The organism is Burkholderia sp. MS389, assembly GCF_016899425.1.
GTDB classification, from domain to species: Bacteria; Pseudomonadota; Gammaproteobacteria; order Burkholderiales; family Burkholderiaceae; genus Burkholderia; species Burkholderia sola.
In genome coordinates, this window is sequence record NZ_CP045994.1 from 3,137,530 (window position 1) to 3,250,126 (window position 112,597).

Consider the following 112,597-nt stretch of genomic DNA (forward strand, 5'->3'; position numbering starts at 1 on the left):
ATGTAGACCTTGTAGTTGATCTTCTGGCCGTTCAGCGTCATGTCGCCGAAGCCCTTCATCACCTTCGTCAGGCGCTTCGCGTACGCGCTGTTCGGCGCGGCGATCTTCGATTCGGCGTCGCTCGACTTGCACGACTCGTTCGACAGCGCGGCGATGTCGCTGTCCGACAGCGTCGCCGCCTTGTACAGGTTGGTCCCCGCCGACGTCAGGCTGTTCGCGTCAAGGCTCTGCACCCCGCCGCACGCGCTCAACAGAAACGCCACGCCACACGCCGCCACCGCTTTCTTGAGTTGCATCCCGGAATCCCTCGATAGTTGTATTTGGGAGCGGCGATTTTGCATAATCCGGCAGAAAATTACCAGTTGTTTACATCGGATGACACGCTCATTACTCAGCAGATTGACATGACGCGGCGATCTGGCCCCGGATTGACGACGAAAAGCATGGCAATCGCCGCGCCCGGCGCGGCGGCCGGCAACGAAAGCGGACCGGCCTTCGCTCAGGCCGTCCGGTCGCGGCGCCGCGTCAGGCGGCGCGCGACCAGCATCGGCAGCCGCATCGCGAAGCCGGCGAACAGGCGCAGGTGCATCCACGCAAGCAGCGCGTTGTCACGGCCGTAGTGAAAATGCGACACGCCGCCTTCGTGGCGGCCGAAATAGCGCACCGGCGCGTCGATGCGGATCGGGCGCACGCCGGCCCAGCACAGCCGCACGGCCGCTTCGGGATCGAAGTCGAAGCCGCGCATCCACGGCTGGCGCCGCATGATCGCCGCCAGCGGGGCGACCGGATACACGCGGAAGCCGTACAGCGAATCGCCGATCCCGGCCCACAGCGTCTCGAGGTCGGCCCACGCGTTCGACAGCCGGCGCCCCTGCACGCGCAACTGCGGCGCGCTGGCGTCGAACTTCGGCACGCCGAGCACCATCGCGTCGGGAGCGGCCTGCGACGCCGCCATGAACGCGGGAATCAGGTCGGCCGGATGCTGGCCGTCGGAATCCATCGTCAGCACGTGCGTGAAGCCGCTCGCGGCCGCCGCGTCGAGCCCCGCGAGCACCGCGGCGCCCTTGCCGCGATTCTCCGGCAGCACGATCACGCGCAGGCCGGGATCGCGCCCGGCCATCGCCTGCAGCCGTTCGGCGCTGCCGTCGGTGCTGCCGTCGACGACGACCCACACCGGATTCCATTGCGCGCGGGCATTGCGCACGGTCGTGTCGACCTTGGCGCCCGGGTTGTAGCTCGGAATCAGGACGAGATGGGTGGACGACGCGTGCAGCTTGGACATGGGAACAGCCGATGGGGAAGACGGGGAGCCTGACAAAAGTGTATGACTTGCCGACGAACGCCGGCACGCGTCGTCGACGCCGGCCGCAGGCCCGGCCGGCTGCCCGATCGCGAGGCGCTCGCGCTTCATGACAGCCACTCCATCGCATGACCGGCGCTGGCCTCGATCTCGACCAGCAGGTCGTCGCGACACACGTCCGCATGCACGAACAGCGGCCGAACGTGAGGACCGGCCGTGTCGCGCAGCACGCGATCGATCGCGGCCAGCGCCGCGGTGTCGCCGGCGTCGCGCACGTAGACGCGATAGTTCAGGTCGGCGAGCGAGAACGGGCCGTGCCCCTGCCGCGCGGCCTGCTCGAGCACGGCCGCGAGATTCGCGACCGTCTCGCGCGTCTGCGCGACGACGTCGCCGCGATGCACGGTACGGTGCCCGACGATGCTCGCGGTGCCCGAGACGAACAGCACCGGCGCCGCATGGTCGGCGGCCCACGCGGCCGCGCGCGCGAACGTCGGCGCACGCGGGCCGTACTGCGCCGGATAGTGATACGCGCTGACCTGACGCGGATTCTCGATGGAATCGGCCGGCGTGCGGCTCGCGAGGAAATGAATCGCGAGCGGCGCGGCCGGCGATGCTTCGCCCGCGACCGGCATGACCGAACCGAGCGCGCACGCGGCCGGCACGCTGCCCGTGAGCGCGCGTCGGCACGCATCGAACGCACGCTGACGACCGATATTGAACTGACGATAGCGCTCGATCCCGCGCTGCACCGCGTTGATCGCCGGCACGGTGTTCCAGATCCGCAGCGGATGCGGCGTGCCGAGCGTATCGAGCAGGTCGAACAGCGCGCGGTACGCGTCGAATGTCGCGCGTTCGAGCGGCGTGCCGCCGTCGTGCGGCGCGTCGTACGCCGCGTCCGTCTCGTGCACGACGAGGCTGCCGAACACGAGCCCCGCCGTTTCGCTGTAGCGGTAGTGCAGCGCACCGCGCCGTTCGCTGCGCAGGTCGTGCGCATCGCATTGCCACAGTTCGCAGACGGCATCGCCCGGTGCGGCTTCGGCACCGAGCAGCGTCATCTGCACCGGGGCGACCGGCAGGTCGGGCGCGGCATCGGTCAGCATCCGCGCCAGCGCCTGCGCGCGCGACGCGTGCTGCGCGCCCGGTGCGCCGATGCACACCGCACCCAGCGCGCCGGGAAACACGCGATCGAGTCCGTCGCCCCGGCTGCGCGCGTCGTGCAGCAGCGCGACGAGCCGCGCATCGCTCATCTGGACGAGCCGCAGTGCGCGGCCGCCGACGTGCGCGAACGCCGGGGCGACGGGCAACGGCGAACTTGGGCGCCGTTCGGCGTGGGCTGGATGCACGGACACTTCGATTTCCTCACTATGCGGCGCAGGCCGCGCGACCACGCGGCACTGCACCGCGTTGCGTTACGTCAGGCCAACGCGGCGCGCTTCGTCACGCGAGCCCGCCGTTGACCGACAACACCTGCCCCGTCACATAGGCCGCGGCGTCGGACACCAGGTACGCGACCATCGCCGCGACTTCGTCGGGCCGGCCCGCGCGCTGCGCGGGCACGAGCTGCTTGATGCGTTCGGCGGGAAACGCGTGCTCGGCCATCGGCGACGCGATGATGCCGGGCGCCACCGCGTTCACGGTAATGCCACGCGACGCGAGCTCCAGCGACAGCGACTTCGTCGCGCCGATCAGCCCCGCCTTCGCGGCCGCGTAGTTGGCCTGCCCGCGATTGCCGGTCACGCCGGCCACCGACGCGATGTTGACGATTCGGCCGCGCCGCGTACGGATCATCGGCAGCAGCAGCGGCTGCGTGACGTTGAAAAAGCCGTTGAGCGTCACGTCGATCACGCTGTGCCATTGCCGGCGCGACATGCCGGCCATCGGCGCGTCGTCGTGAATGCCCGCGTTGTTGACGAGGATCTGCACCGGCGCATCGTCGATGAACGGCTGCAGCGCGGCGAGCGTCGCATCGGCATCGGTCACGTCGAACGCGATCGCGTGCGCGGCGCCACCGGCCGCGACGATCTGCTGCGCGACGGCCTCCGCCTGCGCGAGATGGCGGTTCGCCTGCACCCACACTTCATGGCCGGCCTGCGCGAGCGCCGTGCAGATTGCCTGCCCGAGTGCGCCGCTGCCGCCCGTCACGAGCGCCCGCATCGAATGGCTCCGTTCATCGCGTTGTCACCTCGATCGACGCGGCCGCGTCGTCCGTCGAGCGCCGTCGTCACTTCGTGCGATGCGCGGCGACGTAGGCCGCCAGCGCACCGAGCGTCGCAAAGATCTTTTGGTTGTCCGGATTGTCCGAGCGCAGTTCGAAGCCGTATTTCTTCGAAATCAGCAGCGCGATTTCCAGGATGTCGATGGAGTCGAGCCCGAAACCTTCGCCATACAGCGGCATGTCGGCCGTCACTGTGTCGAGCGGGACGTCGTCGAGATTCAATTCGCCGATGATCAGCGTGGCGAGCTCTTGTTCCAGTGCGTTCATCATGGGTGCGTGCAGGCGGCCCATGGCAGCGGGAGGTGCACGGAAACGGCAACCGTCGGGCACGCCCGGCGCGTGCGAAATCTCCGTCCCTCCGGCGTCTGCCGGCTTCCCCGCCTGCGTCGTTGGGGATCGTTTGTAAAAGTTACGCGGATTCTAGAGGAAGGGTATCGGGTCGTATACCGCGAATGGTTACAAGACTGGCGAGCCATCGCCGCGGCCCGTTTCGGGCGCGAACGCACGAGACGCTTGAGCCGCTTTGGATGGAAATGGACCGACCCCGCGAAATCGTTCGTCCGGTGCCATACAATCCGTTACAAAACCCGGTCGCCGCCGCCCCGAACCCGCGCGGCAGCGGCCCTAAAATGAGCGTGCCCGACCAGCGGCCCGGACCCGCGTCCCGGCCACCATTCATATGATGTTTGACGGCCCGCTCCGCGTCCGTCCACGATCCGCCCGATGTTTCCAGTCATGCCGCATCCGCCCTTGCGCGCCGTTCCGGTTCGCCCGCCCGTCAGCCGCTGCAGCCCGGCCGCCGACCGCCGCGCGCCCGGAGGCCACCGATGAGCCGGCTGCTGGCCGTCGTGCGCGGTGTCGCCGCAGTCGGCGCCGTGGCCGCCTACCAGGCCGGCGCGCACTACGCGAGCGCGACACCCGGCGCGCACGGCTTCGGTCTCGCGATGGCGCTCGTGCCGCCGCTGCTGCTCGCGCTGGGCGCGGCGCTGCGCTCGCCACGGCGCGCGTGGTTCGTGCCGGCCTGGCTGCTGGTTGCCGCCGCGCTGTGGGCCGCGCGCGCGCCGCTCGCGCGGCACTTCGAATGGGGCCTGTATCTGGAGCACGCGAGCTTCAACGTCGCGATGGCGCTGCTGTTCGGCCGCACCCTCGTGGCCGGCGAGGTGCCGCTGTGCACGCGCTTCGCGGCGATGATCCACGGCACGGTCACGCCGGCCGTCGCGCGCTACACGCGGCGGATCACGCTCGCGTGGACGCTGTTCTTCGTCGCGATCGCCGCCGTGTCGACACTGCTGTTCGCGACCGCGTCGATCGTCACGTGGTCGACCTTCGCGAACTATCTGTCGCTGCCGCTCGTCGCCGTGATGTTCGCGGCCGAGCATGCGTGCCGGCGTTTCGCGCTGCCGCACGAGCCGCGGCCGCGGATGGTCGACGCGGTGCGCGCGTATCGCGCGTCGACCCACGCATCGCAGGGCTCGCGATGAATTCATGACCGGCGCGGCCCCGCGGCCGCGCCGGCCTTCGTTTCCGTCTTGACCGATTTATGCCGACTCACCCGCTGGTATTCCATTCCTCGCCGGACCAAACGATCGCCTGGCGCGACGGCGCGCCCGTCACCGTGCGCGCGTTCGTCGCCGACGTCGCGCGCGTGGCCGCCGCGCTGCCCGCCGGCGGCCACGTGTTCAACGTGTGCCGCGACCGCTATCGCTTCGCGGTCAGCCTGTGCGCGGCGCTCGTCGCCGGCAGGATCAGCCTGCTGCCGTCGACGCACACGCCGGAAATGGTTCGCCAGCTCGCGTCGTTCGCACCCGACGCGTTCTGCCTGCACGACGCGCCCGATTGCACGATCGACCTGCCGCGCTTCGCGTATCCCGACGCCGCGCCCGGCGAACCGGCGAGCGACGCGCCGTTCGCCGTCCCGCAGATCGATGCGGCGCGGATCATGGCCTATGTGTTCACGTCCGGCTCGACCGGCGAGCCGGTGCCGCACCGCAAGACCTGGGGCTTCCTGGTCGGCTGCGTGCGCGCGGCGGCCGATCGCCTCGGCCTGCTCGACGGCCGCGCGGCCACGCTGATCGGCACGGTGCCCGCGCAGCACATGTACGGCTTCGAGTCGACGGTGCTGCTCGCGCTGCTCGGCGGCCTCGCGCTCAGCAACCGCCAGCCGTTCTACCCGAGCGACATTCGCGACGAACTCGACGCGATCCCGCAGCCGCGCGTGCTCGTCACGTCGCCGATCCACCTGCGTGCGCTGCTGTCGGCCGGCCATGCGCTGCCGCGCGCGGCGCTCGTGCTGTCGGCCACCGCGCCGCTGTCGGAAAAGCTCGCGTGCGAGGCCGAGGCCGCGCTCGGCGCGCCGCTCGTCGAGATCTACGGCAGCACCGAGACCGGCCAGATCGCGACCCGTCGCACGTCGCAAGGCGCGGCGTGGGAACTGTTCCCGGATATCCGGCTCGACGCGCGCGACGCACCGGGCGGCGACGACAGCGGGCCGACCGTGTGGGTATCGGGCGGCCACGTCGAGGCGCCGGTGCCGATGGGCGATGCGCTCGAACTGCTCGGCGACGGCCGGTTCCTGCTGCACGGCCGCAAGGCCGACCTCGTCAACATCGCCGGCAAGCGCACGTCGCTCGCGTACCTGAACCATCAGCTCAACGCGATCCCGCAAGTGGTCGACGGCGTGTTCTTCATGCCCGACGAAGCGGCGCCGGTGCACGGGGACACGGCGCTCGAACCGGTCACGCGGCTCGTCGCGCTCGTCGTCGCGCCGACGCTCGCGCCCGCCGATCTGCAGCGCGCGCTGCGCGAGCGGATCGATCCCGCGTTCATGCCGCGCCCACTCGTGTTCGTCGATGCGCTGCCGCGCAACGAAACGGGCAAGCTGCCGCGCGACGTGCTGGCCGCGCTCGTCGCGCAACATGCACGCGCGACGGCCGCGCCGCCGGCCGAGCACGACCCGGCCGGCCCACCCGCGCTCGCGTTCACGATCGCCGCCGACCATCCCGCGCTGCCCGGCCACTTCCCCGGCCATCCGGTCGTGCCGGGCGTCGTGCTGCTCGATCACGCGATCCATACGATCGGTGCGGCGCTGAACCGTCCGCTGCACACGTGGCGGCTCGGGTCCGCGAAATTCCTGAGCCCGGTCGCGCCCGGCGAACCGCTCGCGCTCGCGTACGACGCCGCGGCCAGCGGCGCGATCCGCTTCACGGTGCGCGCCGGGTCGCGCGAGGTCGCGACCGGCGTGCTGTCCGCACCGCCGGCCGCGCAGGACGGCGCGCAGCGATGAAGCGCACCGCATGGGCCGAGCGCCAGGAGCGCAGCAATGCGAGCCTGCTGCGCGCGATGACGTGGATCTCGCTGCGCTTCGGCCGACAGCGCGCGCGCATCGTGCTGCACCTGATCGCGACGTATTTCGTGCTGTTCTCGCCGGCCGCGTGCGCGGCGTCGCGCGACTACCTGCGCCGCGTGCTCGGCCGCCCCGCGCGCTGGCGCGACGTGTACCGGCACGTGTTCACGTTCGCGGCGACGATTCACGATCGCGTCTACCTGATGAACGGGCGCTTCGACCTGTTCGACATCCGGCTGCACGGCGAAACGCTCGTCGACGCCGCGCTCGCGGATGGGCGCGGCGCGTTCCTGATGGGCGCGCACCTCGGCAGCTTCGAGGTCGTGCGCGCGATCGGCCGCACGCGTCCGGACCTGCGCGTGGCCGTCACGATGTACGAGCAGAACGCGCGCAAGATCAATGCGACGCTCGCCGCGGTGAATCCGGCCGCGCAGCCGGAGGTGATTCCGCTCGGGCAGGTCGACTCGATGCTGAAGGTGCGCGAGCGCCTCGACGCGAACTGCATGGTCGGCATGCTCGCCGATCGCACGCTGCTCGACGACGCGGCCGCGTCGCTGCGGCGCGTGACGCTGCTCGGCGCACCGGCCGCGTTTCCGCTCGGGCCGCTTTACATGGCCGCGATGCTGAAGCGCCCGGTGATCTTCATGACGGGCCTCTATCGCGACGGCAACCGCTACGATGTGCACTTCGAAACGCTCGCCGATTTCTCCGACGTGCGGCGCGATACGCGCACGGCGGCGGTCGATGCGGCGCTCGCGCGCTACGTCGCGCTGCTCGACAAGTACTGCCGCGCGGCGCCGTACAACTGGTTCAACTATTTCGATTTCTGGAAGGACGGCGATGCCGCGGCTGCGCGCCGCGAGACGGTGCACGCCGGCGCCGACCTGCCCGCCACGAGGGATTCCGACGCATGACCGCCGTTCGCCGCCGCCCGTTCCCGTTCCCGTTCTCGTCGCACCGCATCGTCCGCGTGGCGCGCGTGCTCGCCGCCACGGCCACCGCGATCGTGCTGGCCATGCCCGCACACGCAGCCGATGCCGGCTCGGCGTGGACCCTCGACCGGCTGATGTCGACGCTCGCGCAGCACAAGTCGGGCCGCGCGACCTTCACCGAGACGAAAACCCTGTCGATCGCCGCGCAGCCGATCGAATCGTCGGGTGAACTGATGTTCGTCGCACCCGACCATCTGGAAAAGCACACGCTGAGCCCGAAGCCCGAACACCTCGTCGTCGACGGCGACATGCTCACCGTCGAACGCAACAACCGCAAGTACACGCTTGCGCTCGCGCGCTATCCGGAACTCGGCGCGTTCATCGACAGCATCCGCGCGACGCTGGCCGGCAACCGCTTCGCGCTCGAACAGGTGTACAAGGTCGCGCTGTCCGGACGCGGCGACGACTGGACGCTGACGCTCACGCCGCTCGATTCGCGGATGCTGAAGGTCGTCAGCACGATCACGCTCGACGGCACGCGCGACGTGTTGCGCAGCGTCGCGATCCGGCAGGCCGACGGCGATCGTTCGGTGATACGCCTGCAACCCGTCGCGGCGGACGCGAACTGATGGACGATCGTACGCGCCCGTCCCCCATCGCCCGCCGCGTGCCCGCATGGCGGCAGCGCGCGGTGCTCGTATGGCTGCTCGCGCTCGTCGCGTGCGGCATCGCGATCGGGCGCACGCACTTCACGGCCGACCTGTCCGCGTTCCTGCCGAATGCGCCGAGCGCCGGGCAACGCGTGCTCGTCGACCAGTTGCGCGACGGCATCGTGTCGCGCCTGATCCTCGTCGCGATCGACGGCGGCGACGCGCGCACGCGCGCCGCGCTGTCGCGGCGTGTGGCCGGCACGCTGCGCACCGATCCGCAGTTCGCGGCCGTGCACAACGGCGAAGCCGCGAACGACGCGCGCGACCGGCAATTCATCTTCGACCATCGCTATCTGCTGAGCCCGGCCGTCACGCCGCAGCGCTTCAGCGCCGACGGCCTGCACCAGGCGCTCGGCGACAGCCTCGATCTGCTGGGTTCGTCGGCCGGCCTCGTCGCGAAGGCGATGCTGCCGCGCGACCCGACCGGCGAAGTCGCCGCGCTCGTCGACGGGCTCGACAGCGCGGCCGAACCGGCGAGCCGCGACGGCGTGTGGGCGTCGCGCGACGGCACACGCGCGGTGCTGGTCGTGCAGACGGCCGCCGCCGGCTCCGATACCGACGCGCAGGCCCGCGCGATCGACGCCGTGCGCCGCGCGTTCGCGGCCGCGACGCAGGCCGTGCCGAACGCGCACGCCGCGACGCTCGCGATGACGGGCCCCGGCGTGTTCTCGGTCGACACGCGCGACACGATCCGGCACGACGTCGAACGGTTGTCGGCGGCGAGCATCGTGCTGATCGTCGCGCTGCTGCTCACGCTGTACCGTTCGCTGCGCACGCTCGCGCTCGGCCTGCTGCCGGTGCTGACCGGCGTCGCGGCCGGGATCGCGGCGGTCGGCGTCGCGTTCGGCACCGTCCACGGGCTGACGCTCGGGTTCGGGACGACGCTGCTCGGCGAAGCCGTCGACTATTCGATCTACCTGTTCGTGCAATCGGCGCGGGCCGGCACGCGCGGCGCCGCGCGCCCGGCCGACGCGACGCGCGCATGGGTCGCCGCGTACTGGCCGACGATCCGGCTCGGCGTGCTGACGTCCGTGTGCGGCTTCGCGTCGATGCTGTTCTCCGGCTTCCCGGGCCTCGTGCAACTCGGGCTCTATTCGATCGTCGGGCTGACGGCCGCCGCGCTCGTCACGCGCTTCGTACTGCCGCACCTGCGCGGCGAGCGTGTCGCGATCCGCGACGTCTCGCGCGTCGGCGCCGTGCTCGCGCGCGCGGCCGGCGCCGCGCCGCGGCTGCGCTGGCCGCTCGCGGTGCTCGTGGTCGCCGCGTGCGCGACGCTCGCGCTGCATCGCGACGGCCTGTGGAGCCGCGAGCTCGCCGCGCTCAGCCCGGTGCCCGCGCCGGCGCAGGCGCTCGACGCGCGGCTGCGCGCCGATGTCGGCGCACCCGACGTGCGCTACCTCGTCGTGATCGCCGCGCCGACCGAACAGGCCGCGCTCGAAGGTGCAGAAAAAGTCGCCGCGCAGTTGCAGCCGCTCGTCGACCGGGGCGCGCTCGGCGGTTTCGAAAACCCCGCACGCTACCTGCCGAGCGATGTCGCGCAGCGCGCGCGCCAGGCGAGCCTGCCCGATGCGGACGCGCTCGCCGCACGGATGCGCTCGGCCGTCGCGCACCAGCCGATCGCGGTAAAGCCCGACCTGTTCGCGCCGTTCCTCGCCGACGTCGATGCCGCGCGCCACGCGCCGCTGCTCACGCGCGCGGACCTGCGCGGCACGTCGATGGCGCTCGCCGTCGATGCCCTGCTGACCGAGCGCGACGGTCGCTGGAACGCGATGCTGCCGCTGCGGGCGCCGGACGCTACGCGCGCGAAGCAGCCCACATCGAGCCTCGACGCCGCGCCGATTCGCGCCGCCGTCGCGCGCGCGGGCGTGCCCGATGCGCTATTCGTCGACATGAAGGCCGAAGCCGATCGCCTGTACGTGAGCTACGTGCACGAGGACATCCGGCTGTCGCTCGCAGGATTCGCCGCGATCGCCATGCTGCTGCTGATCGCGCTGCGCTCGCCGCGCCGCGCCGCCCGCGCACTCGCCCCGCTCGTCGCGGCCGTGCTGGTCGTGACGGCCGGCTTCGCGCTCGCCGGCGTGCCACTGACGATCCTGCACCTCGTCGGGATGCTGCTGATCGTCGCGGTCGGCTCGAATTACGCGCTGTTCTTCTGCCGGCGCGACGACGCGCAGCCCGTCACGCCGTACACGCTCGTGTCGCTCCTGATCGCGAACCTCGCGACGGTCGCCGGCTTCGGGCTGCTCGCGCTGTCGCGCGTGCCGCTGCTCGAAACCTTCGGGCTGACCGTCGGCCCCGGCGCGATGCTCGCGCTCGCGTTCGCGGCGATTCTCGCGCCGCGCGCAGCGGGCACGGCGGCGCTCGGCAATCGTGAACGAGGAGGCCGCGCATGAACGTGCCACCGCTCATTCCGCCGCGCGATGTCGGCGACGCACGGCGCTGGAAACCCACGCCGCTGATCGCCGGCGCCGCCGCATTGCACGCGGGCGCGGCCGCGGCCGCGATCGCGCAACCGGCCACGTGGCCGTGGGCCGTCGGCGGCGTGGTCGCGTCGCATCTCGCGCTGACCGCGGCCGGCCTGTGGCCGCGCAGCACGCTGCTCGGCCCGAACTGGACACGCCTGCCGGCCGGCGCGGGCCGCCGCATCGCGCTGACGATCGACGACGGCCCGGACCCGGACGTCACGCCGCGCGTGCTCGACCTGCTCGACCGTTACGACGCGCGTGCGACGTTCTTCTGCATCGGCGATCTCGCGCGCCGCCATCCTCACTGGATCGAGGCGATCGTCGCGCGCGGCCATGCGGTCGAGAACCACAGCCAGCGGCACCGCCATACGTTCTCGCTGTCGGGGCCGGCCGCGCTGCGCCGCGAGATCGCGGCCGCGCAGCAGACGCTGACCGACCTCGCCGGCACGCGCCCGCTGTTCTTCCGCGCGCCGGCCGGCCTGCGCAATCCGTTTCTCGAACCGGTGCTGTGCGAATTCGGCCTGCAACTGGCGAGCTGGACGCGGCGCGGCTTCGACACGCGGGCGCACGACGCCGCGACCGTTACGCGCCGCCTGCTGCACGGGCTCGACGCGCGCGACATCCTGCTCGTGCACGATGGTCACGCGGCGCGCGATGCGCGCGGCGAACCGGTCGTGCTCGACGTGCTGCCCGCGGTGCTGCGCGCAGCCGCCGACGCGCAGCTGCACTGGACCACGCTGCGCGCGGCGCTGGCGCCCGAACCACCCGGCCAGCCGGGCGTCCCGGCACCCCCATTTGATAAAATCTGACCTCGAACGGCGCGCGTGCCAGCCCTGCTGCAGCGCCCGTTCCGGCCACCGGATGCGACCCTCGTGAACCCTCTCCTGCTCTCGCACTTCACCGCCACCAGCTGCATCGGCCGCGGCCTCGACGCGACCCTCGATGCGTTGCGCGACGCCCGCGGCGGGCTCGTGCCGTGCAATTTCGAGCGTGCGGATCTCGACACGTGGATCGGCGCGGTGGACGGCGTCGATGAGCAGCCCGTGCGCGCCGATCTCGCCGACTTCGAATGCCGCAACAACCGCCTCGCGCAACTCGGCCTGACGCAGGACGGCTTCGACGCGCGCGTCGCGGCGGCGGTCGCACGCTACGGCGCCGCACGCGTCGGCGTGTTCGTCGGCACGAGCACGGCCGGCATCCTCGAAACCGAACGCGCGTATCAGCGCCGCGACCCGGCCGGCGGCGCGCTGCCGGCCGATTTCCGCTACGCGCACACGCACAACCCGTATTCGCCGGCCGCGTTCGTGCGCGCGTATTTCGCGCTGCGCGGACCGGCGATGGCGATCTCGTCTGCGTGCTCGTCGGGTGCGAAGGTGTTCGGCTCCGCGCGCCGCATGATCGAGGCCGGGCTGATCGACGCGGCCGTCGTCGGCGGCGTCGATTCGCTGTGCCTGACCACGCTGTACGGCTTCAACTCGCTCGAACTGCTGTCGCGCGAGCCGTGCCGGCCGTTCGACGTCGCGCGCGACGGCATCTCGATCGGCGAAGCCGCCGCGTTCGCGCTCGTCGAACGCGTCCCTGCCGCGCCCGCCGCGCTCGACGGCGACGCGATCCTGCTGCTCGGCATCGGCGAATCGAGCGACGCGCACCACATGTCGTCGCCGCATCCTGAAGGGCTCGGCGCGCGCGCGGCGATCGAGCAGGCGCTCGCTTCCGCCAGCCTCGGCGCGCACGACATCGACTACGTGAACCTGCACGGCACCGCGACGCCGAGCAACGATGCGGCGGAAAGCCGCGCGCTCGGCGCGCTGTTCGCCCGCACGCCGTGCAGTTCGACGAAGGGCGCGACCGGCCACACGCTCGGCGCGGCCGGCGCGCTGGAGGCGATCGTCGCGGCGCTCGCGCTGCGCGAGCAGTTCGTGCCGGCCGGCGTCAACACGACGCAGCCCGACCCGGCGCTCGCAGCCGATTACGTGCTCGCGAGCCGCGACACGCGCGTGCGCGCCGTCCTCTCCAATTCGTTCGGCTTCGGCGGCACGAATTGCAGCCTGATCTTCGGTCGCACCCAGCATGCGGCCGGTCGCGCTCGCCGTTGAGGCCCGCCATGACGCTCACCGCCTTCATCGAAAGCATCGGCCTCGTCGGGCCGGGATTGAACGACTGGCCGCACGCGGCCGACGTGCTCGCGGGCCGCGCGCCCTACGTGCCTGCCCGCACCGAGCTGCCGCCGCCGGCCGGGCTGCCGTCCGCCGAACGGCGCCGCACGGGCCCGGTCGTGCGCACCGCGCTCGCGGTCGGCCACGAAGCGGTGGCCGCGAGCGGCCGCGACGCCGCGACGCTCGCGACCGTGTTCAGCGCGTCCGGCGGCGACGGCCAGAACTGCCACGCGATCTGCGAAACGCTGGCCGACGACGATCGCCAGCTGTCGCCGACCCGCTTCCACAATTCGGTGCACAACGCGCCGGCCGGCTACTGGAGCATCGCGACCCGCGCGACGGCGACGTCGAACGTGCTGTGCGCGCACGACGGCAGCTTTGCCGCCGGCCTGCTCGACAGCCTGTGCCAGGTCGTCGTCGATCGTGTGCCGAGCCTGCTGATCGCGTACGACACCGATTATCCGGAACCGCTGCGCACGGTGCGGCCGATCGGCGACGCATTCGGCGTCGCGCTCGTGTTCGCGCCGGAAGCGAGCGAACGCGCGCTCGCCCGCATCGACGTGCAGCTCACCGATGCGCCCGCGACGACGCTCGCGCATGCCGGACTCGACGCGCTGCGGGCCGGCAATCCGGCCGCCCGCGCGCTGCCGCTGCTCGATGCGCTCGCCGCGCGGTGCTCGACGCGCGTCGTGCTCGACTACCTGGACGATACGCGCGTGCAAGTCGACGTCGCGATCTCCGAATCCTGTGCGGAGCGCGCGCGATGACCGCACCGGTCGGATTGCCCCCGCCGCTCGACCATGCGTGGATTGCCGCGCACATTCCGCATGCCGGCGCGATGTGCGTGCTCGATTCGGTCGATGCATGGGATGCCGAACGAATCCGCTGCACCGCGACGAGCCACCGCGATCCGCACAACCCGCTGCGCGCGCACGGGCGGCTCGCGTCGGTTTGCGGCATCGAATATGCGGCGCAGGCGATGGCCGTGCACGGCGTGCTGCTCGGCGCGCACGAAGCGCGTCCGCGCGTCGGCTATCTCGCGAGCGTGCGCAACGTCGACGCGTTCGTCGACCGGCTCGACACGTTCGAAGCGCCGCTCACCGTCGACGCGCAACGCGTCAGCGGCGACGGCCGCTCGGTGCTGTACGGCTTCGCGCTGCGCTGCGGCGAGCGCGTGCTGCTGTCCGGCCGCGCGGCGGTGATGCTCGACGCATCGGCCGCCGGCGCGCTTCAACCGGCGCCTGCCGGCAACACGAATCCTCGATGACGAGGCTTACCTCAAGGAAACCGGTCGTGAAAGTTCGTCAGTTCATTGGCGCAGCGCTCGTTCTGGCGCTGCTCAGCCCGCTCGCACACGCGGACATGTCGGAAGTGAAGCAGGACATCAAGCGCGATTCGAAGGAAGCCGCGCACAAGACCGGCGAGGCCGCACGCAGCTTCGGCCACGCGACCGCAAGCGCCGCGAAGGCGGTCGGGCACGGCGTCGCGCATGCGTCGCGCGAAGGCTGGGAAGCCACCAAGCGCACGACGAAGCGAATCTTCCACAAGAACGACGCGGGCGAGTCGGCTGGAAAGGGCGAAAGGAACGACTGATCGCGCATCCCGCGCGCATTGCCGACTGCATGCGCTCGGGGCGTAACCGCTCGCCGATCGTTCACCGCTTGCGACGCGACCGGCTTTGCCGTCAGCGCGCCCGGCGCATGCGGCACAGCGACCTTTCCGGCCTGCGCGCGAAACACTTGCCGTACGCGACGAACCGGCAATCGCGATGATCGAAGTTCCGCAGCAGCCGCGCGCGGCGCCGCTCGAGCCAGTAGAGCGAGATCGCCATCGTCAGTGCGATGGCCAGCGCCGAGCCGCCGATCACCAGTCCGATCCAGGTGTCGCCCATGCGTTCTCCGGAATGCGAGGCCGAAGCGGCGCGCCTGCCGCCGCTCCGGCGCGGGATAGGGGGAACGCGGCCCGCACGGACGCGAACGCCGTGCGGGCCGCCGCACGTCACTGCATGTGCTGACCGCCGTTGATCGCGATGTTGGAGCCCGTCACGAAGCCGGCCTCCTCCGAGCACAGGTAAGCGACCAGCGCCGCAACTTCCTCGGGCTTGCCGAGCCGGCCCGCCGGGATCTGCGGGAGGATCTTCGTGTCAAGGATGTCCTGCGGGATCGCAGTGACCATCTTCGTCGCCAGGTAGCCCGGCGACACCGTGTTCACCGTCACGCCCTTGCGCGCGACCTCGAGCGCGAGCGATTTCGTGAAGCCGTGCATGCCGGCTTTCGCGGCCGCGTAGTTGGTCTGGCCGACCGAGCCCTTCGAGCCGTTCACCGACGAGATGTTGACGATGCGGCCCCAGCCGCGCTCGACCATGCCGTCGCAGACCGGCTTCGTCATGTTGAACACGGAATCGAGGTTCGTGCGGATCACCGCGTCCCAGTTGACCTTGTCGAGCTTGCGCAGCGTCATGTCGCGCGTGATGCCCGCGTTGTTCACGAGAATGTCGACCGGGCCGACGTCCTGCATGATCTTCTCGATGCATTGCTGGCACGAGTCGTGATCGGCCACGTCCACCGGGTACGCATGGAATGCCCGGCCGGCCGCATGCATCTCGGTCAGCCAGCGGTCCGAGCCGGCGTTGTTCGGCGAATACGTGACGACTACCCGGTGACCCGCGTCGTTCAACCGGATGCTGACCGCCTCGCCGAGGCCGCCCATCCCACCTGTCACAACTGCGATTCGCTTAGTCATACTATGAATTACCGACAAAAAAGTAATCGATGAAAGGCGGGGCGGCGGCCTCGCACACGCTGCTGCCCCACCGCTTCGATGCGCGTCCGCCCGCGTCGCGGGCGCGGCACGCACCGGTACCTCGCGCGTGTTGTTGACTGCCTGTGTTGCGCGAAAACCGCCTGGCTCGCCCGCGACGCCGATTCGCGCCGCGAGCGGACCGTATCGTCAGCCGCTGCTCAGACGCGCTCGACCGCAAGCGCGACGCCCATGCCGCCGCCGATGCACAGCGACGCCAGCCCGCGCTTCGCGTCGCGCTTGACCATCTCGTGCAGCAGCGTCACCAGGATCCGGCAGCCCGACGCGCCGATCGGGTGGCCGATCGCGATCGCCCCGCCGTTCACGTTCACCTTCGACGTGTCCCAGCCCATCTGCTTGTGCACCGCCAGCGCCTGCGCCGCGAACGCTTCGTTGATCTCCATCAGGTCCAGGTCGCCCGGCGTCCAGCCCGCGCGCTCCAGCGCCCGGCGCGACGCCGGCACCGGCCCCATGCCCATCACGCTCGGATCCACGCCCGCGTTCGCATACGCCTTGATCCGCGCCAGCGGCGTCAGGCCCAGCGCCGCCGCTTTCTGCGCCGACATCACCAGCACCGCCGCCGCGCCGTCGTTCAGCCCCGACGCGTTCGCCGCCGTCACCGAGCCGTCCTTCGCGAACGCCGGCTTCAGCCCGGCCAGCGACTCCGCCGTCACGCCGTGACGCACGAACTCGTCGGTCGCGAACTGCAGCGGCTCGCCCTTGCGTTGCGGGATCGACACCGGCACGATCTCGTCGTCGAAGCGCCCGGCCTTCTGCGCAGCTTCCGCCTTGTTCTGCGACAGCGCCGCGAACGCGTCCTGCTCTTCGCGCGTGATCCCGTATTCCTTCGCGACGTTCTCCGCCGTGATGCCCATGTGGTACTGGTTGTACACGTCCCACAGCCCGTCGACGATCATCGTGTCGACCAGCTTCGCGTCGCCCATCCGGAAGCCGTCGCGCGAGCCCGGCAGCACGTGCGGCGCCGCGCTCATGTTCTCCTGGCCGCCCGCGATCACGATCTCCGCGTCGCCCGCGACGATCGCATTCGCCGCCAGCATCACGGCCTTCAAGCCCGAGCCGCACACCTTGTTGATCGTCATGCCCGGCACCGCGCTCGGCAGCCCCGCCTTGATCACCGACTGCCGCGCCGGGTTCTGCCCGGAGCCGGCCGTCAGCACCTGGCCCATGATCACTTCGCTGACCTGGTCGGGCTTCACGCCCGCACGCTCCAGCACCGCGCGGATCACCGTCGCGCCCAGTTCCGGCGCCGCAATCTTCGCGAGCGAGCCGCCGAATTTGCCGACCGCGGTCCGCGCGGCCGATACGATCACTACATCCGTCATGTTCAGTTCCTGCATCGAAGTCAGTTCGTCGTGGCGACGCCGGCACGAGACGGTCGCACATGGCGATGGCGCCGCCCGCCGCCGTATTGGCGGGCAGCTTCCGTCCGCAACGGCGGCACGGCACACCGCCGCACGGGCAACCGTGCACGGGCGTCTGGCGGCGAACCGGATGTTTGCCGGACCGCGCGTGGCACACGCGGCGGCCGGCGCCATCCGGCGCCGATCAATCTTGTCGCGCTCGCACGCGACACGCACTCACGCGGTTACGCAGCCGCGTCGCGCGCAGCCGCCGCGTCCTTGCGGGCGGCCGCCGCCGTCTGCTTCGCGCCGCGCGTGGCCGTTTCGCTGACCGCATCGAAGCCGCTCTGCGCCGCCTCGATCGCCTGCCCCGTCGCTGCGCGCACGGAGTCGGCCGCGGCGCTCGCCGCGGACAGCGCCGAATTCAGCGCGGCCACCACCGGAGCCGAGCCGGCCGGCGCGTGCTTCGACAGTTCGCCGAGCACGTCCTTCAGGCGTTTGTCGTTCTGTTCGTACTGCGCCTGCGCGACCTTCGCCCATTCGGACTGCGTCGACACCGCGATGTCGAACAGATGGCGGCCGTACGACACGACCTTGCCGGCCGCGTCCTGCGGCACCGCGACCTGCTGCACGAAGCCCGCGGCCGGGTTGTTGCTGCTGAACGCGTTCTTCAGCTTGTCCTCGTATTCCTCGAGCGCCGTCCGGGCCGCTTGCAGGTTGAGTTCGACGACAGCCTCGAAACCGTGGATCGCCGGACGGGCGATCGCAAACCACGCGGCGATACCGGATTGATAATCGGCGGCGAGTTTTTCGGGGGCAAATACGGACATCGGGCACGCTCCTGTTGGCAATGCGAGAGACGACGTAAAGAAAAACGGAAGCTTGATCGACCGCTGCTTCCTTATTGACAGCCCGCACCTGTTTGAGCACGGGCAGTGGAAGGAAGTCATTCTAGATCGATTAATTGTCAATTAAATGGCATTAATACTAGGTATAAACCCTTATTACCCTTTTGACCAGCAGCCGAAGCCGCAGGCGCGGCGAAATCTCAGACAAGACGCCACCCTCAGCGGCCCGCCATGCGTTTTTACCTTTTTGCAGCATAGCGCATCATGACGTGGCGCAATATTTGCCAATTCATTATTCCGCTTATTAGAAAACCGGCACCCATTGAAAATGGAGCAATCATTTATGTAATATTTTTTCTCGATTTGTTGTGAAATCGTTTTCTTGATTATTAATGACGAAATCAATAATCGGATGAATGCCCGGTCGCGACAAAAAAAGGCCGCTCGAAGCGGCCTCGGTCGATGCGGTCGCGCGCGGGATCAGCCGGCCAGTTCGCGATGCAGCGCGCGGAACTCCTGCGCGAGCTTGTGCGCCGGCTCGAGATGGATCACCGGCGTCGACTGCTGATGCGATTCGCGGATCTTCACCGAGGCGGACAACCGCGACGCGAGCACCGGCAGCCCTTCGTCGACGAGCTCGTCGACCAGCCGTTGCGGCAGGCTCGCGCGCGGCTGGAACTGGTTGATGACGATCCCTTCCACCTCGAGCGCCGCGTTGTGGTCCTGCTGGATTTCCTTCACGTTCTCGAGCAGCGTGTACAGCGCGCGGCGCGAGAAATCGTCGCAGTCGAACGGGATCAGGCAGCGCTCGACCGCGATCAGCGCCGAGCGCGTATAGAAATTCAGCGCGGGCGGCGTGTCGATGTACACGGCGTCGTACATGTCGAGTTCGTTCAGCGCGTCGCGCAGCTTGTAGATCTTGTAGCGCGATTCGAGCTTGCCGTGCAGCGTGTCGAGATCCGGATGCGCGGGCATCACGTCGAGCCCGTCGAACGGGGTCGCGTGGATGAACGACGCGACGTCGACCGGACGGAAGTTGAAGGTCAGCGCGGTTTCGAAGAAGCCGGCGACGCCCGGTTGCGCATCGTCCGCGGCGTCGCCGAGCAGGTAGCGCGTCGAGTTCGCCTGCGCATCGAGATCGATGACGAGCGTGCGCAACCCTTCGCTCGCGCTGATCGCCGCGAGGTTGCAGACGATCGTCGACTTGCCCACGCCGCCCTTCTGGTTGAATACGACCCGCCGCATGGTGCCTCCTCGATCGAAACGTCGAAACGGCCAGCTTAGCCGATCAATAATGGCGACCGCGTGACGCAGGTCGAATTGGACGCGACGAGTACGCGACTTGGACGCGCGATGTGTCAGACGCGCGGCACGGCGCCCGACACGTACCGGTTGCCGGGCACGCTCCACCGCCACGGCAGATCCTGGCCGACGCGAATGCCGATGCGCGGCCCGCCCGCCAGATCGGCGGGCGGCGCCATCCCGTCGTCGACGATCGCGAACCCGTCGCGCGCGCCGATCAGGTCGACGCCATCCTGCGCGCCGCCGATCCCCATCGCCTGCGTCAGCCGGGCCGGCCCGCGGCACAGGTCGCGATCGCGCGTGCGCGGCGGCCGCGCCGCCCGCATCTGGTCGAGCCCGTGCAGCGGCTCCAGCGCACGGATCAGCACGCCCGTTCCCGCGCCGTCCGGGCCGCACACGCAGTTGCAGCACCAGTGCATCCCGTACGTGAAATACACGTAGAAGTGCCCGGGCGGCCCGAACATCGTCGCGTTGCGCGGCGTCTTGCCGCGATAGGTGTGCGCGGCCGGATCGAGCGCGCCCGCATACGCTTCCACTTCGACGATGCGGCCGGCCCGGCCGTCCGCGGACGCGAGGATCTTGTTGAGCAATTGCGGCGCCACCTCGGTGGCCATGCGGTTGAAGAATGCGCGCGGGACGATGGCGCCCGGCCATGGCGCCGGCGGCTTACCGCGTCGCATCGTGCCGCTCCGTCATCGCCGCGAGATGAAGCTCGCGATACGCGTCGACCAGATCGTCGAGCCCGAATGCGAGGTTTCTGCCGCTGGGGTTCGGCAGCACCCACACGCGTGCATGCCCGATGCGGGCCGGCTGCAATCCCCACGCGACCTCGCGTTGCCCCGACAGCGCCGAATACGCGGCCTTGCCGAGAAACGCGACGAAGCGCGGCGCATGCTGCGCGACCTTCTGCTCGAACCCGGCGCCCGCGGCCGCGAATTCCGCGCGCGACAGTTGATCGGCGCTCGCGGTCGGCCGCGACACCACGGCCGTCAGCCCGCAGCCGTAACCGAGTATCGCGCGATCGTCCTGCGGCGAAAGTTCCGTCGGCGTGAAGCCCGCGAGATGGATCACGCGCCAGAAGCGGTTGTTTCGCCCCGCGAAGTGATGGCCGGTCGCGGCCGCGAGCAGGCCGGGATTGATCCCGCAGAACAGGACGTCGAGATGGGGTGCGATGAGGTCGGCGAGTGCGTCAGCCACGTTTGATCCGGAGAGCGGCGTGCAGGCACGACGTAAACGAAGCAAGGCCCGAAAACCCGGGCCAAGCGACTGGCTTGACTCGGACGTTCGGGCCCATCGTGATGCGAGGGTGCGACCGGCGATCAGAACGGAATATCGTCGTCCATCTCGTCGAAGCCGCCGCCTGCCGGCGCGCTCGGACGGCTCTGGCCGCCGCCACCCGCACCACCGCGCGCTGCGCCGCCGGCACGGCCACCGCCGCCACCACGCTCTGCCTGCTCGCCGCGACCGCCGCCACCACCACCGTAGCCGCCGCCATAACCGCCTTCGTCACCGCTGCCACCGCCGCCGCCCGAACCGCCGCGGCCGCCGAGCATCTGCATCTGTTCGGCGACGATTTCGGTCGAGTAACGGTCCTGGCCGTCCTGGCCCTGCCACTTGCGCGTACGGATGCGGCCTTCGATATAGACCGACGACCCCTTCTTCAGGTATTCGCTGACGATCTCCGCCAGACGGCCGAAGAACGCGACGCGATGCCACTCGGTCATTTCCTTGAAATCGCCGCTTGCCTTGTCCTTGTAGCGGTCGGTCGTCGCGAGACGGATGTTCGCAACCGCGTCGCCGCTCGGCAGGTAACGGACTTCAGGATCGGCGCCGAGATTGCCGACGAGGATGACCTTGTTGACGGATGCCATGTGTTTCTCCAGTAAATTCGATGCCGGGCCGCCCGCGCGTATCGCCGGAACGGCCCGCCGGACAGGCCGGCGCGCGGCCGATGCCTGCCCGAAACAAGATTCAGGCCTTGCGCGGCGGCGCTTTCATGCTGGCCGCGATTATAAGCCACGCGGCAACGAGCCCCGAGCACGTATAAAACACCGTGTTCGCGCCGCCGTGCTTCAGCAGCCAGCCGCCCACGATGCCGCCGAGCGCGAGCCCGATCGACTGCGTGGTGTTGTAGACACCCGTGGCCGCGCCCTTGCGCGAACCCGGCGCGAGCTTCGACACGAGCGACGGCTGCGACGCTTCCAGGATGTTGAACCCGAGGAAGTACACGAACAGGATCGCCGCCACAATCAGAATGGTATGCGGTGCGCTGCCGAGCAACAATTGGCCGATCAGGATAGCCAGAATGCCGCCGAGCAGCACCGGCTTCATCTTGCCCCGTTTTTCCGCGACGATGATCGCCGGCACCATCATCACGAACGCGAGCCCCATCACCGGCAGGTAGACCTTCCAGTGCGCGGCGACCGGCAGCCCGCCGTCCACCAGGAGGCGCGGCACGACGAGGAACAGCGCCGTCTGCGTCGCATGCAGCACCAGCACGCCGAAGTTCAGGCGCAGCAGCTCGACGTTGTGCAGCACCTCGGCGAACGGCGCGGGCACGTGCACGGGCTTCGCCGCGTCGGGCACGATCCACAGCACGACGCCGATCGCGAGGATCGACAGCACGCCGACGATCGCGAACAGCCCGCTCATCCCGACCCAGTGGAACACGATCGGCGCGCCGACGATCGCGACCGCGAACGACACGCCGATCGAGCCGCCGACCATCGCCATCGCCTTCGTGCGGTTCTGCTCGGAGGTCAGGTCGGCGATGAACGCGAGCACCGCCGACGACACGGCGCCCATCCCCTGGATCACGCGGCCGACGATGATCCACGTGATGTCGTGCGCGAACGCGGCGACGAAGCTGCCGAGCGCGAAGATCACGAGGCCGGTGGCGATCACCGGCTTGCGGCCGAACTTGTCGGACGCCCAGCCGTAGAAGATATAGAACAGCGACTGCGTGACGCCGTAGGCCCCGAGCGCGATCCCGACGAGCAGCACGTTGTCGCCGCCCGGGATGGTTTTCGCGTAGACCGAGAACACCGGCATGATCATGAACAGGCCGAGCATGCGCAACGCGAAGATCGCCGCGAGCGACGTGGTCGCGCGCAGTTCGGGCGCAGTCATGCGGGAAGACGTGGCAGACGGATTGGACATCGGGAATGAATTTCGAATGATCGGAATGTCCGCCCGGCGGCGGGCGGCGGAAGATCAGGACCGGCGGCCTGGCGGCCTTTCGGACGACACGTCGGGGCCGGATGCAGGCGGCCTGCGGGCCGCGCGGAACGTGCGGCGCGACCGCTTTTCCCGGCGCAGGTGTCGCCTTGCTGCCACCTGCTGTAAAGGCTGGGGGCCGTAAACGACGGTCTCGAAAAGCCGTTATAGTAGCAGGTTTGGTTCCCTCCATTTTCGCCAGGTTCATGGAACAGATCCGTATCCGTGGGGCACGCACCCACAACCTGAAAAACGTCAATCTCGACCTGCCGCGCCACAAGCTGGTCGTGATTACCGGGTTGTCCGGGTCGGGCAAGTCGTCGCTCGCGTTCGACACCCTTTATGCCGAGGGCCAGCGCCGCTACGTGGAAAGCCTGTCCGCGTACGCCCGCCAGTTCCTGCAGCTGATGGAGAAGCCCGACGTCGACCTGATCGAGGGGCTGTCGCCGGCGATCTCGATCGAGCAGAAGGCAACGTCCCACAACCCGCGTTCGACCGTCGGCACGGTCACGGAAATCCACGACTACCTGCGACTTTTGTACGCACGGGTCGGCACGCCGTACTGCCCCGACCACGACATCCCGCTCGAGGCGCAGAGCGTGTCGCAGATGGTCGACGCGGCGCTCGCGCTGCCCGAGGAAACCAAGCTGATGATCCTCGCGCCCGTCGTCGCGAACCGCAAGGGCGAGCACGCCGAGCTGTTCGAGGAGATGCAGGCGCAGGGCTTCGTGCGCTTTCGCGTGCGCTCGGGCGGCGGCGCCGCGAACGAAGGCGTCGCGAAGATCTACGAGGTCGAGTCGCTGCCGAAGCTGAAGAAGAACGACAAGCACACGATCGACGTCGTCGTCGATCGCCTGAAGGTGCGTCCGGACATGAAGCAGCGGCTCGCCGAATCGTTCGAGACGGCGCTGCGCCTCGCCGACGGCCGCGCGATCGCGCTCGAGATGGATACCGACCGCGAACACCTGTTCAGCTCGAAGTTTGCGTGCCCGATCTGCTCGTACTCGCTGCAGGAGCTCGAGCCGCGGCTGTTCTCGTTCAACAACCCGATGGGCGCGTGCCCGGAATGCGACGGCCTCGGCCAGATCACGTTCTTCGACCCGAAGCGGGTCGTCGCGCACCCGTCGCTGTCGCTGGCCGCCGGCGCGGTGAAGGGCTGGGACCGCCGCAACCAGTTCTATTTCCAGATGCTGCAGAGCCTCGCGGCGTTCTACGAATTCGACATCGACGCCGCGTTCGAGGATCTGCCCGAAAAGATCCGCAAGGTGCTGCTGTTCGGCTCGGGCAAGCAGACGATCCCGTTCTCGTACATCAACGAGCGCGGCCGCACGACGATCCGCGAGCACGTGTTCGAAGGGATCATCCCGAACCTCGAACGCCGCTATCGCGAGACCGATTCGGTCGCGGTGCGCGAAGAGCTGTCGAAGTACCAGAACAACCAGCCGTGCCCGTCGTGCGACGGCACGCGCCTGCGCCGCGAGGCGCGCCACGTGCGGATCGGCACCGGCGACCATGCCCGCGGCATCTATGAAATCAGCGGCTGGCCGCTGCGCGACGCGCTCGGCTATTTCGACGGGCTGACGCTCGACGGCGCGAAGCGCGAGATCGCCGACAAGGTGATCAAGGAAATCGTCGCGCGCCTGACCTTCCTGAACAACGTCGGCCTCGACTACCTGTCGCTCGAGCGCAGCGCCGAGACCTTGTCGGGCGGCGAGGCGCAGCGCATCCGGCTCGCGTCGCAGATCGGCTCGGGCCTCACCGGCGTGATGTACGTGCTCGACGAGCCGTCGATCGGCCTGCACCAGCGCGACAACGACCGTCTGATCGCGACGCTCAAGCATCTGCGCGACCTCGGCAACTCGGTAATCGTCGTCGAGCACGACGAGGACATGATCCGCACGGCCGACTACGTCGTCGACATGGGCCCGGGCGCGGGCGAGCACGGCGGCGTCGTGGTGGCCGAAGGCACGCCGAAGCAGGTGCAGTCGAACCCGCAGTCGCTGACCGGCCAGTACCTCGTCGGCAAGCGCGTGATCGAGTATCCGGACGAGCGCATGTCGCCCGACCCCGAGCGGATGCTGCGCATCGTCGACGCGCACGGCAACAACCTGAAGCACGTCGATCTCGAGCTGCCGGTCGGCCTCTTGACCTGCATCACCGGCGTGTCGGGCTCCGGCAAGTCGACGCTGATCAACGACACGCTGTATCACGCAGTCGCGCGCCACCTGTACGGCTCGTCGGCCGAGCCGGCGGCGCACGAGGCGATCGAGGGCCTCGAGCACTTCGACAAGGTGATCAACGTCGACCAGTCGCCGATCGGCCGCACGCCGCGCTCGAACCCGGCCACGTACACGGGCCTGTTCACGCCGATCCGCGAGCTGTTCTCGGGCGTGCCGACGTCGAAGGAGCGCGGCTACGATCCGGGCCGCTTCTCGTTCAACGTGAAGGGCGGCCGCTGCGAATCGTGCCAGGGCGACGGCGTGCTGAAGGTCGAGATGCACTTTTTGCCGGACGTGTACGTGCCGTGCGACGTGTGCCACGGCAAGCGCTACAACCGCGAAACGCTCGAAGTGCAGTACAAGGGCAAGAACATCAGCGAAGTGCTCGACATGACGGTCGAGCACGCGTACGCGTTCTTCAGCGCGGTGCCGGTCATCGCGCGCAAGCTGAAGACGCTGCTCGACGTCGGCCTCGGCTACATCCGCCTCGGCCAGTCGGCCACGACGCTGTCGGGCGGCGAGGCGCAGCGCGTGAAGCTGTCGCTGGAGCTGTCGAAGCGCGACACCGGCCGCACGCTGTACATCCTCGACGAGCCGACCACCGGCCTGCACTTCCACGACATCGCACTGCTGCTCGAAGTGATCCACCGGCTGCGCGACCAGGGCAACACGGTCGTGATCATCGAGCACAACCTCGACGTGATCAAGACGGCCGACTGGGTGATCGACCTCGGCCCCGAAGGCGGCGCCGGCGGCGGCCAGATCATCGCGCAGGGCACGCCCGAGCAGGTCGCGAAGACCAAGGCGAGCTTCACCGGCAAGTACCTCGCGCCGCTGCTCAAGCGTCCGACCCGCAAAGTCGCGGCCGGCTGACGCCGTTCCGCCCTTCCCGCGCGCGGCCGCCCGGCCGCGCGCGCGTCGAGGGCGGCCGCGCCCCCTCGTTTTCCCTTCTGCGTTTACACCACGCGCCAAACCGCCCGTTTGCGGCCCATAATGGCAGCTATACTTTACGGCCGTAAGGTTCGCCATCCGCACCAATCCGGTGCGGCGCCGGGCGACCCGCGCTCTGCCGCGTGCTCCGCGGCACGACACAGGGACAACAGGAATCCACGATGGAGAAGCAACAAGAGTCGCGCGACACGCAGAACCGCGAGCCGCACCTGCGCAGCGTGCGGCTGACGAGCGACTTGAGCCTGCCGAAGCTGTCGGCGCTCGAGATCGGCAGCTATCTCTTCGCGCTCGTCATGATGTGGCTCGTCCTCGAGCTCAAGCTGCTCGGCGGGATGCTGGCCGGCCTGCTCGTCTATCAGCTGATCCACACGATCGCACCCGTGATCGAGCGCCATACCACCAGCATGCGCGCGCGCTGGGTCGCGGTCGTGCTGCTGTCGATCGCGATCGTCGGCGCGCTCACCGGCCTGACGCTCGCGATCATCGAGCATTTCGAGCACACGGTGCCGAACCTGCAGAGCCTGCTCGGCCAGCTGATGCAGATCGTCGAGCAGACCCGCGCACGCACGCCGGCCTGGATCGCCAATCTGCTGCCCGTCGACGTCGAGCAGATGAAGACGAAGGCGGCCGTGCTGATGCACTCGCACATGGACCAGCTCCAGCAAAGCGGCAAGAGCGTCGCGCGCGGCTTCGGCCACGTGCTGTTCGGGATGATCATCGGCGCGATGATCGCGATCGGCGTCGAGCAGGGCAAGGTGCGCCGGCCGCTGTCCACCGCGCTCGTCACGCGCGTGTCGCGCTTCGCCGACGCGTTCCGCCGCATCGTGTTCGCGCAGATCAAGATCTCGGCGATCAACGCGGCATTCACCGGCATCTACCTGCTCGTCGCGCTGCCGATCTTCCATCAGCGGCTGCCGCTGTCGAAAACCCTCGTGCTCGTCACGTTCATCGTCGGCCTGCTGCCCGTGATCGGCAACCTGATCTCGAACACGCTGATCGTCGCGGTGTCGCTGTCGGTCAGCATGGGCACCGCGATCGCGTCGCTCGCGTTCCTCGTGGTCATCCACAAGCTCGAATACTTCCTGAACGCGAAGATCATCGGCGGCCAGATCGAGTCGCGCGCATGGGAGCTGCTGCTCGCGATGCTGATCATGGAAGCCGCGTTCGGGCTGCCGGGCGTGGTCGCCGCGCCGATCTTCTATGCGTACCTGAAACGCGAGCTGTACCTGCTGCGGCTGATCTGAAGCCGCCCGCTCGCGCACGGCAAACAAAAACGCCGCGCCCCGTGAAGGGCGCGGCGTTTTCGCTTGCGCAGCCGGCCTTTCGCGGCCGACGGATCAGCGGAACACGACCGTCTTCGTCCCGTTCAGCACGATCCGGTGCTCCACGTGCCACTTCACCGCCCGCGCGAGCGTCACGCACTCGACGTCGCGGCCGATCGCGGTCAACTGGTCGGGCGTCATGCTGTGGTCGACGCGCTCGACTTCCTGCTCGATGATCGGGCCTTCGTCGAGATCGGTCGTCACGTAGTGCGCGGTCGCGCCGATCAGCTTCACGCCGCGGTCGAACGCCTGGTAGTAAGGCTTCGCGCCCTTGAAGCTCGGCAGGAACGAATGGTGGATGTTGATCGCGCGCCCGGCGAGCTGCGCGCACATGTTCGGCGACAGGATCTGCATGTAGCGCGCGAGCACGACCAGATCGGCCTGGTGCTCGTCGATCACTTCCAGCACGCGCGCTTCCTGCGCGGCCTTCGCGGCATCGGACGAACCGCCGATCAGCGGGAAGTGATGGAACGGAATGTTGTAGCTCGCCGCGAGCTGGTAGAACTCCTTGTGATTCGACACGATCGCCGGAATCTCGATCGGCAACTGGCCGGTGCGATAGCGGAACAGCAGGTCGTTCAGGCAGTGGCCGATCTTCGACACCATGATCACGACGCGCGGCTTCACGGCCGCATCGTGCAGCTCCCAGCGCATCGAGAACTGTTCGGCGAGCGGCGCGAATTCCTTGCGAAGCGTGTCGAGCGCCGACGCGGCATCCTCGCCGCCGCCGTCCTGCTCGAAGTGCACGCGCATGAAGAACTCGCTGGTGCGGCTGTCGCCGAACTGCGCGGAATCGAGGATGTTGTTGCTGCGCTCGAACAGGAAGCCCGAGACCGCATGGACGATGCCGTGCCGGTCGGGGCACGACAGTTTCAAGATAAAGCTGTGATCGGTCGGCATGACCGCTACTCCCATTGTTTCCGTATTCGTCAAATTGCCCGCTTGCGCCGCCCGGCTGCGCGCGCAGCGCGCAGCGCGCGTCACGCGCCCGGCACGAACAGCGCGTCGATGCCGGCCGCGTCGACCGCTGCAATCCAGCGGTGGCGCAGCAGCGTGTCGAGCGTCGCGAGGCTCGCATCCATCGTCGCGCGGCCTTCGCGCAGCCAGCCGATCACCTCGGGAACCCCGGCCAGCAGGTGCTCGGCCACTTCGCCGTCCTGGTTGCGCGGCGCGAAGTCGTGCGGCAGCGGCAGGTCGTACACGAAGATCAGTTCCGACTGCGTGCCTTCCGGCAGCGAGTTCAGCACCTGCACCGCACGGCCCGCGATCGCGCGCGCCGCCAGGTCGGCCGGAATCCCGGCTTCTTCCCAGCATTCCTTCGCGAGCGTCTCGTGAACGCCGAGCCCCCAGCCGATCCCGCCGGCGACGACGTTGTCGAGCATGCCGGGGTCGGTCGCCTTGGTCTCGCTGCGACGGCCGAGCCACATCTTCGGCGCGGCCGCCGCAGGCGGCTCGCCCGGCGTAACCACATATTCTACGATGCCGTTCACGTGCACCGCATAGGTCTGCGTGCCGAAGAAGCGCGACGCGGCGCGCTCGATGTACGCGAGCGGCGGATCGTCGAAGCGGTTGCGGATCGCGTAGATCTCGTCGCGCCAGCCGGGAATCGCGCCTTCGGCGGCGAGCGCGCCGATCGCGCTGGCCAGCGCCATGCTGCGCGCGTCGACCGAATCGTAGCGCGCCGACAGCACGACCCGCTCGGCGGTCAGCTCGAACACGTCGGGCCAGCGCGCGAGCTTCGCGACGTCCTGGCGGCGCACCCAGCCGACCGCCTGGCCGGCGATCTCGAAACGCAGGTGCGCGGCCGGATCGAAGCGGCGCGCGGCCGCGATGCACGGAAACGTCATCGCGCTCAGTCCTTCAGCGCGACGCGGATGCCGATCGCGATGAACGTCGCGCCGGCGATCCGGTCGAGCCACACGCCGGCCTTCGGGCGGCGCTTCAGCCACGCGCCGATCATGCCCGCGCCGACGCCGAACAGCGAGAAAACGGCGGCCGTCTGCAGCATGAACAGCGCGCCGAGCTCGAACATCTGCAGCGTCACGCTTTGCGCGCCGTGCGGATCGACGAACTGCGGCAGGAACACGACGAAGAACAGCGTGACCTTCGGGTTCATCAGGTTGCCGATCACGCTCTGCCGGAAGATCGTGGCGAGCGGCTGCGGCGGGCGCGCATGCGCGTTCGCGAGGCCCTGGCTGCGCAGCGCCTTGATGCCGATCCACACGAGGTACGCGGCGCCCGCGAGCTTCAGGATCTGGAACGCGACCGGCGACGAACGCAGCACGGCCGCGACGCCGAGCGCCGCGAGCGTCGTGTGGAACAGGATCCCGGCCGTGAAGCCGAGCGCGGCGACGAAGCCGGCCGCGCGGCCCTGCGAGATGCCGCGTGCGAGCACCTGCAGGTTGTCGGGACCCGGCGCGAACGTGATCGCGACCGACGTGGCGAGAAACAGCATGAAGTTGGGCATCGTGACCTCGCTGCGGAAGGTGAACCAAGCGTGAACCGGGGCAAGCCGGCGCGGCTGGCCCCGGGAGCGGACCGGCGTTCAGTGGCCGGCGAATTCGGTAACGGTATAGACCGGCAGTCCGGCGTCGCGCAGCAGCGTCGAGCCGCCGAGATCGGGCAGGTCGATGATCGCCGCGCCTTCGACGACCACCGCGCCGAGCCGCTGCAGCAGGTTGCGCCCCGCCATCATCGTGCCGCCGGTCGCGATCAGGTCGTCCATGATGATCACGCGGTCGCCGGGCTTGCACGCATCTTCGTGGATCTCGACCGTCGCGCTGCCGTATTCGAGGTCGTACGATTCCGAGCGCGTCTTGTACGGCAGCTTGCCGACCTTGCGGATCGGCACGAAGCCGACGCTCAGCTCGTACGCGACGATCGGCGCGATGATGAAGCCGCGCGCGTCGAGGCCCGCGACGTAGTCGAGCTTCGCGTCGACATAGCGTTCGACGAACAGGTCGACCAGGATGCGCAGCGCCTTCGGGCTCTGCAGCAGCGTCGTGATGTCGCGGAACTGCACGCCCAGCTGCGGCCAGTCGGGCACCGTGCGGATCTGGCTGTGGATGAAGGCGACCGGATCGAGCGGTGCGCCCGACGACGAATGCGGCATGAAACTCTCCGAAAAAAACGGTGCGCGAAGATCGGGCACCGTTTCTGATCAATACGGGTCAGGTTGTGAATCGCGGCTCATGCGGCCGCGGCCGGCGGATCGCGCCGATGGCGCGACAACCGCTCCTCCGCGAGCGCGAGTGCCTCGGGCAGCCCGCGCAGCACCACGATGTCGCTCGCGCGCAGCTTGGTCTGCGGATCGGGTTCGACGCCGCGGATGCCGTGCCGGCGGATCGCCGTGACTTCCAGCCCGAGCGCGTACAGCCCGAGTTCTTCCAGCGAACGCCCGACTGCGTCCGCACGCGCATCGACCGGCACCGATTGTAGCCGCACCTGCTCGTGGTCGTCGTCGTCCGCATCGTCCGCGCCGCGGAAATAGCCGCGCAGCAGGCTGTAGCGCTCGTCGCGCATCTCCTCGACGCGCCGCACGACCTTGCGCATCGGCACGCCGACCAGCACCAGCGTGTGCGACGCGAGCATCAGGCTGCCCTCGACGATTTCCGGAATCACCTCGGTCGCGCCGGCCGCGAGCAGCTTCTCGAGATCGGCGTCGTCGACGGTGCGCACGATCGCCGGCAGCGTCGGCTCCAGCTCGTGCACGTGATGCAGCACGCGCAGCGCGGACGGCGTATTCGCGTAGGTGATCGCGACGGCCGCCGCCCGATGGATACCGGCCGCGAGCAGCGATTCACGGCGCGCGGCGTCGCCAAACACGACCGATTCGCCGGCCGTCGCGGCCGCGCTCACGCGATCGGGGTCGAGGTCGAGCGCGACGTACGAAATACCTTCCTGCTCGAGCATGCGCGCGAGGTTCTGCCCGGCACGACCGTAGCCGCAGATGATCACGTGGCCGCGCTGCTTCAGGCTTTGCGTCGCGATCCGCGTCATCTGCAGCGACTGCTGCATCCATTCGGTCGACGACAGCCGCATCACGATGCGGTCGGCGTTCTGAATCAGGAACGGCGCGGCGAGCATCGACAGCAGCATCGATGCGAGGATCGCCTGCAGCAGCGTCGAATCGACGAGATGCCGGTCGAGGATCAGGTTCAGCAGCACGAAGCCGAATTCGCCGGCCTGCGCGAGGCCGATCCCCGTGCGCATCGCGACGCCCGGCGTCGCGCCGAACAGCCGCGCGAGCCCGGCGATCATCGTCGCCTTGAACAGGATCTGCCCGACGAAGAAGCCGAGCACGATCAACGGATGCTCCCAGATCACGCGCGGATCGAGCAGCATCCCCGTCGTCACGAAGAACAGGCCGAGCAGCACGTCGCGGAACGGCTTGATGTCCTCCTCCACCTGATGGCGGAACGGCGTCTCGGAAATGAGCATCCCCGCGATGAACGCGCCGAGCGCGAGCGACAGGCCGAACTTGTCGGTGATGAACGCGGCGCCCAGCGTGACGAGCAGCAGGTTCAGCACGAACAGCTCCTGCGAGCGGCGCCGCGCGACGACGTTGAGCCAGCGCGTCATGAAGCGCTGGCCGATGACGAGCAGCAGCGCGAGCGCGATCACGATCTTGACCGCCGCGACGCCGAGCGTGAGCGCGAGGTCCTTCGACGATTCGGCGCCGAACGCGGCGATCACGATCAGCAGCGGCACGACCGCGAGATCCTGGAACAGCAGCACGCCGAAGATGTTGCGGCCGTGCTCGGTCTCGATCTCGAGCCGCTCGGCAAGCATCTTCGACACGATCGCCGTCGACGACATCGCGAGCGCGCCGCCGAGCGCGATGCTGCCCTGCCATGTGAGATGCTCCCAGCGCTCGAACAGCGCGCCGAGCGCGAGCGCGAGTACCAGCGTCGCGACGACCTGCAGCAGCCCGAGCCCGAACACGAGCCGCTGCATCGACCTCAGCTTCGCCAGCGAGAATTCGAGGCCGATCGAGAACATCAGGAACACCACGCCGAATTCCGCGAGGTGCTCGGCCCGTTCGAGATCCGCCGTGATGCCAAGCGCGTGCGGGCCGACCAGAATGCCGACGGTCAGGTAGCCGAGCATCGGCGGCAGGTTCAACGAGCGGAATACGACGACGCCCACCACCGAGGCCAGCAGCAGCAGCAGGGTCATTTCGAGCGGGGAAATCACGGGCGAAGCGTCCTCGTTCGTCGGGGCCACGGCAATGCGGGCGCGGGGTGGTGGCGGTGGACAGGCTGCTTCGGACGAGTCCGAAGGCGCGGCGCGGCGAACAAACGCCTTTGCTATACTCCGCGCATGATAGCGAAAATCAATGATGATCGGGCGCTCGCGCTCGCCCGCGACGTGCTCGACATCGAGGCGGACGCCGTGCGCGCGCTGCGCGACCAGCTCGACGGCGGCTTCGTCGAGGCCGTGGCGCTGCTGCTCGGCTGCCGCGGCCGCGTCGTGGTCTCCGGGATCGGCAAATCGGGGCATATCGCCCGCAAGATCGCAGCCACGCTGGCCAGCACCGGTACGCCGGCCTTCTTTGTCCACCCTGCCGAGGCCAGCCACGGCGACCTCGGGATGGTCACCTCCGACGACGTCTTCATCGGCATCTCCTATTCCGGCGAATCGGAAGAACTCGTCGCGATCCTGCCGCTCGTGAAGCGGATCGGCGCGAAGCTGATCGCGATCACGGGCCGCGCGGGGTCGAGCCTCGGCACGCTCGCCGACGTGCACCTGAACGCCGCGGTGTCGAAGGAAGCGTGCCCGCTGAACCTCGCGCCCACCGCGAGCACGACCGCCGCGCTCGCGCTCGGCGACGCACTCGCCGTCGCCGTGCTCGACGCGCGCGGCTTCGGTTCGGAAGATTTCGCGCGCTCGCATCCGGGCGGCGCGCTCGGCCGGCGCCTGCTCACCTACGTACGCGACGTGATGCGCTCGGGCGACGACGTCCCGTCCGTCGGGCTCGATGCGACGCTGTCGGACGCGCTGTTCCAGATCACCGCGAAGCGCCTCGGCATGACGGCCGTGGTCGACGCCGACGGCAAGGTCGCCGGCATCTTCACCGACGGCGACCTGCGCCGCGTGCTCGCCCGCGACGGCGACTTCCGCACGCTGCCGATCACCGAAGTGATGACGCGCAACCCGCGCACGATCGCGCCGGATCATCTGGCCGTCGAGGCCGTGGAACTGATGGAGCGCCACCGGATCAACCAGATGCTGGTCGTCGATGCCGACGGCGCGCTGATCGGCGCGCTGAACATGCACGACCTGTTTTCGAAGAAGGTGATCTGATGAGCGCAGCGCTGACTGCGGCCGAACGCGCGAGCCGCGTGAAGCTGATGATTTTCGACGTCGACGGCGTGCTGACCGACGGCGGCCTGCTGTTTACCGCGGCCGGCGACGCGATGAAGTCGTTCAATTCGCTCGACGGCCACGGCGTGAAGCTGCTCGGCGAAGCCGGCATCGCGACCGCGATCATCACGGGCCGCCGCTCGGAGATCGTCGCGGCGCGCGCGAAGGAAATGAAGATCGCGCACCTGTTCCAGGGCGTCGAGAACAAGCTCGCCGTGTTCGCCGACCTGATCGCGTCGCTCGGCCTGACGGCCGACGCATGCGGCTACATGGGCGACGACTGGCCCGACCTGCCGGTGCTGCTGCGCTGCGGCTTCGCGACGGCCCCCGCGAACGCGCACCCCGAGGTGATCGCCCGCGCGCACTGGGTCGCCGAGGCCCGCGGCGGCCACGGCGCCGTGCGCGAGGTCTGCGATGCGATCCTGCGCGCGCAGCGCCGCTACGACGCGCTGCTCGCCGCCGCCTGCGGAGCCTGACCGATGAGCACGCATTTCCGCTGGACCCAGATGCTGCCGCTCGCCGCGGTCGCTGCGCTCGCGGGCGTCACCTGGTGGCTGCTGCAGGCCACGCTGCCGCCGCCCGGCGAGGGCGTCGCGCAGCCGAAACGCCACACGCCCGACTATTTCGCGGACAACTTCTCGGTCACCGAGCTCGACCAGACCGGCACGACCCAGTACCGGCTGACGGCCGCGAAGCTGGTTCATTACGAAGACACGGAAGGCAGCGACCTGACCGATCCGGCCATGCGCGCGTTCCAGCCCGGCAAGCCGGTCGTGACGACCACCGCGAAGCGCGGCACCGTCAACGGCGACGTGTCGATCGTCGATTTGTACGACGATGCACGCATCCTGCGCGCGGCCGGCGGCGGTGATCCGCAGATGCAGGCCGATTCGCAGCATTTCCGGATCTTCGTCAATGACGATGTGATCCAGACCGAAAAGCCGGTTAAACTTCAGCGCGGCCTGTCGCTCGTCAACGCGACCGACGGCATGAAGTACAACAACGTCACCCGGGTCATCGAGCTTTACGGCAACGTGCGCGGCACGATTGCCGCGGCGGACACGTCCGGCGGCTCGAAAGGTCAACCCAAGTGACGCATCCCTCACGTGACTGCATGAACGAACCGTTCCCTCGACTGATTTCCGGCGGCGCTGCGCGCGCCGTCCGCGCCGCGCTCGCCGCGACGCTCGTGGCGCTCCCGCTCGTCGGGCTGGCGCCGCTCGCCCATGCCGAGAAGGCCGACCAGAACAAGCCGATCAACGTCGAGGCCGACAACCTGACCTACGACGACCTGAAGCAGGTCACGGTCGCGACCGGCAACGTCGTGATCACGAAGGGCACGATCATCATCAAGGGCGATCGCGTCGAAGTGCGCCAGGACCCGGAAGGCTATCAGTACGCGACGTCGTTCGGCAGCGGCAAGAAGCACGCGACGTTCCGCCAGAAGCGCGAAGGCCTCGACGAATACATCGACGGCGACGCCGAGCGCATCGACTACGACGGCAAGCAGGACCTGACCACGCTGACCACCGCCGCGACCGTGCGCCGCCTGCAGGGCACGTCGACGGTCGCCGACACCGTGCACGGCAGCGTGATCACGTACGACGGCCAGCGCGACTTCTACACCGCGAAGGGCGGCAAGGACGTCGCGGCGCCGGGCAACCCGAACGGCCGCGTGCGCGCGATGCTGTCGCCGAAGAACGGCGGCCCCGCGCCGCTGAACGGCGCGCCGGCCAAGCTGTCGCCGTCGACCACGATCCAGGGAGCACCGGGCCAATGAACGCGCTTCCGAACCGCCAGCCGGCCGGCACGACGAGTTCGCTCGTCGTCCGCAACCTGAAGAAGCGCTATGGCTCGCGCACGGTCGTCAAGGACGTGTCGCTCGACGTGAAGAGCGGCGAAGTCGTCGGCCTGCTCGGCCCGAACGGCGCCGGCAAGACCACGTCGTTCTACATGATCGTCGGCCTCGTGCCGACGGACGCGGGCGAGATCTCGCTGAACGGCAGCTCGATCGGCCTGCTGCCGATCCACAAGCGCGCATCGCTCGGCCTGTCGTACCTGCCGCAGGAAGCGTCCGTGTTCCGCAAGCTGACCGTCGAGGAAAACATCCGCGCGGTGCTCGAGCTGCAGTACGGCGAGGACGGCAAGCGCCTGTCGAAGGACGCGATTTCGTCGCGCACCGAAGCGCTGCTCGACGAGCTGCAGATCGGCCACCTGCGCGAAAACCCCGCGCTGTCGCTGTCGGGCGGCGAACGGCGCCGCGTCGAAATCGCGCGCGCGCTCGCGACCAACCCGAACTTCATCCTGCTCGACGAACCGTTCGCCGGCGTCGACCCGATCGCGGTGCTCGAGATCCAGAAGATCGTCAAGTTCCTGAAGCAGCGCAACATCGGCGTGCTGATCACGGACCACAACGTCCGCGAAACGCTCGGCATCTGCGACCACGCGTACATCATCAGCGACGGGTCGGTGCTGGCCGCCGGCGCGCCGAGCGAAATCATCGAAAACGAAAGCGTGCGCCGCGTGTACCTCGGCGAACACTTCCGCATGTAACGTCCTCCTCGTGGCTGGCTGCACCCCGCCCGGCATCGCCGCGCGGGGCTGCGCCCCGCTTTGCATCCACGCCCGCGGCCCTGCCCGCGGCCGGGCGGCGCGCCGCGCGTAATCGCGGATGGCTCAATGCGCCTGGGTCGTGGCAAACTGCCGGTATGACTCCCTCCTTGCCATGAAAGCCAGCCTTCAACTCCGCCTGTCGCAACATCTTGCGCTGACGCCTCAGCTGCAGCAGTCGATCCGGCTCCTGCAGTTGTCGACGCTCGAATTGCAGCAGGAAGTCGCGATGGCCGTCGCGCAGAATCCGCTGCTCGAGAACGACGACGAATGGATCGCCAGCCCGCTGCGCGTCGCGGCGGACGGATCGCTGATCGCGCAGACGCCGCCCGCACAGAACACCGAGCCGGCCGCGACGAACGGCAGCAGCACGTCCAGCGACCGCGCCGAGCGCGACGAGCCGGCCGGCGCCGACGAATACGACGGTTACGGGCCCGGCGACGGCAACGACGGCCCGCAGTGGAACCTCGACGAATACGGCCGCTCGAGCGGCGCGTCCGACGACGACGACCTGCCGCCGCTGCAGGTGCAGGAAGCCGCGACGTCGCTGCGCGACCACCTCGCCGCGCAATTGCGCGTCACGCAAGCCGGCCCGCGCGATCGCGCGCTCGTGATGTTCCTGATCGAATCGCTCGACGACGACGGCTACCTGACCGCCACGCTCGACGAAGTGCTCGCCGACCTGCCGCCCGAACTGGAAATCGACTGCGACGAACTGAACGCGGCGCTCGCGCTGCTGCACAGCTTCGACCCGGCCGGCGTCGGCGCGCGCTCGGCGTCCGAATGCCTGAAGCTGCAGCTGCTGCGCCTCGATCCGTCCCCCACGCGCACGCTCGCGCTCGAGATCGTGTCGCAGCATCTCGAACTGCTCGCCGCACGCGACTTCACCCGGTTGCGCAAGCACCTGAAGGCGAGCGACGATGCGCTGCGCGACGCGCACGCGCTGATCCGCTCGCTGGAGCCGTTCCCCGGCGCCGCGTACGGCAAGGCCGAGGCCGACTACGTCGTGCCCGACATCATCGTGAAGAAGGCCGGCCAGGGCTGGCTCGCGGAGCTCAATCCGGAGGTCGTGCCGCGCCTGCGGATCAACAACCTGTACGCGAACATCCTGCGCAACAGCCGCGGCGATCCGTCGGCCGGATCGCTGAAACAGCAGCTCCAGGAAGCGCGCTGGCTGATCAAGAATATCCAGCAGCGATTCGACACGATCCTGCGTGTCGCGCAGGCTATTGTCGAGCGTCAAAAGAACTTCTTTGCGCACGGTGAAATTGCCATGCGCCCCTTGGTTTTGCGGGAAATAGCTGATACGCTGGGCCTACACGAGTCGACTGTCAGCCGTGTGACAACCGGGAAGTACATGCTGACCCCGTTCGGGACGCTTGAATTTAAGTACTTCTTCGGATCTCACGTCTCGACCGACACCGGTGGCGCCGCGTCGTCGACCGCCATCCGAGCCCTCATCAAGCAACTGATAGGAGCTGAAGACCCAAAATCGCCACTTTCGGACAGCCGCATTGCCGAGCTGCTGGCAGAACAGGGTTTCGTGGTCGCGCGCCGCACGGTTGCGAAATATCGCGAAGCCCTCAAGATCCCGGCAGTGAATCTGCGCAAGTCTCTTTAAGCCTGCTGCCTGCCCGGCGGCAGGCGTGTCCCGACCACCGCGCACACGGGGAACAGGCCGGGCGACCTGTCCGCGATACGCCGCCTTCGTGCGGCACGGGCAAGTCGACCGGAGCGCCGCCTCGATGCGGCCGGGTGGTCACTCGCTTGGAGAAGCACTATGAACCTGAAGATCAGTGGACATCATCTCGAAGTCACGCCTGCCATTCGCGAATACGTGATCACCAAGCTGGACCGGGTGCTACGGCATAGCGATCAGGTGATCGATGGCACTGTGATCCTCTCGGTCGACAACCACAAGGAAAAGGACAAGCAGCAGCGCGCGGAAATCAACCTGCACCTGAAGGGCAAGGACATCTTCGTCGAAAGCGCGAACGGCAATCTGTATGCCGCGATCGATCTGTTGATCGACAAGCTGGATCGCCAGGTCGTCAAGCACATGGAGCGCCTGCAAACGCATGCGCACGATCCGATCAAGCTGCAGCCGTCGATCGACCAGATCGAACTGCCGCCGCAATAACCGTCACCGCAACACGCACGCCGCCCGGTTCGCCGGGCGTTTTTTTTGCCACGCCGAGCACAGGTGCAACCGGTCCGTCCGTGCTGCGCCACGCACGCGGCTGTGCTCTATAATGTTCCGGTTATCGCCGGGGGGTGTTGGATGCGGTAGCGGCGTTGCAGGTTGCCATGCCACATGCCTTGATATCGCCGAACATGGAAAATCAGTCCGCCGCCGCAAGGAGACCCCAGGCCGCCCAATCGCCTGCCAACATGAATCGCCTAGCCAAAATCCTGCCCATAGAGAACGTCGTCATCGACCTCTCGGTCACCAGCAAGAAACGCGTCTTCGAACAAGCCGGGCTGATGTTCGAGAATCAGAACGGCATCGGTCGCAGCACCGTCACGGACAACCTGTTCGCGCGCGAGCGCCTCGGTTCGACCGGGCTCGGCGAAGGTGTCGCGATTCCGCACGGCCGCATCAAGGGCCTCAAGCATCCGCTCGCCGCGTTCGTCCGCCTCGCCGATGCGATCCCGTTCGAAGCGCCCGACGGCCAGCCTGTCGGCCTCCTGATCTTCCTGCTCGTCCCCGAGCAAGCCACCCAGCAGCACCTCGAGATCCTGTCGGAAATCGCGCAACTGCTGTCCGATCGCGACGCGCGCGAGCGTCTGCACAACGAAACGGATATCGCCGAGTTGCATCGCCTGCTCACTCAGTGGCAACCTTGAGTTGTTCCGGGCGGAATATTTCCCCGTACGAGGCGGCACGCGCCGCCGTCCAGGGCCGCCCGGCGCCGGCCCGGCATGGCGACGTCCGTCGCCGCGCGCCCGCGCCGGCCCATTGGAGTGACGAGAGTCATGGATACGTCCAGCATCAACGCCCAGAGCATCTTCGACGACAACGCAGCGACGCTGAAACTGAGCTGGCTGACGGGGCATGAAGGCTGGGAACGCGGCTTTTCGGCCGACACGGTCGGCAACGCAACGTCCAGCGCCGACCTCGTCGGCCACCTGAACCTGATCCACCCGAACCGGATCCAGGTGCTCGGCGAAGCCGAAATCGACTACTACCAGCGCCAGACCGACGAAGACCGCTCGCGCCACATGGCCGAGCTGATCGCACTCGAACCGCCGTTCCTCGTCGTCGCCGGCGGCGCCGCGGCGCCGCCCGAGCTGGTGCTGCGCTGCACGCGCTCGTCCACGCCGCTGTTCACGACGCCGATGTCGGCCGCCGCGGTGATCGACAGCCTGCGGCTCTACATGTCGCGCATCCTCGCGCCGCGCGCGACGCTGCACGGCGTGTTCCTCGACATCCTCGGGATGGGCGTGCTGCTGACCGGCGATTCGGGTCTCGGCAAGAGCGAGCTCGGCCTCGAGCTGATCAGCCGCGGCCATGGCCTCGTCGCCGACGACGCGGTCGATTTCGTCCGTCTTGGCCCCGATTTCGTCGAAGGGCGCTGCCCGCCGCTGCTGCAGAACCTGCTCGAAGTGCGCGGCCTCGGCCTGCTCGACATCAAGACGATCTTCGGCGAAACCGCGGTACGGCGGAAAATGAAGCTGAAGCTGATCGTCCAGCTCGTGCGGCGCCCCGACGGCGAATTCCAGCGCCTGCCGCTCGAAAGCCAGACCGTCGACGTGCTCGGCTTGCCGATCAGCAAGGTCACGATCCAGGTCGCAGCCGGCCGCAACCTCGCGGTGCTCGTCGAGGCGGCCGTCCGGAACACGATCCTGCAGTTGCGCGGAATCGACACGTTGCGCGATTTCATGGATCGGCAACGACTCGCGATGCAGGACCCCGACAGTCAGTTCCCCGGCAAACTGGTGTAACCCGCACGCGCCGGCCGCGCAACGCCGACGCGTCGAGCCGGTGCTATGATGAAACGTCAGGATTCTCTGTTCCCATGCGCATCGTCCTCATCACCGGCATCTCCGGCTCAGGCAAGTCCGTCGCGCTGAACGCGCTCGAAGACGCAGGCTATTACTGCGTCGACAACCTGCCGCCGCACGTGCTCCCCGAACTCGCCCGCTACCTCGCGCAGGACGGCCAGCGCCGGCTCGCGGTCGCGATCGACGCGCGCTCGAGCGCGTCGCTCGACGAAATGCCCGGCCTGATCCGCGAACTGTCCCGCGAGCACGACGTGCGCGTGCTGTTCCTCAACGCGAGCACCCAGGCGCTGATCCAGCGCTTCTCCGAAACGCGCCGCCGCCATCCGCTGTCCGGCTCGCGGTCGCACGATGCGGACGTCGGCCTGCTGTCGTCGCTCGAGGAAGCGATCGAGCGCGAGCGCGAGCTCGTCGCGCCGCTCGCCGAATTCGGCCATCAGATCGACACCAGCACGCTGCGCGCGAACGCGCTGCGCACCTGGGTCAAGCGCTTCATCGAGCAGAAGAACAACGACCTGATGGTGATGTTCGAATCGTTCGGCTTCAAGCGCGGCGTGCCGCTCGACGCCGACCTGATGTTCGACGTGCGCGCGCTGCCGAACCCGTACTACGACCACGAGCTGCGCCCGCTCACCGGGCTCGACCAGCCGGTCATCGCCTTTCTCGACGCACTGCCGATCGTCCACCAGATGATCGACGACATCCATGCGTTCCTGATGAAATGGCTGCCGCACTTCCGCGACGACAACCGCAGCTATCTGACCGTCGCCATCGGCTGCACGGGCGGCCAGCATCGCTCGGTGTTCATCGCGGAAACGCTCGCCGCGCGCCTCGCGCGCGACGCGAACGTGATCGTGCGGCATCGTGACGCGCCAGTGGATGTCGACGCGTCGTCGCGGCTCGTCTCCGAGGTCGACCGACCCTAGCGACACCCGCCCCCACGCCCGCGCGCCATGTCCTCCCTATCGACCACCCTGATCGACCTGCCGCTGTTTCCGCTGCACACGGTGCTGTTTCCCGGAGGGCTGCTCCCGCTCAAGGTGTTCGAGGCGCGCTATCTCGACATGTCGCGCGCCTGCCTGCGCGACGACGCACCGTTCGGCGTGTGCCTGCTCAAGAGCGGGCCCGAAGTCGCGCAGGATGGCGCGGTGTCGGTGCCCGAGACCATCGGCTGCATGGCCCGCATCACCGAGTGCGATACCGGCGAATTCGGGATGCTGTATCTGCAGGCGGTCGGTACGCAGCGTTTCGAGCTGCTGTCGTATCGCGTCGAAGGCAACGGGCTGCTGGTCGGCATCGCGGAGCCGCTGCCCGACGACATCCCGCTCGAAGGCGAACAGGCGCTCGCGCAGTTCGGCTCGTGCGCCGAGGTGCTCGAGCGCATCATCGACGCGCTGAAGAAATCCGATCCGCAGAAAATGCCGTTCGGCGAACCGTTCCGCCTCGACGATCCGAGCTGGGTAGCGAATCGCCTCGCGGAACTGCTGCCGCTCGACCTGCGCGCGCGGCAGAAGCTGATGGAGTTTCCGGACGTCGGCGCGCGCATCGACGCCGTGCACCACGTGCTCGACCGGCACGGCTGGCTGTAGCGACCGCTCGCGCATCGCGCGTCGCGCCCACCCGAAGGGCTTTCCTGCGTGCGACAACGCCGCGCCTTCCCGAACGCGGCCCGCGCCGCGCCCTTCCCCGTTCGTTACAGCAGCGGCCCGCTCAGCGCATCGAGCAGCTTGCGCACGGGCGCCGGCACGCCGTACGCGTCGAGCCGGCTCAGCGGCACCCACGCTGTGTCCGCGTCCCGCGCCTGCGACGGCAGGCCGCCGCCGTCCGCCAGATCGCTCAGCCGCGGCTCGATCTCGAGCCGGAAATGCGTGAACGTATGCGTGAGCGGCGCGAGCGGCACCGTGCCGCCGCCGCCGAAGCCGCGCGCGAGATCCGCGAGCGCGGCATCGCCGTCCGCTTGCGGCAGGCTCCACAGGCCGCCCCAGATGCCGGTCGGCGGCCGTCGCTCGAGCAGCACGGCGTCGCCGTCGCGCAGCACGAGCATCCACGTCTTGCGCGTCGGCACGGCCTTCTTCGGCCGCGCGGCCGGCAGTTCGCGCTGGCGGCCGGTCGATTGCGCGACGCAGTCGCCCGCGAACGGGCAGCGCGCGCAGTCGGGCTTGCCGCGCACGCACAGCGTCGCGCCCAGATCCATCAGCCCCTGCGTGTACGCGCTCACGTCGGCCGCGTTCGCGGCATCGGGCAGCAGCGATTCGGCGAGCGCCCACATGTCGTTCTCGACCCGCTTCTCGCCCGGAAAGCCCTCGACGCCGAATACCCGCGCGAGCACGCGCTTCACGTTGCCGTCGAGGATCGTCGCGCGCGCGCCGTACGCAAACGACGCGATCGCGGCAGCCGTCGAGCGGCCGATACCGGGCAGTTCGGCCAGCGCGTCGGGTGTCGCCGGAAACGCGCCGCCGTGCTCGGCGACGACGACCTGCGCGCAGCGGTGCAGGTTGCGTGCGCGCGAGTAGTAGCCGAGCCCCGCCCACAGCGCCATCACGTCGTCGGTCGGCGCGGCCGCGAGCGCGGCGACGTCGGGGTAGCGGTCGAGAAAACGCGTGTAATACGGGATGACGGTCGACACCTGCGTCTGCTGCAGCATGATTTCCGACAGCCAGATCCGGTACGGATCGCGGGTGTTCTGCCAGGGCAGGTCATGGCGGCCATGCTCGCGCTGCCACGCGACGAGACGCGTGGCGAACGTGCGGTGCAGCGGCGTGACGGGGAACGGAGCGGGGGCGATGCGGGGCGGCTTCAAGTTGTCTGATCGTGGAAAAGGGTTTCAACGCTGGCACGTCGGGCAGAAATAGGTCGACCGCTGGCCCTGCACGATCTGGCGGATCGATGTGCCGCAGACGCGGCACGGCTGGCCGGCGCGATCGTAGACCAAGCAGTCGAGCTGGAAGTAGCCGCTTTCGCCGTTGCTGCCGACGAAATCGCGCAACGTGCTGCCGCCGCGCTCGATCGCGTCGGCGAGCGTCGCGCGCACCGCATCGGCCAGCCGCTCGTAGCGCGGCAGCGACACCTTGCCGGCGGCCGTCGTCGGCCGGATGCCGGCGCGAAACAGGCTCTCCGACGCATAGATGTTGCCGACGCCGACGACCATGTCGCCCGCGAGCAGCGCCTGCTTGACCGACACCGTGCGGCCGCGCGTGCGCGCATGCAGCAGCGCGCCGGTGAACGCCGGCGAGAACGGCTCGACGCCGAGGCTCGCGAGCAGCGGATGCGCATGCACGTCGCCGGCTTCGCGCGGGTGCCACAGCACGGCGCCGAAGCGGCGCGGATCGCGGAACCGCAGCACGAATTCGTCGAAGATCCAGTCGATGTGATCGTGCTTCGCGGCGACCGGCACGCCGGCCGCGGGCAGCACGCGCAGCGTGCCGGTCATCCCGAGATGGACGATGAACCAGCCGGCATCGACTTCGAACAGCAGGTACTTGCCGCGGCGCTCGACGGCGAGCACCTCGCGCGCGCGCAACTGCTCGGCGAGCCCCGCCGGCACGGGCCAGCGCAGCATCGCGGTACGGACGTCGACACGCTCGACGCGGCGGCCCGCGACAAAGGGCTCGATGCCCCGGCGCGTGACTTCGACTTCTGGCAACTCTGGCATGTTTTGCGGGTCTGAGGCTACGGTCTGCTTACATGGGGAACGCGCATGCGCCGCCGCGAGAACGGCCGTTCTCGCGGCGACCCCGAATTAAACACGGGAATGCCCGAAATCGCCGGCCTGGCAGCACGCGAGGCGGGCGATTTCGGGCATTCGCATGGGGATTCCGCAGGTAAGCGGACCCTATCACGATCGTGCGTGTATTGTAGCGAGCGCGTTACAATCGGTTGAAACATCGAACGGATTTCCATGACTCTGCCCTCGAAGCTGCTTCAGAAGCGCCCCGCCGCCGTGCGCGGCGCGCGCGCCTTCCCGGTCCGCCGTGCACTCGGTGCCGCGCTGTTTGCCGCCTGGACCCTCACCGCCTTTCCGGCCCACGCGCAGGCTCCGGCATCGGACGACGCGGAGCCGCAGGGTGCGTTCGAGCATGTGATGCCGGACGAGCAGAAGAATCTCCCCGGCGTGCCGCTGACGAGCCAGATCGTCTATCAGGTGCTCGCGGCCGAGGTCGCGCTCCAGCGCAACCAGCCGGCACCGGCGTACCAGACCTACCTCGCGCTTGCCCGCGACACGCGCGATCCGCGCATGGCGCAGCGCGCGACCGAAATCGCGCTCGGCGCGCAGAGCCCGGCCGACGCACTGTCCGCCGCGAACCTGTGGCGTCAGTACGCGCCGGATTCGAACCGCGCGTCGCAGGTCGACGCCGCGCTGCTGGTGCTCGCCGGCAAGCCGGCCGACGCGCAGCCGATGCTCGCGCGCGAGCTGGCCCGCGCGACCGGCGACACGCGCGGCCCGGCGATCCTCGCGCTGCAGGCGCTGCTCGTGCGCGGCCCCGACCGCGTCGGCGGCCTCGCGGTGCTGAAGGACATGCTGAAGAACGACATGAATCGCCCCGAGGCGCAGCTCGCGATCGCGCGGCAGCAGCTCGCGGTCGACGACAAGGACGGCGCCGCGCAATCGCTGAAGCAGGCGCTGCAGATCCGCCCCGACTACCTGCCGGCGGCGCTGATGCTGTCGCAGATGGGGCCGGCGGAGCGCGCGGCGGGCATCGCGTCGTTCGAGAAGTATGTTCAGCAGAATCCGAAGTCGCGCGACGCGCGGCTCGCGCTGTCGCAGCTCTATCTCGCCGACGATCGCCTCGACGACGCGCAGAAGCAGTTCGAGACGATGCGCAAGCTCGACGCGAAGGATCCGACGCCGCTGATGGCGCTCGCGCTGATCAAGATCCAGCAGAAGAAACTCGACGAGGCGACCGGCTACCTGAAGCAGTACGTGCAGCTCGGCGACAAGCAGCCGAACCTCGACGTCGGCCAGGGCTACATCTACCTCGCGCAGATCGCGATCGACCAGAACAACGACGCGCAGGCGTCGCAATGGCTCGACAAGGTCGACCAGACGAGCCAGCATTACCTGCCCGCGCAGATCACGCGTGCGCAACTGCTGCAGAAACAGGGCAAGACCGACGAGGCGCGCAAGGTGCTCGACAACCTGCCGATCTCCGATCCGCGCGACGCGGCCGTGGTCGCGCGCACCGATGCGTCGATCCTGTTCACCGCGAAGCGCTATCCGGAAGCGGAAGCGCGGCTCGGGCAAGCGGTCCAGGACTTCCCGGACGATCCCGACCTGCGCTACGACTACGCGATGGCGGCCGAAAAGACCGGCCACTACGCGACGATGGAAAAGCAGTTGCGCGAGCTGATCCGTACGCAGCCCGACAACCCGCAGGCCTACAACGCGCTCGGCTATTCGCTCGCCGACCGCAACCAGCGGCTGCCCGAGGCCAGCAAGCTGATCGACAAGGCGATGACGCTCGCGCCGAACGACGCGTACATCATGGACAGCCTCGGCTGGGTGAAGTACCGGATGGGCGACACGGCCGGCGCGACGAAGGTGCTGCAGCGTGCATACGAACTGCAGCCGAACGCCGAGATCGGCGCGCATCTCGGCGAAGTGCTGTGGAAGAGCGGCGCGCAGGACGACGCGCGCAACGCGTTGCGTGCCGCGCAGAAGCTCGAGCCCGACAACGAAACGCTCGTGCAGACGCTCAAACGCCTGCAGATCAACGGCCTCTGATGCGGATGCTCCCGATGTTTTCCCGGTTCTCCCGCGCGCAGCGCATGCTGGCCGCGGCCGGCGCGGCGCTTGCGCTCGCCGGCTGCGCGAGCACGCCGCCGTCGGCCAACGCGCCGACGGGCGCCGCGCTGCAGACAGCGGCGACGCATGCGTACCATGGCCGCTTCGCGGTGCGGTACGACGATCGTCTCGGCAACCCGCAGAACGTGTACGGCAACTTCGACTGGCAGGAGCACGGCGACGACGTGTCGCTCGAGCTGCGCAGCCCGCTCGGCCAGACGCTCGCGGTCGTGAAATCGTCCCCGCGCGCGGCGTCGCTCGAATTGCCGAACCGCCCGACCCAATATGCGCCCGACGTCGGCGACCTGATGCAGAAAACGCTCGGCTTCGAGCTGCCGCTCGCGGGCCTGCGCTATTGGCTGCTGCCGACCGCCGCGCCCGCGACGCCCGCGGAAACCGTGCGCGACCCGGCCGACGGCACGCGCATCAAGCAGTTGCACCAGGACGGCTGGACGATCGACTACCTTGCCTACGCGGATGCCCCGGCCACGGGCGTCAAACGCGTCAACCTCGTGCGCGCGACGCCGCCGCTCGACATCAAGCTCGTGCTCGATCAGTGAGCACGCGCGCCTAGCCCCGATACCCGCATGACCGATTCGACCCGCTCGCTGCGCAACTGCCTGGCGCCCGCGAAACTCAACCTGTTCCTGCACATCACCGGCCGTCGTCCGAACGGCTATCACGATCTGCAGAGCGTATTCCAGCTGCTGAACTGGGGCGATACGCTGCACTTCACGCGGCGCGACGACGGCCGCGTCGCACGCGTCACCGACGTGCCCGGCGTGCCCGAGGAAAGCGATCTCGTCGTGCGCGCGGCGAACCTGCTGAAAGCGCATACGGGCACCGCGCACGGCGTCGACATCGAGATCGACAAGATCCTGCCGATGGGCGCCGGCCTCGGCGGCGGCAGTTCCGACGCGGCGACGACGCTGCTCGCGCTGAACCGCCTGTGGCAACTCGATGTGCCGCGCGCCGAACTCCAGTCGCTCGCGGTCAAACTCGGCGCCGACGTCCCGTTTTTTATTTTCGGAAAAAATGCGTTCGCAGAGGGTATCGGAGAAGAATTAGCTGAGGTACAATTGCCGACTCGCTGGTTCTTGGTTGTGACGCCACGCGTTCATGTCCCGACCGCTGAAATATTTTCAGATGAGTTGTTGACAAGAGATACGAAGCCCGTCACAATTGCTGACTTTCTTGCACAGCAAACCAGCGATGCGGAATGGCCAGACAGCTTCGGCCGGAACGATATGCAGGAAGTTGTAACAAGGAAGTACGCGGAAGTTGCGCAGGTGGTCAAATGGTTGTATGATGTGACCCCCGCGAGGATGACCGGCTCCGGAGCAAGCGTGTTTGCAGCGTTTCACAGCAAGCACGAGGCAGAAGCGGCGAAAGCCAAGCTGCCCGCCAGTTGGAACGGCGCAGTTGCCGAGAGTCTGAACGAGCATCCGCTCTTCGCTTTCGCGTCATGAAGTTTTACTTTGCCGAACGGCCTACACAAGTTCGGTGAAGTTATCAGTTAAGTGTAGGGGAGTCGCCAAGTTGGTCAAGGCACCGGATTTTGATTCCGGCATGCGAGGGTTCGAGTCCTTCCTCCCCTGCCAAAAATTTTCCCGCATTTCCCGCCCAAGCCTGAAGCAGGTGCACGATGAGCAGCCACAGCCATGATGGCCTGATGGTCTTTACTGGCAACGCGAATCCCGCGCTCGCCCAGGAAGTCGTCAGTATCCTTGGTATTCCCCTCGGCAAAGCGATGGTCAGCCGTTTCTCCGACGGCGAGATCCAGGTCGAGATCCAGGAAAACGTGCGCGGCAAGGACGTCTTCGTCCTGCAATCCACGTGCGCACCGGCGAACGACAATCTGATGGAACTGATGATCATGGTCGATGCGCTCAAGCGCGCATCCGCCGGCCGGATCACCGCTGCCATCCCCTACTTCGGCTATGCCCGTCAAGATCGCCGCCCGCGTTCGGCGCGCGTCGCGATCTCGGCGAAGATCGTCGCGAACATGCTGGAAATCGCCGGCGTCGAGCGGATCATCACGATGGATCTGCACGCCGACCAGATTCAGGGCTTCTTCGACATCCCGGTCGACAACATCTACGCGACGCCGATCCTGCTGGGCGACCTGCGCAAGCAGAACTATTCGGATCTGCTCGTCGTGTCGCCGGACGTCGGCGGCGTGGTGCGTGCCCGGGCGCTCGCGAAGCAGCTGAACTGCGATCTCGCGATCATCGACAAGCGTCGTCCGAAGGCGAACGTCGCCGAAGTGATGAACATCATCGGTGAAGTCGAAGGCCGCACCTGCGTGATCATGGACGACATGGTCGATACGGCCGGCACGCTGTGCAAGGCCGCCCAAGTGCTGAAGGATCGCGGCGCGAAGCAGGTTTTTGCCTACGCGACGCATCCGGTGCTGTCGGGCGGCGCCGCAGATCGCATCGCCGCATCGGCACTCGACGAGCTGGTCGTCACCGATACGATCCCGCTGTCGGCCGAATCGCTGGCATGCTCGAAGATCCGCTCGCTGACGAGCGCGAGCCTGCTGGCCGAGACGTTCTCGCGGATTCGCCGCGGCGATTCGGTGATGTCGCTGTTCGCGGAATCCTGATCGCGAATCGACGGAACAAAGCATGCGCGGAAAGCGAAGCGGCAACGCTTCGCTTTTTGCACAATCGGACGGGATAGACGAAACCCCGGCCGTTTCATCGGGGGCCGCTTGATGGCCCCGTTTTACTGCCTGGTCGCGGGCAGCACATGGAGAATCACATGAAAGTCGTCGCTTTCGAGCGCCAACAGCAAGGTACGGGTGCGAGCCGCCGCCTGCGCAACGCCGGTAAGACCACGGGTATCGTCTACGGTGGCGAAGCAGCCCCGCAAAAGATCGAACTGGATCACAACGCGCTGTGGCATGCACTGAAGAAGGAAGCCTTCCACTCGTCGATCCTCGACCTGGAAGTCGCTGGCCAGTCGCAACAGGTTCTGCTGCGCGACGTGCAATATCACCCGTTCAAGCAACTCGTGCTGCACGTGGACTTCCAACGCGTCGACGCGAAGAAGAAGCTGCACACGAAGGCACCGCTGCACTTCCTGAACGCAGAAGTCAGCCCGGCCGTGAAGCTGTCGAGCGCGATCGTTTCGCACGTCGCGACGGAAATCGAAATCGAGTGCCTGCCGGCTGACCTGCCGGAGTTCCTCGAAGTCGACCTGTCGAAGATCGAAGCCGGTCAATCGCTGCACGCGAAGGACATCGCGCTGCCGAAGGGCGTCGCGCTGGTCGCGCACGTCGACGCGGAAAACCCGGTCATCGCTTCGGCGACGGTCCCGGCGGGTGCCGTGTCGGACGCAGCAGAAGGCGAAACGCCGGCTGCCTAAGCGGCTGCCTGCACGCCCCATCGATCCGTTTCACGAAACGGTCGACGCAACCCGCCGCGGCTTGCCCGGCGGGTTTTTCTTTTTTTGCGCCCAGGCGGCGGCCGCCGCCTTCGAAACGTCATGATCAAACTGATCGTCGGCCTCGGCAATCCCGGGGCGGAATACACCGCGACGCGCCACAACGCCGGTTTCTGGCTGATCGACCAGCTCGCCCGCGAAGCCGGCACGACGCTGCGCGACGAGCGCCGCTTCCACGGCTTCTACGCGAAAGCGCGCCTGCACGGCGAGGAAGTCCATCTGCTCGAGCCGCAGACCTACATGAACCGCTCCGGCCAGTCGGTCGTCGCGCTCGCGCAATTCTTCAAGATCCTGCCCGACCAGATCCTCGTCGCGCACGACGAACTCGACCTGCCGCCCGGCACCGTGAAGCTGAAGCTCGGCGGCGGCAGCGGCGGCCACAACGGCCTGAAGGACATCACCGCGCACCTGTCGTCGCAGCAATACTGGCGGCTGCGGATCGGCATCGGCCATCCGCGCGACCTGATTCCGGAAAGCGCGCGCGCCGGCGCGAAGCCCGACGTCGCGAACTTCGTGCTGAAACCGCCGCGCCGCGACGAGCAGGACGTGATCGACGCATCGATCGAACGCGCGCTCGCCGTGATGCCGATGGTCGTCAAGGGCGAACTCGATCGCGCGACGATGCAGCTGCATCGCAACTGACCGCACCGCGCACCGGCCCGGTGCATCGGCCGTCCGACGCAATCCGGCGGCCTCGCCTGCCCCACCGCGACGCGCACATGCGGTAATCTGGACGTTTTGCCCGACAGGAGCCAAGCGGTGAGCCGTTACTGGAGCGACGTCGTTCAGCAACTCGTGCCTTACGTGCCGGGCGAACAGCCCGCGCTCGCGCACCCCGTCAAGCTGAACACCAACGAGAATCCCTATCCGCCGTCGCCGCGCGTCGTCGCGGCGATCGCACGCGAACTCGGCGACACCGGCGACACGCTGCGCCGCTATCCCGACCCGGTCGCACGCGCGCTGCGCGAGACGGTCGCGGCCCATCACCGCATCCAGCCCGACCAGGTGTTCGTCGGCAACGGCTCCGACGAGGTGCTCGCGCACGCGTTCCAGGCGCTGCTCAAGCACGACCGGCCGCTGCGCTTTCCCGACATCACGTACAGCTTCTATCCGACCTACGCGCGCCTGTACGGCGTCGAGACCACGGTCGTGCCGCTCGCGGACGATTTCTCGATCCGCGTCGACGACTATCTCGACGACGCCGGCGGCGTGCTGTTTCCGAACCCGAATGCGCCGACTGGGCGCGCGCTGCCGCTCGCGGACGTCGAGCGAATCGCGGCCGCGAACCCGTCGTCGGTCGTCGTGATCGACGAAGCGTACGTCGATTTCGGCGCGCAGTCGGCGATTACGCTGATCGACCGCCACCCGAACCTGCTCGTCGTGCATACGACGTCGAAGGCGCGCTCGCTCGCGGGCATGCGCGTCGGCTTCGCGTTCGGCGATGCCGCGCTGATCGACGCGCTGAATCGCGTGAAGGACAGCTTCAACTCGTATCCGCTCGACCGGCTCGCGCAAGTCGCCGCGCAGGCCGCGTACGAAGACACCGACCATTTCAACGCGACTTGCCGGCGCGTGATCGACAGCCGCGCGCGGCTCACGCATGCGCTCGACGCGCTCGGCTTCGAGATCGTGCCGTCGGCCGCGAATTTCGTGTTCGCGCGCCATCCGGCGCACGACGGGGGCGCGATCGCGGCGAAGCTGAAGGAACGGGAAATTTTCGTGCGGCACTTCCGGCTGCCGCGGATCGACCAGCATCTGCGCATCACCGTCGGCACCGACGCCGAATGCGATGCGCTCGTCGCGGCGCTGCGCGAGCTGCTGGGCTGACACGGAAAAACCGGCGCCGGGCGGCGCCGATCCGAAAGAAAGCGCGGCGCGCGCGCCCGTCGATCGAAGCGCGCGCGTCAGCGCAGGGTCACGATGCGTCGTCGCCCTTCACGGCGATCAACGCGTGGTACTTCTCCATCAATTGCGCGTGCGACTCGTCATGCTGCGGATCGCGCGGAATGCATTCGACCGGACACACCTGCTGGCACTGCGGTTCGTCGAAATGGCCGACGCACTCGGTGCACTTGTTCGGGTCGATCACGTAGATATCCGGGCCCATCGAAATCGCGCCGTTCGGGCACTCGGGCTCGCACACGTCGCAATTGATGCACTCGTCGGTAATCATCAAAGCCATACTGATCTCACTTCTTCAGGCCGGCGGCCGGCTTCGCAACGAAACCGGCCGGCGCCGCGTCACGCGGCAGGGCCTCCCATCGCCGTGACTTTCTCGGTCAGCCACTTCTCGACGGACGGAAACACGAATTTGCTGACATCGCCGCCCAATTGCGCGATTTCGCGCACGATCGTCCCCGAGATGAACTGGTACTGGTCGGACGGCGTCATGAACATCGTCTCAACGTCGGGCAGCAGATAGCGGTTCATCCCCGCCATCTGGAACTCGTATTCGAAATCGGACACGGCGCGCAGCCCGCGCACGATCACGCGCGCGTTGTTGATGCGGACGAAATCCTTCAGGAGGCCGGTGAAACTCATCACCTTCACGTTCGGATAATGGCCGAGCACCTCGTTCGCAATCGTCAGACGTTCTTCGAGCGAGAAAAACGGTTTCTTCGCGCGGCTGTCGGCAACGCCCACCACCAGCGTATCAAAAATGCTCGACGCACGCCGCACGAGGTCTTCGTGCCCGCGCGTCAGCGGATCGAACGTACCGGGATACACGGCGACTACCATGTCGCTCCTCCTGTCATCACGCAAACGGGATGGCAGCCGTGCGATGCACGCGCCGCTGCCGAGATGGGCATGCGTCGCCTTTGCGGCGCGCCGCCTCGTATGGAACGCGCATTATTCATCATTTTCGCGCCGCAGCAAATGATAGTGAACCGCACCGGCCTTGCCGTGCTTCACCACCTGCCAGCCCGCGAGCGCGTCGTGCGCGGCCGGGTCGAGTTCCGCCCCCGTTTCGACGTACAGCGCGCCGCCCGCCGCGACGAGCGGCGCCGCGAGCACGATCGCGCGCTCGAGCGCGGCCAGGTCGTCGAACGGCGGATCGAGGAACACCACGTCGAACGCGCCCGGCGTGAGCCCGGCCGCGAGCCGCAGCGCATCGGCTTCGGCGATCTCGACCGACCGGGCGCCGAGCTTGTCCTTGATCGCACGCAGCTGCTGCGCGGCGCGCGGATGGCGCTCGACCATCACGACGCTCGCCGCGCCGCGCGACGCGGCCTCGAAGCCGAGCGCGCCGGTGCCCGCGAACAGGTCGAGACAGCGCCAACCGTCGAGATCCTGGCCGAGCCAGTTGAACAGCGTCTCGCGTACGCGATCGGGCGTCGGGCGCAGGCCGTCGAGATCGAGCACCGCGAGCGGCGTGCGTTTCCAGTCGCCGCCGATGATGCGGACCGCGTGCGGCTTGCCGCGACTGGAAGGGGCCGCGGGGCGGCCGGAAGAGGAACGGGACATACGGGATATCGACAACGGAGGGACCGGGCGCGCGCGAGGGGCGCGCCAAACAGGCGCACGTTACCACAGCGGCGACGCGCACTGACGCGAGCGCCGCGCCGCACTGATAAAATGCACGGTTTCGGCCGCCGAGCGCCGCGCCCGCGCGAACGCAGAACGGCCCGTCCGGCGCCCCGCCCTCGGCGGCGGCCCGCCCTCTTCCCGACGCCAGACCATGTTCAGTTTCTTCAAACGATTCAAGAAAACGCAGGAGCCCGATCCGGCGGAATCGCAATCGGCCGACGCGCAGCAAGCGGACGAAGCGTCCGACGCCGACGCGCCCGCGCCGGAGGCGCCGCCCGCGGCCGACGTGCCGCAGGCGAGCGCGCAAGCGGCCGCGCCGGCCGTCGTGGTGACGGTCACGCCGACCAACGACGGCCGCGACGAAGTGGTCGAGACGGTCGAGATCGTCCCGCCGCCGCTGCAGGACGCGTCCGCGAAGAAGTCGTGGCTCGCGCGCCTGAAAACGGGGCTCGCGAAGACGGGCTCGAGCATCACCGGCGTCTTCGTCAACACGAAGATCGACGAGGACCTGTACGAGGAGCTCGAAACCGCGCTGCTGATGTCCGACGCGGGCGTCGACGCGACCGAGTACCTGCTCGACGCGCTGCGCGAGAAGGTGCGCGCGGGCCGGCTGACCGATCCGCAGCAGGTGAAGGATGCGCTGCACGACCTGCTCGTCGAGCTGCTGACGCCGCTCGAGAAATCGCTGATGCTCGGCCGCGCGCAGCCGCTCGTAATGATGATCGCCGGCGTGAACGGCGCGGGCAAGACGACCAGCATCGGCAAGCTCGCGAAGCATCTGCAGAGCTTTGACCAGTCGGTGCTGCTGGCCGCCGGCGACACGTTCCGCGCGGCCGCGCGCGAGCAGCTGGCGGTCTGGGGCGAGCGCAACAACGTGACGGTCGTGCAGCAGGAAAGCGGCGATCCGGCCGCGGTGATCTTCGACGCGGTCAGCGCCGCGCGCGCGCGCAAGATCGACGTGATGATGGCCGACACGGCCGGCCGCCTGCCGACGCAACTGCACCTGATGGAAGAGCTGAAGAAGGTGAAGCGCGTGATCGCGAAGGCGCACGACGGCGCGCCGCACGAGGTGCTGCTGGTGATCGACGCGAACACCGGCCAGAACGCGCTCACGCAGGTGAAGGCATTCGACGACGCGCTGGGCCTGACCGGCCTGATCGTCACGAAGCTCGACGGCACCGCGAAGGGCGGGATTCTCGCCGCGATCGCGCGGCAACGGCCGGTGCCCGTCTACTTCATCGGCGTCGGCGAGAAGGTCGAGGACCTGCAGCCGTTCAGCGCGGTGGAATTCGCGGACGCGCTGCTCGGCTGAACGCCGCCGGCTCGCATCGCACGGGGCGCCTTCGGGCGCCCTTTTTCATGCGCGCCCGATCCTGCTCGCCGCGGGGCCGCCACACTCGTTCGGCGCTTATTCGGCGTCGGGCTGCACGCCCGGCTCGGCGGCCTTGAATGCATCGAGCGTCGCCGCATGGTCGGCGATCCGGTGGATCGTCGGGAAACGCGTCGTGTCGATCGCAAAGCGGTTCGCGTTGAACACCTGCGGCACGAGGCACACGTCGGCGAGCGTCGGCGTGTCGCCGAAGCACAGCTTGCCGGTGCGCGGATCGTTCGCGAGACGCGCCTCGAGCGTGTCGAAGCCCGCCTCGATCCAGTGCCGGTACCACGCGTTCTTTGCGTCTTCGGGCACATTCAGCGTGTGCTTCAGGTACTTGAGCACGCGCAGGTTGTTGAGCGGGTGGATTTCGCACGCGATCTGCAGCGCCACCGACCGCACGTACGCGCGATCGACCGGCTGCTTCGGCAGCAACGCCGGCTCGGGATGGGTTTCGTCGAGATATTCGATGATCGCGAGCGACTGCTGCAGCGTCGCGTCGCCATCGACCAGCGTCGGCACGACCCCATCCGGATTCAGCGCGCGGTATGCGTCCTTCAGTTGCTCCCCGCCGTCGCGCAGCATGTGCACGGGCGCATAGTCGAACGGCAGCCGCTTCAGGTTCAGGGCGATCCGCACGCGGTACGACGCGGAACTGCGGAAATAGCTGTAGAGCTTCATGGGATGTCTCTCTTTTGGTCGTATTCGGCCGGCGGCGGCACGGGCGCGGCGCAGCGGGTGCGTACGCCGCCGGGAACCAGAGTGTAGCGCGGCACGGTGCGCAGCCGCGCCCGTGCGATACTCGGGGCATTCCTCACCGCTCACCGCGCGGCCCGATGCCGGCCGCCCGCCCCACGTTCCGATGACCGCTTCCCACGATCCCGCCGCCGCTCCGTTCCCTTGCGCCCGCTTCATCAAGGAAATCGGCCGCGGCCCCAACGGCGCGCGCGCCCTGTCCGCCGAAGACACGTTCGAGCTTTATCGCGCGATGCTCGATGCGCGCGTGTCGGACGTCGAACTCGGCGCGATCCTGATCGCCTATCGGCTGAAAGGCGAATCCGCCGACGAACTGGCCGCGATGCTCGCCGCCGCGCAGGCGTCGTTCGAGCCCGTGCACGTACAGGACGCCGCGTTCCGCCCGGTGTCGATCCCGAGCTACAACGGCGCGCGCAAGCAGCCGAATCTCGTGCCGCTGCTCGCGCTGCTGCTCGCGCGCGAAGGCGTGCCGGTGCTGGTGCACGGAGTAGAGTGCGATCCGGGCCGCGTGACGAGCGCCGAGATCTTCTCGGCGCTGTCGCTCGCGCCGTCGACGTCGCACGATGCGATCGAGGACACGCTCGCCGAGCGCCGCGTCGCATTCGCGCCGATCGACGTGCTGGCGCCGCGCATCGCGCACCTGCTGTCGATGCGCGGCGTGCTCGGCGTGCGCAACTCGACGCATACGCTCGTGAAGATCCTGCAGCCGTTCGCGCCGGCCGGGCTGCGGCTCGTCAACTACACGCATCCACCGTACCGCGATAGCCTCGCGCAGCTGTTCCGCGACCATCCGGACGCCGCGCGGGGCGGCGCGCTGCTCGCACGCGGCACCGAAGGCGAAGCGGTGGCCGACACGCGGCGCCAGGTGCAGGTCGACTGGCTGCACGACGGCGTGTGCGACACGCTGATCGACGCCGAGCGTTCGTCGACCGACGCGCCGCCCGTCGCGCTGCCCGAGTCGCGCGATGCGGCGACCACGGCCGCGTGGACGGACGCGGTGCTGCGCGGCGAGGTGCCGGTGCCCGACACGGTCGCGCGACAGGTCGCGACGATCGTGCAGATCGTCCGCGTCGCGCGCTGACGGCGCGGCGGCGACCTGCCCCTTTATCCCGACATTTGACACGCGAGCGCATCCTGGCATAGAGTGGCCGTCATGCGTTCCTTTCCGAACACCCTCCGAATTACCTCCGGCCGCCTAGCGCGGCCGCTATCGCTACGACTAGCCTAAGGCTGTCGTAGCGCCGTGTGCTGTTCGCACGGTCCTCCCAGCAGTTCCTCGCCGTACCCCTCTCGCAGTTTTTACAACCCGAAGTCGTCAGCATTCGTCCGTCCATCCGTCGGCCGATTCGCGAAGATCATCCGCATCCGCGGCGCCATCGCGCACCGGGTGCGAGGCAGCGCCAACCGGCGCCCGTGCCGCGCGTCTTCGCTCGCGACTTGAGACCTGAGGTCCAGAAGATGATGCGCAATCCGCAAGACAAGTACCGTCCGTTCGAGCCCGTCCGCCTCAATGGCCGCCGCTGGCCGGCCCGCACCATCGAGCGTGCGCCCGTGTGGATGAGCACCGACCTGCGCGACGGCAACCAGTCGCTGATCGAGCCGATGAGCATCGAGCAGAAGCTCGAGTTCTTCGACATGCTGGTCGCGATCGGTTTCAAGGAGATCGAAGTCGGTTTTCCGTCGGCGTCGCAAACCGACTTCGATTTCGTCCGCAAGCTGATCGACGACAAGCGGATTCCCGACGACGTGACGATCGAAGTGCTCGTGCAGTCGCGCGAAGACCTGATCGCGCGCACGTTCGATGCGCTCGAAGGCGTGCCGCGCGCGATCGTGCACCTGTACAACGCGGTCTGCCCGTCGTTCCGCCGCATCGTGTTCGGGATGTCGAAGGACGACGTGAAGGCGCTCGCGATCGACGGCACGCGCATCATCAAGGCACACGCGGCCGCGCGCCCCGATACGCACTGGACCTTCCAGTACTCGCCGGAAACCTTCAGCATGGCCGAGCTGACGTTCGCGCGCGAGATCTGCGACGCGGTCGCGCAGACCTGGCGCCCGACCCGCGACCACAAGATGATCGTCAACCTGCCGGCCACCGTCGAGGCCGCGACCCCGAACGTGTTCGCCGACCAGATCGAATGGATGGACCGCAACCTCGCGTATCGCGACAGCATCGTGCTGTCCGTGCATCCGCACAACGATCGCGGCACCGCGGTCGCAGCGGCCGAACTCGCGCTGCTCGCGGGCGCCGACCGCATCGAAGGCTGCCTGTTCGGCAACGGCGAGCGCACCGGCAACGTCGATCTCGTCACGCTCGCGCTGAACCTCTACACGCAAGGCATCGACCCGGGCCTCGACTTCTCCGACATCGACGCGGTGCGCCGCGTCGTCGAGCGCTGCAACCAGATTCCCGTGCATCCGCGCCATCCGTACGCGGGCGACCTCGTGTTCACCGCGTTCTCGGGCTCGCACCAGGACGCGATCCGCAAGGGCTTCGCGCAGCAGCGCCCCGACGCGATCTGGGAAGTGCCGTACCTGCCGATCGACCCGGCGGATCTCGGCCGCAGCTATGACGCGGTGATCCGCGTGAACAGCCAGTCCGGCAAGGGCGGCGCGACGTTCCTGCTCGAACGCGGAATGGGTTTCACGCCGACGCGCCGCGTCCAGATCGAGTTCAGCCACGCGGTGCAGACGCTCGCCGACGCCTCGGGCGAGGAAGTGACGGGCGACGCGATCTGCGCGCTGTTCGCGCGCGAATTCTTCGAGACCGACGGCCCGGCCGCGCGCCACGGCAGCGGCGCGCGCTGGCAAAACCGCGAGATCGCGGTGGCGCCCGCCGCCGATGCGACACCCGACGACGCCGCGCGACATTTCGCCGCGGCATTGGCAGGGGCCGCTGGCGCCGCGATCGACGTCGCGTCGTGCGAGCACACGCGCACCGCGGACGGCCGGATCGCGGTATCGGTCGGCTGCCGGGTCGGCGACGCGCCGCTGCGGCATGGGGTCGGCGTGCACGCCGACGCGGCGGTCGCGGCGCTCGATGCGGTCGTCAGCGCGATCAACCGCTCGGCATGGCACTGCGCGGACCACCGCGCGGCGGCCTGACCGCTCAGGGTTGAAACGTCAGCGAGCGGTGCGTGACCGCCCGTGCGCCGCGCGATCCGCGCCGCACGAGACAGCAAAAAGCGGCTCAGAAGGCCGCTTCGGTCGGGACATGAAAACGAGCGCCACCCGCGCTCACGTCTCGGTCGCGCACCGCGTCGCCTGCCATGCGAGCAACCGCCACTGCCCGTGCTCGTGCGTGTGCACGGCCGTGTAGGCGATCGGAAACACGAGGCCGCCGTTGTTCGTTTCCATCTCGATCAACGCGCGCCCGGTCACGACGCAGGTGGCATCGCCGACGGGCAGCAGGTCCTGCGACTGGATCTCGATCTGACGATAGCGGCGGCGGCCGGCGACGATGGCGTCGATGAATTGCTGCTTGGTTTCGCGTTTGCCGTTGGTGTGCACGAAGAACACCTTGTCCGACAATTGCGCGTCGAGCGCCTCGCCGTCCCCGTCGACCATCGCCCGGAACCGATCGCGCTCGAGCGCGCGAATCGCATCGACCACCTTCGCCATCGCCTGACTCCTCGGCAACGCGCCCGCCGTGCGCCGGCGTGCGGATCAGAAGTTGTACTGCACGTAGAACTGGTGGAAATTTATACCAGGATTCGGCTCTTTGATACCCGCGTTAGACACATGTTGGAAACGGTAACCCACCTGATACTGTTGCCGTTCGCCGAACTGCGCGCCGACGCCGACGACGTCCGCGAACTGGAACGATGTCGACAGCGACAGATTGTTCGAGATCGTCGGATGCGTGAGGAACCGGATGCCGGCGCCGGCTTCGACGAACGGGCGAACCTGGCCCGCGCTCTTGATGAAACGGAACATCGGCGTCGCGCCGAATTCACCGATGTTGGCATGCACGTTGCCGCCGGTGTGCCAGTAGCCGACATGGCCTTCCATCACGAACGCGAAGTGCCAGCCGCCGATTTCCCACCAGTTCCAGCCCGGATCCCAGACCACGCCGAGATCGGCCTTGTCGATCCCGTGGCGATCGGAAAATCCGCCGCCCGCCTGGATCCCCCACCGGTCCGCGAACGCGGCGCCCGATCCGCCCAGCAGCGACGCGGCCAGCAGCGCATGCAGCGCAAGCCGGTTTCGGGGCCGGCGGTTCTTCTTATTGTTCATCTGACACTCCAACTTTATGGGTTGAATGGAGCCTTGCCGCAGCGGCCGGCCCGAGCGAACTGAATGGTATGGTAAAGGACTTTTCGGATCGGCATCGCGAAGCGAAATTGTTTGCTTCCAAAACTACAAAAATCGAAAACGTCTACTGATTACTATCGGAAACAAGCACTTACGGAACTTCGTACGACCAGCGCGGTCGCAAATTAGACTATCGACTCGAACGACTCGATAGAAAACCGGGAACTTGGATGCCCCCGTGGCCTCTAAGGAATTAGCACTCGGATTGTGGGAGTGCTAAGATGGGCTCCGGAATCTCATCCGAGACCAACGGTTTGTCCCTGATTCCAAAGGAGTTTTTAGTGAGCCACGCCCTGACCCTTCCGAACACCCTGAGCCCGACGCCGGCCAAGGCCGAATCGGCAGGCTCGTTGGCGCTCGCAGCCCAATCGATGTTGCCGGGCCAGCTCGGCAACATCGACGCGTACATCCAGGCCGTCAACCGCATTCCGCTGCTGACCGCCGAGGAGGAACGCCGGTATGCAATCGAATTCCGCGAAAACAACGACCTCGACTCGGCGCGCCGCCTCGTGCTGTCGCACCTGCGTCTCGTCGTGTCGATCGCGCGCAACTATCTCGGCTACGGCCTGCCGCACGGCGATCTGATCCAGGAAGGCAACATCGGTCTGATGAAAGCGGTGAAGCGATTCGACCCGTCGCAAAACGTGCGCCTGGTGTCGTATGCGATTCACTGGATCAAGGCCGAGATCCACGAGTACATCCTGCGCAACTGGCGCATGGTGAAGGTCGCGACGACGAAGGCGCAGCGCAAGCTGTTCTTCAACCTGCGCAGCCACAAGAAGAGCATGCAGGCGATGACGCCCGAGGAAATCGACGGCCTCGCGCAGGAGCTCAACGTCAAGCGCGAAGAAGTCACCGAGATGGAAACGCGCCTGTCGGGCGGCGACATCGCGCTCGAGGGCCAGGTGGAAGACGGCGAGGAATCGTACGCGCCGATCGCCTACCTGGCCGACTCGCACAACGAGCCGACCGCCGTGCTCGCCGCGCGCCAACGCGACATGCTGCAGACGGACGGCATCGCGCAGGCGCTCGACGCGCTCGATGCGCGCAGCCGCCGCATCATCGAGGCGCGCTGGCTGCAGGTCGACGACGACGGCTCGGGCGGCTCGACGCTGCACGATCTCGCTGCCGAATTCGGCGTGTCGGCGGAACGCATCCGCCAGATCGAGGCGAGCGCCATGAAAAAGATGCGCACCGCCCTCGCCGAATACGCGTAAATCCGCGGCGATCCAAAGCGCCTCATCGAAAACCGCTGCCCGACCGGCAGCGGTTTTTTTTCGTCCGGTTTCCGCAGCTTTTCCTCTGCTTTGCAGCCGTTTCGCTCTCCGTTTTTGCGTCGATTAATTGAACTGATTCATCAGGCATTACGCCATGTGCGGCGCCCTTCCGCATAACCTTGATCCATCTCAATTTTTACCCCCTGTTTCGCGACGGTCTGCCGCATCGCAGCACTCGGCATCGGAAAGCAGTCCTTTTAAAATTGGCATGTCAGGCGCAAAAGGATTAAAACAGCTTCACGGCCGTCATAAATCCGACGTAAAGTCGCCCCCAATCCGACGTAAATCGATTCAGGATAATCGCCTTGATCTCGATCAATAAAGAGCCTGCGCCGCCTTCGCGGCCGGCCGGCACGATCGGCTGGCGTGCGCGCATCGCCGCATGGGCACGCGGTCCCACCCTCGCCCGCGACATCACCCTGGTGCTGATCGTCAAGCTGATCCTCCTGATGTCGCTCAAATACGCATTCTTCAATCATCCGCAGGCCGAGCACATGTCGTTGCCGCCTGCCGTCGTGGCCGAGAAGCTACTCTCGGTACCGGCGCCTGCAACTACCGAGGGAGACCATCATGATAAGCAGTGAAGTCGTCGATCTGTCACGTCTACAGTTCGGCATCACGGCGCTCTACCACTTCCTGTTCGTGCCGTTGACGCTCGGCCTGTCCTGGCTGCTCGTCATCATGGAAGCCGTCTACGTGATGACCGGCAAACAGGTCTACAAGGACATGACCCAGTTCTGGGGCAAGCTGTTCGGCATCAATTTCGCAATGGGCGTGACGACCGGCATCACGCTCGAATTCCAGTTCGGCACGAACTGGTCGTACTACTCGCACTACGTCGGCGACATCTTCGGCGTGCCGCTCGCGGTCGAAGGCCTGATGGCGTTCTTCCTCGAATCGACGTTCGTCGGCCTGTTCTTCTTCGGCTGGAACCGCCTGTCGAAGGTCAAGCACCTGATCGTCACGTTCCTCGTCGCGCTGGGCTCGAACCTGTCCGCGCTGTGGATCCTCGTCGCGAACGGCTGGATGAACAATCCGGTCGGCGCCGAGTTCAACTACCAGACGATGCGCATGGAGATGACGAGCCTGTTCGACGTGCTGTTCAACCCGGTCGCGCAGGTGAAGTTCGTGCACACGGTGTCGGCCGGCTACGTGTCGGCGGCGATGTTCGTGCTCGGCGTGTCGTCGTGGTATCTGCTGAAGAAGCGCGACGTCGACTTCGCGCTGCGCTCGTTCGCGGTCGCGGCCGGCTTCGGCCTCGCGGCGACGCTGTGCGTGATCGTGCTCGGCGACGAATCGGGCTACACGACCGGCGAAGTGCAGAAGATGAAGCTCGCCGCGATCGAATCGGAATGGGAAACCCAGCCGGCGCCCGCGTCGTTCACGCTGATCGGCATTCCGAACCAGGCGGAACAGCGCACCGACTATGCGATCAAGATTCCGTACGCGCTCGGCCTGATCGCGACGCGCTCGATCGACGAACCGGTGATCGGCCTGCGCGACCTCGCGAAGCACAGCGAGGAGCACATCCAGAGCGGGATGATCGCGTACGGCGCGCTGCAGAAGCTCAAGCAGGGCGACACGAGCGACGCGACCCGCGCGCTGTTCGACCAGCACAAGCAGTATCTCGGCTACGGGCTGATGCTCAAGCAGTTCACGCCGAACGTGACCGACGCGACGCCCGAGCAGATCAAGGCCGCCGCGAAGAAGACGATTCCGCCCGTCGCACCCGTGTTCTTCTCGTTCCGGATCATGGTGTTCCTCGGCTTCCTGTTCGTCGCGACGTTCGTTGCCGCGTTCTGGTTCTGCGCGCGGCGGCAGCTGCTGCAGGACAACCGCCGCTGGTTCCTGCGCTACGCGGTGTGGGCGATCCCGCTGCCGTGGATCGCGATCGAATTCGGCTGGATCGTCGCCGAGCTCGGCCGCCAGCCGTGGACGATCGCCGGCGTGCTGCCGACGCACCTGTCCGCGTCGAGCCTGCAGCCGAGCGACCTGTACCTGAGTCTCGCCGGGTTCATCCTGTTCTACACCGCGCTGTTCGTCATCGAGATCAAGCTGATGTTCAAGTACGCGCGCCTCGGCCCGTCGTCGCTGCATACCGGCCGCTATCACCACGAACTCGTCGCTGCCGGCGAGCGGGCCGCCGTCTGAGCACGCACTCGCAACGGAACAAGGAATCGCTATGGACTATGCAACTCTCAAGCTGATCTGGTGGGTGCTCGTCGGCGTGCTGCTGATCGGCTTCGCCGTCACCGACGGCTTCGACATGGGCGCGACCGCGCTGCTGCCATTCCTCGGCAAGACCGACGAGGAGCGCCGCATCATCGTCAACACGGTCGGCGCGACCTGGGAAGGCAACCAGGTGTGGCTGATCACGGCCGGCGGCGCGATGTTCGCGGCCTGGCCGCTCGTCTACGCGGCGTCGTTCTCCGGCTTCTACTTCGCGATGCTGCTCGTGCTGTTCGCGCTGTTCTTCCGGCCGGTGGGCTTCGACTATCGCAGCAAGCGGCCGGACCCGCGCTGGCGCGCGGGCTGGGACTGGGGCCTGTTCGCTGGCGGCTTCGTGCCGGCGCTCGTGTTCGGCGTCGCGTTCGGCAACCTGCTGCAGGGCGTGCCGTTCAAGTTCGACAGCGACCTGCGCGTGACCTACTACGGCGGCTTCTGGGCGCTCTTGAACCCGTTCGCGCTGCTGTGCGGGCTCGTCAGCCTCACGATGCTCGTCGCGCACGGCGCCGCGTTCATCAAGATGAAGACCGACGGCGTGATCGCGCGCCGTGCGTCGATCGCGCTGCGTGTCGCGTCGTTCCTCGCGGTCGTGCTGTTCGTGCTGGCCGGCGTGCTGGTGGCCTCGTATATCGGCGGCTTCCACATTACCCACGCCGCGCCGACGGACACCGTCGCGAACCCGCTGCTCAAGGACGTCGCCGCCGGCGCGGGCCTGTGGCTCGCGAACTACGGCGACTATCCGTGGATGATCGCCGCGCCCGTCGTCGGGATCGCGGGCGGCGTGCTCGCGCTGCTGCTCGCCGGCTCGAAGCAGGAAAAGACGGCGTTCTTCTGCACCGGCCTGATGATCGCCGGCGTGATCCTGACCGCGGGCTTCTCGATGTTCCCGTTCATCATGCCGTCGTCGCTCGACCCGCGCAGCAGCCTGACCGTGTGGGATTCGACGTCGAGCCACATGACGCTGCAGGTGATGCTGTTCGCGGTGATCGTGTTCCTCCCGATCGTGCTGATCTACACGGGCTGGGTGTATCGCGTGATGCGCGGCAAGGTCACGCACCAGACGCTCGAAGAAAACAAGCACTCGATGTATTGATGCATTGAACCGGCCGGGGCGCGCAGGCGCCCTCGCCTACCGTTTCGCAAGGAGTCTGACCATGTGGTATTTCAGCTGGATTCTCGGTATCGGCGTCGCGCTGTCGTTCGGCATCGTCAACGCGATGTGGCTCGAAGCGCGGCAGAAGACGCAGGAAGCGTCCGTGCGGGCGCGCCGCGACTGACGCACCGATGCACTGACGGGTGGCGCGCGCGGCCGATCGATCGCGCGCCGCCGTCCGGAAGAGAAAGAACCTCGCTTCGCGCGAGGTTTTTTTTCGCCCTGGCCGCGCGGGCACACGTCGTGCATCGATGCCAATTTAGCGCCAGATTGATACCACTTGAATACCAATAAAAGGTTTCATAAGATCGTTGGACACGGCCGCTGACAGGCCGATTCCTTCTGGGTGGGGGAGACATGCGATTCCCGTGTGTGGCGTGCGCCTGCGCGCCGTGTCGACGTCCGTGTTCCACGGCGCGCGCCGTCGTCGTGCTCATGCTCGTGCGCGGCCAACCGGGCGCCGCCGGCCGCGGCCGCCTCGTCGCCGCGGCGAACGTCATGGACCGCCGATGAATCCGCGCACGCCGCCGCGCCGATCCGATCGGCACGCATGCCCGCCTCCCGTTCCGTAACGCACGCCCCCGCGTGCCGATTGTGCGCGGGGCTGCCGCATCGCCCCGCGTGCTGGTATCTCCCGCAGCTCCACTGAAAGACCCGATCGCAGCGACGTCGAGTCACGGCGCCGCCACGCCCTCTTTTTCTCAGGAGTTCGAATTGAAGCGTACCTTGCCATCCCTCATTGCCGGTCTGCTGATCGCGGTGCTGTCGCCCGCTGCGATCTCGGCGCTGCCGGCGTCGGCCGCCGCCGGCGCGACCGCCGGCAGCGCGCAAGCGGCCGCCGCCCAGGCAGCCAGCCTCGCGACGCAGCTGTCGAACGGCCTCGCGTTGCGCGTCGCCGTCGACAACAACCACGCGGCCGCGGCCGGCGTGCCGTGCGCCGATCTCGGCGCAGACGGCGCGGCCTGCGCGACGGGCCGCCTGATCCTGCAAAACCGCGGCCACCAGGCGATCGCCGACGGCGGCTGGAAGCTCTACCTGCACAGCATCCGCCGCCTGCTGCGGATCGATCGCCCCGGCTTCGCGCTGCGGCGGCTCACCGGCGACCTGTACGAACTGACGCCGCAGCCGGGCTCGGTGCGGCTCGCGCCCGGCGAGCGCATCGAGCTGCCGTTCGTCGCCGAATACTGGCTGCTGCGCTACAGCGACGTGATTCCGCGCCCGTACGTCGTCGTCGACGGCGCGCCGCCGGCCGTGCTGCGCTACAACGACACCGACAACGAGCTGCGCTACGTCGAATCGCTGCCGGCCGACGCGCAGAACAACTCGACCGGCAACGCGCCGCCGGTGGCCGCACGGCCCGATCCGGCCCGCGCGCTGCCGAGCGTGAAGCGCGAATTGCCGCTGCCCGGCACGCTCGAGCTGCGCGGCGTCGAACTCGCGCTGCCGGACCTGCCTGACGCGCAGGTCGCGGCGCTGCGCGAGCGCGCGACGACCCTCGGGCTCGACGGCGCACGCGTGCCGGTGCGCGGCTTCGTCGCGCCGCGCCGGCTGCCGGCCGACCTCGCGACACCGGGCGGCTACCGGCTCGCGATCGGGCCGCGCGGCGTGCTGATCGAAGGCTACGACCGCGCGGGCCTCTACTACGGCGTGCAGACGCTCTATTCGCTCGCGCCGGCCGGCGGCGGCGCGATCCCGGCGATGCTGGTCGAGGATGCGCCGCGCTTCACGCATCGCGGGATGCACGTCGACCTCGCGCGCAACTTCAAGCAGCCGGCGACGCTGCGCCGCCTGATCGACCAGATGAGCGCGTACAAGCTCAACCGCCTGCACCTGCATCTGTCCGACGACGAAGGCTGGCGCATCGAGATTCCCGGCCTGCCCGAGCTGACCGAGATCGGCTCGCGCCGCTGTCACGACCCGGGCGAGACGCGCTGCCTGCTGCCGCAGCTCGGCTCCGGCCCCGACAACCGCTCGGGCGGCGGCTACCTGACGCGCGACGACTACGTGGCGCTCGTGCGCTACGCGGCCGCGCGCTTCGTGCAGATCATCCCCGAGATCGACATGCCCGCGCACGCCCGCGCGGCCGTCGTGACGATGGAGGCGCGCTACCGGCGGCTGCACGCGGCCGGCCGCGAGCAGGAAGCGAACGCGTATCGGCTGCTCGACCCGCAGGACACGACGAACCTGACGACGGTGCAGTTCTACGACCGGCGCAGCGACCTGAACCCGTGCGTGCCGGGCGCACTCAACTTCGCGTCTAAGGTGATCCGCGAGATCGCGGCGATGCACGCGGACGCGCAGGCGCCGCTGCAAACCTGGCACTACGGCGGCGACGAAGCGAAGAACATCTTCCTCGGCGGCGGCTTCCAGCCGCTGAACGGCACCGATCCGAACAAGGGGCGCATCGACCTGGCCGCGCAGGACAAGCCGTGGGCGCGGTCGCCCGCGTGCACGGCGCTGCTCCAGCGCGGCGAGATCAAGTCGATCGACGAGCTGCCGACGCGTTTCGCGAAACAGGTGAGCGCGGCCGTCGACGCGAACGGGATCGGCACGATGGCCGCGTGGCAGGACGGCATCAAGCACGCGAACGGGCCGCAGGATTTCAGCACGCGCCACGTGATGGTGTCGCTGTGGGACACGATCTTCTGGGGCGCGTCGGACAGCGCGCGCGACCTGAGCGGCAAGGGCTACCAGACGGTGCTCGCGCTGCCCGACTACCTGTACTTCGACTTCCCGTACACGCTCAATCCGCGCGAGCGCGGCTACTACTGGGGCTCGCACGCGACCGACGAGTACAAGGTGTTCTCGCTCGCGCCGGAGAACCTGCCGCAGAACGCCGAAGTGATGGGCGACCGCGACGGCAACGCGTTCGAGGTGACGGGCACGGGCCCGGCGCCACGCATCGAAGGCATGCAGGGCCAGGCGTGGGGCGAGGTGATGCGCAACGACACCTTCCTCGAATACATGACCTACCCGCGGCTGCTCGCGCTCGCCGAGCGCGCGTGGCACCGGGCCGACTGGGAGCTGCCGTATGCGGCCGGCGTGCGCTTCAAGCGCGGCGACACGCATCACGTCGACGTCGCCGCGCTGCAGCGCGACTGGGCCGGCTTCGCGACGCTGCTCACGCAACGCGAATTGCCGAAGCTCGAGCGCGCCGGCGTCGGCTACCGGAAGCCGACCTTCACGCTGACGAATCCGTGAACGGCTGAAGAAGGCATCTGGCGATGCGCGAGGCGGGCAAACGCATCGCGCATCGCCCGCCCCAAAAGAAAACGGCTTGCGACGCGTACGTCGCAAGCCGTTGTTCTTTTGACCACCGGCCCGGATCCGCCGCGCGGATCGCTCACACCGGCTTCACCGCATCACGCCGGTTGTGCAGCCGCCCCGCCGCCCGACGGCGGCAGGCGCGCGCCGAGCTGTTCGGCATAGCGCGCCGCCGCGTTGCCGCAGACGATGTGGAACGTGTCGAGCGACACCCATGCGACGTCGAGCGTGCCGAGACGCTCGCGATCGACCGCCGACGGATCGCGCACGACCACGCGCAGGCGCGTGGTGGCCACCGCATCGAGCGACACGACGTTGGTCGCGCCGCCGAACACCGCGAGCCAGCGGGTCGGCTCCGGATCGAGCGGGCCGGCGGCCGCGCCGGTGACGGGCTGCGCGGCGGCGGCCGGCGCCGTTGCTGCCGCGCCGGTCGCGCCGCTGCCGATCGCGGCACGCATTTCGTCGGCGATGATGTCGGCCTCGGGCCCGATGATCACCTGCACGCTGTTGCCGCCGCGCTTGAGCACGCCGCGTGCGCCGATCGACTTCAGTTCCGGCTCCGATACCTTCTCCGGATCGACGACGGTCAGGCGCAGGCGCGTCGTGCATGCGTCGACGACCGACAGGTTGGCCGCCCCGCCCAGCGCGGCGATGTAGCGTTGCGCACGCGGTGCGGCAGCCGTTGCCGCCGCGCCCGGTGCGACGAAGCCGCCCGACGCGTACGATTCCGTGGCCGCATCGGTCGATGCCGGCTCACGGCCCGGCGTGGCCATGTTGAACTTGCGGATGAAGAAGCGGAACAGCCCGTAGTACGCGACGCCGTACGCGATACCGAGCGGAATCGCGATCCAGCCCTTCGTCGACAGCCCGTAGTTCAGCACGTAGTCGATCGCGCCGGCCGAGAACGTGAAGCCGAGCTTCACGCCGAGGATCTGGCAGATCGCGAGCGACAGCCCCGTCAGCAACGCATGGATCACGTACAGCACCGGCGCGAGGAACATGAAGCTGAATTCGATCGGCTCGGTCACGCCGGTCAGGAACGACGTCAGCGCCATCGAGAACAGCAGGCCGCCGACCATCGCGCGGCGCTCCTTCGGCGCTTCGTGCAGCATCGCGAGACACGCCGCCGGCAGGCCGAACATCATGATCGGGAAGAAGCCGGCCATGAAGGTGCCCGCGGTCGGGTCGCCCGCGAAGAAGCGGTGCAGGTCGCCGTGCACGATCTCGCCGCCGGCCGGCGGCGTGAAGTTACCGAACACGAACCATGCGAGCGAGTTGATGATGTGGTGCAGGCCGGTGACGAGCAGCAGGCGGTTCAGGAAGCCGAACACGAACGCACCGATCGCGCCCGCCGTCGTCAGCCACTGGCCGGCCGCGTCGATCGCATGCTGGACCGGCTGCCACACGTACCCGAATACGATCCCGAGTACCACGCACACCAGCCCCGTGATGATCGGCACGAACCGCTTGCCGCCGAAGAACGCGAGGTAGTCCGGCAGCTTGATGTCTTTATAGCGATTGTACAGCAGGCCCGCGACGACACCCGCGATGATCCCGGACAGCACGCCCATGTTCAGCTTGGGATCGATGTCCTTCATGATCGCGGTTTCGATCAGGTAACCGATCGCGCCCGCGAGCGCCGCCACGCCGTTGTTGTCCTTCGCGAAGCCGACCGCCACGCCGATCGCGAACAACAGCGGCAGGTTGTCGAAGATCGCGCCGCCGGCGTCGGCGATCATCTTGATGTTGAACACGTCCGGCTGGCCGAGCCGCAGCAGGATGCCGGCGACCGGCAATACCGCGATCGGCAGCATCAGCGCGCGGCCTAGACCCTGTATTTTCAGAAACGGATTCCCGTTCATTCAGTCCTCCAATCCTTGTCTCGTCATGAATCGTCGTTGAGGTGATTGCTTTGGTAGTGATACGGGTCGCGCGCCTGCCGCCGACGTTCAGTCGAGCGGCCAGACCTCGCGGCTTGCTGCCCTTACCGCCTGTGCCGAATCGAGCGCGAGCAGATCCTGCGCGCGCTGACGGCACAACTGGTAATCGAGACGGCGCACACGCGCCTTGATGCCCGGCACCGACACCGGATCGACCGACAGTTCGGTCACGCCGAGGCCCACCAGGACCGGCACCGCGAGCGGATCGCCGCCGAGCGCGCCGCATACGCCGACCCACTTGCCGTGCTTTTCCGCGCCGCGCACCGCGATGTCGATCAGGCGCAGCACGGCCGGATGCAGGCCGTCGGACTGCGCGGCGAGATCGGCCTGGCAGCGGTCCATCGCGAGCGTGTATTGCGTGAGGTCGTTAGTGCCGATCGACAGGAAATCCGCGTGCTGCGCGAGCTGGTCGGCCAGCAGCGCGGCCGACGGCACCTCGATCATCACGCCGACCTCGATCGGCTCGGTGCGGCCCTGCGCGCGCGCGAATTCGTCGATGCGCTTTTTCAGCCGCACGAGTTCGCCTGCGTCGGTCACCATCGGCAGCAGGATGCGCACCGCGCCGAACGGCTTCACCGCGAGCAGGCCCTGCAACTGATCGTCGAGCAGATCGGGGCGCACCTGCGCGAGACGGATGCCGCGCAGGCCGAGCGCCGGGTTCGGTTCGGGCGGCAGCGTCAGGTAGTCGACTTCCTTGTCCGCGCCGACGTCGAGCGTGCGGATGATCGCCGTGCGGCCCTGCAACGCGTCGACGATCGACTGGTAGCTCTGCTGGTGCTCGACCGCCGTCGGCGCGGCCTGACGATGGATGAACATCAGTTCGGTGCGCAGCAGGCCGACCGCGTCCGCGCCGTTGTCGACCGCGGTGTTCGCGTCGTCGAGCGTCGCGATGTTCGCGGCGACCTCGATCGCGCGGCCGTCGACCGTCGCGGCCGCCACACCTGCCAGTTGCCGGTTCGCGTCGCGCACGCCGTCCAGGCGCTGGCGTTCGTGCCGCGCGCGCTCGACGTCGAGCGCGGTCGGCGCGTGTTCGAGCCGGCCCGAGCTCGCATCGACGACGACCTGCGTGCCGTCCGGAATCGCGTACAGCGCATCGCCGACCGCCACCAGCGCCGGGATGCCGAGCTGCCGCGCGATGATCGCCGCGTGCGACGTCGCGCCGCCGCGCGCCATCACGAGCGCGGTCACGCGTTCGCGATCGAGCGACGACAGGTCGGACGGCGTGAATTCGTCGGCCGCGAGCACGGCCTCGTCGGGCAGCGCGCGCGCGGCGCCGTTCGTGTGGCCGAGCGCGCGCAGCACGCGCTTCTCGATGTCGCGCAGGTCGGCCGCGCGTTCGGCGAGCAGCGCATCGTCGAGCTTCGACAGCGTGTCGATCTGCGTGCGGATCGTCGCGCGCCACGCGAAGCCCGCGCCCTTGCCGAGGCTGATCAGGTCGCGCGCCGCATCGACGAGCGTCGGATCTTCCAGCAGCACGCGATGCACCGCGAAGATGCCCGCTTCGCCGACCGCGCCGCGCGCCGATGCGTTGCGCACCGTTTCGCCGAGTTCGGCGTCGACCGCCTTCAGCGCCTGGTCGAGGCGGCGGCTTTCCGCGGCCGGCGTGCCGGTCGCCTGCTCGGTCGGCACGATGTCCGCATCGTCGAGACGCACCAGCGTGCCGACCGCGATGCCGGGCGCGGCGCACACGCCGGCGAGCGTGTTCGGGTCAATGGGCGCGCCATCGCGCGGCGCGCCGGCGTGGCGTGCGACCGTCTGCGGCGCGGGCGACTTCAGCCGCGCCGGCTTTTCCTCCACTTCGCCGTGCGCTTCGCGCAGCAGCTCGCGCTCGACCGCATCGACGGCCTGCTGCGCGTGCGCGCCGCGGCCGACCAGCTCGACCGTCGCGCCTTCGCCAGCGCCGAGACCGAGCAGGCCGACGACGCTCGCGATCGACGCCTTGCGGCCGTCGAACAGCACGTCGACGCTCGCGTCGAGCCCGCGCGCGGCTTCCCGCGCCCGTGCGGCCGGCCGCGCATGCAGGCCGCCCGGCTGCGCGAGCACGATTTCGCGGCGCACTTCGTTGTGCGCGGCCGCGCCGGCCTGCGCCGCCTGCGCGGCGGCTTCGCCCTTGCCGCGCAGCGCGAGCAACGGCGTCTCGCCGGCCGTCGCGAAACCGCTCGCGCGATCGACGACCTCGAACGCGTCGGAATTCGCGATCGCGATCACCGACACCAGCGAATGCGCGTTTCGTGCGACCGCGTCCTGGTCGAACTCGATCAACAACGCGCCCGCTTCGACGCGCGCGCCGGCTTCGACGTGCGCGACGAAGCCCTGCCCGTTCAGCTCGACGGTGTCGATGCCGATGTGCAGCAGCACTTCCGCGCCTTGCGGCGTCGTGATCGTCACCGCGTGGCCGGTGCGTGCGAGATGCGACACGACGCCCGCGCACGGCGCGACGAGCCGGCCTTCGAGCGGGTCGATGCCGATGCCGTCGCCGAACATCCCGCCGGAGAACACCGGATCGGGCACGTCGGCCAGCGGAACGATCGGCCCCGTCAACGGGCTAAGCAGGACGATCTGATCGGGGTTAGGGCTCTTCAACTGGGATTCCTCGGCGCGTCTCATCGGCTTTCTCGACTGTCAGTGCGTTTCGGTGACTTTATTCAGGTGGCGCGGCGTGTCGGGATTGCGGCCGCGCGCGACGGCCAGATCCGCCGCCATCACGTAGAACGAAAGAATGGCGGCGATCGGGTCGAGCGCCGAATGGGCCGACTGCGCGAGCGACAGCACGGTGCCCTTTGCGTCGGATGTGCCGGGCGTGCCGGCTGGCGCCGCGAGCAGCACGGCGGCGCCGCGTGCGCGCATGTCCGCGGCAAGCTGCAGCAGGCCGGCCTGCTCGGGCCCCGGCGGCGCGAACACGAGCAGCGGATAGTCGCGATCGATCAGCTCCATCGGGCCGTGGCGGACTTCGGCGCTCGAGAATGCCTCGGCCTGGATGCCGGAGGTTTCCTTCAGCTTCAGCGCGGCTTCCTGCGCGATCGCGAGGCCGAGGCCGCGACCGATCACGATCATCCGCTCGACCCCCGCGAGCGCGGCGACGGCCTGCGACCAGTCGAGCCGGCCGGCTTGCGCGAGCACGTCGGGCAGGCCGCGCAATGCGGTGATCAGCGCGGCGTCGCGCTGCCAGTACGCGACGATCTGCGCGGACAGCGACAGCATCGCGATATAGCTCTTCGTCGCGGCAACCGACAGTTCGGGGCCGGCCAACAGCGGCAGCTGGTGCTCGCACGCGTCGGCGAGCGGCGACGGCAGCACGTTGACGGCGGCGACGGTGCGCGCGCCGGCTTCGCGCAGCGCGGCCATCGTGTTGACGAGATCGGGGCTCTTGCCCGACTGCGAGAACGCGAGCGCGAGCTGGTCCTGCACCTTCAGCGGCGCCTGCTGCAGCGTCGCGACCGACATCGGCAGCGACGCGACCGGCACGCCGAGGCGGCTCATCGTCAGGCTCGCGAAATAGCTGGCGGCGTGATCCGAGCTGCCGCGCGCGACCGTCAGCGCGACGGCCGGCGGGTGATCGAGCAATTGGCCGGCGAGCGCTTCGACGCGCGCGGTGTCGGCGAGTTGCGCGGCGACGACCTGGGCGGACTCGCGCGCTTCCTTAAGCATATTCGACAATCGATTCTCCTTCGACGTAGGTCGCGGTGAGGTTCAGGTCGCGATCGAACACCGCGAGGTCGGCCCATGCGCCGCGCTCGAGGCGGCCGCGATCGGCGATGCCGAGGTAGTCGGCCGCGTAGCGCGACATGCGGTTCGACACGTCGGCGATCGGCAGGCCGAGCGACACGAGGTTGCGCAGCGCCTGGTCCATCGTCAGCGTGCTGCCGGCGAGCGTGCCGTCGGCGAGCCGCACGCCGCCGAGGCACTTCGTCACGTGCTGGCTGCCGAGCCGGTATTCGCCGTCGGGCATGCCGGTCGCGGACGTGCTGTCGGTCACGACGTACAGGCGCGGGATCGCGCGCAGCGCCGCACGGATCGCACCGGGGTGGACGTGCAGCAGATCGGGGATGATTTCCGCGTACTCGGCGTGCGCGAGCGCCGCGCCGACGAGGCCCGGGTTGCGGTGATGCAGCGGCGACATCGCGTTGAACAGGTGCGTGAAACCGCACGCGCCGTGCTTGAGCGCGGCGACCGCGTCGTCGTAGGTCGCGAGCGAGTGGCCGAGCTGCACGCGTACGCCGCGCGCGGCCATCTCGCCGATGATCTCGATGTGGCCGGCGATTTCCGGCGCGAGCGTGACGACGCGGATCGGCGCGATCGACAGGTACTTCAGCACCTCGTCGAGCACGGCCGACACGGCCGCGTCCGGCTGCGCGCCGAGCTTGCCGGGGTTGATGTACGGGCCTTCGAGATGCACGCCGAGCACGCGCGCGCCGCCGGGCGTGCGGGTGCGGGCGACGATGCCGAGGTTCGCGACGACCTCCATCAGTTCGTCGCGCGGCGCGGTCATCGTCGTCGCGAGCAGGCTCGTCGTGCCGAATTGCGCGTGCGTGCGAGCGATCGTTTCGATCGCATCGCCGCCTTCCATCACGTCGGCGCCGCCGCCGCCATGCACGTGCAGGTCGATGAAGCCGGGCAGGATGTAAGGCGCGTCGTTCGTCGCGGGATCGACGGGCGTGCCGTCGAGCGTGGTGATGCGGCCGTTCTCGCTATCGAGCGAACCGAGAATCCAGCCGTCGGAGGTGAGGATGTTGCCAGTCAGCATGACGTTCTCTTGATGATCGGGTGACGCGGGCATCCGCGTCGTGATTGGCCAATCCGTTGCGATTCATTGCGCGCGATTGCGTTCCATCGCGATTGCGCGGAGGGTGCGAGGTGTGTGGGCAGTCTCGCGCGTCAGCGTTTCAGTTCGGCGACGAAGTCGTAGTAGTCGTCGCGGCAATACGTTTCGGTCACTTCGATCGCGCGCTGGTCGGCGCCGTAGCCGATCCGCGTGATCACCAGCAGCGCCGAGCCCGGCTTCACCGCCATCCATTTCGCGATCGCGTGCGTCGCGTTCGCGGCGCGAAAGTGCTGCAACGCGCGCACGACGGTCATGCCGCGCGCCTCGAGGTATTCGTACAGCGACGCGCCGAGCGCCTGCGGATCGGGCACCACCGCGGCCGGCAGCGTCGAATGCTCGACCGCCATCACGATGCCGTCCGCGCGGCGCAGCCGCTCCAGCCGCGCGACCGTCGCGCCGGGCGCGAGGCCGAGATGCGTGAGCTCGTCGCGGCTCGCGGTGCGCAGCGTGCGCGCCAGCCACACCGAATCGGGCACGAAGCCGCGCTGCTGCATCTTCGCGGTGAAGCCGACGAGACGCGACAGCGGATCGGCGACGCGCGGCGTGATGAAGCTGCCCGCGCCGCGCGCCCGCTTGATCAGGCCCTGCTCGACCAGCAGCGCGAGCGCACGTCGCGCGGTGATCCGCGACACGCCGACCGACACCGAGAGCAGCCGTTCCGACGGCAGCGCCTCGCCGGCCCGCCACGCGCCGGCGTGAATCGCGCTCGCCAGGTTGCGGGCGAGCTGCAGATAGAGCGGCGTGTCGTCGAGGGGATCGGGCGCCAGTTCGGACCAGCCGGTTTCCATGTGCCTCCGGGTGTCGGACGACGATCTCGGACCGTCGAAAGTGAACGCATTATATAACCACCATAATACCAGTCAACGAACTGGTATTAGCGCTGCGGAAATCGCCGAAAGCCTTGCGCGGCAAGCGTTTTAGTGCCAGCAAAGCCTTTGTTTACAACGCAGTGCGGCATAGGGATTTACCCGAAGTGGTATGCAAAGGGACGGTTCAGGCGCCCGGTTCGGCGGGATTTCGGGTGCGAATATGAGACCGGAATAGAACCAATTTGGCCAACTGGTATGCACCTGCCGAGCAGGCCGGCGCGATGCAGGCGTCAGTGGAATTCGCGGCTCGACGTGCGCAGGCCGCCGAGCAGCGGCGTCAGATCCTCGAAATGCTGCGCGACGAGGTGCCGCACGTCGCTGACGACCTGCCACACGCCGGACGCCGCGAGCAGCCGCGAATCGAGCGTTTCGCGACGCTGCCGCGCGAGCAGTTCGGGCCGGACGATCACGTTCACGCAACCCGTTTCGTCTTCGAGCGTCATGAACATCACGCCCTTCGCGGTGCCCGGCATCTGCCGCGCGATCACGAGCCCGCATGCGCGTGCGAGCCGGCCGTCGAGGCGATCGCGCAGCTCGGCCGCGGACGACAGCCGCTGCGCGCGCAGCGCCGGCCGCAGCAGCGCGACCGGGTGGCGATTCAGCGTGAGGCCGGTGGTGTGATAGTCGGCGAGGATGTCGTCGGCTTCCGACGGTGCGCCGAGCGCGGGCTGCTCCACCTCGTCGATCGGCGCGGCGGCGAGCAGGTCGCGCTCAGGCGCCGCGGCGACGGCCTGCCACAGCGCATCGCGGCGATGGCCGGCGAGCGTCGCGAGCGCGTTCGCGGCGGCGAGCGCTTCGAGATCGCGCCGTTCGAGCTGCGCGCGCCGGGCGAGGCTGTCGACGTTGTCGAACGGGCCGGCGGCGCGGGCGGCTTCGATGCGGCGCGCAGCGGCTTCGCCAAGACCGCGCACGAGCGACAGGCCGAGCCGCACGGCCGGCTGGCCGTGTGGCGGCGGCTGATCGGGCAGCGCTTCGAGCGCGGCCTCCCAGTTGCTTTGCGTGACGTCGATCGGCAGCACCTTCACGCGATGACGCTTCGCGTCCTGCACGAGCTGCGACGGCGGGTAGAAGCCCATCGGCTGGCTGTTCAGCAGCGCGGCGAGGAAGATCGCCGGTTCGTGGCACTTGAGCCAGCTGCTCGCGTACGCGAGTTTCGCGAAACTGGCCGCATGGCTTTCGGGAAAACCGTATTCGCCGAAGCCCTTGATCTGCTCGAAGATCTGCTCGGCGAATTCGCGCGTGTAGTTGCGTTCGAGCATCCCGCTGATGATCTTGTCCTGATATTTCTCGAGATTGCCCTTGCGCTTCCATGCGGCCATCGCGCGACGCAAGTCGTCCGCTTCGCCAGGCGTAAAACCTGCGGCGACGATCGCGATCTGCATCACCTGTTCCTGGAAGATCGGCACACCCAGCGTGCGAATGAGCACTTCCTTGAGCGCGTCGCTCGGATACGTGACCTCACCCTCCTCTTCGCCGGCCACGATCCTGCGCCGCTGCAAATACGGATGCACCGCGCCGCCCTGAATCGGGCCGGGCCGCACGATCGACACCTGGACCACGAGATCGTAATAGTGGCGCGGCCGCAGCCGCGGCAGCATCGACATCTGCGCACGCGATTCGATCTGGAACACACCGACGGTATCGGCGCGGCAGATCATGTCGTAGGTTGCTTTGTCATCCTGCGGAATGTGTTTCAGCGTAAACGGTTCGCCGTCCGGCTCCGGCGGCCCGCGCCACGCGGTGCGCAGGTCGAACGCGCGATGCAGCGCCGACAGCATGCCGAGCGCGAGCACGTCGACCTTCATCAGCCCGAGCGCCTCGAGATCGTCCTTGTCCCACTGGATCACGCGCCGCCCGTCCATCGCCGCGTTCTCGACCGGCACGAGCCGCGTGAGCTTGCCGCGGCTGATCACGAAGCCGCCCGAATGCTGCGACAGGTGACGCGGGAAGTTGAGCAAGCGCCCCGCCAGTTCGGCCCATGTGCGAATCAGCGGCGTTTCGGGATCGAGCCCGGTCGACGCGAATTGCTGCAGCAGATCGCGGCTGCCGTCGAACCAGCGATGCCCCTTCGCGACCCGATCGACCAGCATCGGGTCGACGCCGAGCGCCTTGCCGGTTTCGCGCAGCACGCCGCGCGGACGATACGTCGAAACGGCGGCCGCGAGCGCGGCGCGGTCGTGCCCGTATTTTTTGTAGATGTGCTGGATCACTTCTTCCCGGCGCTGATGCTCGAAATCGACGTCGATGTCGGGCGGCTCGCCGCGTTCCGCGCTGATGAAGCGCTCGAACAGCATCGTGCTTTGCTCGGGATTCACTTCGGTGATGCCGAGGCAATAGCAGACCACCGAATTCGCGGCTGAGCCGCGGCCCTGGCACAGGATGTTCTGGCTGCGCGCGTATTTTACGATGTCGTAGACGGTCAGGAAGAACGGCTCGTATTTCAGCCGGGCGATCAGATCGAGTTCGTACCGGATCTGCTGCTCTACTTTTTCCGGGATGCCGTTCGGATAACGCCCGGCCGCTCCCGCGAAGGTTTCCTGTTCCAGATAGCGCGTCGGCGTGAGCCCCTTCGGCACGATCTCGTCGGGATACTCGTAGCGCAGCTTGCCGAGATCGACGTCGCATGCATCGAGAATCGCGCACGTCTCCGCCATCTCGTTCGGCGAAAACAGTTCTGCGATTCGCTTCCGCCAACGCAGATGCTGCTCCGCATTCGGCGCGAGCGCATAGCCGCATTCAGAAACCGGCATCCCGACGCGAATCGCCGTCATCACGTCCTGCAGCGGTTTGCAGGAGCGTTTATGCATCGTCACGTCGCCAAGCGCGACGATGCGCACGCCGCGCCGTTTGCCGGCCTCGCGAATCTCGTCGCGCTGCGCACCATCCAGCGCACGCTGCAACTGCACGAGCCCGAGCCGCGCACGCTCGCCGAAGGTCGCGCGGAACCATGCGACCTGCGCATCGAGCACGGCCGCCCGCACCGGATACGTCGGCACGAGAATCGCGAAGCAGTCGGGCATGCCGCGCAGATGGGCGAATTTCTCAGGCGGCCTCGACAACATTCGCGACGTCAGCCGGTAAGTTCCCTTCGGCGACTCCATCCGCCGCCACGAAATCAACTCGGACAGGTTGCCGTACCCTTCGCGGTTCTGCGCGAGCAACACGAGCCCGAACGCACCGGGGCCCGGATCCTGGCCGGGCGCGACTTCATCCGGCGTGACGTCGAAATACGAACCGATGACAAGCGGCAGCCCTTTCGCCTTCGCGGCGACATGCATGCGCGGCGCGCCGGCGAGCGAGCATTCGTCGGTGATCGCGATCCCGCGATAGCCGAGTTCCGCCGCACGCTCGACCAGTTCGTCCGCATGCGACGCGCCATGCAGGAACGAAAAGTTCGAGCGGCAGAACAACTCCGCGTAATCGGGCAGCAAACTGAATTCCGCAGCCATCTCCGCTCACCCGAACAAACCGTGCAGGAACCAGCGCGGGGCAGCCTGACTGCTCGTCCGCTCCATGAATACCCAGTAGCACGCGCCCTCTTCGTCCTGCGCGACGTGGTAATCGCGTGCGATCAACTGTCCGTCGAACCACCCGGCCTCGATCCGCTCGGCCGACGACATCATCCGGAGTGGCGTATGAAATACCGGCCGCTCGCCGCGCATCAGAAGCGGCAGCGGTTCGGCGAGCAGCCACGCGGGACGCGGCGGCGCGGCGGGCGGACCGGCAACAGGCTTGCCCGCTTGCGCATCGAGCGGCAACCAGCGGTTCGCGACCTCGGGACGATGATCGGCGACAGGCGCCGCGCGCAATACGTTGTCCGTGCCGAGCCGCGCGACCAGCAGCTCGAGCAACCGCTCGCGGGTTTCCCGCGTACCGCCCGGCTCGGGAAAAAGATCGTCGGCCGGCGGCGCGACCGGTTCGACGCGCGTGGCCTTCAGCCGCACCGCGATCACCGCGGCCGGCAGCTCGACGCGCGCGAGCCGCTCGCCGAGCAGCCGCATGAAATGCGCTTCGTCGCGCACGGGCGCCGCGAACGCGAGTTCGAGCGGGGTCGGCGGCACGGCCTGGCGGCCGCGCTCGTGCTCGAGCTCGAACGTCATCGCGGCCAGCGACAGTTGCCGCGCGGCCAGCCAGCCGCACAGCTGCACGACGAGCCGCCGTGCGGCGAACAGCACGGCTTCCGCGTAGTCGACGCGCTCCGGCAATTCGAGCCGCACGTCGAACACGGGCGGCACCGCCATCCACGCGAGCGGCTCGACCGCTTCGCCGTACGCCCGATCGAGCGCGGCCAGCAGCGCGGGACCGCAACGCCGCTGCAGCCCCGCGCGCGGCAGGCGGCGCAGATCGGCAAGCGTGCGACAGCCGAGGCCGTCGAACCAGCCCGCATACGGACGCGCGTCGGGCAGCAGCACGCAGGGCAGCCGGTCGAGCGTGCGGACGAGCGACGCGTGACGCGCGACGCGGCGCCGCATGCGCGAGCGCGCCGACGTGCGCGCGAGCAGCCACGCGCCGCGCCCGGTCGGCGCGGCGGACAGGCGCGCCGCATAGCCGAGCGCCGCGAGCGTCGCGCGCACCTGGCGGCACAGCGACGGCAGCCCGCCGAACAGGCGCAGGCTCGGGCCGACGTCGACGATCAGCGTGGCTTCGTCGTCGAGCGCGACGCACGGCGAGAAGCGCAGCAGCGCGAGCGCGACCGCGCGCAGCGCATCGGCTTCGCGGGCGGGATCGCGTTCGACGAGCTGCGTCGCGGGCGCGAGCGTCAGCACGCCGCCGCGCTTCATGCCCGCGCGCACGCCCTGTCGGCGCGCGGCCGCATCGGCGATCAGCACGACACCCTGCTCGAGCACCGCGCAGCCTGCGTCGCCGGCCTCGCCGGCCGCTGCGTCAGACGGCGGCGGGGCGCACACGTCGAGCGGCAGGCGCGGCAGATGGATGCCGAGCAAGACGCGCATAGCGGCTCTCCACGATGGGCGACGGCAAATCGAGCACGAGCGGCTCGCTGCGCGCGGGCCCGCGACGCTTGACGATGTCGAGCGACACGCCGCCCGGCACCGGATGCAGCGCGACGCGCAGCACGGCCGGCGACGGCTGCCGCGCGGCCGACAGCGGGCGCAGCATCACGAACAGCGTGTCGCCGGTGCGCGCGGCCGCGAGATGCAGGCGCCGCAGCGCATCGGGCCGCGCGTCCTGCCAGAGCAGCAGCGCGCCGCAACAGCCGGTCTTGAGCGCCTGCTCGGCGGCCCACAGCGCATCGGTGCGGCTACCGGCGCGCAACCACAGCAGCGCGTCGGCCGGCACGCCGAGGCTGGCGAGCGCGGTGGCATGCGGCGACTGCGGCGGCGCGACGAGCGCGAGCGGCCGCCGCGCGCTGACGGCGCGGGCGAGCGCGGGTGCGAGCAGCCGCATCTCGCCGCAGCCCGGCTGCGCGGCCAGCAGTTCGACGAGGCCGCCGACCGGCCAGCCGCCGCCCGGCAGCTCGGCCGACAGCGGCGCGAAGCCGGTCTCGATCGTGCGCGGACCGCCGCGCGCGAGCTGCGAGCCGCGCCACAGCGACGGATGAAGGGACTCGGGAGAAATGGAGGATGCGAGCATGATGCCACCCACAGCTGTATGGATATACAGTATATGGCAATGCGCGCGCGCCGCACAGCAGCGGTGTAAAACCGGTTTTCGTCGGAAGAAATCGGGGAGAAGCCGGCGCGCCCGTCATGCCACGGCGCGCCGGCCCGCAACGCGTCAGCCGCGTCGACCACTTTACGTTATGCTGTCCGCCGACCCGACCCACACCATCGGAGGGGACTTGAAACGAACGATTCGTGCGATCGCATGGGTGGCCGTCGCGCTGGCGCTGCCGGGAGCAGCCTTCGCGCTGACCGACGGCAGCGCGCAATACGACGACTGCATGCTCAATGCGCTGCGCGAGAGCCGCAACGGCGCCGCCGCGCAGCTGATCCAGCGCTCATGCGATGCGCTGTACCGCAACAACGCGATGCTGCTGCCGCGCGAACGGCGCTTTCACGAGTGCGTGGTGCAGTCGCTGCCGGGCGTGCGCGACAACTATGCGATCCAGCAGATCATGTCGATCTGCTCGCGGCGTGGGGAGATGTGAGCGCGCGCTGAACGCCACGCTGTCGGCCCTCCTTTACGCGCACCGATATGAAAAAGGGGCTGCGCGATGTTTGCAGCAACGCCGGACAGCGCCCCCCGTCAGGTCGTAGACAAACTCGGTGAGCGGTCAGTCGTAGAGCCAGCGCCCCGCTTTTGCCGATGCGATCAGCATTCGAACATTCAGATCCGGAACACGATGGATCACTTTTTTCTTAAACGGATTGATCAAGTCAAGAAACGAAGAATCGTCTTCCGGATAATATTTTTTAATATCGAACCCACTTATATCAACATTAAATTTCGCCGAATACTCCCGCATCAGATCCTCGACCTCACAATCATCAAAACGCAAGTCCAGATCCAAATCGGTACTTTCCGTTATCTCATCGGCCATGAATGATATAGAGAATCCGGACTTTTTCCTTACAAACTCAATCACCCTTTTTTCAAGATCTACCATAACCTATCCCCCTCCCTTGCAACTCTATTGTAGTGAGCCACCGTCTTGCCGGCAATAATAGAAATATCCCTTGCAAGAATCACCCAACCAAGCACGGGGATCGTTCTTCCTACGAAGGTTCCGATGTTTCTAACCAGCCTGATTTTCAAATTTCGCACCGGTCCGCCTACCAGTGTTGGCAATTTCCAACCAAACGGGAATTGAGCCTTTTGAAAAACCCTTCTTGAGTATTTGCTTGCAAGCGAAGTCCCCTGTATCGCGTCGATCGGCTTTGCCCTGGTCGGCAAATTACTTCTACCCAGCAAGATCATACCAACCGACACGGCATCATCGACGCCCAACTGATTCATCGTTTCGTCAACCATGATCCAGAAGAACAATTCTCCCGCAGTCAGATTGACCATCCCATAGTAATGGTAAGCCGCACTCAATTTCTCGACAGCACTCATTCAGCGTCCTCGCTCGTAATTTTTAAAAATGTTTTTTAGTCTAACGAAGACGTACGGTTACCGTGCCGACAAGCCCGGCCGATCTGTTGACCGATCGCACCGCAACGACGGTGGAATCTCACGCGGAATAAATCGTCATTCTGCTCGACGCGAGCAATGACGGGCGCAACGGGACGCCGGAGAGAGAAAGTGCATAGCGATTCCGAATTCGAGCGGTCTCGCACATGTTTCATACCAACGTGTCGAACCGTTACCAAACGGCTTTATCCATGAACGTCAATGCAATTGCGGCGTGTAATCTTCACGCTACTCCTGCATCTCGAAAGCATTCCGCTCGCACACGAAAAAAAGGCCTGCACACGTGCAGGCCTTCGTTCGATCAACCGATCGCGCTCAGAACGACGCGACCATCGAGCCCTTGAACTGCTTCTTGATGAATTCCTTCACTTCCGTCGACTGGTACGCCTTCACCAGCTTCTTCACCCACGGCTGATCCTTGTCCTTCGCACGCACGGCGATCAGGTTCGCGTACGGGCTCGTCAGCGCTTCGAGCGCGATCGCGTCCTTGGTCGGCTGCAGGTTCGCGGCCAGCGCGTAGTTCGTGTTGATCACGGCCGCGTCGACGTCCGACAGCACGCGCGGCAGTTGCGCGGCGTCGAGTTCGGAGATCTTCAGCTTCTTCGGGTTCTCGGCGATGTCGAGCACCGTCGCGTTGTTGCCGCCCGTGCCGGCGCCGGCCTTCAGCTTGATCACGCCTTGCGTCTGCAACAGCAGCAGCGCACGGTTCTCGTTCGACGGATCGTTCGGCACCGCGAGCTTCGCGCCCTGCGGCAGATCCTTCAGCGACTTGAACTTCTTCGAATACACGCCGATCGGCGAAATGTAGGTCAGACCCGCGCTGACGATCTTGTAGCCGCGCTGCTTCACCTGGCTGTCGAGGTAGGGCTGATGCTGGAAGCTGTTCGCGTCGAGGTCGCCCGAATCGAGCGCCGCGTTCGGCTGCACGTAGTCGTTGAACTCGATGACCTTCACGTTCAGGCCTTCCTTCTCCTTCGCGACCTTCTGCACGACTTGCCACACTTGCGCATCCGGGCCGGCGACCGTACCGACCTTGATCACCTTGTCTTCGGCATGCGCGCCTGCCGACAGCGTCAGCGCGGCGCCGGTGGCCAGCACGGAAAATACCTTCAGGAGACTGCGACGCTTCATCTGTTTCTCGCTTTCTTGCTTACTTGAAATGGGGCGCGATACGGGTATGCCCGGACTCGCAGGAAGGGGCAAATGGTGTCACAGGATCGGCGGGAAGTGAAATACATCCCGCTCATATGGGTATGCACCAGCGCAGTGCCGGCGGCCGATGCCCGATTCGGCCGTTAGTTGCACTTTTTCGTCGATGCATCGGCTCATCAGCCCATCGGCCGACACCCGTCACGCCGCCACCACCTCGTCGACCGCCTCCGCGCCGCCGAATGCCGGTTCGGCCGCCCTGCCGCCGGCCTCGCGCGCCGACGGGCCGCCGGTATTGCCGACCCGGAACGAACCGACCGCATCGCGCAGCCGCGCGGCCTGTTCCTGCAGCGACGCGGCCGCCGCCGCCGCTTCCTCGACCAGCGCCGCGTTCTGCTGCGTCACCTGGTCCATCTGCGTGACGGCGCGCCCGACCTGCGTGATGCCGCTCGCCTGCTCCTCGGACGCGGCCGCGATCTCGCCCATGATGTCGGTCACGCGCGCGACCGCCTGCAGGATCTCGCCCATCGTCGTGCCGGCCTGGCCGACCAGCGTCGAGCCGTTGCGCACGCGCTCGACCGAATCGACGATCAGCGCGCGGATCTCCTTCGCGGCCGTCGCGCTGCGCTGCGCGAGCGAACGCACCTCGCCCGCGACCACCGCGAAGCCGCGGCCCTGCTCGCCCGCGCGCGCGGCCTCGACTGCCGCGTTCAGCGCGAGGATGTTGGTCTGGAACGCGATGCCCTCGATCACGCCGATGATGTCGGCGATCTTGCGCGAGCTGTCGTCGATCTCGCCCATCGTGCCGATCACGCGGTTCACGACGTCGCTGCCGGTGCGCGCGATGTCCGACGCGTTGTTCGCGAGCCCGCTCGCCTGCCGCGCGTTGTCCGCGTTCTGCTTCACCGTCGCGGTCAGTTGCTCCATGCTCGCGGCCGTTTCCTCGAGCGATGCGGCCTGCTCCTCGGTGCGCTGCGACAGGTCGTCGTTGCCGGCCGAGATCTGGCGGCTCGCCGACGCGATCGCTTCGGCCGACTGGCGAATCCCGCCGATCGTCGCCTGCAGCCGCGCCTGCATGTCGTGCATCGCGGCCATCATGCTCGTGCGGTCGCCGGCGCGCACCGGCACCGGCTGCGTGAGGTCGCCCTGCGCGATGCGCGTCGCGAGCGCGGCCGCTTCGTCCGGCTCGCCGCCGAGGCTGCCGCGCACGTTGCGGATGATCACCAGCATCGCCGCGCTGATCACGAAGCCGATCACGAACACCACGGCCAGATGGCCGAGCAGCGTCCGGTAATAGACGGTGTCGATGTCCTTCAGGAACACGCCGCTCGAAATGTTCCAGTCCCATGGCGCGAATCGGGTGACGTAGCTGATCTTCGGCACGGCCGTCTCGCTGTGCGGCAGCCGCCCGCGATATTCGGCGAACCCGCTGCCGGTCGCCTTCGCCGCGTTCAGGATCGTCACGAACAGCGGCTTGCCGTCCGGATCGAGATAGTCGCCGACCTGCGTGTCGACGAGCTTCGGCAGCGTCGGGTGCATCAGCACGACCGGCTTCGAATCCATCACGAACACATAGCCCGAATCGCCGTAGCGCATCGCGGCGAGGCGCGCGAGCGCGTCGCGCTTCGCGTCGGCCTCGGGCATCGTGCCGCTCTGCGCGAGCGCGTGATAGGCCTTCACGATGCCCGCCGCCGAGTCGACGAGATTCGCGATGCCGGCCTTGCGTTCGGCGAGCATCGTCGCGCGCGTCTCGTAGGCGCTCCATGCGCCGACGCCCAGAAGACCGATCCATACCAGCGCAAGCGCGAGCCACAGCTTGCGGTTCAAACTCATTCTGCTCATCTGCGTGCCTCTGTCGATGTCGATGCATCCGGCGCGCGAACGGCCTGCCGCGCGCAAACGGTTGCTCTTTCATTTACGGCACCGAGGCTTACATCTTGAATACGCGCCGGCGCGGCGAACCGGCGATCGACAGGCACGCCGTCCGTCACGCGCCGGCGCCGGCGCGACAGCCCGCGTCCGCTGTGCTAAAAAGACCGGCGGCCGGCGCGCAAAGCGCCGGCATCATTCCAGGGCCATCCATGTACGTCATCGACATCCACTACACCGCGTCGCTCGAGCGCATCGACGACGCGCTCGAACGCCACCGCGCGTATCTGCAGCCGCAGTTCGACAAGGGCATCTTCATCGCGGCGGGGCCGAAGGTGCCGCGCTCAGGCGGCATGATCCTCGCGGCCCGCATCGATCGCGACGAACTCGACGCGATCCTCGAAACCGACCCGTTCGTCACCGAGGGGCTCGCCACCTATCGCGTGACGGAATTCCGGATCACGCGCGCCGCGTCCGGCTTCAACGTGCCGGCGCTGCCGTAACGCGGCTTCGGCGCAATACGCGCACATGCCGACGCGCCGCCCGGCGGGCAGCGCATGCGCACGACGAAGCGAGCGGGAAAACGTGACGGCGCGAAACGGCCGTCACGCGAAACGCCGGGCCGCGCGCCCGGCGGCTGCCGGTCAGTCGACCAGCAGCTTCAGGTCGTGGACCCACGGCGCCGGGCCCTGGCCGTCACGCACGAACAGGCGCAGCTTGCCGTCGCGGTCGAACACGTAGCTCGCGGCCGTATGGTCCATCGTGTAGCTGCCGGGCGTCTTGCCGGGCACCTTCGCGTAGTACACGCGGAAATCCTTCGTGACCTTCTTCAGCGCCGCTTCGTCGGCCGGCCGCAGGCCGATGAACGACGGATCGAACGCGGGCACGTACTGGCCGAGCAGCGCCGGCGTGTCGCGTTCCGGATCGACGGTCACGAACAGCACCTGCACGCGCTTCGCGGCATCGGGCCCGAGCTGCTTCAGCGCTTCGGACAGCTCGGCCATCGTGGTCGGGCACACGTCCGGGCAGTGCGTATAGCCGAAGAACATCACGACGGCTTTGCCCTTGAAGTCGGCGAGCGTGCGGACCTTGCCGGTCGTATCGGGCAGCGAGAAGTCGCTGCCGAACTGCGTGTTGCCGGTGATGTCGAGATTCTGGAATTTCGGCGCGTTGTCGCATCCGGCGAGCAGCAGCGCTGCCGTGAATGCGCACGCGAGCATCCAGCCTTGGCGCGCGCGGCGCCCGAACCGTGATGGGAGCATTGCGTTCAAACCGTGCGGTTACACGCCGAGCAGCGGGCGTGCATAGTGATCGACGAGCAGCGCGACAAACAGCAGCGACAGATAGACGATCGAGTAGCGGAAGGCCTTGCGGGCGAGTGCGTCCGAATAGTCGCGATGGATCTTCCACGCATACGCGAGGAAGACCGCGCCGAGCAGCACCGCGCTCGTCAGGTAGACGGCCCCGCTCATCCCGGAAATGAACGGCATCATCGTGACCGCGAACAGGATCACCGTATACAGCAGGATGTGCAGCCGCGTGAACTTCTCGCCGTGCGTGACGGGCAGCATCGGCAGCCCGGCATTCTCGTAATCCTTGCGGCGATAGAGCGCGAGCACCCAGAAATGCGGCGGCGTCCACACGAAGATGATCAGCACGAGGATCCACGCGTCGCCCGGCACCGCGCCGGTGACGGCCGCCCAGCCGAGCGCCGGCGGCATCGCGCCCGACGCGCCGCCGATCACGATGTTCTGCGGCGTCATCGGCTTGAGCAGCAGCGTGTAGACCACCGCGTAGCCGACGAACGTCGCGATCGTCAGCCACATCGTCAGCGGATTCGTGAACGTGTAGAGCGTCCATGCGCCGACGCTGCCGAGCACCGCCGAGAACAGCAGGATCTGCGGCGTCGTGATCTCGCCGCGCGCGGACGGACGCCACGCGGTGCGGCGCATCATCGCGTCGATCTTCTGTTCGACAAGGCAGTTGATCGCGAACGCGGCGCCGGCCAGCAGCCAGATGCCGACGGTGCCGCCGATCAGCACGTGCCACGGCACCATGCCCGGCGTCGCGAGGAACATGCCGATCACCGCGCAGAACACCGCGAGCTGCGTGACACGCGGCTTCGTCAGCGCCATGTACTGGGAAAAGCGGCTACCGGGCGATTGGGAGAGGGTGCTTTGCATGGGGACGGTCACGCCGGGGCGACGTCGCGCGCAGGCTGCGCGACACGGCCGGGGCGGCTTGAAAGGATGCGAAAGTTTAACATGACGACGAGCAGCAGCAGGATCGCGGCCCCGCCGTTGTGCGCGACGGCGACGGGCAGCGGCCACTGCAGCACGATGTTGGTCAGGCCCGTCACGAACTGCAGCAGCACGACCAGCAGCACGCCGTTCGCGGGCCGCCGCAGCGATTCGAAGCGGCGCATCTTCAGCGCGAACGCGACCAGATAAGCGACCACGACGAACGCGAACGTGCGGTGCGTCCAGTGGATCGCGACCAGCGCGTCCTGCGTGATCGCGTCGCCGTCCTTCGTCATCCCGAGCGCGCGCCACAGGTGGAAGCCGTGCTGGAAGTCCATCGGCGGAATCCACTGGCCGTTGCAGGTCGGGAAGTCGGTGCACGCGAGCACCGCGTAGTTGGTGCTCACCCAGCCGCCGAGCGCGATCTGCACGACCAGCAGCACGAGCGCCGCGAGCGCGGCCGCGCGGTAGCGGCCGGCCTCCGGGTCATGCGACGGCAGCGGCGTCTGCCGCGCCGCGAGCCAGCCGAGCGTGCCGAGCAGCGTGAGGCCGAGCAGCAGGTGGATCGTGACGATCACCGGTTGCAGCTTCATCGTGACCGTCCATGCGCCGAACGCACCCTGCACGAGTATCAGCAGCAGCAGGCTCGTCGGCCACCACGGCGACACGTGCAGCGGGCGGCGGCGCAGCCGCGCGGCCCACGCGATCGCCACCTGCGCGATGATCAGCACGCCGATCGCCATCGCGAAATAGCGGTGGATCATCTCGATCCACGCCTTCGTCATGCTGACGGGCCCGGTCGGCATCGCCTGGTGCGCGGCCGTGATCGCGGCGTGCGCGATGAACGGCGACGACGTGCCGTAGCAGCCGGGCCAGTCGGGGCAGCCGAGCCCCGAATCGGTCAGCCGCGTGAAGCCGCCGAACATCACGAGATCGAGCGTCAGGAACGTGGTGATCCACACGAGCTTGCGGAACTTGTCGTCGTCGGCCTTCACCCACACGTACGACAGCGGCAGCAGCGCGATGCACGCGCCGATCAGGCCGAGTTGCAGTAGATACGACATCGGAATGGTGCCTCGTTCTCTCGCCTTAACCGATGCTCGACCACTTCAGCAGCTTCGTCACGTCCGACTTGATCTTGCTGGGATTCGGGTCTTTCGGGAAACGCATCATCAGGTTGCCGTTCGGGTCGACCATGTAGATGTGGTCGCTGTCCTTCGTGCCGGCATCGGCCGGCAGCCACGCGGCCACCGCGGCCGGATCGGCGACGAGCCGGCGCGTGTCCGGATACGCGTCCAGCACCTTCTGCGGCGTCGCGCCCGCATCGCTGCGCAGCCACACCATCGTGATCCGGTGCCGCTCGCCCGCCTGCGTGACGCGGATCTGGCGCATGAAATAGAGCTTCTGCGCACACGCGTCGTCGCACGCGCTGCGGTCGGTCATCACGAACAGCCAGACCCCGCGCAGCGACGACAGCGGCACCGTCTTGCCGGTTTCGTCGGTGACCTGCAGATCCGCCGGGATCGGGCGCTGCGGCTCGATCAGCGTGCCGTAGTTCGTCGATCCGCCCTTCGGCTTGATTACGTAATAGGTGAAGTACGACGCGATCATCGGCGCCGCGCACACGAGACCGAGCAGCACGAGCATCCAGCGGCCGCGCTTGCGGGCCGCAGGCGACATCGGCGCAGCGGCCGGACCCTGACGGGAAGATTGCATGGACAAATCAGACCTCTCGAAACGAACCCGCGGCGCCGGCGCCGCGTCCTGGCATGACGCTCACGCGCCGGCCGACTTCTTCGCCGCACGCCGCGCGGCGTACAGGCCGAAGCCGAGCGCGGCCGCCGCCATCGCCCACCACTGAAACATGTAACCGTAATTGCGCTCGACGCCGGTCGTCGCCGCCGGCCAGTCGCGCACGAGCTTGTCGCCGTCGTCGCTCGTCTGCTGGATCACGAACGGCTGCAGCGGCAGCCCGGTTTCCTTCGCATACGCGGCGACGTCGAGGTTCTGCCGGATCTTCTGGTGCGCGGCCGACCCGCCTTCGCCGAGCTCGAACGCCCGCGACGCATCCGCGCGCGCGATGCCGACGATCTCGACGTCGCCCGCCGGCGTCGCGAACGGCTCGATCGCCGTGCGATCGGCGATGTTGCGCGGCAGCCAGCCGCGGTTCACGAGCACGACGCCGCCGCCCGTGAGTTTAAACGGCATCACGACGTAAAAACCCGGCTGGTCGTTATACGGCCGATTGTCGAGAAACACCGCCTGCTCGGGCAGGAAACGGCCCTTTGCCCGTACGCGATGAAACTCGATCGACGCGAGCGGCACCGGCCGCGCGCCGAGCTCGACCGGCGCCGCCTGCTCGTAGCGCGCGATGCTCGCCTGCAGCGCTTCCTTCTGGTGCGCGCGGTCGCGCTGCCAGAAACCGAGCCGGATCGTGACGGCGACGACGACGAGGATCAACAGCGCAGGCAGCCAGCGAATCTTCATCGGGCGGCCCGCCCGGCGCGTTCGCGAAAGCGAAGTGCGATAATTATCCTCTTCCTTTCGAATTGCCGTCGTCCGGTTCGCGTCATGCACATACTCGTTCCCATCGCCTTCGTCCTCATCATTGCCAGCATGGGCTCGGCGCTCTACTTCATGATGCACGACCGCGGCCATACGAAGCGCATGGTCTGGTCGCTCGCCACCCGCGTCGGGCTGTCGGTGTCGCTGTTCCTGCTCATCCTGTTCGCGAACTGGATGGGCTGGATCCATTCGACCGGTTTGCCGGTCGGACGTTGATGCCGTCGCCGCGCCGACCGCTGTGACAATTAGCCGCACGGCCGCGCCACCAAGTAAAAGCGCCGCCTGACTGAGTCGCGGCGGCGCCAGGGTGGTGTCGCGCGCAGCGTCGCCGCCGCGCCCGCGACACCAATGAAAACGGCCCGCGCATCGCTGCGCGGGCCGTTTTTCCATTTACAGCCAGTAGACGACGACGTACAGGCCGAGCCAGACGACGTCGACGAAGTGCCAGTACCACGCGGCGCCTTCGAATGCGAAGTGATGATCGGGCTTGAAGTGGCCGCGGATCATCCGCACCAGCACCACCGCGAGCATCGTGCCACCGAGGAACACGTGGAAGCCGTGGAAGCCGGTCAGCAGGAAGAACGTCGAACCGTACACGCCCGAGTTCAGCGTCAGGTTCAGTTCGTTGTATGCGTGGTAGTACTCGAAGCCCTGCAGGAACAGGAAGCAGACACCGAACACGAGCGTCGCGGCGAGCCACGCGATCGCCTTCTTGCGATGATCGTCGCGCAGCGCGTGGTGCGAGATCGTCAGCGTCACGCCCGACGACAGCAGGAACGCGGTGTTCAGCGTCGGGATCGGCCACGGGCCCATCGTCTTGAAGTGACCGGCGAGCGCGGCGGGGCCTTCGTTCGGCCACACGGCGGAGAAGTCCGGCCAGATCAGCTTGTAGTCGAGGCTGCCGAGCTGGTGCAGCGCGATTTCACGCGCATAGAACAGCGCGCCGAAGAATGCGCCGAAGAACATCACTTCCGAGAAGATGAACCAGCTCATGCTCCAGCGGTACGACTTGTCGACGTTCTTGCCGTATTGACCGCCTTCCGATTCGGCGATCGCGTCGCCGAACCAGTGATACAGCGTGAAGAGCAACCACAGCAGGCCGAGCAGCGCCGCATACGGCGCCCAGTCGTGACCGTTGATCCACAGCGCTGTCGACCCGAGCATGACCAGCAGGCCGATGGCCGCGCTGATCGGATGCTGCGACGGATGCGGCACGAAATAGTACGGGGTCTGGTTTTGACCGCTCATGCTTGATTCTCCACTTCAGTCCAATTTGTGTACCGGAAACCGCTCCGGCTTTATTTCTTGCGCGGCGAGACCGCCACCGCTCTTCCCTGCACGCCGCGCCGTGGCGCCGCGCACTGCATTCTTTCGAGGCCGCGGGCCGCTAGCCGCGCGCCTTCAGCCCACGACCGCACGCACGATCAGGATCAGCACGCCGATGAACACGCCGGCCGCGAGCAACGCGACGATCAGCACGTGCAGCGGATTGAGCTGCGTCGCATCGGCCTCCAGGTCGCGCCGCTTGCGCACCCCGAAGAACGACCACAGCACCGCTTTCAGCGCCTGACCGAACGTCCCGCTCCGCTTGGTTTCCGTCATCGCCCCGTCTCCTTCGTCATGCGTCCGGCTTCGCCGCACCCTGCGCCGCCGTACTGCGCTGCGCCGGCGCCGGCGTGGCCGGGGTATTCAGCTCGAAGAACGTGTACGACAACGTGATCGTCTTCACGTCCTTCGGCAATTTCGGGTCGATCACGAACACCACCGGCATCTTGCGCGACTCGTTCGCGGTCAGCGTCTGCTGCGTGAAGCAAAAGCATTCGATCTTCTTGAAGAACTCGGTCGCCTGCTTCGGCGCGTAGCTCGGAATCGCCTGCGCGACGACCGGCCGGCCCTGCCCGTTCGTCACGTCGTACACGATCGTCGTCAGTTCGCCCGGATGCACGTCGAGGCTGTTGTGCTCCGGCTTGAACCCGAGCGGCCCGCGTGCGTTCGCATCGAACTCGACCGACACCGTGCGGCTGGTGTCGACCTGCGAGTTCTTCACCTCGCGCTCGCTGACATCGCGCTGCACCAGGTTGTTGATGCCGGTGATCTGGCAAATCGCCCGATACATCGGGATCAGCGCGAAGCCGAAACCGAACATCAGCCCGGCCACGACGAAGAGCTTCACCAGCATCGAACGATTGAACGCGCGATCCACGGCGCCCGCTTCCGGCTCTTCCGGCTTCGACATACGACGACTTCCTCGCTACTGCGTCAGTTGCTGCATCAGTGGGTGGACAGCCACCACTGCTTGATCACGACACCCACGAAAAAAACGGCGGCGATGACGAGCAGGGTGAGGCCGAGCCGCTTGTTGCCCGCGCGAATCTGCTCGGGCGTTCGTCTTTCTGATGGATTCCGGGTCATCTGAAACTTCGCTGAAACTTCCGTTCCGCGCCCGCCGCGCCTGCCTGCGCGGCAGGCAGCGGCGGAACGCTCGGTGAAACTTACTCGACGTGCGGCGGTTGCTCGAACGTGTGGAACGGAGCCGGGCTCGGCACCGTCCACTCGAGGCCCGTCGCGCCATCCCACGGCTTGTCCGACGCCTTTTCCAGGTCGCCGCCGCCGCGGTAGGCCGGCAGCGCGACCGCGAACAGGAAGTACACCTGCGCGAGGCCGAAGCCGAATGCGCCGATCGTCGCCACCTGGTTGAAGTCCGTGAACTGCGCCGGGTAGTCCGCATAGCGGCGCGGCATGCCCGCGAGACCGACGAAGTGCATCGGGAAGAACGTCAGGTTGAAGAAGATCATCGACGCCCAGAAGTGGATCTTGCCGCGCGTCTCGTTGTACATCCAGCCCGTCCACTTCGGCGCCCAGTAGTACCAGCCCGAGAACAGCGCGAACAGCGAACCGGCCACCAGCACGTAGTGGAAGTGCGCGACCACGAAGTAGGTGCCGTGATACTGGATGTCGAGCGGCGCCATCGCGAGCATCAGGCCCGTCAGGCCGCCGAACGTGAACACGAACAGGAAGCCGATCGCGAACAGCATCGGGGTTTCGAACGTCATCGAGCCGCGCCACATCGTCGCGAGCCAGTTGAACACCTTCACGCCCGTCGGCACCGCGATCAGCATCGTCGCGTACATGAAGAACAGCTGGCCGGTGACCGGCATGCCCGTCGCGAACATGTGGTGCGCCCAGACCATGAACGACAGGATCGCGATCGACGCCGTCGCGTACACCATCGAGCTATAGCCGAACAGCGTCTTGCGTGCGAACGCCGGGATCACCTGCGACACGATCCCGAACGCCGGCAGAATCATGATGTACACCTCGGGGTGGCCGAAGAACCAGAAGATGTGCTGGTACATCACCGGGTCGCCGCCGCCTGCCGCGTTGAAGAACGACGTGCCGAAGTGGCGGTCGAACAGCACCATCGTGATCGCGCCTGCCAGAACCGGCATCACGGCGATCAGCAGGTACGCGGTGATCAGCCACGTCCACGCGAACATCGGCATCTTCATCAGCGTCATGCCCGGTGCGCGCATGTTCAGGATCGTCACGACGATGTTGATCCCGCCCATGATCGACGACGCGCCCATGATGTGGACCGCGAAGATCGCGAAGTCCATGCCCGGGCCCATCTGCGTCGACAGCGGTGCGTACAGCGTCCAGCCGGCGGCCGTCGCGCCGCCCGGCGCGAAGAACGAGCCGACCAGCAGCACGGCCGCGACCGGCAGCAGCCAGAAGCTGAAGTTGTTCATCCGCGCGAACGCCATGTCGGATGCGCCGATCTGCAGCGGAATCATCCAGTTCGCGAAGCCGACGAACGCCGGCATGATCGCGCCGAACACCATGATCAGGCCGTGCATCGTCGTGAGTTCGTTGAAGAACTCCGGACGCATGATCTGCAGGCCCGGCTCGAACAGCTCGGCACGGATGCCGAGCGCCATCACGCCGCCCGACAGGAACATGATGAACGAGAACAGCAGGTACAGCGTACCGATGTCCTTGTGGTTGGTGGCGAACAGCCAGCGACGCCAGCCGTGCGGGGCTTCGTGCGCGTGGTCGTCGTGCGCGTGGTCCGCGGCTACGTCGTGCCCGATGCTAGACATGAGAATCTCCTAATGCGAATACGTCGACTAACTCAGCGACACGTCAAGCCGCCGGGCCGATCTCGACACGCCGGGCTTCCTTCGCGTCAGCCCCGCCCGTGATCGTTTCCGGCTTTTTGAGAATAATGTGGTCTTCCGCCACGCCTGCTGCCTTCAGCGCATCGCGCACGGCCTGCGCCCGATGCTTCGCCAGTTCGGCGTTCGCGTCGGCCGAGCCCGTCTTGTCGGTGAAGCCCGACAGCGCGAGCTTCGCGTCCGGATGCGCCTTCGCATAGTCGGCCGCGGCGGCGATCGCCGCCTTCGCGTCGGCCGGCAGCACGCTCTTGCCCGTCTCGAAGTAGATCGTCGACAGCGCGGCCGATGCCGCTGCCGCCGGCTGCTCGGCGCCCGACGCGGCTTGCGCCGGCGCCGAAGCCGCTTCGGCCGGGGCCGTTGCCGTCGCCGCGCCTGCCGTGTCTTCCGGCAGCTTGCCGTTGCGTGCGTCGGCCACTTGCTTCGGCTGCAGCAGGTCGTTCTTGTGGTTGCCCCACGAGTTGCGTTCGTACGTGACGACCGAAGCGATGTCGAGGTCCGACAGCGACGCCCACGACGGCATCGCGCCCTTGCCGTGCAGCACGCGCTCGACGTGCGCGGCGATCGGGCCGTTCACGATCGGGCTGCCGTCCATCGCCGGGAATGCGCCGAGGCCCTTGCCGTTCACCTGGTGGCAGGCCGCGCAGTTCGCCTTGTAGACTTCCTCGCCGTGCGCGACGAGTTCGGCCATCGTGTAGACCTTGTTCGGATCGACCGCCGCGCCGGCCAGCTTCGCCTTCTGCGCGGTGACCCACTTCGCGTAGTCGTCGTCCGACAGGACTTCGACTACGACCGGCATGTACGCGTGTTCCTTGCCGCACAGCTCGGTACAGAAACCGCGGAACGTGCCGACCTTGTCGGCCTTGAACCACGTGTCGCGCACGAAGCCGGGGATCGCATCCTGCTTCACGCCGAACGCGGGCACGTACCACGAGTGGACGACGTCGTTCGCGGTCGTGATGATGCGGATCTTCTTGTTGACCGGCACGACGAGCGGATTGTCGACTTCCTGCAGATAGGTGTCGGTGATCGGCTTCTTGCCCATCACTTCGTCGCGCGGGGTGGTCAGCGTCGACAGGAAGCCGATGCCCTCGCCCGGGCCCTTCACGTAGTCGTAGCCCCACTTCCACTGGTAGCCGGTGACCTTGATCGTGAGATCGGCGTTCGTCGTGTCCTTCATCGCGACGACGGCCTTCGTCGCCGGCAGCGCCATCAGCACGACGATGACGAACGGCACGATCGTCCAGATGATCTCGACGGTCGTGCTTTCATGGAAATTGGCGGCCTTGTGGCCCTTGGATTTGCGGTGCGCGAAGATCGAATAGAACATCACGCCGAACACGCCGACGAAGATCACCGTACACAGGATCAGCATCATCGTGTGGAGATCGTAGAGCTCCTCGGCGATCTTCGTGACAGGCGGCTGAAAGTTGATCTCGTTGACACGGGGGCCGCCCGGGCTATCACCGACCGCCAGGGCCGCACCGGCAAAGAGCAATCCGCTGCATGCCAGCACGCCCGCGAGGGCTCGCTTGATTGTTTTCATAGCATCCTTACCCAAAATTTCCATTCAAACCCTCCCCCGTCGCAAGCACCGGCCCGTTCCGGCCGATGACTGCGCCTCGTCAGCCGCAGCGCCTGAGCGACACGCGCAGTTCGTCGGCGAACTGCGCACGCTTGTACTGCGCGAGATGCTGCCCGATTACGACGGTCTGCCCGCGCGATACCAGTCGAATCGGATCGCGTGGCGTCGCACCCGGCTCGACCCGCACCCAGCGCGGGTTGAATTCGATCTGCGTGAGCCGCTCCGCATCCATCCGCTCGATCACGAGCCGGTGCGGAAACAGCCTGATGCGCTCGTAATCGACCGCATGGCGAGCATAGATCGCAAATGCGACACCCACCGCCAGCAGCTCGATGCCGGTGAAGGGCATGACGAGCCAGGCCCCTCTCCACATCAGCAACGCCGCGATCGCCAGCGAGAAGCCCGCGAGCGACGCATAAAACAGCACGAACTGGCGTGGCGACACCGAACAGTTGCGTTTCATCAGCCAGTCTTCGAGGACCGGTTCGCTGTCCGCCGTCTTCGCCAAAACGCTCGCTGCTTCCATCGCCGCCTCACGCGAATGGCATGCGATGCATGCCTGCATCGGACTCGTCGCCCCGTATTGCGGGGACCCCGGGACGACAAGCTGACGCATTATAGGCGGGTTCAATGGCATCCACAAGCAAGCGCCTATCGCCCGCCAAGCCAAGCGCGACAAGCTTTCCGGCCGTTTTTGCCGCCAATTCGACCCCGCTTTGCGCCGCTAATTTCGGACATAACAAAACCCCTCTTTACCGCTTTACCGATTCTTCGGACGCCCCTTGCCGATGTCCTCGATGCGCACGATCCCGTGCCCTTCCGCGGTCGTGCGCGGCACGGCCTTCCATGCGTGGCCGTAGATCACCTCGAACGTGAGCGGGATCGTGCCGTCCTCGCGCCGGCGCGCGTCGAGCGCATCGCCGAGCGCCGCGCGAAAGCGCCGCGTCGCATGCTGCGGCGCCGTGCGCTCGAACGGATAGGCGCCCCAGCGGCGCACGTCGGCGAGCAGCGTATCGGGGGATTGGTAGGTGACGGTCAGCACTTCCTGGTCCATCACGGGAATTTCGAAGCCGCTCTCGACGAGCATGTCGCCGAGGTCGTGCATGTCGACGAAATCGATCACGCGCGCGGCGGGCGGCGCGACGCCGAGCGCCGCTTCGGCGTCCGCGCAGGCCGCGCGCAGCTCGCGCAGCGTGTCGGGGCCGAGCGTGCTGAACATCAGCAGCCCATTGACGCGCAGCACGCGCTGCCATTCGGGGAAGACGGTATCGGGACGCGAATGCCAGTGGAGCGCGAGATTCGACCAGATCAGGTCGAACGCGCCGCCGGCAAACGGCAGCGCGGCGAAGTCGGCCTGCGCGACGCGCGGGCCGCGCTGGCCCAGCGCCCGGCCGAGCGACGCCGGCAGCCAGCGGCGCCAGGTGGTCTGCTCGACCTCGCGCTGACCGGCCCGCGCGAGCATCGCGCCGGACAGGTCCACGCCGAACACCGGCGCTTCCGGAAAGCGCGCGCGCAGCGCCGGCAGGTCGTCGCCCGGGCCGCAGCCCGCGTCCAGCACGGCCGCGGGGCTCACCTTGATGTATTCGAGGCGCTCGTTCATCCGCTGCGCGATCTCGCGCGGCAGGAACGCAACCGCGTCGAACGTGGCGGCACGGCGGTCGAAGATCCGCCGCAGGCGCCTGGCGTCATTGGCCGGACGGCCGGTGGAAGTCGAAGCTGGGGACATGTCGGGCACACTGGCGAAGAGCCCGAAGTATACTCGCTCGCCTCGCAAGCTTCATTGAGGCGGCATGCCAGGAGTGTTGCGATGGTCCGCGGTTCCGCCGAGCGCACGATGCGCGTCGTTTTGTCGCAGGTTCGCGCGCTGGTCGTGCGCGTCGCCGCGGTCACGCTGCCGAATCGCTGCGCATTGTGCGGCAATTTGTCACACGCGGTGATATGCGGCGCCTGCGATGCCGCGTACTGGAATGAAGCGCGGCTGCGCTGCGAGGTTTGCGCGGTGCCGCTCGGTGTCGGGCACGCGCGGTCACGCGGCGGCGGTCGCAGCGGCGTCGGTAGCACGTCCGCGTACCGGTGCGAAACGTGCTGCACCGCGCCGCCGCCGTTCGACGCGACGCTCGCGCTCGCCGATTACCGCGCGCCGCTCGACGAGCTCGCGCGCGGCCTGAAGTTTCACGCACGGCTCGCGCTCGGCGGCGAATTCGCGGCCCGGCTGGCGCGGCTGGTCGACGATACGCGCGGCGCGAGCGGCTTCGATCTCGTCGCGCCGGTGCCGTTGTCGCACCGGCGACTCGTCGCGCGCGGCTACAACCAGGCGTGGGCGATCGCGCGTCCGCTCGCGCGCCGGCTCCGCGTGCCGGCGGACGCAGCCTTGCTCGCGCGCGTCGCCGACACCGCGCCGCAGTCGCGGCTCGACCGGCACGCACGGCGCGACAACGTGATGGCGGCTTTCGCGGTGGCAGGCGGCGTCGCCGGCCGCCACGTCGCGCTCGTCGACGACGTGATGACGTCCGGCGCGACGCTCGCGGCGGCCGCGCAGGCGCTGAAGGCGGCGGGCGCCGTGCGCGTGACGAATCTGGTTGCGCTGCGCACCGCCAGGGATTAATTAGATAGAGAGGCCGGCCGCCCGCAGGCGGCCGTCACGAACCGGCCGGCCGGGAACCCGCGCGCATCGCGCGGCCCCGTCGGCCCAGCCAAACCGAAACATGTTCAACGTCGTCCTCGTCGCCCCCGAAATTCCGCCGAACACCGGCAACGTGATCCGCCTGTGCGCGAACACCGGCGCGCACCTGCACCTGATCGAGCCGCTCGGCTTTCCGCTCGACGACGCGCGGATGCGTCGCGCCGGCCTCGACTATCACGAGTATGCGCAGATGCGCGTGCACCGCGACTGGGACGCGTTCGTCGCCGCCGAAGTGCCCGATCCCGCGCGGATATTTGCGTTCACGACGCGCGGCTCGGGCCGCTTCCACGATCACGCGTTCCTGCCCGGCGACTGGTTCGTGTTCGGCTCGGAAACGCGCGGCCTGCCCGCCGAGCTGCTCGAACGCTTCCCGAACGAACAGCGCGTGCGCCTGCCGATGCGGCCGGACAACCGCAGCCTGAACCTGTCGAACACGGTCGCGGTGGTCGTGTTCGAGGCGTGGCGCCAGGCCGGCTTCGAGGGCGGCGCCTGACGCGCGCCGGACGCGCCCCGCGGCGCTGAAGGCGTCAGGTTCGCGCGAGCCGCGCGCAGTACAGGTCGTAAATGTCGGGGGAAAAGCACGCGAATATCACGCGTGCGAGGCTCGGCGCCTGCGGCAGCATTTCGGCGACGGTGCCGACTGCAATGTCGACGGCCTCGCCGGCCGGATAGCGATAAATGCCGCAACTGATCGCCGGAAACGCGATCGACGTCGCGGCGACTTCTTCGGCCAGTTCGATCGCGCGCCGGTAGCACGACGCGAGCAGATCGGCTTCGCCGCGTGCGCCGCCGTACCAGACCGGCCCCACCGCGTGGATCACGTAGCGCGCAGGCAACCCGTGGCCGCGCGTGAGCTTCGCGTCGCCGGTGTCGCAGCCGCCGAGCGTGCGGCACTCGGCGAGCAGGCCGGGGCCGGCCGCGCGGTGGATCGCGCCGTCGACGCCGCCCCCGCCGAGCAGCGAGCCGTTCGCCGCGTTGACGATCGCATCGACGTCGAGCGTCGTGATGTCGACGCGTTGCGCATCGAGCGTGGTGGAATGGATCTGCAGCATGACACCCTCGCGGAACGCCGGAGACGATTCAAGCGTAGTCCGCTTTGGCGCCGCGCGCCCGGCGCAATCGTGCCGGGCGATCGCGGCCCGTGCTACTCGGCGCGCGCGTCGCGGCGCAGCAGGCCGCTGACGGCGTCGCGCGGCGCGATCCCGTCGAACAGCACGCCGCACACGGCTTGCGTGATCGGCATGTCGATCGACTGCGCGCGCGCGAGCGCCAGCACGGCCTGCGCGCAGCGCACGCCTTCGGCCACGTGGCCGAGCGCGCCGAGGACGTCGTTCAGCGTGCGGCCGGCCGCCAGTTGCAGGCCCACCGTGCGGTTGCGCGACAGGTCGCCCGTCGCGGTCAGGATCAGGTCGCCGAGGCCCGTGAGGCCCGTGAAGGTTTCCGCGCGGCCGCCGAGCGCCACGCCGAGCCGCGACATTTCCGCGAGGCCGCGCGTGATCAGCGCGGCGCGCGCGTTCAGCCCGAGGCCGAGGCCGTCGGAAATGCCGGTCGCGATCGCCAGCACGTTCTTCACCGCGCCGCCGACCTCGACGCCGACCACGTCGTCGCCCGTATAGATCCGCATCGCGCCGTGATGGAACGCGGCAAGCGTGCGCTCGCGGCATTCGGCCGACGCGCTCGCCACCGTCAACGCGACGGGCAGCGACTGACCGACCTCGCGCGCGAAGCTCGGCCCCGACAGCACGCCGTTGCTCTGCTGTTCGGGCAGCTCGGCCGCGATCACCTGATGCGGCAGCAGATGCGTGTCGGCCTCGAAGCCCTTGCAGACCCAGACGACGTGCGCGGGCACGCAGCCCGCGTCGCGCATCGCGTGACACAGCGTGCGCAGCCCGGCCACCGGCGCGGCGATCACGCACAGCGCGTCGTCCGCGGCGCCATGCGCGAGCGCGGCGCCGAGATCGGCGTCGTAGCGCAGCGCGTCGGGCAGCGCGATGCCGTCGAGATAGCGGGAATTTTCGTGCCGGGCCTGCAGCCCGGCGATGAGCGCGGCGTCGCGCGCCCACAGAAGCGTATCGTGCCGCGCGGCCAGATGGCCCGCGAGCGCGGTGCCCCAGGCACCGGCGCCGAGAACGGCTACTTTCATACCCAGCACCGGTCCGAGCGAAACGTCAGTTCAGCGTCGTGCCATTCGGCGCGCCGTTCGGTGCACCTGCCGCGCCGGCCTGCTGCTGAAGCTGCGCGAGACGCTGCTCGTACAGCGCCTGGAAGTTGATTTCCGCGAGGTGGATCGGCGGGAAGCCGGCGCGCGTGATCGCGTCGGCGATGTTCGAGCGCAGGTACGGGAACAGGATCGTCGGGCACGCGATGCCGACGAGCGGATCGAGCTGTTCGTCCGGAATGTTGCGGATGTCGAAAATGCCCGCCTGCTTCGCTTCGATCAGGAACGCGACCTTGTCCTTCACCTTCGCGGTGACGGTACCCGACACGACGACTTCGAACACGCTTTCCGCGAGGCGGTCGGCCTTGACGTCGACTTCGACTTCAACCGACGGCATGTCCTGCTCGAGGAAGATCGCCGGCGAATTCGGCTGCTCGAGCGACATATCCTTCAGGTAGACGCGCTGGATGTTGAAGAACGGTTGGTTTTCGACGTCGGACATGGTGTTTCCCTAAAAGTGGTGACGGGGCGGCCCGGCTGTTCGCCGGCCGCCACGGATGAATCCTGCGCGCCCAAGCCCGCGGCGCGGCCGGCGGCCATTCTGCCCTAATCAGGCCGCTTGCAGAAGCGGCACGAGGCCGCCTTCGCGGTCGAGCTTCGACAGATCGTCGTAACCGCCGACGTGCGTGTCGCCGATATAGATCTGCGGCACCGTGCGGCGCCCCGTGCGCGTCATCATTTCCTCGCGGCGGGCCGGATCGCGATCGATCAGCACCTTCTCGATCTGCTCGACGCCGCGCAGCTTCAGCAGGCGCTCGGCCTGCATGCAATACGGACACACCTGCGTGCTGTACATCAAAACCTTGTTCACTTCGCCACTCCTTGTTTGACGACCGGCATCCCGGCCTGCTGCCAGGCGGCCACGCCGCCCTCGAGCACGTGCACCTCGGCGTAACCCGCCGCCTCGACCTCGCGCGCCGCCTTCTGCGACTGCTGGCCGTTCTGGCAGACGAGCAGCACCGGGGTGCTCTTGTTCTTCGCGACCTGCGCAATTTTCGCGCCGATCTCGCCCGCCGCGACCTGACGCGCCGACGGCAGATGGCCGGCGGCGAAATCGGACGCGGTGCGCAGGTCGATCACGACCGCGTTGCGGCGATTAATGAGCTGCGTCGCCTCCGCGGCCGACAGGCCGCCGCGGCCACGGCGCAGGGCCGGCCATGCCAGCAGGCCGCCGGAAACCAGCAGGATCGCGATAAGGGCCAGGTTCGTGTAATTGGTAAAGAACGTCACGGAATGTCGCCGGAAAAAGAGAAATCGGATGAGGACAATCCGGCCATTATAAAATAACCGCCTTGCGCGATGGCGGGCCCGGTCCGGGCGCCGCGCGACGCGCCCCGCTTCCCTCTCACTACCGACCGCAAGATCCATGTACAAACTCGTTCTCATCCGCCACGGCGAATCGACGTGGAACAAGGAAAACCGCTTCACCGGCTGGGTCGACGTCGACCTGACCGAACAGGGTCGCAACGAGGCCTACCAGGCCGGCGAATTGCTCAAGGAGGCCGGCTACACGTTCGACATCGCGTACACGTCGGTGCTCAAGCGCGCGATCCGCACGCTGTGGCACGTGCAGGACAAGATGGACCTGATGTACCTGCCGGTCGTCCATTCGTGGCGCCTGAACGAGCGCCACTACGGCGCGCTGTCGGGCCTCAACAAGGCGGAAACGGCCGCGAAGTTCGGCGACGAGCAGGTGCTCGTGTGGCGCCGCAGCTACGACACGCCGCCGCCCGCGCTCGAGCCGACCGACGAGCGCGCGCCGTTCAACGATCCGCGCTACGCGAAGGTGCCGCGCGAGCAGCTGCCGCTCACCGAATGCCTGAAGGACACGGTCGCGCGCGTGCTGCCGCTGTGGAACGAGTCGATCGCGCCGGCGGTGCGCGCCGGCAAGCAAGTGCTGATCGCCGCGCACGGCAACTCGCTGCGCGCGCTGATCAAGTACCTCGACGGCATCTCGGACAGCGACATCGTCGGCCTGAACATCCCGAACGGCGTACCGCTCGTGTATGAACTCGACGAGAACCTGAAGCCGATCAAGCACTACTACCTCGGCGACGCGGACGCGATCGCGCAGGCGCAGGCCGCCGTCGCGAAGCAGGGCAAGGCGGGCTGACGCCCGGCGCGGCGCCGGGCCCGGCCTCGGCCCGCACGCCGCGCGAACCTTCCCGGCCCTGCCGCGGTCGAATCCGCTTTCGAACCCCGCAGCGCGCCCGGCGGCGCCCCGGCCGGGCCCTCAGCGGCCTTTTCGACGCTTTTCGCGCCGTTCCACTGAGTAATCGGACGAACAGTTATACTTGTCCGCTACATCCCCGCTACCGCCACGCGCTTCCCGACCGCACCAGACTCTCTATGCGAATGAATTTGAAGAACATCGGCCTGATTGCCGCGGGCCTCGCCACGGGCGTGTTCGCCACGCTGCAGGTTTCCGCATCGGCCGAGCAGACCGCCACGGCGCCGCTTCCCCTCGACCAGCTCCGCCTGTTCGCGGAAGTATTCGGGCAGATCAAGCGCGAGTACGTCGAACCGGTCGACGACAAGAAGCTGCTGACGGCCGCGATCAAGGGCATGGTGTCGAGCCTCGACCCGCACTCGTCGTTCCTCGACAAGACCGACTATGACGAACTGCAGGAGCAGACGAAGGGCCGCTTCGCGGGCCTCGGCATCGAGATCTCGCAGGAAGACGGCCTCGTCAAGGTGATCTCGCCGATCGAGGATACGCCCGCGTTCCGCGCCGGCATCCGTCCGGGCGACCTGATCACGCGCATCAACGACAAGCCGGTGCGCGGCATGACGCTCGACAAGGCCGTCAAGCAGATGCGCGGCGAGCCGGGCACCAAGGTCACGCTGACGATCTTCCGCAAGAGCGACGACCGCACGTTCCCGGTCACCGTCACGCGCGCGATCATCAAGGTCCAGAGCGTGAAGATGAAGATGCTCGATCCGGGCTACGCGTACGTCCGCATCACGAGCTTCCAGGAGCGCACGACACCCGATCTCGCGCAGAAGCTGCAGGACATCGCGCGCCAGCAGCCGAACCTGAAGGGCCTGATCCTCGACCTGCGCAACAACGGCGGCGGCCTGCTGCAGAGCGCGGTCGGCGTGGCCGGCGCGTTCCTGCCGCCCGACTCGGTCGTCGTGTCGACCAACGGCCAGATCCCCGATTCGAAGCAGGTCTACCGCGATACGTACGACAACTATCGCCTGCCGTCCTTCGACGGCGATCCGCTGAAGAACCTGCCGCCGGTCTTCAAGACCGTGCCGATGATCGTGCTGACGAACGCGTATTCGGCGTCCGCGTCGGAAATCGTCGCCGGTGCGCTGCAGGATTCGAAGCGCGCGCAGATCATGGGCAAGACGACGTTCGGCAAGGGTTCGGTGCAGACGGTCCGCCCGATGACGGCCGACACCGCGCTGCGCCTGACCACCGCGTACTACTACACGCCGAGCGGCCGTTCGATCCAGAACAAGGGCATCACGCCGGACGTGCCGGTCGATCAGTACGCGGACGGCGATCCGGACGACGTGCTCGTGACGCGCGAGGTCGACTACACGAACCACCTCGCGAACACGCAGGACCCGAACGAGAAGAAGGAACAGGAAGAGCGCGAGCAGCGCCGGCTGGATCAGCTGCGCATTCTCGAGGAGCAGAACGACAAGAAGACGCCGGAGCAACGCCAGAAGGATCGCGATCGCAAGCCGATCGAGTTCGGCAGCGCCGACGACTTCATGATGCAGCAGGCGCTCAACAAGCTCGAAGGCAAGCCGGTCCAGGCGTCGAAGTCGCTGCTCGCCGAGAGCACGACGAAGGGCCCGGCCGCCAAGGCCGCCACGGCGGCGAAGGCATCGGGCGCGAGCGCCGCGAAGCCGGCTTCCGCACCGAAGCCCGCGTCGGCGCCGCAGTAAGCGCCGGGCGGCATCCAACGGGCCATCGCGGGAAGATCGCGATGGCCCGTTTTTCATGCGCGCCTAAAATAACGAACGTCCGCCCGCCTCGCTCACGATTCCCCATGAACGACGATCAACTCCTTCGCTATTCCCGCCACATCCTCGTCGACGAAATCGGCATCGATGCGCAACAGCGCTTTCTCGATGCGCATGCGATCGTCGTCGGCGCGGGCGGCCTCGGCTCGCCGGCCGCGATGTATCTCGCGGCGTCGGGGGTCGGCACGCTCACGCTCGTCGACGCCGATACGGTCGACCTCACGAACCTGCAGCGGCAGATCCTGCACGGGACGGCGTCGGTCGGCCGCAGCAAGGTCGAATCGGGGCGCGACGCGCTCGCGCAGCTGAATCCCGAGGTGACGGTGAACGCGGTCGCGGCGCGCGTCGACGACGCGTGGCTCGATGCGCACGTGCCGCACGCGAGCGTCGTGCTCGACTGCACCGACAACTTCGCGACGCGGCATGCGATCAACCGCGCATGCGTCGCGCACGGCGTGCCGCTCGTGTCGGGCGCCGCCCTGCGCTTCGACGGCCAGATCAGCACGTTCGATTTCCGCGACGCAGCCGCGCCCTGCTATGCGTGCGTGTTCCCGGAAGACCAGCCGTTCGAGGAAGTCGCGTGCGCGACGATGGGCGTGTTCGCGCCGACCGTCGGGATCATCGGCGCGATGCAGGCGGCCGAGGCGCTGCGCGTGATCGGCGGCATCGGCAAGACGCTCAGCGGGCGGCTGATGATGCTCGATTCGCTGCGAATGGAATGGACGACGATGAAGATCGCGCGCCAGGCCGACTGCCCCGTGTGCGGGGGCCGGCACTGACGCGCGACGGGCATGCGCCAGAGCGCGCATGCGTGACACTTCTCTACCGTTAGCGGCGGCGAAAACGCCTACGCGGCCGCATCCGCGCGCGGCTCGGCGACCGACAGCCGCTGCAGCGCCGCCTGCACTTCTTCCGGCTCGAACGCGGCCAGCACGTCGGCCGTCGGCTTCTCGAGCGCCTTCAGGTGCGCGCGCAGGATCTCCTGCTTCACGACGAGCAACTGGCTCGGGTGCATCGAGAACTCGGTGAGCCCCATCCCGAGCAACAGGCGCGTGAGCGCCGGGTCGCCCGCCATCTCCCCGCACACCGACACCGACACGCCCGCGCGCTTCGCCTCGCGCAACGTGTACGCGATCAGGTGCAGCACGGCCGGATGCAGCGGGTCGTACAGGTGCGCGACCGCGTTGTCGGCGCGATCGATCGCGAGCGTGTACTGGATCAGGTCGTTCGTGCCGATCGACAGGAAATCGAAGCGCTTCAGGAACAGCGGCAGCGCGATCGCCGCGGCCGGAATCTCGATCATCGCGCCGAGGCGCACGTTCGGATCGTATGCGAGCCCCGCGTCGTCGAGCTGGCGTTTCGCCTCGCGGATCAGGTCGAGCGTCTGGTCGATCTCCTGCGCATGCGCGAGCATCGGGATCAGGATCTTCACCTGGCCGAACGCGGACGCGCGCAGGATCGCGCGCAACTGCGTGAGGAACATCTGCGGCTCGGACAGGCTCCAGCGGATCGCGCGCAGCCCGAGCGCCGGGTTCGGCGCCGTTTCGTAGCCTTCGTCGAGCGCCTCGAGCGGTTTGTCGGCGCCGACGTCGATCGTGCGGATCGTCACCGGCATGCCCTTCATCCACTCGACGGCGCGCTTGTATGCGGCGAACTGCTCCTCCTCTTCCGGCATCGCCTTCTGATGCATGAACAGGAACTCGGAGCGAAACAGACCAACGCCGACCGCGCCGGCCTCGACGGCCGCCTTCGCGTCGTCGGGCAACTCGATGTTCGCGTACAGGTCGATCTTCGTGCCGCACAAGGTTTGCGTCGGCGAAAACTTCAGGCGCTGCAGCTTGCGTTGCTCGAGGAGCTTCTCGGACTGGCGATACGAGTATTCCTCGAGGACGATCGGCGCCGGATCGACGATCACGATGCCCTGGTCGCCATCGACGATGATCAGGTCGTCCTGGCGGATCAGCGAACTCGCATGCTGGACGCCGACCGCGGCCGGAATGCCGAGGCTGCGCGCGACGATCGCCGTGTGCGACGTGCGGCCGCCGAGATCGGTGACGAACGCCTGGAACGACTGCGTCTTGAACTGCATCATGTCGGCCGGCGCGATGTCGTGCGCGACGACGATCATCTCGTTCGTGCCGTTGCGGGCCGCGCGATCGAGCGCCTGCGACGCGGACGGCGCGCCGGCGAGCGCCTTCAGCACACGCTCGACCACCTGCTCGATGTCAGCCTTGCGCTCGCGCAGGTATTCGTCCTCGATGTCGTCGAAATGGCGCGTGAGCAGTTCGAGCTGCTCGGTCAGCGCCCATTCGACGTTGTAGCGGCGCGTGCGGATCAGGTCGATGGTTTCCTGCACGAGCATCTCGTCGCTCAGGATCATCGTGTGGACGTCGATGAATGCGCCGACTTCGCTCGGCGTGTCGTCGGTCAGGTCGGCGCGCAGCGCTTCGAGCTCGCGACGCACGACGTCGAGCGCCGTGCGGAACCGCTCGACCTCGGCGTCGGTCTGGTTGACCTCGATCAGGTAATGGGCGACGTCGAGCGCCGCCGGCGCGATCAGGTACGCTCGCCCGATCGCGATACCTCGTGAGACGGGAATGCCATGCAGCGTGAAGGACACGCGCACCTCCTCTGTACAAGTAAAGCCGCGGCACACTGCTGCGATGCGCTTATGACCCCGGTTAGCGATTATAAATTCCGCGACTCCCTGTTGACTGCATGCAGCGCAGCATTGCGCATTTCGCATCAATGCTTCCGACGAAAAAAATGCCGCGACATCCGCGGCATTCCGACTGGAAACGGCAACGATCGCGCGTCGCGATCACTGGCCTTCGCCGAACTTGTCGGCGATCAGCTTCAGCAGCGCGTCCATCGCTTCCCGCTCGTCGGGACCTTCGGTCTCGATCGTCACGGTGCTGCCGATGCCGGCCGCCAGCATCATCACGCCCATGATGCTCTTCGCATTGATCTTGCGCCCGTTGCGTGTCATCCAGACTTCCGACTGGAAGTTGCCGGCCAGTTGCGTAAGCTTGGCCGATGCGCGCGCATGGAGCCCCAATTTATTGACGATGGTGGTTTCTTGTTGAAGCATGATTCTCGGTCGGATCGGTCGGGACCGCCGGCGGCGCGCGCAGGCGGGTCGGTCTAAAACGAAAAACGGAGACGGAGGCTCAGGGCGATTCGGTGCGTGGCTGCGGTTCGGGCGGAATCGGCGCGCACTGGCCGCAGCCGGTTTCGCTCGGCGGCGGCGGCGTGCCGGACGACACCTCGTGGACGCCCTTCGCGCCGCCGGACAGCGCCTTGTCGACCAGCTTGTCGAGCGGCACGGTGCGGTAGCAGACGGCCCGCACGAGCATCGGCAGGTTCACGCCGGCCAGCACGCGCACGTTGTCGAGCTTCGCGAGCTGGCCCGCGATGTTCGCGGGCGTCGCGCCGTACATGTCGGTCAGCACGACCACGCCGTTCTCTTCGCGCAGCCGCGCAAGTTCCGCGTGCGCGAACGCCATCACCTGGGCCGGATCGCTGTCGGCCATCACGTCGATGCAGCCGATGCGGGCGGGCACGCCGCCGTAGATGTGCGCGATGCAGTCCCGCAGCGCGGTGGCGAGCGGCGCGTGCGCGATGATCAGGATCCCGGCCATGTCAAATCGCTCCCGGCCGCCCCTGGCGGGCCGATACCCCGCGGCGGGGCAATGAGCGTAGCGAGTATGGGGAACGTTTCATGTTCAGCCTTGCAACAGTGTCGGCCCGACCGCCGGGCCTTCGGTGCGCCGATCACGGCACCGGGCAAGCGGGCATTGTAGCAGGCCGATCAAGCTGCTCCGGCGACGGGGGACCTGCGCGGCCGCCGCCGGAGTTGCGCGGGAGGCGGCCTACGCGGCCGCACGCTCCAGCGCGTCGATGAACATCGCGGCGACGTCGAAGCCCGTCTGCTCCATGATCTCGCGGAAGCACGTCGGGCTCGTGACGTTCACCTCGGTCAGCCAGTCGCCGATCGCGTCGAGCCCGACCAGCAGCAGCCCGCGCGACGCGAGCACCGGCCCCAGCGTGTCGGCGATCGCGCGATCGCGCGATGTGAGCGGCTGCGCGACGCCGAGCCCGCCCGCGGCCAGATTGCCGCGCACCTCGCTGCCCTGCGGAATCCGCGCGAGCGAATACGGCACCGGCTCGCCGCCGATCAGCAGGATGCGCTTGTCGCCGGCCTTGATCTCGGGAATGAACTTCTGCGCCATCACCGAGCGCGTGCCGTCGTGGCTCAGCATCTCGACGATCGAGCCGAGGTTCATGCCGTCCGGCTTCACGCGGAACACGCCCATCCCGCCCATCCCGTCGAGCGGCTTCAGGATCACGTCGCCGTGCTCGGCGTGGAACGCGCGCAGACGCTGCGCGTCGCGCGTGACGAGCGTCGGCGCGACGAACTGCGGAAACTCGCCGATCGCGAGCTTCTCCGAATGATCGCGGATCGACTGCGCCTTGTTGAACACGCGTGCGCCGGCGCGCTCGGCCAGCTCGAGCAGCCACGTCGACGTCACGTATTCCATGTCGAACGGCGGATCCTTGCGCATCAGCACCGCGCCGAACGATTCGAGACGGCGCGCGTCGACCGCGCCGGCTTCGAACCAGGTGTCGCGATGCAGGTCGTCCAGTTCCCCGACGAACGTGATGCGCCGCACGTCGGCCTCGACCGCCGAGCCCGTCCACGCGAGATGGCGCGGTTCGCACGCGTACACCGCATGCCCGCGCCGGGCGGCCTCCGCCATCATCGCGTAGGTCGAATCCTTGTAGATCTTGAAACGCTCGAGCGGGTCGGCGATAAAAAGAATGTCCATGCGGGTCCTGTACGTAGCGAAGGTCCGTTACACCTGGATGGCTTCGGGGTCGGTCTTTTCCAGTTCGATCGACGACGCGATCAGCGACAGCCGCGCGACCACGCCATACATGTAGAAACGGTTCGGCGGCGCGGCGCCCGGCTTGGCGCCTGCATCCGGCAGCGCGGTGTGCTCGAAGCCGAGCGGCACGTAATGCATGCCGGGCGCGTTCAGGTTCTGGTCGCGCTCGCGGCCGCCGTGCGTGCGGTAGAAGCCGCCGACCACGTAGCGGTCGATCATGTACACAACCGGCTCGGCCACTTCGTCGCCGACGCGCTCGAACGTGTAGACGCCTTCCTGCACGATCACGTCGCGCACCGCGAGGCCGGCCTTCGATTCGGCCATCTGCGCGCGCTCGGCCTTCGTCATGCGGCCGATCTCGGCCGCGTCGTGCACGGTCATTACGCCGCGGCCCGCGGTGCCCGCGTCGGCCTTCACGACGACGTACGGCTTCTCGCTGATCCCGTATTCGCGATACTTGCGCGCGATCTTCTTCAGCACGCCGTCGATCGCGTCGGCGAGCGCCTGCTCGCCTTCATGCGCCTGCCAGTCGACGCCTTCCACGTGCGCGAAATACGGATTCACCATCCACGGATCGACGCCGACCATCTTCGCGAACTTCTTCGCGACGTCGTCGTAGCACGCGAAGTGCGTCGACTTGCGGCGCACGGCCCAACCCGCGTGCAGCGGCGGCAGCAGATATTGCTCGTGCAGGTTTTCCAGCACGGCCGGGATGCCGGCCGACAGGTCGTTGTTCAGCAGGATCGAGCACGGATCGAAATTCTTCAGGCCGAGGCGGCGCTGCGAACGCTCGAGCGGTTCGAGCACGATCTTCTGGCCGTCGGCCAGCGTGATCGGCGTCATGTCGGTGATGCCGGGGTCGAGCGAACCGAAGCGCACGTGCAGGCCGGCCTGGCGCATGATCGTCGCGAGCCGCGCGACGTTTTCCAGGTAGAACGCGTTGCGGGTCGGGAGCTCGGGAATCACGAGCAGATTCTTCGCGTCCGGGCAGATCTTCTCGATCGCGGCCATCGCGGCCTGCACGGCGAGCGGCAGCACTTCGGACGGCAGATTGTTGAACGCGCCGGGAAACAGGTTCGCGTCGACGGGCGCCAGCTTGAAGCCGGCATTGCGCAGGTCCACCGAACAATAGAACGGCGGCGTGTGTTCCTGCCATTCGAGCCTGAACCAGCGTTCGATCGCAGGCGTCGCGTCGAGGATCTTCTGCTCGAGTTCGAGCAGCGGACCGTTCAACGCGGTAACGAGGTGGGGAACCATGAATCACTCGCGAGCGGGAGAATGAAGATTGTAGAGCAATTGCCTTGCCCATTTGGGGATTGTTCCCGGCTTCGCAAGGGTTACGAGGAAGTTTTCGGCTATTGACCCGATAGCGTGAAGGGTTATCCGCTACGGCAGTGGGTGACAGGAGAAAAAAAACCCGCCGGGTGGGCGGGTCGAAGTCGCTGCGCTCATTCGGGGCGGGCGCCGTCTGCGCGGCGGCCCGCCATGGATTCGTGTGACTTATTCCACGTGCTCGCCGTGCAGGATCACGTCGAGACCTTCGCGCTCTTCCTCTTCCGTCACGCGCAGGCCGATCGTCAGGTCGATCAGCTTCAGCAGCACGAAGCTCAGCACGCCGCTGTAGACCAGCGTGATCAGCACGCCCTTCGCCTGCAGCAGCAGGCTGCCGTCGAAGCCGCCGATGTCCTTGACCGCGAATACGCCGGTCAGCAGTGCGCCGAGAATCCCGCCGATGCCGTGCACGCCGAACGCGTCGAGCGAATCGTCGTAGCCGAGCTTCGACTTGAGCCACGTCGCCGACCAGAAGCAGATCACGCCCGCCGCGATGCCGATCACGAGCGCACCCGGTACGCCGACGAAGCCGGCTGCCGGCGTGATCGCCACGAGACCCGCGACCGCGCCCGACACGATGCCGAGCACCGACGGCTTGCCCTTGGCGATCCACTCGGCGAACATCCAGCCGAGCGCCGCGCACGCGGTGGCGACTTGCGTCGTCAGCATCGCGAAGCCGGCACGGCCGTCGGCCGCGACCGCGGAACCCGCGTTGAAGCCGAACCAGCCGACCCACAGCATCGAGCCGCCGATCATCGTCAGCACCAGGTTGTGCGGCGCCATCGATTCGCGGCCGTAGCCAACGCGCTTGCCGAGCACGAGGCACGACACGAGGCCCGCGATACCGGCGTTGATGTGCACCACCGTGCCGCCCGCGAAGTCGAGCACGCCGTCGGCCGACAGCCAGCCGGTCGGCTCCCACACCATGTGCGCGATCGGCACATAGACGATCAGCGACCAGAGCGTCATGAACACGAGCATCGCCGAGAACTTCATCCGGTCGGCGAACGCGCCGCAGATCAGCGCCGGCGTGATGATCGCGAACGTCATCTGGTAGACGAAGTAGACCGATTCCGGAATCGTCGACGCGAGGTGGCTGACGGTCAGCGTGGTCGCCTTGTCGCCCTTGATGTAGTTCATGCCGTGCAGGAACACGCGCGACAGGCCGCCAATGAAGCCGTTGCCCGGCGTGAACGCGAGGCTGTAGCCGACCACCGTCCACAGCACCGTGATCACCGCGGTGATCGCGAAGCTCTGCATCACGGTTGCCAGCACGTTCTTCTTGCGGACCATGCCCGCGTAGAACAGCGCGAGGCCAGGGATCGTCATGAACAGCACGAGCGCGGTGGACGTCAGCATCCACGCGGTGTCGCCCGCGCTGATCTTCGACGAATCGACCGAGAACGGGGCGGTGGGCGCAGCCGGGGCGGCCGGCGCGGACGCGGCGGCGGCAGCCGATGCGTCGGTCGCGCCCGAAGCCGGTGCGGCAGCGGCGGTGGCGGATGCGTCGGCGGCCGGCGCAGAAGCGGCCGGGGCTGCGGCAGCCGATGCGTCGGAAGCCGTGGCGGCGGGTGCCGAAGCAGCCGCGGTGGAACCAGCCGCGGCGGACGCCGCGTCGTCCGCGAGCGCGGAACCGACGCCGGCCGCGATCAGCGAGCCGGCCATCAGCAGGGACATCAGAAGTTTGCGCATCTTGGGTTTCCTCTTGTCGCTTGTCTTGTCTGTTCTGTTACAGCGCGTCCGCGCCTGTCTCCCCGGTGCGAATCCGGATCACTTGTTCGATCGGCGTGACGAAGATCTTGCCGTCGCCGATCTTGCCCGTGCGCGCGGCCCGCTCGATCGCTTCCACCGCCTGGTCGACGAGATCGTCGGACACGGCCGCCTCGATCTTCATCTTCGGCAGGAAATCGACCACGTATTCGGCGCCGCGGTACAGCTCGGTATGCCCC

At 67.8% G+C, this 112,597-nt stretch carries 111 protein-coding genes and 1 tRNA gene (2 of these 112 running past the window's edge); 48 read left to right on the forward strand and 64 right to left on the reverse strand.

Annotated elements, in window-relative coordinates; all coding sequences use genetic code 11:
* From GJG85_RS14585 to GJG85_RS14605, 5 genes are all read right to left on the reverse strand, one after another.
* Positions 1-296, reverse strand: the beginning of a protein-coding gene (locus GJG85_RS14585) for a M48 family metalloprotease (protein WP_050016683.1). It extends 466 nt beyond the left edge of the window; only the first 296 of its 762 coding nucleotides appear in the window; the start codon lies at positions 294-296; the stop codon falls past the left edge of the window.
* A 203-nt stretch (positions 297-499) separates the two neighbouring features.
* On the reverse strand, positions 500-1,282 hold the full coding sequence (locus GJG85_RS14590; protein WP_050016685.1) for a glycosyltransferase family 2 protein: 783 nt from the start codon (positions 1,280-1,282) through the stop codon (positions 500-502).
* A gap of 125 nt (positions 1,283-1,407) precedes the next feature.
* Positions 1,408-2,700, reverse strand: coding sequence for an endoribonuclease L-PSP (locus tag GJG85_RS14595; protein WP_089488812.1), 1,293 nt, complete (start codon positions 2,698-2,700; stop codon positions 1,408-1,410).
* A gap of 37 nt (positions 2,701-2,737) precedes the next feature.
* Positions 2,738-3,454, reverse strand: a complete 717-nt coding sequence (gene fabG / locus GJG85_RS14600) for a 3-oxoacyl-ACP reductase FabG (protein WP_050016689.1) — start codon at positions 3,452-3,454, stop codon at positions 2,738-2,740.
* A gap of 67 nt (positions 3,455-3,521) precedes the next feature.
* Complete coding sequence (locus GJG85_RS14605; RefSeq protein WP_080334357.1) at positions 3,522-3,806, reverse strand: phosphopantetheine-binding protein; 285 nt, start codon at positions 3,804-3,806, stop codon at positions 3,522-3,524.
* A gap of 536 nt (positions 3,807-4,342) precedes the next feature.
* Between GJG85_RS14605 and GJG85_RS14610 the strand changes: the two genes are divergently transcribed.
* From GJG85_RS14610 to GJG85_RS14655, 10 genes are all read left to right on the forward strand, one after another.
* Complete coding sequence (locus GJG85_RS14610; protein ID WP_050016692.1) at positions 4,343-4,996, forward strand: hypothetical protein; 654 nt, start codon at positions 4,343-4,345, stop codon at positions 4,994-4,996.
* Positions 4,997-5,055: 59 nt separating this feature from the next.
* Positions 5,056-6,798, forward strand: coding sequence for an acyl-CoA synthetase family protein (locus GJG85_RS14615; protein ID WP_050016695.1), 1,743 nt, complete (start codon positions 5,056-5,058; stop codon positions 6,796-6,798).
* Positions 6,795-7,772, forward strand: coding sequence for an acyl-CoA synthetase (locus tag GJG85_RS14620; protein ID WP_089488815.1), 978 nt, complete (start codon positions 6,795-6,797; stop codon positions 7,770-7,772). The genes GJG85_RS14615 and GJG85_RS14620 overlap by 4 nt, the downstream gene beginning before the upstream one ends.
* Positions 7,769-8,419, forward strand: a complete 651-nt coding sequence (locus GJG85_RS14625; protein ID WP_089488816.1) for an outer membrane lipoprotein carrier protein LolA — start codon at positions 7,769-7,771, stop codon at positions 8,417-8,419. Before GJG85_RS14620 ends, GJG85_RS14625 begins: the two co-directional genes overlap by 4 nt.
* Positions 8,419-10,893, forward strand: a complete 2,475-nt coding sequence (locus GJG85_RS14630) for an MMPL family transporter (protein ID WP_204383421.1) — start codon at positions 8,419-8,421, stop codon at positions 10,891-10,893. The genes GJG85_RS14625 and GJG85_RS14630 overlap by 1 nt, the downstream gene beginning before the upstream one ends.
* Positions 10,890-11,774, forward strand: coding sequence for a polysaccharide deacetylase family protein (locus tag GJG85_RS14635; protein ID WP_204383422.1), 885 nt, complete (start codon positions 10,890-10,892; stop codon positions 11,772-11,774). The genes GJG85_RS14630 and GJG85_RS14635 overlap by 4 nt, the downstream gene beginning before the upstream one ends.
* A 63-nt stretch (positions 11,775-11,837) precedes the next feature.
* Positions 11,838-13,061, forward strand: coding sequence for a beta-ketoacyl-[acyl-carrier-protein] synthase family protein (locus GJG85_RS14640; RefSeq protein WP_089488818.1), 1,224 nt, complete (start codon positions 11,838-11,840; stop codon positions 13,059-13,061).
* Positions 13,062-13,069: 8 nt separating this feature from the next.
* Positions 13,070-13,888: a beta-ketoacyl synthase chain length factor gene (locus GJG85_RS14645; protein WP_089488819.1), complete on the forward strand. Its 819-nt coding sequence runs from the start codon at positions 13,070-13,072 to the stop codon at positions 13,886-13,888.
* Entirely contained in the window at positions 13,885-14,388 is a 504-nt protein-coding gene (locus GJG85_RS14650; protein WP_050016710.1) for a hotdog family protein, read from the forward strand. Before GJG85_RS14645 ends, GJG85_RS14650 begins: the two co-directional genes overlap by 4 nt.
* Complete coding sequence (locus GJG85_RS14655; RefSeq protein ID WP_050016711.1) at positions 14,385-14,714, forward strand: hypothetical protein; 330 nt, start codon at positions 14,385-14,387, stop codon at positions 14,712-14,714. Before GJG85_RS14650 ends, GJG85_RS14655 begins: the two co-directional genes overlap by 4 nt.
* A 91-nt stretch (positions 14,715-14,805) precedes the next feature.
* Here GJG85_RS14655 and GJG85_RS14660 read toward each other — a convergent pair whose 3' ends face one another.
* The 9 genes from GJG85_RS14660 to GJG85_RS14700 form a co-directional block, all read right to left on the reverse strand.
* Positions 14,806-15,012: a hypothetical protein gene (locus GJG85_RS14660; protein WP_089488820.1), complete on the reverse strand. Its 207-nt coding sequence runs from the start codon at positions 15,010-15,012 to the stop codon at positions 14,806-14,808.
* 107 nt (positions 15,013-15,119) lie between these two features.
* A complete protein-coding gene (gene phbB / locus GJG85_RS14665) occupies positions 15,120-15,863 on the reverse strand; it encodes an acetoacetyl-CoA reductase (RefSeq protein ID WP_089488821.1) in 744 nt (247 codons plus the stop codon).
* A gap of 218 nt (positions 15,864-16,081) precedes the next feature.
* A complete protein-coding gene (locus GJG85_RS14670; protein WP_204383423.1) occupies positions 16,082-17,263 on the reverse strand; it encodes an acetyl-CoA C-acetyltransferase in 1,182 nt (393 codons plus the stop codon).
* Between the two features lie 263 nt (positions 17,264-17,526).
* Positions 17,527-18,111, reverse strand: a complete 585-nt coding sequence (gene phaP / locus GJG85_RS14675; RefSeq protein ID WP_050014908.1) for a TIGR01841 family phasin — start codon at positions 18,109-18,111, stop codon at positions 17,527-17,529.
* Between the two features lie 498 nt (positions 18,112-18,609).
* Complete coding sequence (locus tag GJG85_RS14680; protein ID WP_050014907.1) at positions 18,610-19,374, reverse strand: ParA family protein; 765 nt, start codon at positions 19,372-19,374, stop codon at positions 18,610-18,612.
* 113 nt (positions 19,375-19,487) lie between these two features.
* Complete coding sequence (locus GJG85_RS14685; RefSeq protein WP_204383424.1) at positions 19,488-20,111, reverse strand: DNA-3-methyladenine glycosylase; 624 nt, start codon at positions 20,109-20,111, stop codon at positions 19,488-19,490.
* Complete coding sequence (mug, locus tag GJG85_RS14690) at positions 20,098-20,628, reverse strand: G/U mismatch-specific DNA glycosylase (RefSeq protein WP_050014903.1); 531 nt, start codon at positions 20,626-20,628, stop codon at positions 20,098-20,100. The genes GJG85_RS14685 and mug overlap by 14 nt, the downstream gene beginning before the upstream one ends.
* A gap of 122 nt (positions 20,629-20,750) precedes the next feature.
* Entirely contained in the window at positions 20,751-21,302 is a 552-nt protein-coding gene (locus tag GJG85_RS14695; RefSeq protein ID WP_050014902.1) for a single-stranded DNA-binding protein, read from the reverse strand.
* Positions 21,303-21,402: 100 nt separating this feature from the next.
* Complete coding sequence (locus GJG85_RS14700) at positions 21,403-22,590, reverse strand: MFS transporter (RefSeq protein ID WP_021162585.1); 1,188 nt, start codon at positions 22,588-22,590, stop codon at positions 21,403-21,405.
* Positions 22,591-22,853: 263 nt separating this feature from the next.
* On the opposite strand from GJG85_RS14700, the gene uvrA reads away from it, so the two are divergent.
* Both uvrA and GJG85_RS14710 read left to right on the forward strand, forming a co-directional pair.
* Positions 22,854-25,739 (forward strand): excinuclease ABC subunit UvrA, encoded by a 2,886-nt coding sequence (gene uvrA, locus GJG85_RS14705; protein ID WP_124593407.1) that lies wholly within the window; start codon positions 22,854-22,856, stop codon positions 25,737-25,739.
* A 239-nt stretch (positions 25,740-25,978) separates the two neighbouring features.
* Positions 25,979-27,061: a hypothetical protein gene (locus tag GJG85_RS14710; RefSeq protein WP_050014898.1), complete on the forward strand. Its 1,083-nt coding sequence runs from the start codon at positions 25,979-25,981 to the stop codon at positions 27,059-27,061.
* 93 nt (positions 27,062-27,154) lie between these two features.
* Here GJG85_RS14710 and purU read toward each other — a convergent pair whose 3' ends face one another.
* The 5 genes from purU to GJG85_RS14735 form a co-directional block, all read right to left on the reverse strand.
* Entirely contained in the window at positions 27,155-28,039 is an 885-nt protein-coding gene (gene purU / locus GJG85_RS14715; RefSeq protein ID WP_050014896.1) for a formyltetrahydrofolate deformylase, read from the reverse strand.
* A gap of 80 nt (positions 28,040-28,119) precedes the next feature.
* Positions 28,120-28,986, reverse strand: a complete 867-nt coding sequence (locus GJG85_RS14720; RefSeq protein ID WP_050014894.1) for a DUF4743 domain-containing protein — start codon at positions 28,984-28,986, stop codon at positions 28,120-28,122.
* Positions 28,987-28,991: 5 nt separating this feature from the next.
* The gene (locus GJG85_RS14725) at positions 28,992-29,606 is read right to left on the reverse strand and encodes a LysE family translocator (RefSeq protein WP_050014892.1); all 615 of its coding nucleotides are present in this window, start codon (positions 29,604-29,606) and stop codon (positions 28,992-28,994) included.
* Between the two features lie 78 nt (positions 29,607-29,684).
* The gene (locus tag GJG85_RS14730) at positions 29,685-30,251 is read right to left on the reverse strand and encodes an adenine phosphoribosyltransferase (protein WP_204383426.1); all 567 of its coding nucleotides are present in this window, start codon (positions 30,249-30,251) and stop codon (positions 29,685-29,687) included.
* Between the two features lie 77 nt (positions 30,252-30,328).
* Complete coding sequence (locus GJG85_RS14735; protein WP_050014889.1) at positions 30,329-32,335, reverse strand: monovalent cation:proton antiporter family protein; 2,007 nt, start codon at positions 32,333-32,335, stop codon at positions 30,329-30,331.
* Between the two features lie 126 nt (positions 32,336-32,461).
* Between GJG85_RS14735 and kdsD the strand changes: the two genes are divergently transcribed.
* The 11 genes from kdsD to GJG85_RS14790 all read left to right on the forward strand — a co-directional run bounded on the left by kdsD (position 32,462) and on the right by GJG85_RS14790 (position 41,706).
* Complete coding sequence (gene kdsD / locus GJG85_RS14740) at positions 32,462-33,445, forward strand: arabinose 5-phosphate isomerase KdsD (RefSeq protein WP_089488829.1); 984 nt, start codon at positions 32,462-32,464, stop codon at positions 33,443-33,445.
* Positions 33,445-33,981, forward strand: a complete 537-nt coding sequence (locus tag GJG85_RS14745) for an HAD family hydrolase (protein WP_050014885.1) — start codon at positions 33,445-33,447, stop codon at positions 33,979-33,981. Before kdsD ends, GJG85_RS14745 begins: the two co-directional genes overlap by 1 nt.
* 3 nt (positions 33,982-33,984) lie before the next feature.
* Positions 33,985-34,599, forward strand: coding sequence for an LPS export ABC transporter periplasmic protein LptC (lptC, locus tag GJG85_RS14750; RefSeq protein ID WP_012329238.1), 615 nt, complete (start codon positions 33,985-33,987; stop codon positions 34,597-34,599).
* A gap of 20 nt (positions 34,600-34,619) precedes the next feature.
* Entirely contained in the window at positions 34,620-35,285 is a 666-nt protein-coding gene (lptA, locus tag GJG85_RS14755; protein WP_050014883.1) for a lipopolysaccharide transport periplasmic protein LptA, read from the forward strand.
* Positions 35,282-36,058, forward strand: a complete 777-nt coding sequence (gene lptB / locus GJG85_RS14760; protein ID WP_050014881.1) for an LPS export ABC transporter ATP-binding protein — start codon at positions 35,282-35,284, stop codon at positions 36,056-36,058. The genes lptA and lptB overlap by 4 nt, the downstream gene beginning before the upstream one ends.
* 172 nt (positions 36,059-36,230) lie before the next feature.
* A complete protein-coding gene (locus GJG85_RS14765; RefSeq protein WP_050014879.1) occupies positions 36,231-37,736 on the forward strand; it encodes an RNA polymerase factor sigma-54 in 1,506 nt (501 codons plus the stop codon).
* A gap of 159 nt (positions 37,737-37,895) precedes the next feature.
* Complete coding sequence (raiA, locus tag GJG85_RS14770) at positions 37,896-38,255, forward strand: ribosome-associated translation inhibitor RaiA (RefSeq protein WP_006477786.1); 360 nt, start codon at positions 37,896-37,898, stop codon at positions 38,253-38,255.
* Positions 38,256-38,449: 194 nt separating this feature from the next.
* Positions 38,450-38,962, forward strand: a complete 513-nt coding sequence (locus tag GJG85_RS14775) for a PTS sugar transporter subunit IIA (protein WP_027806888.1) — start codon at positions 38,450-38,452, stop codon at positions 38,960-38,962.
* 129 nt (positions 38,963-39,091) lie between these two features.
* Entirely contained in the window at positions 39,092-40,060 is a 969-nt protein-coding gene (gene hprK / locus GJG85_RS14780) for an HPr(Ser) kinase/phosphatase (protein ID WP_006483133.1), read from the forward strand.
* A 74-nt stretch (positions 40,061-40,134) separates the two neighbouring features.
* Positions 40,135-41,043, forward strand: coding sequence for an RNase adapter RapZ (gene rapZ, locus GJG85_RS14785; RefSeq protein ID WP_050014875.1), 909 nt, complete (start codon positions 40,135-40,137; stop codon positions 41,041-41,043).
* Positions 41,044-41,070: 27 nt separating this feature from the next.
* Positions 41,071-41,706 (forward strand): LON peptidase substrate-binding domain-containing protein, encoded by a 636-nt coding sequence (locus GJG85_RS14790; protein WP_050014873.1) that lies wholly within the window; start codon positions 41,071-41,073, stop codon positions 41,704-41,706.
* Between the two features lie 104 nt (positions 41,707-41,810).
* Here GJG85_RS14790 and mutY read toward each other — a convergent pair whose 3' ends face one another.
* Positions 41,811-42,917 carry an A/G-specific adenine glycosylase gene (mutY, locus tag GJG85_RS14795; RefSeq protein ID WP_050014871.1) on the reverse strand — a complete coding sequence of 369 codons (1,107 nt, stop codon included), beginning with the start codon at positions 42,915-42,917 and terminating at the stop codon, positions 41,811-41,813.
* A 24-nt stretch (positions 42,918-42,941) separates the two neighbouring features.
* On the reverse strand, positions 42,942-43,769 hold the full coding sequence (gene mutM / locus GJG85_RS14800) for a bifunctional DNA-formamidopyrimidine glycosylase/DNA-(apurinic or apyrimidinic site) lyase (protein WP_089488831.1): 828 nt from the start codon (positions 43,767-43,769) through the stop codon (positions 42,942-42,944).
* A gap of 246 nt (positions 43,770-44,015) precedes the next feature.
* On the opposite strand from mutM, the gene GJG85_RS14805 reads away from it, so the two are divergent.
* The 8 genes from GJG85_RS14805 to hisC all read left to right on the forward strand — a co-directional run bounded on the left by GJG85_RS14805 (position 44,016) and on the right by hisC (position 51,176).
* Positions 44,016-45,839 carry a tetratricopeptide repeat protein gene (locus GJG85_RS14805; RefSeq protein ID WP_050014867.1) on the forward strand — a complete coding sequence of 608 codons (1,824 nt, stop codon included), beginning with the start codon at positions 44,016-44,018 and terminating at the stop codon, positions 45,837-45,839.
* Positions 45,839-46,459: a lipoprotein insertase outer membrane protein LolB gene (gene lolB, locus GJG85_RS14810; RefSeq protein WP_050014865.1), complete on the forward strand. Its 621-nt coding sequence runs from the start codon at positions 45,839-45,841 to the stop codon at positions 46,457-46,459. Before GJG85_RS14805 ends, lolB begins: the two co-directional genes overlap by 1 nt.
* A gap of 27 nt (positions 46,460-46,486) precedes the next feature.
* The gene (gene ispE / locus GJG85_RS14815) at positions 46,487-47,368 is read left to right on the forward strand and encodes a 4-(cytidine 5'-diphospho)-2-C-methyl-D-erythritol kinase (protein WP_050014863.1); all 882 of its coding nucleotides are present in this window, start codon (positions 46,487-46,489) and stop codon (positions 47,366-47,368) included.
* A gap of 55 nt (positions 47,369-47,423) precedes the next feature.
* A tRNA-Gln gene (locus GJG85_RS14820) sits at positions 47,424-47,500 on the forward strand.
* A gap of 44 nt (positions 47,501-47,544) precedes the next feature.
* Positions 47,545-48,507, forward strand: a complete 963-nt coding sequence (locus GJG85_RS14825) for a ribose-phosphate pyrophosphokinase (protein WP_050014861.1) — start codon at positions 47,545-47,547, stop codon at positions 48,505-48,507.
* Positions 48,508-48,665: 158 nt separating this feature from the next.
* A complete protein-coding gene (locus tag GJG85_RS14830) occupies positions 48,666-49,271 on the forward strand; it encodes a 50S ribosomal protein L25/general stress protein Ctc (protein WP_011546248.1) in 606 nt (201 codons plus the stop codon).
* Positions 49,272-49,391: 120 nt separating this feature from the next.
* Entirely contained in the window at positions 49,392-49,991 is a 600-nt protein-coding gene (gene pth / locus GJG85_RS14835; RefSeq protein WP_050014859.1) for an aminoacyl-tRNA hydrolase, read from the forward strand.
* Positions 49,992-50,108: 117 nt separating this feature from the next.
* Entirely contained in the window at positions 50,109-51,176 is a 1,068-nt protein-coding gene (hisC, locus tag GJG85_RS14840; protein ID WP_050014857.1) for a histidinol-phosphate transaminase, read from the forward strand.
* A gap of 88 nt (positions 51,177-51,264) precedes the next feature.
* Here hisC and GJG85_RS14845 read toward each other — a convergent pair whose 3' ends face one another.
* The 3 genes from GJG85_RS14845 to rsmD all read right to left on the reverse strand — a co-directional run bounded on the left by GJG85_RS14845 (position 51,265) and on the right by rsmD (position 52,814).
* The gene (locus tag GJG85_RS14845) at positions 51,265-51,531 is read right to left on the reverse strand and encodes a YfhL family 4Fe-4S dicluster ferredoxin (protein ID WP_006477774.1); all 267 of its coding nucleotides are present in this window, start codon (positions 51,529-51,531) and stop codon (positions 51,265-51,267) included.
* Between the two features lie 59 nt (positions 51,532-51,590).
* Positions 51,591-52,088, reverse strand: coding sequence for a pantetheine-phosphate adenylyltransferase (coaD, locus tag GJG85_RS14850; protein WP_044847476.1), 498 nt, complete (start codon positions 52,086-52,088; stop codon positions 51,591-51,593).
* 111 nt (positions 52,089-52,199) lie between these two features.
* The gene (gene rsmD, locus GJG85_RS14855) at positions 52,200-52,814 is read right to left on the reverse strand and encodes a 16S rRNA (guanine(966)-N(2))-methyltransferase RsmD (RefSeq protein WP_050014855.1); all 615 of its coding nucleotides are present in this window, start codon (positions 52,812-52,814) and stop codon (positions 52,200-52,202) included.
* Between the two features lie 214 nt (positions 52,815-53,028).
* Between rsmD and ftsY the strand changes: the two genes are divergently transcribed.
* The gene (gene ftsY, locus GJG85_RS14860) at positions 53,029-54,189 is read left to right on the forward strand and encodes a signal recognition particle-docking protein FtsY (RefSeq protein ID WP_050014853.1); all 1,161 of its coding nucleotides are present in this window, start codon (positions 53,029-53,031) and stop codon (positions 54,187-54,189) included.
* Positions 54,190-54,285: 96 nt separating this feature from the next.
* Here ftsY and maiA read toward each other — a convergent pair whose 3' ends face one another.
* The gene (maiA, locus tag GJG85_RS14865; RefSeq protein WP_050014852.1) at positions 54,286-54,930 is read right to left on the reverse strand and encodes a maleylacetoacetate isomerase; all 645 of its coding nucleotides are present in this window, start codon (positions 54,928-54,930) and stop codon (positions 54,286-54,288) included.
* Positions 54,931-55,111: 181 nt separating this feature from the next.
* On the opposite strand from maiA, the gene ybiB reads away from it, so the two are divergent.
* Entirely contained in the window at positions 55,112-56,086 is a 975-nt protein-coding gene (gene ybiB / locus GJG85_RS14870) for a DNA-binding protein YbiB (RefSeq protein ID WP_050014850.1), read from the forward strand.
* 377 nt (positions 56,087-56,463) lie between these two features.
* Positions 56,464-58,110, forward strand: coding sequence for a 2-isopropylmalate synthase (leuA, locus tag GJG85_RS14875; RefSeq protein WP_089488833.1), 1,647 nt, complete (start codon positions 56,464-56,466; stop codon positions 58,108-58,110).
* A gap of 132 nt (positions 58,111-58,242) precedes the next feature.
* On the opposite strand, the gene GJG85_RS14880 is transcribed toward leuA, so the two are convergent.
* Positions 58,243-58,626 carry a nuclear transport factor 2 family protein gene (locus GJG85_RS14880; protein WP_011886076.1) on the reverse strand — a complete coding sequence of 128 codons (384 nt, stop codon included), beginning with the start codon at positions 58,624-58,626 and terminating at the stop codon, positions 58,243-58,245.
* A gap of 45 nt (positions 58,627-58,671) precedes the next feature.
* On the reverse strand, positions 58,672-59,241 hold the full coding sequence (locus GJG85_RS14885) for an acyloxyacyl hydrolase (protein ID WP_050014846.1): 570 nt from the start codon (positions 59,239-59,241) through the stop codon (positions 58,672-58,674).
* A gap of 359 nt (positions 59,242-59,600) precedes the next feature.
* Here GJG85_RS14885 and rpoH point away from each other — a divergent pair, with 359 nt between their 5' ends.
* The 6 genes from rpoH to GJG85_RS14915 all read left to right on the forward strand — a co-directional run bounded on the left by rpoH (position 59,601) and on the right by GJG85_RS14915 (position 67,176).
* Complete coding sequence (gene rpoH / locus GJG85_RS14890) at positions 59,601-60,536, forward strand: RNA polymerase sigma factor RpoH (protein WP_050014845.1); 936 nt, start codon at positions 59,601-59,603, stop codon at positions 60,534-60,536.
* Positions 60,537-60,895: 359 nt separating this feature from the next.
* Positions 60,896-61,180: a cytochrome oxidase putative small subunit CydP gene (gene cydP, locus GJG85_RS14895; protein WP_176016588.1), complete on the forward strand. Its 285-nt coding sequence runs from the start codon at positions 60,896-60,898 to the stop codon at positions 61,178-61,180.
* The gene (locus GJG85_RS14900) at positions 61,167-62,747 is read left to right on the forward strand and encodes a cytochrome ubiquinol oxidase subunit I (protein ID WP_089488835.1); all 1,581 of its coding nucleotides are present in this window, start codon (positions 61,167-61,169) and stop codon (positions 62,745-62,747) included. The genes cydP and GJG85_RS14900 overlap by 14 nt, the downstream gene beginning before the upstream one ends.
* A gap of 31 nt (positions 62,748-62,778) precedes the next feature.
* Positions 62,779-63,915: a cytochrome d ubiquinol oxidase subunit II gene (cydB, locus tag GJG85_RS14905; RefSeq protein ID WP_050014841.1), complete on the forward strand. Its 1,137-nt coding sequence runs from the start codon at positions 62,779-62,781 to the stop codon at positions 63,913-63,915.
* Positions 63,916-63,976: 61 nt separating this feature from the next.
* Positions 63,977-64,099 carry a cytochrome bd-I oxidase subunit CydX gene (cydX, locus tag GJG85_RS14910; RefSeq protein ID WP_060733353.1) on the forward strand — a complete coding sequence of 41 codons (123 nt, stop codon included), beginning with the start codon at positions 63,977-63,979 and terminating at the stop codon, positions 64,097-64,099.
* Positions 64,100-64,689: 590 nt separating this feature from the next.
* The gene (locus tag GJG85_RS14915) at positions 64,690-67,176 is read left to right on the forward strand and encodes a family 20 glycosylhydrolase (protein ID WP_050014839.1); all 2,487 of its coding nucleotides are present in this window, start codon (positions 64,690-64,692) and stop codon (positions 67,174-67,176) included.
* A gap of 161 nt (positions 67,177-67,337) precedes the next feature.
* Here GJG85_RS14915 and nagE read toward each other — a convergent pair whose 3' ends face one another.
* The 8 genes from nagE to imuA all read right to left on the reverse strand — a co-directional run bounded on the left by nagE (position 67,338) and on the right by imuA (position 80,462).
* Positions 67,338-69,101, reverse strand: a complete 1,764-nt coding sequence (gene nagE / locus GJG85_RS14920) for an N-acetylglucosamine-specific PTS transporter subunit IIBC (protein ID WP_050014838.1) — start codon at positions 69,099-69,101, stop codon at positions 67,338-67,340.
* An 87-nt stretch (positions 69,102-69,188) separates the two neighbouring features.
* Positions 69,189-71,786, reverse strand: coding sequence for a phosphoenolpyruvate--protein phosphotransferase (gene ptsP, locus GJG85_RS14925; protein WP_089488838.1), 2,598 nt, complete (start codon positions 71,784-71,786; stop codon positions 69,189-69,191).
* Between the two features lie 15 nt (positions 71,787-71,801).
* On the reverse strand, positions 71,802-72,827 hold the full coding sequence (locus tag GJG85_RS14930; protein WP_089488839.1) for an SIS domain-containing protein: 1,026 nt from the start codon (positions 72,825-72,827) through the stop codon (positions 71,802-71,804).
* Positions 72,820-73,923, reverse strand: a complete 1,104-nt coding sequence (gene nagA / locus GJG85_RS14935) for an N-acetylglucosamine-6-phosphate deacetylase (protein WP_050014925.1) — start codon at positions 73,921-73,923, stop codon at positions 72,820-72,822. Before nagA ends, GJG85_RS14930 begins: the two co-directional genes overlap by 8 nt.
* A gap of 131 nt (positions 73,924-74,054) precedes the next feature.
* Positions 74,055-74,789: a GntR family transcriptional regulator gene (locus tag GJG85_RS14940; RefSeq protein ID WP_050014833.1), complete on the reverse strand. Its 735-nt coding sequence runs from the start codon at positions 74,787-74,789 to the stop codon at positions 74,055-74,057.
* A 311-nt stretch (positions 74,790-75,100) separates the two neighbouring features.
* Positions 75,101-78,319, reverse strand: a complete 3,219-nt coding sequence (locus tag GJG85_RS14945) for an error-prone DNA polymerase (RefSeq protein WP_050014831.1) — start codon at positions 78,317-78,319, stop codon at positions 75,101-75,103.
* Positions 78,320-78,325: 6 nt separating this feature from the next.
* On the reverse strand, positions 78,326-79,822 hold the full coding sequence (locus GJG85_RS14950; protein WP_050014829.1) for a DNA polymerase Y family protein: 1,497 nt from the start codon (positions 79,820-79,822) through the stop codon (positions 78,326-78,328).
* Complete coding sequence (imuA, locus tag GJG85_RS14955; RefSeq protein WP_050014827.1) at positions 79,755-80,462, reverse strand: translesion DNA synthesis-associated protein ImuA; 708 nt, start codon at positions 80,460-80,462, stop codon at positions 79,755-79,757. Before imuA ends, GJG85_RS14950 begins: the two co-directional genes overlap by 68 nt.
* A 208-nt stretch (positions 80,463-80,670) precedes the next feature.
* On the opposite strand from imuA, the gene GJG85_RS14960 reads away from it, so the two are divergent.
* The gene (locus GJG85_RS14960; protein WP_050014825.1) at positions 80,671-80,979 is read left to right on the forward strand and encodes a VF_A0006 family four-cysteine protein; all 309 of its coding nucleotides are present in this window, start codon (positions 80,671-80,673) and stop codon (positions 80,977-80,979) included.
* 126 nt (positions 80,980-81,105) lie between these two features.
* On the opposite strand, the gene GJG85_RS14965 is transcribed toward GJG85_RS14960, so the two are convergent.
* The 4 genes from GJG85_RS14965 to GJG85_RS14980 all read right to left on the reverse strand — a co-directional run bounded on the left by GJG85_RS14965 (position 81,106) and on the right by GJG85_RS14980 (position 84,956).
* A complete protein-coding gene (locus GJG85_RS14965) occupies positions 81,106-81,438 on the reverse strand; it encodes a DUF1493 family protein (protein WP_063772900.1) in 333 nt (110 codons plus the stop codon).
* On the reverse strand, positions 81,432-81,887 hold the full coding sequence (locus GJG85_RS14970) for an STM2901 family protein (protein WP_081083240.1): 456 nt from the start codon (positions 81,885-81,887) through the stop codon (positions 81,432-81,434). Before GJG85_RS14970 ends, GJG85_RS14965 begins: the two co-directional genes overlap by 7 nt.
* Before the next feature lie 393 nt (positions 81,888-82,280).
* On the reverse strand, positions 82,281-83,096 hold the full coding sequence (locus GJG85_RS14975) for a MetQ/NlpA family ABC transporter substrate-binding protein (protein ID WP_050014823.1): 816 nt from the start codon (positions 83,094-83,096) through the stop codon (positions 82,281-82,283).
* Positions 83,097-83,315: 219 nt separating this feature from the next.
* Positions 83,316-84,956: a methyl-accepting chemotaxis protein gene (locus GJG85_RS14980; protein ID WP_050014921.1), complete on the reverse strand. Its 1,641-nt coding sequence runs from the start codon at positions 84,954-84,956 to the stop codon at positions 83,316-83,318.
* A 239-nt stretch (positions 84,957-85,195) separates the two neighbouring features.
* Here GJG85_RS14980 and GJG85_RS14985 point away from each other — a divergent pair, with 239 nt between their 5' ends.
* Positions 85,196-85,486, forward strand: coding sequence for a YciI family protein (locus GJG85_RS14985; protein WP_050014820.1), 291 nt, complete (start codon positions 85,196-85,198; stop codon positions 85,484-85,486).
* 141 nt (positions 85,487-85,627) lie between these two features.
* Here the strand turns inward: GJG85_RS14985 and GJG85_RS14990 are convergent, their stop codons facing one another.
* The 5 genes from GJG85_RS14990 to GJG85_RS15010 are packed head-to-tail and all read right to left on the reverse strand — an operon-like array spanning position 85,628 to position 89,710.
* Entirely contained in the window at positions 85,628-86,245 is a 618-nt protein-coding gene (locus GJG85_RS14990; RefSeq protein ID WP_050014818.1) for an SCO family protein, read from the reverse strand.
* Between the two features lie 18 nt (positions 86,246-86,263).
* A complete protein-coding gene (gene cyoE / locus GJG85_RS14995) occupies positions 86,264-87,166 on the reverse strand; it encodes a heme o synthase (protein WP_050014816.1) in 903 nt (300 codons plus the stop codon).
* A gap of 8 nt (positions 87,167-87,174) precedes the next feature.
* The gene (locus GJG85_RS15000; protein ID WP_050014814.1) at positions 87,175-88,287 is read right to left on the reverse strand and encodes a COX15/CtaA family protein; all 1,113 of its coding nucleotides are present in this window, start codon (positions 88,285-88,287) and stop codon (positions 87,175-87,177) included.
* Positions 88,288-88,312: 25 nt separating this feature from the next.
* On the reverse strand, positions 88,313-88,939 hold the full coding sequence (locus GJG85_RS15005) for a cytochrome c oxidase subunit I (RefSeq protein ID WP_050014811.1): 627 nt from the start codon (positions 88,937-88,939) through the stop codon (positions 88,313-88,315).
* Positions 88,940-88,999: 60 nt separating this feature from the next.
* Positions 89,000-89,710: an SURF1 family protein gene (locus tag GJG85_RS15010; protein ID WP_050014808.1), complete on the reverse strand. Its 711-nt coding sequence runs from the start codon at positions 89,708-89,710 to the stop codon at positions 89,000-89,002.
* A gap of 84 nt (positions 89,711-89,794) precedes the next feature.
* Here GJG85_RS15010 and GJG85_RS15015 point away from each other — a divergent pair, with 84 nt between their 5' ends.
* A complete protein-coding gene (locus tag GJG85_RS15015) occupies positions 89,795-90,004 on the forward strand; it encodes a twin transmembrane helix small protein (RefSeq protein WP_050014806.1) in 210 nt (69 codons plus the stop codon).
* A 174-nt stretch (positions 90,005-90,178) separates the two neighbouring features.
* On the opposite strand, the gene GJG85_RS15020 is transcribed toward GJG85_RS15015, so the two are convergent.
* The 8 genes from GJG85_RS15020 to GJG85_RS15055 form a co-directional block, all read right to left on the reverse strand.
* Entirely contained in the window at positions 90,179-91,036 is an 858-nt protein-coding gene (locus tag GJG85_RS15020) for a cytochrome c oxidase subunit 3 (RefSeq protein ID WP_050014804.1), read from the reverse strand.
* Positions 91,037-91,189: 153 nt separating this feature from the next.
* The gene (locus GJG85_RS15025; RefSeq protein ID WP_050014802.1) at positions 91,190-91,390 is read right to left on the reverse strand and encodes a DUF2970 domain-containing protein; all 201 of its coding nucleotides are present in this window, start codon (positions 91,388-91,390) and stop codon (positions 91,190-91,192) included.
* Positions 91,391-91,406: 16 nt separating this feature from the next.
* Complete coding sequence (locus tag GJG85_RS15030) at positions 91,407-92,024, reverse strand: cytochrome c oxidase assembly protein (protein ID WP_050014800.1); 618 nt, start codon at positions 92,022-92,024, stop codon at positions 91,407-91,409.
* Between the two features lie 35 nt (positions 92,025-92,059).
* Positions 92,060-92,200, reverse strand: coding sequence for a cytochrome oxidase small assembly protein (locus GJG85_RS15035; protein WP_089435671.1), 141 nt, complete (start codon positions 92,198-92,200; stop codon positions 92,060-92,062).
* 80 nt (positions 92,201-92,280) lie between these two features.
* Positions 92,281-93,888 carry a cytochrome c oxidase subunit I gene (ctaD, locus tag GJG85_RS15040; protein ID WP_050014798.1) on the reverse strand — a complete coding sequence of 536 codons (1,608 nt, stop codon included), beginning with the start codon at positions 93,886-93,888 and terminating at the stop codon, positions 92,281-92,283.
* 43 nt (positions 93,889-93,931) lie between these two features.
* Positions 93,932-95,530 (reverse strand): cytochrome c oxidase subunit II, encoded by a 1,599-nt coding sequence (gene coxB / locus GJG85_RS15045; RefSeq protein ID WP_124556152.1) that lies wholly within the window; start codon positions 95,528-95,530, stop codon positions 93,932-93,934.
* Between the two features lie 55 nt (positions 95,531-95,585).
* Positions 95,586-96,110 carry a DUF2244 domain-containing protein gene (locus tag GJG85_RS15050; protein ID WP_050014795.1) on the reverse strand — a complete coding sequence of 175 codons (525 nt, stop codon included), beginning with the start codon at positions 96,108-96,110 and terminating at the stop codon, positions 95,586-95,588.
* Between the two features lie 195 nt (positions 96,111-96,305).
* A complete protein-coding gene (locus GJG85_RS15055; RefSeq protein WP_050014794.1) occupies positions 96,306-97,271 on the reverse strand; it encodes a methyltransferase domain-containing protein in 966 nt (321 codons plus the stop codon).
* A gap of 81 nt (positions 97,272-97,352) precedes the next feature.
* Here GJG85_RS15055 and GJG85_RS15060 point away from each other — a divergent pair, with 81 nt between their 5' ends.
* Both GJG85_RS15060 and trmL read left to right on the forward strand, forming a co-directional pair.
* On the forward strand, positions 97,353-98,150 hold the full coding sequence (locus GJG85_RS15060; protein ID WP_050014792.1) for a phosphoribosyltransferase family protein: 798 nt from the start codon (positions 97,353-97,355) through the stop codon (positions 98,148-98,150).
* 100 nt (positions 98,151-98,250) lie between these two features.
* On the forward strand, positions 98,251-98,721 hold the full coding sequence (gene trmL, locus GJG85_RS15065; protein WP_050014789.1) for a tRNA (uridine(34)/cytosine(34)/5-carboxymethylaminomethyluridine(34)-2'-O)-methyltransferase TrmL: 471 nt from the start codon (positions 98,251-98,253) through the stop codon (positions 98,719-98,721).
* Positions 98,722-98,755: 34 nt separating this feature from the next.
* Here the strand turns inward: trmL and GJG85_RS15070 are convergent, their stop codons facing one another.
* From GJG85_RS15070 to GJG85_RS15090, 5 genes are all read right to left on the reverse strand, one after another.
* Positions 98,756-99,280, reverse strand: a complete 525-nt coding sequence (locus GJG85_RS15070) for an O-acetyl-ADP-ribose deacetylase (protein ID WP_050014787.1) — start codon at positions 99,278-99,280, stop codon at positions 98,756-98,758.
* 92 nt (positions 99,281-99,372) lie between these two features.
* Positions 99,373-100,371, reverse strand: a complete 999-nt coding sequence (locus tag GJG85_RS15075; protein WP_050014785.1) for an NAD(P)H-dependent glycerol-3-phosphate dehydrogenase — start codon at positions 100,369-100,371, stop codon at positions 99,373-99,375.
* Between the two features lie 25 nt (positions 100,372-100,396).
* Positions 100,397-100,888, reverse strand: coding sequence for a protein-export chaperone SecB (gene secB, locus GJG85_RS15080; RefSeq protein WP_006481561.1), 492 nt, complete (start codon positions 100,886-100,888; stop codon positions 100,397-100,399).
* 108 nt (positions 100,889-100,996) lie between these two features.
* Positions 100,997-101,257 carry a glutaredoxin 3 gene (gene grxC / locus GJG85_RS15085; protein WP_006477722.1) on the reverse strand — a complete coding sequence of 87 codons (261 nt, stop codon included), beginning with the start codon at positions 101,255-101,257 and terminating at the stop codon, positions 100,997-100,999.
* On the reverse strand, positions 101,254-101,676 hold the full coding sequence (locus tag GJG85_RS15090) for a rhodanese-like domain-containing protein (RefSeq protein WP_050014781.1): 423 nt from the start codon (positions 101,674-101,676) through the stop codon (positions 101,254-101,256). Before GJG85_RS15090 ends, grxC begins: the two co-directional genes overlap by 4 nt.
* A 136-nt stretch (positions 101,677-101,812) precedes the next feature.
* Here GJG85_RS15090 and gpmA point away from each other — a divergent pair, with 136 nt between their 5' ends.
* The 3 genes from gpmA to moeB all read left to right on the forward strand — a co-directional run bounded on the left by gpmA (position 101,813) and on the right by moeB (position 105,206).
* Positions 101,813-102,559, forward strand: a complete 747-nt coding sequence (gene gpmA, locus GJG85_RS15095) for a 2,3-diphosphoglycerate-dependent phosphoglycerate mutase (RefSeq protein WP_050014779.1) — start codon at positions 101,813-101,815, stop codon at positions 102,557-102,559.
* A 236-nt stretch (positions 102,560-102,795) separates the two neighbouring features.
* A complete protein-coding gene (locus tag GJG85_RS15100) occupies positions 102,796-104,349 on the forward strand; it encodes a S41 family peptidase (protein ID WP_050014777.1) in 1,554 nt (517 codons plus the stop codon).
* Between the two features lie 104 nt (positions 104,350-104,453).
* Positions 104,454-105,206: a molybdopterin-synthase adenylyltransferase MoeB gene (gene moeB, locus GJG85_RS15105; protein WP_050014775.1), complete on the forward strand. Its 753-nt coding sequence runs from the start codon at positions 104,454-104,456 to the stop codon at positions 105,204-105,206.
* Positions 105,207-105,274: 68 nt separating this feature from the next.
* On the opposite strand, the gene ptsP (GJG85_RS15110) is transcribed toward moeB, so the two are convergent.
* From ptsP (GJG85_RS15110) to GJG85_RS15140, 7 genes are all read right to left on the reverse strand, one after another.
* Entirely contained in the window at positions 105,275-107,047 is a 1,773-nt protein-coding gene (gene ptsP, locus GJG85_RS15110; RefSeq protein ID WP_050014919.1) for a phosphoenolpyruvate--protein phosphotransferase, read from the reverse strand.
* 201 nt (positions 107,048-107,248) lie between these two features.
* A complete protein-coding gene (locus GJG85_RS15115; protein WP_006477716.1) occupies positions 107,249-107,518 on the reverse strand; it encodes an HPr family phosphocarrier protein in 270 nt (89 codons plus the stop codon).
* Between the two features lie 79 nt (positions 107,519-107,597).
* Positions 107,598-108,068 carry a PTS fructose transporter subunit IIA gene (locus GJG85_RS15120; RefSeq protein ID WP_050014761.1) on the reverse strand — a complete coding sequence of 157 codons (471 nt, stop codon included), beginning with the start codon at positions 108,066-108,068 and terminating at the stop codon, positions 107,598-107,600.
* 231 nt (positions 108,069-108,299) lie between these two features.
* Positions 108,300-109,256 (reverse strand): glutathione synthase, encoded by a 957-nt coding sequence (gene gshB, locus GJG85_RS15125; RefSeq protein ID WP_050014759.1) that lies wholly within the window; start codon positions 109,254-109,256, stop codon positions 108,300-108,302.
* A gap of 27 nt (positions 109,257-109,283) precedes the next feature.
* Positions 109,284-110,573, reverse strand: coding sequence for a glutamate--cysteine ligase (gshA, locus tag GJG85_RS15130; protein ID WP_050014757.1), 1,290 nt, complete (start codon positions 110,571-110,573; stop codon positions 109,284-109,286).
* Between the two features lie 243 nt (positions 110,574-110,816).
* Positions 110,817-112,340: an ammonium transporter gene (locus GJG85_RS15135; RefSeq protein WP_050014755.1), complete on the reverse strand. Its 1,524-nt coding sequence runs from the start codon at positions 112,338-112,340 to the stop codon at positions 110,817-110,819.
* A 37-nt stretch (positions 112,341-112,377) separates the two neighbouring features.
* Positions 112,378-112,597: the 3' portion of a P-II family nitrogen regulator gene (locus GJG85_RS15140; RefSeq protein ID WP_006398175.1), read on the reverse strand. The gene runs 119 nt beyond the window's last position; 220 of the gene's 339 nt are visible here — the last part of the coding sequence; its start codon lies beyond the right edge, outside the window; the stop codon is at positions 112,378-112,380.

Coding starts and splice junctions, on each gene's coding strand:
- GJG85_RS14590 (WP_050016685.1), bottom strand. CDS start 1,282: ATGTCCAAGCTGCACGCGTCGTCCACCCATCTCGTCCTGATTCCGAGC.
- fabG (WP_050016689.1), bottom strand. CDS start 3,454: ATGCGGGCGCTCGTGACGGGCGGCAGCGGCGCACTCGGGCAGGCAATC.
- GJG85_RS14605 (WP_080334357.1), bottom strand. CDS start 3,806: ATGGGCCGCCTGCACGCACCCATGATGAACGCACTGGAACAAGAGCTC.
- GJG85_RS14610 (WP_050016692.1), top strand. CDS start 4,343: ATGAGCCGGCTGCTGGCCGTCGTGCGCGGTGTCGCCGCAGTCGGCGCC.
- GJG85_RS14615 (WP_050016695.1), top strand. CDS start 5,056: ATGCCGACTCACCCGCTGGTATTCCATTCCTCGCCGGACCAAACGATC.
- GJG85_RS14620 (WP_089488815.1), top strand. CDS start 6,795: ATGAAGCGCACCGCATGGGCCGAGCGCCAGGAGCGCAGCAATGCGAGC.
- GJG85_RS14625 (WP_089488816.1), top strand. CDS start 7,769: ATGACCGCCGTTCGCCGCCGCCCGTTCCCGTTCCCGTTCTCGTCGCAC.
- GJG85_RS14630 (WP_204383421.1), top strand. CDS start 8,419: ATGGACGATCGTACGCGCCCGTCCCCCATCGCCCGCCGCGTGCCCGCA.
- GJG85_RS14635 (WP_204383422.1), top strand. CDS start 10,890: ATGAACGTGCCACCGCTCATTCCGCCGCGCGATGTCGGCGACGCACGG.
- GJG85_RS14645 (WP_089488819.1), top strand. CDS start 13,070: ATGACGCTCACCGCCTTCATCGAAAGCATCGGCCTCGTCGGGCCGGGA.
- GJG85_RS14650 (WP_050016710.1), top strand. CDS start 13,885: ATGACCGCACCGGTCGGATTGCCCCCGCCGCTCGACCATGCGTGGATT.
- GJG85_RS14655 (WP_050016711.1), top strand. CDS start 14,385: ATGACGAGGCTTACCTCAAGGAAACCGGTCGTGAAAGTTCGTCAGTTC.
- GJG85_RS14660 (WP_089488820.1), bottom strand. CDS start 15,012: ATGGGCGACACCTGGATCGGACTGGTGATCGGCGGCTCGGCGCTGGCC.
- phbB (WP_089488821.1), bottom strand. CDS start 15,863: ATGACTAAGCGAATCGCAGTTGTGACAGGTGGGATGGGCGGCCTCGGC.
- GJG85_RS14670 (WP_204383423.1), bottom strand. CDS start 17,263: ATGACGGATGTAGTGATCGTATCGGCCGCGCGGACCGCGGTCGGCAAA.
- phaP (WP_050014908.1), bottom strand. CDS start 18,111: ATGTCCGTATTTGCCCCCGAAAAACTCGCCGCCGATTATCAATCCGGT.
- GJG85_RS14680 (WP_050014907.1), bottom strand. CDS start 19,374: ATGCGGCGGGTCGTATTCAACCAGAAGGGCGGCGTGGGCAAGTCGACG.
- GJG85_RS14685 (WP_204383424.1), bottom strand. CDS start 20,111: ATGCGACGCGGTAAGCCGCCGGCGCCATGGCCGGGCGCCATCGTCCCG.
- GJG85_RS14695 (WP_050014902.1), bottom strand. CDS start 21,302: ATGGCATCCGTCAACAAGGTCATCCTCGTCGGCAATCTCGGCGCCGAT.
- GJG85_RS14700 (WP_021162585.1), bottom strand. CDS start 22,590: ATGTCCAATCCGTCTGCCACGTCTTCCCGCATGACTGCGCCCGAACTG.
- uvrA (WP_124593407.1), top strand. CDS start 22,854: ATGGAACAGATCCGTATCCGTGGGGCACGCACCCACAACCTGAAAAAC.
- GJG85_RS14710 (WP_050014898.1), top strand. CDS start 25,979: ATGGAGAAGCAACAAGAGTCGCGCGACACGCAGAACCGCGAGCCGCAC.
- purU (WP_050014896.1), bottom strand. CDS start 28,039: ATGCCGACCGATCACAGCTTTATCTTGAAACTGTCGTGCCCCGACCGG.
- GJG85_RS14720 (WP_050014894.1), bottom strand. CDS start 28,986: ATGACGTTTCCGTGCATCGCGGCCGCGCGCCGCTTCGATCCGGCCGCG.
- GJG85_RS14725 (WP_050014892.1), bottom strand. CDS start 29,606: ATGCCCAACTTCATGCTGTTTCTCGCCACGTCGGTCGCGATCACGTTC.
- GJG85_RS14730 (WP_204383426.1), bottom strand. CDS start 30,251: ATGCCGCATTCGTCGTCGGGCGCACCGCTCGATCCGGTCGCCTTCATC.
- kdsD (WP_089488829.1), top strand. CDS start 32,462: ATGATAGCGAAAATCAATGATGATCGGGCGCTCGCGCTCGCCCGCGAC.
- GJG85_RS14745 (WP_050014885.1), top strand. CDS start 33,445: ATGAGCGCAGCGCTGACTGCGGCCGAACGCGCGAGCCGCGTGAAGCTG.
- lptC (WP_012329238.1), top strand. CDS start 33,985: ATGAGCACGCATTTCCGCTGGACCCAGATGCTGCCGCTCGCCGCGGTC.
- lptA (WP_050014883.1), top strand. CDS start 34,620: ATGAACGAACCGTTCCCTCGACTGATTTCCGGCGGCGCTGCGCGCGCC.
- lptB (WP_050014881.1), top strand. CDS start 35,282: ATGAACGCGCTTCCGAACCGCCAGCCGGCCGGCACGACGAGTTCGCTC.
- GJG85_RS14765 (WP_050014879.1), top strand. CDS start 36,231: ATGAAAGCCAGCCTTCAACTCCGCCTGTCGCAACATCTTGCGCTGACG.
- raiA (WP_006477786.1), top strand. CDS start 37,896: ATGAACCTGAAGATCAGTGGACATCATCTCGAAGTCACGCCTGCCATT.
- GJG85_RS14775 (WP_027806888.1), top strand. CDS start 38,450: ATGGAAAATCAGTCCGCCGCCGCAAGGAGACCCCAGGCCGCCCAATCG.
- hprK (WP_006483133.1), top strand. CDS start 39,092: ATGGATACGTCCAGCATCAACGCCCAGAGCATCTTCGACGACAACGCA.
- rapZ (WP_050014875.1), top strand. CDS start 40,135: ATGCGCATCGTCCTCATCACCGGCATCTCCGGCTCAGGCAAGTCCGTC.
- GJG85_RS14790 (WP_050014873.1), top strand. CDS start 41,071: ATGTCCTCCCTATCGACCACCCTGATCGACCTGCCGCTGTTTCCGCTG.
- mutM (WP_089488831.1), bottom strand. CDS start 43,769: ATGCCAGAGTTGCCAGAAGTCGAAGTCACGCGCCGGGGCATCGAGCCC.
- GJG85_RS14805 (WP_050014867.1), top strand. CDS start 44,016: ATGACTCTGCCCTCGAAGCTGCTTCAGAAGCGCCCCGCCGCCGTGCGC.
- lolB (WP_050014865.1), top strand. CDS start 45,839: ATGCGGATGCTCCCGATGTTTTCCCGGTTCTCCCGCGCGCAGCGCATG.
- ispE (WP_050014863.1), top strand. CDS start 46,487: ATGACCGATTCGACCCGCTCGCTGCGCAACTGCCTGGCGCCCGCGAAA.
- GJG85_RS14825 (WP_050014861.1), top strand. CDS start 47,545: ATGAGCAGCCACAGCCATGATGGCCTGATGGTCTTTACTGGCAACGCG.
- GJG85_RS14830 (WP_011546248.1), top strand. CDS start 48,666: ATGAAAGTCGTCGCTTTCGAGCGCCAACAGCAAGGTACGGGTGCGAGC.
- pth (WP_050014859.1), top strand. CDS start 49,392: ATGATCAAACTGATCGTCGGCCTCGGCAATCCCGGGGCGGAATACACC.
- GJG85_RS14845 (WP_006477774.1), bottom strand. CDS start 51,531: ATGGCTTTGATGATTACCGACGAGTGCATCAATTGCGACGTGTGCGAG.
- coaD (WP_044847476.1), bottom strand. CDS start 52,088: ATGGTAGTCGCCGTGTATCCCGGTACGTTCGATCCGCTGACGCGCGGG.
- rsmD (WP_050014855.1), bottom strand. CDS start 52,814: ATGTCCCGTTCCTCTTCCGGCCGCCCCGCGGCCCCTTCCAGTCGCGGC.
- ftsY (WP_050014853.1), top strand. CDS start 53,029: ATGTTCAGTTTCTTCAAACGATTCAAGAAAACGCAGGAGCCCGATCCG.
- maiA (WP_050014852.1), bottom strand. CDS start 54,930: ATGAAGCTCTACAGCTATTTCCGCAGTTCCGCGTCGTACCGCGTGCGG.
- ybiB (WP_050014850.1), top strand. CDS start 55,112: ATGACCGCTTCCCACGATCCCGCCGCCGCTCCGTTCCCTTGCGCCCGC.
- leuA (WP_089488833.1), top strand. CDS start 56,464: ATGATGCGCAATCCGCAAGACAAGTACCGTCCGTTCGAGCCCGTCCGC.
- GJG85_RS14880 (WP_011886076.1), bottom strand. CDS start 58,626: ATGGCGAAGGTGGTCGATGCGATTCGCGCGCTCGAGCGCGATCGGTTC.
- GJG85_RS14885 (WP_050014846.1), bottom strand. CDS start 59,241: ATGAACAATAAGAAGAACCGCCGGCCCCGAAACCGGCTTGCGCTGCAT.
- GJG85_RS14900 (WP_089488835.1), top strand. CDS start 61,167: ATGATAAGCAGTGAAGTCGTCGATCTGTCACGTCTACAGTTCGGCATC.
- cydB (WP_050014841.1), top strand. CDS start 62,779: ATGGACTATGCAACTCTCAAGCTGATCTGGTGGGTGCTCGTCGGCGTG.
- cydX (WP_060733353.1), top strand. CDS start 63,977: ATGTGGTATTTCAGCTGGATTCTCGGTATCGGCGTCGCGCTGTCGTTC.
- nagE (WP_050014838.1), bottom strand. CDS start 69,101: ATGAACGGGAATCCGTTTCTGAAAATACAGGGTCTAGGCCGCGCGCTG.
- ptsP (WP_089488838.1), bottom strand. CDS start 71,786: ATGAGACGCGCCGAGGAATCCCAGTTGAAGAGCCCTAACCCCGATCAG.
- GJG85_RS14930 (WP_089488839.1), bottom strand. CDS start 72,827: ATGCTTAAGGAAGCGCGCGAGTCCGCCCAGGTCGTCGCCGCGCAACTC.
- nagA (WP_050014925.1), bottom strand. CDS start 73,923: ATGCTGACTGGCAACATCCTCACCTCCGACGGCTGGATTCTCGGTTCG.
- GJG85_RS14940 (WP_050014833.1), bottom strand. CDS start 74,789: ATGGAAACCGGCTGGTCCGAACTGGCGCCCGATCCCCTCGACGACACG.
- GJG85_RS14945 (WP_050014831.1), bottom strand. CDS start 78,319: ATGGCTGCGGAATTCAGTTTGCTGCCCGATTACGCGGAGTTGTTCTGC.
- GJG85_RS14950 (WP_050014829.1), bottom strand. CDS start 79,822: ATGCGCGTCTTGCTCGGCATCCATCTGCCGCGCCTGCCGCTCGACGTG.
- imuA (WP_050014827.1), bottom strand. CDS start 80,462: ATGCTCGCATCCTCCATTTCTCCCGAGTCCCTTCATCCGTCGCTGTGG.
- GJG85_RS14965 (WP_063772900.1), bottom strand. CDS start 81,438: ATGGTAGATCTTGAAAAAAGGGTGATTGAGTTTGTAAGGAAAAAGTCC.
- GJG85_RS14970 (WP_081083240.1), bottom strand. CDS start 81,887: ATGAGTGCTGTCGAGAAATTGAGTGCGGCTTACCATTACTATGGGATG.
- GJG85_RS14975 (WP_050014823.1), bottom strand. CDS start 83,096: ATGAAGCGTCGCAGTCTCCTGAAGGTATTTTCCGTGCTGGCCACCGGC.
- GJG85_RS14980 (WP_050014921.1), bottom strand. CDS start 84,956: ATGAGCAGAATGAGTTTGAACCGCAAGCTGTGGCTCGCGCTTGCGCTG.
- GJG85_RS14985 (WP_050014820.1), top strand. CDS start 85,196: ATGTACGTCATCGACATCCACTACACCGCGTCGCTCGAGCGCATCGAC.
- GJG85_RS14990 (WP_050014818.1), bottom strand. CDS start 86,245: ATGCTCCCATCACGGTTCGGGCGCCGCGCGCGCCAAGGCTGGATGCTC.
- cyoE (WP_050014816.1), bottom strand. CDS start 87,166: ATGCAAAGCACCCTCTCCCAATCGCCCGGTAGCCGCTTTTCCCAGTAC.
- GJG85_RS15000 (WP_050014814.1), bottom strand. CDS start 88,287: ATGTCGTATCTACTGCAACTCGGCCTGATCGGCGCGTGCATCGCGCTG.
- GJG85_RS15005 (WP_050014811.1), bottom strand. CDS start 88,939: ATGCAATCTTCCCGTCAGGGTCCGGCCGCTGCGCCGATGTCGCCTGCG.
- GJG85_RS15010 (WP_050014808.1), bottom strand. CDS start 89,710: ATGAAGATTCGCTGGCTGCCTGCGCTGTTGATCCTCGTCGTCGTCGCC.
- GJG85_RS15015 (WP_050014806.1), top strand. CDS start 89,795: ATGCACATACTCGTTCCCATCGCCTTCGTCCTCATCATTGCCAGCATG.
- GJG85_RS15020 (WP_050014804.1), bottom strand. CDS start 91,036: ATGAGCGGTCAAAACCAGACCCCGTACTATTTCGTGCCGCATCCGTCG.
- GJG85_RS15025 (WP_050014802.1), bottom strand. CDS start 91,390: ATGACGGAAACCAAGCGGAGCGGGACGTTCGGTCAGGCGCTGAAAGCG.
- GJG85_RS15030 (WP_050014800.1), bottom strand. CDS start 92,024: ATGTCGAAGCCGGAAGAGCCGGAAGCGGGCGCCGTGGATCGCGCGTTC.
- GJG85_RS15035 (WP_089435671.1), bottom strand. CDS start 92,200: ATGACCCGGAATCCATCAGAAAGACGAACGCCCGAGCAGATTCGCGCG.
- ctaD (WP_050014798.1), bottom strand. CDS start 93,888: ATGTCTAGCATCGGGCACGACGTAGCCGCGGACCACGCGCACGACGAC.
- coxB (WP_124556152.1), bottom strand. CDS start 95,530: ATGGAAATTTTGGGTAAGGATGCTATGAAAACAATCAAGCGAGCCCTC.
- GJG85_RS15050 (WP_050014795.1), bottom strand. CDS start 96,110: ATGCAGGCATGCATCGCATGCCATTCGCGTGAGGCGGCGATGGAAGCA.
- GJG85_RS15055 (WP_050014794.1), bottom strand. CDS start 97,271: ATGTCCCCAGCTTCGACTTCCACCGGCCGTCCGGCCAATGACGCCAGG.
- GJG85_RS15060 (WP_050014792.1), top strand. CDS start 97,353: ATGGTCCGCGGTTCCGCCGAGCGCACGATGCGCGTCGTTTTGTCGCAG.
- trmL (WP_050014789.1), top strand. CDS start 98,251: ATGTTCAACGTCGTCCTCGTCGCCCCCGAAATTCCGCCGAACACCGGC.
- GJG85_RS15070 (WP_050014787.1), bottom strand. CDS start 99,280: ATGCTGCAGATCCATTCCACCACGCTCGATGCGCAACGCGTCGACATC.
- GJG85_RS15075 (WP_050014785.1), bottom strand. CDS start 100,371: ATGAAAGTAGCCGTTCTCGGCGCCGGTGCCTGGGGCACCGCGCTCGCG.
- secB (WP_006481561.1), bottom strand. CDS start 100,888: ATGTCCGACGTCGAAAACCAACCGTTCTTCAACATCCAGCGCGTCTAC.
- gpmA (WP_050014779.1), top strand. CDS start 101,813: ATGTACAAACTCGTTCTCATCCGCCACGGCGAATCGACGTGGAACAAG.
- GJG85_RS15100 (WP_050014777.1), top strand. CDS start 102,796: ATGCGAATGAATTTGAAGAACATCGGCCTGATTGCCGCGGGCCTCGCC.
- moeB (WP_050014775.1), top strand. CDS start 104,454: ATGAACGACGATCAACTCCTTCGCTATTCCCGCCACATCCTCGTCGAC.
- GJG85_RS15115 (WP_006477716.1), bottom strand. CDS start 107,518: ATGCTTCAACAAGAAACCACCATCGTCAATAAATTGGGGCTCCATGCG.
- GJG85_RS15120 (WP_050014761.1), bottom strand. CDS start 108,068: ATGGCCGGGATCCTGATCATCGCGCACGCGCCGCTCGCCACCGCGCTG.
- gshB (WP_050014759.1), bottom strand. CDS start 109,256: ATGGACATTCTTTTTATCGCCGACCCGCTCGAGCGTTTCAAGATCTAC.
- gshA (WP_050014757.1), bottom strand. CDS start 110,573: ATGGTTCCCCACCTCGTTACCGCGTTGAACGGTCCGCTGCTCGAACTC.
- GJG85_RS15135 (WP_050014755.1), bottom strand. CDS start 112,340: ATGCGCAAACTTCTGATGTCCCTGCTGATGGCCGGCTCGCTGATCGCG.